At 74.2% G+C, this 92,452-nt stretch carries 90 protein-coding genes, 1 rRNA gene, 2 pseudogenes and 1 riboswitch; of the genes and pseudogenes, 34 read left to right on the forward strand and 59 right to left on the reverse strand.

Annotation, left to right across the window (positions count from 1 at the left end):
• The 4 genes from QK440_RS13205 to QK440_RS13220 all read right to left on the reverse strand — a co-directional run.
• A partial coding sequence (locus QK440_RS13205) for a hypothetical protein (protein ID WP_282793263.1) occupies positions 1-505 on the reverse strand: 505 nt, incomplete at its 3' end.
• Between the two features lie 203 nt (positions 506-708).
• Positions 709-1,746, reverse strand: a complete 1,038-nt coding sequence (locus tag QK440_RS13210) for a phytase (RefSeq protein ID WP_282793264.1) — start codon at positions 1,744-1,746, stop codon at positions 709-711.
• Positions 1,747-2,015: 269 nt separating this feature from the next.
• Positions 2,016-2,909 carry a lysophospholipid acyltransferase family protein gene (locus QK440_RS13215; protein ID WP_282793265.1) on the reverse strand — a complete coding sequence of 298 codons (894 nt, stop codon included), beginning with the start codon at positions 2,907-2,909 and terminating at the stop codon, positions 2,016-2,018.
• Positions 2,906-3,748, reverse strand: coding sequence for a GNAT family N-acyltransferase (locus QK440_RS13220; RefSeq protein WP_282793266.1), 843 nt, complete (start codon positions 3,746-3,748; stop codon positions 2,906-2,908). Before QK440_RS13220 ends, QK440_RS13215 begins: the two co-directional genes overlap by 4 nt.
• 371 nt (positions 3,749-4,119) lie before the next feature.
• On the opposite strand from QK440_RS13220, the gene QK440_RS13225 reads away from it, so the two are divergent.
• From QK440_RS13225 to QK440_RS13235, 3 genes are all read left to right on the forward strand, one after another.
• Positions 4,120-4,545, forward strand: coding sequence for a VOC family protein (locus tag QK440_RS13225; protein WP_282793267.1), 426 nt, complete (start codon positions 4,120-4,122; stop codon positions 4,543-4,545).
• 238 nt (positions 4,546-4,783) lie between these two features.
• Complete coding sequence (locus QK440_RS13230; RefSeq protein WP_282793268.1) at positions 4,784-5,998, forward strand: CaiB/BaiF CoA-transferase family protein; 1,215 nt, start codon at positions 4,784-4,786, stop codon at positions 5,996-5,998.
• Positions 5,995-7,158 carry an acyl-CoA dehydrogenase family protein gene (locus QK440_RS13235; RefSeq protein ID WP_282793269.1) on the forward strand — a complete coding sequence of 388 codons (1,164 nt, stop codon included), beginning with the start codon at positions 5,995-5,997 and terminating at the stop codon, positions 7,156-7,158. The genes QK440_RS13230 and QK440_RS13235 overlap by 4 nt, the downstream gene beginning before the upstream one ends.
• A 57-nt stretch (positions 7,159-7,215) precedes the next feature.
• Here the strand turns inward: QK440_RS13235 and QK440_RS13240 are convergent, their stop codons facing one another.
• The 3 genes from QK440_RS13240 to QK440_RS13250 form a co-directional block, all read right to left on the reverse strand.
• Positions 7,216-7,773, reverse strand: a complete 558-nt coding sequence (locus QK440_RS13240) for a YbaK/EbsC family protein (protein WP_282793270.1) — start codon at positions 7,771-7,773, stop codon at positions 7,216-7,218.
• 442 nt (positions 7,774-8,215) lie between these two features.
• Positions 8,216-10,777 carry a hypothetical protein gene (locus QK440_RS13245; protein ID WP_282793271.1) on the reverse strand — a complete coding sequence of 854 codons (2,562 nt, stop codon included), beginning with the start codon at positions 10,775-10,777 and terminating at the stop codon, positions 8,216-8,218.
• A gap of 449 nt (positions 10,778-11,226) precedes the next feature.
• Positions 11,227-11,811 (reverse strand): XRE family transcriptional regulator, encoded by a 585-nt coding sequence (locus QK440_RS13250; protein ID WP_282793272.1) that lies wholly within the window; start codon positions 11,809-11,811, stop codon positions 11,227-11,229.
• 111 nt (positions 11,812-11,922) lie between these two features.
• Between QK440_RS13250 and QK440_RS13255 the strand changes: the two genes are divergently transcribed.
• Positions 11,923-12,789, forward strand: a complete 867-nt coding sequence (locus QK440_RS13255; protein WP_282793273.1) for a DMT family transporter — start codon at positions 11,923-11,925, stop codon at positions 12,787-12,789.
• Between the two features lie 132 nt (positions 12,790-12,921).
• Here the strand turns inward: QK440_RS13255 and QK440_RS13260 are convergent, their stop codons facing one another.
• Complete coding sequence (locus QK440_RS13260) at positions 12,922-13,704, reverse strand: acyltransferase (RefSeq protein ID WP_282793274.1); 783 nt, start codon at positions 13,702-13,704, stop codon at positions 12,922-12,924.
• 136 nt (positions 13,705-13,840) lie between these two features.
• Here QK440_RS13260 and QK440_RS13265 point away from each other — a divergent pair, with 136 nt between their 5' ends.
• Positions 13,841-14,380, forward strand: a complete 540-nt coding sequence (locus QK440_RS13265; RefSeq protein WP_282793275.1) for a gamma carbonic anhydrase family protein — start codon at positions 13,841-13,843, stop codon at positions 14,378-14,380.
• 55 nt (positions 14,381-14,435) lie between these two features.
• Here the strand turns inward: QK440_RS13265 and QK440_RS13270 are convergent, their stop codons facing one another.
• From QK440_RS13270 to QK440_RS13280, 3 genes are all read right to left on the reverse strand, one after another.
• Entirely contained in the window at positions 14,436-15,167 is a 732-nt protein-coding gene (locus tag QK440_RS13270; protein WP_282793276.1) for a DedA family protein, read from the reverse strand.
• Positions 15,168-15,267: 100 nt separating this feature from the next.
• The gene (locus tag QK440_RS13275) at positions 15,268-15,720 is read right to left on the reverse strand and encodes a DUF6234 family protein (protein ID WP_282793277.1); all 453 of its coding nucleotides are present in this window, start codon (positions 15,718-15,720) and stop codon (positions 15,268-15,270) included.
• Positions 15,721-15,801: 81 nt separating this feature from the next.
• The gene (locus QK440_RS13280; RefSeq protein ID WP_282793278.1) at positions 15,802-16,260 is read right to left on the reverse strand and encodes a DUF4442 domain-containing protein; all 459 of its coding nucleotides are present in this window, start codon (positions 16,258-16,260) and stop codon (positions 15,802-15,804) included.
• A gap of 147 nt (positions 16,261-16,407) precedes the next feature.
• Here QK440_RS13280 and QK440_RS13285 point away from each other — a divergent pair, with 147 nt between their 5' ends.
• Together QK440_RS13285 and QK440_RS13290 are read left to right on the forward strand one after the other, a co-directional pair.
• Positions 16,408-17,397 (forward strand): hypothetical protein, encoded by a 990-nt coding sequence (locus tag QK440_RS13285; protein ID WP_282793279.1) that lies wholly within the window; start codon positions 16,408-16,410, stop codon positions 17,395-17,397.
• Between the two features lie 133 nt (positions 17,398-17,530).
• Positions 17,531-18,592: a hypothetical protein gene (locus tag QK440_RS13290; protein ID WP_282793280.1), complete on the forward strand. Its 1,062-nt coding sequence runs from the start codon at positions 17,531-17,533 to the stop codon at positions 18,590-18,592.
• Between the two features lie 52 nt (positions 18,593-18,644).
• On the opposite strand, the gene QK440_RS13295 is transcribed toward QK440_RS13290, so the two are convergent.
• The 4 genes and pseudogenes from QK440_RS13295 to QK440_RS13310 form a co-directional block, all read right to left on the reverse strand.
• On the reverse strand, positions 18,645-19,586 hold the full coding sequence (locus tag QK440_RS13295) for a fused MFS/spermidine synthase (protein ID WP_282793281.1): 942 nt from the start codon (positions 19,584-19,586) through the stop codon (positions 18,645-18,647).
• Positions 19,555-19,725 (reverse strand): hypothetical protein, encoded by a 171-nt coding sequence (locus QK440_RS13300; protein ID WP_282793282.1) that lies wholly within the window; start codon positions 19,723-19,725, stop codon positions 19,555-19,557. Before QK440_RS13300 ends, QK440_RS13295 begins: the two co-directional genes overlap by 32 nt.
• Positions 19,726-20,106: 381 nt before the next feature.
• Complete coding sequence (gene tuf, locus QK440_RS13305) at positions 20,107-21,303, reverse strand: elongation factor Tu (protein ID WP_282793283.1); 1,197 nt, start codon at positions 21,301-21,303, stop codon at positions 20,107-20,109.
• A 349-nt stretch (positions 21,304-21,652) separates the two neighbouring features.
• A pseudogene (locus tag QK440_RS13310) lies at positions 21,653-21,853 on the reverse strand (DNA alkylation repair protein); the annotation flags it as partial.
• Between the two features lie 49 nt (positions 21,854-21,902).
• Here QK440_RS13310 and QK440_RS13315 point away from each other — a divergent pair.
• A complete protein-coding gene (locus QK440_RS13315; protein WP_282793284.1) occupies positions 21,903-22,610 on the forward strand; it encodes a VTT domain-containing protein in 708 nt (235 codons plus the stop codon).
• 24 nt (positions 22,611-22,634) lie between these two features.
• Here QK440_RS13315 and QK440_RS13320 read toward each other — a convergent pair whose 3' ends face one another.
• The gene (locus QK440_RS13320) at positions 22,635-23,804 is read right to left on the reverse strand and encodes a thiolase family protein (protein ID WP_282793285.1); all 1,170 of its coding nucleotides are present in this window, start codon (positions 23,802-23,804) and stop codon (positions 22,635-22,637) included.
• Positions 23,805-24,066: 262 nt separating this feature from the next.
• Between QK440_RS13320 and QK440_RS13325 the strand changes: the two genes are divergently transcribed.
• A complete protein-coding gene (locus QK440_RS13325; RefSeq protein ID WP_282793286.1) occupies positions 24,067-24,579 on the forward strand; it encodes a helix-turn-helix domain-containing protein in 513 nt (170 codons plus the stop codon).
• A 467-nt stretch (positions 24,580-25,046) separates the two neighbouring features.
• The gene (locus QK440_RS13330; RefSeq protein ID WP_282793287.1) at positions 25,047-25,919 is read left to right on the forward strand and encodes an undecaprenyl-diphosphate phosphatase; all 873 of its coding nucleotides are present in this window, start codon (positions 25,047-25,049) and stop codon (positions 25,917-25,919) included.
• A 260-nt stretch (positions 25,920-26,179) separates the two neighbouring features.
• Here QK440_RS13330 and QK440_RS13335 read toward each other — a convergent pair whose 3' ends face one another.
• The 7 genes from QK440_RS13335 to QK440_RS13365 all read right to left on the reverse strand — a co-directional run bounded on the left by QK440_RS13335 (position 26,180) and on the right by QK440_RS13365 (position 31,661).
• Positions 26,180-26,524, reverse strand: coding sequence for a DUF6415 family natural product biosynthesis protein (locus QK440_RS13335; RefSeq protein ID WP_282793288.1), 345 nt, complete (start codon positions 26,522-26,524; stop codon positions 26,180-26,182).
• Positions 26,521-26,919: a hypothetical protein gene (locus QK440_RS13340; RefSeq protein WP_282793289.1), complete on the reverse strand. Its 399-nt coding sequence runs from the start codon at positions 26,917-26,919 to the stop codon at positions 26,521-26,523. The genes QK440_RS13335 and QK440_RS13340 overlap by 4 nt, the downstream gene beginning before the upstream one ends.
• Positions 26,920-27,473: 554 nt before the next feature.
• A complete protein-coding gene (locus QK440_RS13345) occupies positions 27,474-28,313 on the reverse strand; it encodes a helix-turn-helix transcriptional regulator (RefSeq protein ID WP_282793290.1) in 840 nt (279 codons plus the stop codon).
• On the reverse strand, positions 28,310-28,846 hold the full coding sequence (locus QK440_RS13350; protein WP_282793291.1) for a DUF6879 family protein: 537 nt from the start codon (positions 28,844-28,846) through the stop codon (positions 28,310-28,312). The genes QK440_RS13345 and QK440_RS13350 overlap by 4 nt, the downstream gene beginning before the upstream one ends.
• Positions 28,839-29,057 (reverse strand): hypothetical protein, encoded by a 219-nt coding sequence (locus QK440_RS13355; protein ID WP_282793292.1) that lies wholly within the window; start codon positions 29,055-29,057, stop codon positions 28,839-28,841. The genes QK440_RS13350 and QK440_RS13355 overlap by 8 nt, the downstream gene beginning before the upstream one ends.
• Before the next feature lie 514 nt (positions 29,058-29,571).
• On the reverse strand, positions 29,572-30,387 hold the full coding sequence (locus QK440_RS13360) for a hypothetical protein (RefSeq protein WP_282793293.1): 816 nt from the start codon (positions 30,385-30,387) through the stop codon (positions 29,572-29,574).
• 416 nt (positions 30,388-30,803) lie between these two features.
• Positions 30,804-31,661: a maleylpyruvate isomerase family mycothiol-dependent enzyme gene (locus QK440_RS13365; protein ID WP_282793294.1), complete on the reverse strand. Its 858-nt coding sequence runs from the start codon at positions 31,659-31,661 to the stop codon at positions 30,804-30,806.
• Positions 31,662-31,925: 264 nt separating this feature from the next.
• On the opposite strand from QK440_RS13365, the gene QK440_RS13370 reads away from it, so the two are divergent.
• The 3 genes and pseudogenes from QK440_RS13370 (at position 31,926) to QK440_RS13380 (ending at position 34,103) form a co-directional block, all read left to right on the forward strand.
• The gene (locus tag QK440_RS13370; RefSeq protein WP_282793295.1) at positions 31,926-32,621 is read left to right on the forward strand and encodes a HemK2/MTQ2 family protein methyltransferase; all 696 of its coding nucleotides are present in this window, start codon (positions 31,926-31,928) and stop codon (positions 32,619-32,621) included.
• A 109-nt stretch (positions 32,622-32,730) separates the two neighbouring features.
• A pseudogene (locus QK440_RS13375) lies at positions 32,731-32,865 on the forward strand (CDGSH iron-sulfur domain-containing protein); the annotation flags it as partial.
• A 230-nt stretch (positions 32,866-33,095) separates the two neighbouring features.
• Positions 33,096-34,103, forward strand: coding sequence for an iron-containing redox enzyme family protein (locus QK440_RS13380; protein WP_282793296.1), 1,008 nt, complete (start codon positions 33,096-33,098; stop codon positions 34,101-34,103).
• Positions 34,104-34,353: 250 nt separating this feature from the next.
• Here the strand turns inward: QK440_RS13380 and QK440_RS13385 are convergent, their stop codons facing one another.
• Positions 34,354-34,842: a DUF5709 domain-containing protein gene (locus tag QK440_RS13385; RefSeq protein WP_282793297.1), complete on the reverse strand. Its 489-nt coding sequence runs from the start codon at positions 34,840-34,842 to the stop codon at positions 34,354-34,356.
• Between the two features lie 428 nt (positions 34,843-35,270).
• Here QK440_RS13385 and QK440_RS13390 point away from each other — a divergent pair, with 428 nt between their 5' ends.
• Positions 35,271-36,215: a GAF and ANTAR domain-containing protein gene (locus QK440_RS13390; RefSeq protein WP_282793345.1), complete on the forward strand. Its 945-nt coding sequence runs from the start codon at positions 35,271-35,273 to the stop codon at positions 36,213-36,215.
• 189 nt (positions 36,216-36,404) lie between these two features.
• Positions 36,405-37,364 carry an NAD(P)/FAD-dependent oxidoreductase gene (locus QK440_RS13395; RefSeq protein ID WP_282793346.1) on the forward strand — a complete coding sequence of 320 codons (960 nt, stop codon included), beginning with the start codon at positions 36,405-36,407 and terminating at the stop codon, positions 37,362-37,364.
• Here the strand turns inward: QK440_RS13395 and QK440_RS13400 are convergent.
• On the reverse strand, positions 37,354-37,647 hold the full coding sequence (locus QK440_RS13400) for a hypothetical protein (protein ID WP_282793298.1): 294 nt from the start codon (positions 37,645-37,647) through the stop codon (positions 37,354-37,356). The two genes, QK440_RS13395 and QK440_RS13400, sit on opposite strands and share 11 nt — an antisense overlap.
• A gap of 399 nt (positions 37,648-38,046) precedes the next feature.
• On the opposite strand from QK440_RS13400, the gene QK440_RS13405 reads away from it, so the two are divergent.
• A complete protein-coding gene (locus QK440_RS13405; RefSeq protein WP_282793299.1) occupies positions 38,047-38,955 on the forward strand; it encodes a LysR family transcriptional regulator in 909 nt (302 codons plus the stop codon).
• A gap of 166 nt (positions 38,956-39,121) precedes the next feature.
• On the forward strand, positions 39,122-40,171 hold the full coding sequence (locus QK440_RS13410) for a S1 family peptidase (protein WP_282793300.1): 1,050 nt from the start codon (positions 39,122-39,124) through the stop codon (positions 40,169-40,171).
• Between the two features lie 45 nt (positions 40,172-40,216).
• On the opposite strand, the gene QK440_RS13415 is transcribed toward QK440_RS13410, so the two are convergent.
• Complete coding sequence (locus QK440_RS13415; RefSeq protein WP_282793301.1) at positions 40,217-42,022, reverse strand: hypothetical protein; 1,806 nt, start codon at positions 42,020-42,022, stop codon at positions 40,217-40,219.
• 111 nt (positions 42,023-42,133) lie between these two features.
• Positions 42,134-42,733 (reverse strand): cupin domain-containing protein, encoded by a 600-nt coding sequence (locus QK440_RS13420; RefSeq protein ID WP_282793302.1) that lies wholly within the window; start codon positions 42,731-42,733, stop codon positions 42,134-42,136.
• 191 nt (positions 42,734-42,924) lie between these two features.
• On the opposite strand from QK440_RS13420, the gene QK440_RS13425 reads away from it, so the two are divergent.
• A complete protein-coding gene (locus QK440_RS13425; RefSeq protein WP_282793303.1) occupies positions 42,925-43,803 on the forward strand; it encodes a LysR family transcriptional regulator in 879 nt (292 codons plus the stop codon).
• On the opposite strand, the gene QK440_RS13430 is transcribed toward QK440_RS13425, so the two are convergent.
• Positions 43,795-44,451 (reverse strand): TetR/AcrR family transcriptional regulator, encoded by a 657-nt coding sequence (locus QK440_RS13430; RefSeq protein ID WP_282793304.1) that lies wholly within the window; start codon positions 44,449-44,451, stop codon positions 43,795-43,797. The two genes, QK440_RS13425 and QK440_RS13430, sit on opposite strands and share 9 nt — an antisense overlap.
• Positions 44,452-44,641: 190 nt before the next feature.
• On the opposite strand from QK440_RS13430, the gene QK440_RS13435 reads away from it, so the two are divergent.
• The 5 genes from QK440_RS13435 to lnt all read left to right on the forward strand — a co-directional run bounded on the left by QK440_RS13435 (position 44,642) and on the right by lnt (position 49,635).
• Positions 44,642-46,174 carry an MFS transporter gene (locus tag QK440_RS13435; RefSeq protein ID WP_282793305.1) on the forward strand — a complete coding sequence of 511 codons (1,533 nt, stop codon included), beginning with the start codon at positions 44,642-44,644 and terminating at the stop codon, positions 46,172-46,174.
• A 103-nt stretch (positions 46,175-46,277) separates the two neighbouring features.
• Complete coding sequence (locus QK440_RS13440; protein ID WP_282793306.1) at positions 46,278-46,877, forward strand: DUF2165 domain-containing protein; 600 nt, start codon at positions 46,278-46,280, stop codon at positions 46,875-46,877.
• Positions 46,878-46,972: 95 nt separating this feature from the next.
• Positions 46,973-47,152: a hypothetical protein gene (locus QK440_RS13445; RefSeq protein ID WP_282793307.1), complete on the forward strand. Its 180-nt coding sequence runs from the start codon at positions 46,973-46,975 to the stop codon at positions 47,150-47,152.
• Between the two features lie 49 nt (positions 47,153-47,201).
• Complete coding sequence (locus QK440_RS13450) at positions 47,202-47,726, forward strand: nuclear transport factor 2 family protein (RefSeq protein WP_282793308.1); 525 nt, start codon at positions 47,202-47,204, stop codon at positions 47,724-47,726.
• Positions 47,727-48,000: 274 nt separating this feature from the next.
• Entirely contained in the window at positions 48,001-49,635 is a 1,635-nt protein-coding gene (gene lnt / locus QK440_RS13455; RefSeq protein WP_282793309.1) for an apolipoprotein N-acyltransferase, read from the forward strand.
• Here the strand turns inward: lnt and QK440_RS13460 are convergent.
• Both QK440_RS13460 and QK440_RS13465 read right to left on the reverse strand, forming a co-directional pair.
• Entirely contained in the window at positions 49,559-50,464 is a 906-nt protein-coding gene (locus QK440_RS13460) for a Gfo/Idh/MocA family oxidoreductase (RefSeq protein WP_282793310.1), read from the reverse strand. The two genes, lnt and QK440_RS13460, sit on opposite strands and share 77 nt — an antisense overlap.
• 10 nt (positions 50,465-50,474) lie before the next feature.
• Complete coding sequence (locus QK440_RS13465; RefSeq protein ID WP_282793311.1) at positions 50,475-51,716, reverse strand: FAD-dependent oxidoreductase; 1,242 nt, start codon at positions 51,714-51,716, stop codon at positions 50,475-50,477.
• A 95-nt stretch (positions 51,717-51,811) separates the two neighbouring features.
• Between QK440_RS13465 and QK440_RS13470 the strand changes: the two genes are divergently transcribed.
• Together QK440_RS13470 and QK440_RS13475 are read left to right on the forward strand one after the other, a co-directional pair.
• Positions 51,812-52,426 (forward strand): TetR/AcrR family transcriptional regulator, encoded by a 615-nt coding sequence (locus QK440_RS13470; protein ID WP_282793312.1) that lies wholly within the window; start codon positions 51,812-51,814, stop codon positions 52,424-52,426.
• 303 nt (positions 52,427-52,729) lie between these two features.
• Positions 52,730-53,242 carry a hypothetical protein gene (locus QK440_RS13475; RefSeq protein WP_282793313.1) on the forward strand — a complete coding sequence of 171 codons (513 nt, stop codon included), beginning with the start codon at positions 52,730-52,732 and terminating at the stop codon, positions 53,240-53,242.
• 177 nt (positions 53,243-53,419) lie between these two features.
• Here the strand turns inward: QK440_RS13475 and QK440_RS13480 are convergent, their stop codons facing one another.
• From QK440_RS13480 to QK440_RS13510, 7 genes are all read right to left on the reverse strand, one after another.
• Positions 53,420-53,869, reverse strand: a complete 450-nt coding sequence (locus QK440_RS13480; RefSeq protein WP_282793347.1) for a hypothetical protein — start codon at positions 53,867-53,869, stop codon at positions 53,420-53,422.
• A 269-nt stretch (positions 53,870-54,138) separates the two neighbouring features.
• Complete coding sequence (ung, locus tag QK440_RS13485) at positions 54,139-54,822, reverse strand: uracil-DNA glycosylase (RefSeq protein ID WP_229925479.1); 684 nt, start codon at positions 54,820-54,822, stop codon at positions 54,139-54,141.
• A gap of 210 nt (positions 54,823-55,032) precedes the next feature.
• Entirely contained in the window at positions 55,033-56,619 is a 1,587-nt protein-coding gene (locus tag QK440_RS13490; RefSeq protein ID WP_282793314.1) for an ABC transporter substrate-binding protein, read from the reverse strand.
• A gap of 178 nt (positions 56,620-56,797) precedes the next feature.
• Positions 56,798-57,553 (reverse strand): SDR family oxidoreductase, encoded by a 756-nt coding sequence (locus tag QK440_RS13495; RefSeq protein ID WP_282793315.1) that lies wholly within the window; start codon positions 57,551-57,553, stop codon positions 56,798-56,800.
• 58 nt (positions 57,554-57,611) lie between these two features.
• Complete coding sequence (fabG, locus tag QK440_RS13500) at positions 57,612-58,373, reverse strand: 3-oxoacyl-ACP reductase FabG (protein WP_282793316.1); 762 nt, start codon at positions 58,371-58,373, stop codon at positions 57,612-57,614.
• A 257-nt stretch (positions 58,374-58,630) separates the two neighbouring features.
• Complete coding sequence (locus tag QK440_RS13505) at positions 58,631-59,032, reverse strand: DUF3037 domain-containing protein (RefSeq protein ID WP_282793317.1); 402 nt, start codon at positions 59,030-59,032, stop codon at positions 58,631-58,633.
• Entirely contained in the window at positions 59,029-59,847 is an 819-nt protein-coding gene (locus tag QK440_RS13510; RefSeq protein WP_282793318.1) for a HipA family kinase, read from the reverse strand. The genes QK440_RS13505 and QK440_RS13510 overlap by 4 nt, the downstream gene beginning before the upstream one ends.
• 116 nt (positions 59,848-59,963) lie before the next feature.
• Here QK440_RS13510 and QK440_RS13515 point away from each other — a divergent pair, with 116 nt between their 5' ends.
• A complete protein-coding gene (locus QK440_RS13515; RefSeq protein ID WP_282793319.1) occupies positions 59,964-60,440 on the forward strand; it encodes a Rieske (2Fe-2S) protein in 477 nt (158 codons plus the stop codon).
• Between the two features lie 34 nt (positions 60,441-60,474).
• Here QK440_RS13515 and QK440_RS13520 read toward each other — a convergent pair whose 3' ends face one another.
• Positions 60,475-61,125, reverse strand: coding sequence for a cysteine hydrolase (locus tag QK440_RS13520; protein WP_282793320.1), 651 nt, complete (start codon positions 61,123-61,125; stop codon positions 60,475-60,477).
• Positions 61,126-61,271: 146 nt separating this feature from the next.
• Here QK440_RS13520 and QK440_RS13525 point away from each other — a divergent pair, with 146 nt between their 5' ends.
• Positions 61,272-61,739 carry a pyridoxamine 5'-phosphate oxidase family protein gene (locus tag QK440_RS13525; protein ID WP_282793321.1) on the forward strand — a complete coding sequence of 156 codons (468 nt, stop codon included), beginning with the start codon at positions 61,272-61,274 and terminating at the stop codon, positions 61,737-61,739.
• Between the two features lie 246 nt (positions 61,740-61,985).
• On the opposite strand, the gene QK440_RS13530 is transcribed toward QK440_RS13525, so the two are convergent.
• Positions 61,986-62,888, reverse strand: a complete 903-nt coding sequence (locus QK440_RS13530; protein ID WP_282793322.1) for a LysR family transcriptional regulator — start codon at positions 62,886-62,888, stop codon at positions 61,986-61,988.
• A 75-nt stretch (positions 62,889-62,963) separates the two neighbouring features.
• Here QK440_RS13530 and QK440_RS13535 point away from each other — a divergent pair, with 75 nt between their 5' ends.
• Positions 62,964-63,980: a DMT family transporter gene (locus tag QK440_RS13535; RefSeq protein WP_282793323.1), complete on the forward strand. Its 1,017-nt coding sequence runs from the start codon at positions 62,964-62,966 to the stop codon at positions 63,978-63,980.
• Positions 63,981-64,033: 53 nt separating this feature from the next.
• On the opposite strand, the gene QK440_RS13540 is transcribed toward QK440_RS13535, so the two are convergent.
• Entirely contained in the window at positions 64,034-65,365 is a 1,332-nt protein-coding gene (locus tag QK440_RS13540; RefSeq protein ID WP_282793324.1) for an aminotransferase class I/II-fold pyridoxal phosphate-dependent enzyme, read from the reverse strand.
• Between the two features lie 104 nt (positions 65,366-65,469).
• Here QK440_RS13540 and QK440_RS13545 point away from each other — a divergent pair, with 104 nt between their 5' ends.
• Positions 65,470-66,174, forward strand: coding sequence for a pyridoxamine 5'-phosphate oxidase family protein (locus tag QK440_RS13545; RefSeq protein WP_282793325.1), 705 nt, complete (start codon positions 65,470-65,472; stop codon positions 66,172-66,174).
• A gap of 12 nt (positions 66,175-66,186) precedes the next feature.
• Here QK440_RS13545 and QK440_RS13550 read toward each other — a convergent pair whose 3' ends face one another.
• The 3 genes from QK440_RS13550 to QK440_RS13560 all read right to left on the reverse strand — a co-directional run bounded on the left by QK440_RS13550 (position 66,187) and on the right by QK440_RS13560 (position 69,405).
• Positions 66,187-67,182: an EamA family transporter gene (locus QK440_RS13550; RefSeq protein ID WP_282793326.1), complete on the reverse strand. Its 996-nt coding sequence runs from the start codon at positions 67,180-67,182 to the stop codon at positions 66,187-66,189.
• Between the two features lie 402 nt (positions 67,183-67,584).
• Positions 67,585-68,601 (reverse strand): EamA family transporter, encoded by a 1,017-nt coding sequence (locus QK440_RS13555; protein WP_282793327.1) that lies wholly within the window; start codon positions 68,599-68,601, stop codon positions 67,585-67,587.
• Between the two features lie 261 nt (positions 68,602-68,862).
• Positions 68,863-69,405, reverse strand: coding sequence for a Clp protease N-terminal domain-containing protein (locus tag QK440_RS13560; protein WP_282793328.1), 543 nt, complete (start codon positions 69,403-69,405; stop codon positions 68,863-68,865).
• Positions 69,406-69,604: 199 nt separating this feature from the next.
• On the opposite strand from QK440_RS13560, the gene QK440_RS13565 reads away from it, so the two are divergent.
• The gene (locus tag QK440_RS13565; protein WP_282793329.1) at positions 69,605-69,805 is read left to right on the forward strand and encodes a hypothetical protein; all 201 of its coding nucleotides are present in this window, start codon (positions 69,605-69,607) and stop codon (positions 69,803-69,805) included.
• 21 nt (positions 69,806-69,826) lie between these two features.
• Here QK440_RS13565 and QK440_RS13570 read toward each other — a convergent pair whose 3' ends face one another.
• The gene (locus QK440_RS13570; RefSeq protein WP_282793330.1) at positions 69,827-70,633 is read right to left on the reverse strand and encodes a putative protein N(5)-glutamine methyltransferase; all 807 of its coding nucleotides are present in this window, start codon (positions 70,631-70,633) and stop codon (positions 69,827-69,829) included.
• Positions 70,634-70,970: 337 nt separating this feature from the next.
• The gene (locus QK440_RS13575; RefSeq protein WP_282793331.1) at positions 70,971-71,603 is read right to left on the reverse strand and encodes a PadR family transcriptional regulator; all 633 of its coding nucleotides are present in this window, start codon (positions 71,601-71,603) and stop codon (positions 70,971-70,973) included.
• Positions 71,604-71,928: 325 nt separating this feature from the next.
• Between QK440_RS13575 and QK440_RS13580 the strand changes: the two genes are divergently transcribed.
• Complete coding sequence (locus tag QK440_RS13580) at positions 71,929-72,756, forward strand: PhzF family phenazine biosynthesis protein (protein ID WP_282793332.1); 828 nt, start codon at positions 71,929-71,931, stop codon at positions 72,754-72,756.
• An 83-nt stretch (positions 72,757-72,839) separates the two neighbouring features.
• Here QK440_RS13580 and QK440_RS13585 read toward each other — a convergent pair whose 3' ends face one another.
• Positions 72,840-73,640 (reverse strand): type II CAAX endopeptidase family protein, encoded by an 801-nt coding sequence (locus QK440_RS13585; RefSeq protein ID WP_282793333.1) that lies wholly within the window; start codon positions 73,638-73,640, stop codon positions 72,840-72,842.
• A 211-nt stretch (positions 73,641-73,851) separates the two neighbouring features.
• Positions 73,852-75,369: a glutamate--cysteine ligase gene (locus QK440_RS13590; RefSeq protein ID WP_282793334.1), complete on the reverse strand. Its 1,518-nt coding sequence runs from the start codon at positions 75,367-75,369 to the stop codon at positions 73,852-73,854.
• A gap of 497 nt (positions 75,370-75,866) precedes the next feature.
• Here QK440_RS13590 and QK440_RS13595 point away from each other — a divergent pair, with 497 nt between their 5' ends.
• Both QK440_RS13595 and QK440_RS13600 read left to right on the forward strand, forming a co-directional pair.
• Positions 75,867-76,448: a hypothetical protein gene (locus tag QK440_RS13595; protein ID WP_282793335.1), complete on the forward strand. Its 582-nt coding sequence runs from the start codon at positions 75,867-75,869 to the stop codon at positions 76,446-76,448.
• A 331-nt stretch (positions 76,449-76,779) separates the two neighbouring features.
• Entirely contained in the window at positions 76,780-76,986 is a 207-nt protein-coding gene (locus QK440_RS13600; RefSeq protein ID WP_190135238.1) for a DUF5999 family protein, read from the forward strand.
• A gap of 211 nt (positions 76,987-77,197) precedes the next feature.
• On the opposite strand, the gene gcvP is transcribed toward QK440_RS13600, so the two are convergent.
• A complete protein-coding gene (gene gcvP, locus QK440_RS13605; protein WP_282793336.1) occupies positions 77,198-80,086 on the reverse strand; it encodes an aminomethyl-transferring glycine dehydrogenase in 2,889 nt (962 codons plus the stop codon).
• A 187-nt stretch (positions 80,087-80,273) separates the two neighbouring features.
• A riboswitch (glycine riboswitch) is annotated at positions 80,274-80,372 on the reverse strand.
• 282 nt (positions 80,373-80,654) lie between these two features.
• Between gcvP and QK440_RS13610 the strand changes: the two genes are divergently transcribed.
• Positions 80,655-81,029: a PRC-barrel domain-containing protein gene (locus tag QK440_RS13610; RefSeq protein WP_282793337.1), complete on the forward strand. Its 375-nt coding sequence runs from the start codon at positions 80,655-80,657 to the stop codon at positions 81,027-81,029.
• Positions 81,030-81,615: 586 nt separating this feature from the next.
• On the opposite strand, the gene QK440_RS13615 is transcribed toward QK440_RS13610, so the two are convergent.
• The 11 genes from QK440_RS13615 to rrf all read right to left on the reverse strand — a co-directional run bounded on the left by QK440_RS13615 (position 81,616) and on the right by rrf (position 92,330).
• The gene (locus tag QK440_RS13615) at positions 81,616-83,202 is read right to left on the reverse strand and encodes a DNA polymerase IV (RefSeq protein WP_282793338.1); all 1,587 of its coding nucleotides are present in this window, start codon (positions 83,200-83,202) and stop codon (positions 81,616-81,618) included.
• Between the two features lie 268 nt (positions 83,203-83,470).
• Positions 83,471-84,109 (reverse strand): MerR family transcriptional regulator, encoded by a 639-nt coding sequence (locus QK440_RS13620; protein WP_282793339.1) that lies wholly within the window; start codon positions 84,107-84,109, stop codon positions 83,471-83,473.
• A gap of 223 nt (positions 84,110-84,332) precedes the next feature.
• Positions 84,333-84,806, reverse strand: a complete 474-nt coding sequence (locus QK440_RS13625; RefSeq protein WP_004002801.1) for a bifunctional nuclease family protein — start codon at positions 84,804-84,806, stop codon at positions 84,333-84,335.
• A gap of 53 nt (positions 84,807-84,859) precedes the next feature.
• Complete coding sequence (locus tag QK440_RS13630) at positions 84,860-85,603, reverse strand: MerR family transcriptional regulator (RefSeq protein WP_282793340.1); 744 nt, start codon at positions 85,601-85,603, stop codon at positions 84,860-84,862.
• A 19-nt stretch (positions 85,604-85,622) separates the two neighbouring features.
• Complete coding sequence (locus QK440_RS13635; RefSeq protein ID WP_282793348.1) at positions 85,623-86,573, reverse strand: FHA domain-containing protein; 951 nt, start codon at positions 86,571-86,573, stop codon at positions 85,623-85,625.
• A gap of 82 nt (positions 86,574-86,655) precedes the next feature.
• Entirely contained in the window at positions 86,656-87,516 is an 861-nt protein-coding gene (locus QK440_RS13640) for a DUF881 domain-containing protein (protein WP_282793341.1), read from the reverse strand.
• A 5-nt stretch (positions 87,517-87,521) separates the two neighbouring features.
• Positions 87,522-87,854 (reverse strand): small basic family protein, encoded by a 333-nt coding sequence (locus QK440_RS13645; RefSeq protein ID WP_003988855.1) that lies wholly within the window; start codon positions 87,852-87,854, stop codon positions 87,522-87,524.
• Complete coding sequence (locus QK440_RS13650; protein ID WP_282793342.1) at positions 87,851-88,750, reverse strand: DUF881 domain-containing protein; 900 nt, start codon at positions 88,748-88,750, stop codon at positions 87,851-87,853. Before QK440_RS13650 ends, QK440_RS13645 begins: the two co-directional genes overlap by 4 nt.
• An 89-nt stretch (positions 88,751-88,839) precedes the next feature.
• The gene (locus QK440_RS13655; RefSeq protein WP_282793343.1) at positions 88,840-91,335 is read right to left on the reverse strand and encodes a mannose-1-phosphate guanyltransferase; all 2,496 of its coding nucleotides are present in this window, start codon (positions 91,333-91,335) and stop codon (positions 88,840-88,842) included.
• A gap of 114 nt (positions 91,336-91,449) precedes the next feature.
• Complete coding sequence (locus QK440_RS13660) at positions 91,450-92,058, reverse strand: CDP-alcohol phosphatidyltransferase family protein (protein WP_282793344.1); 609 nt, start codon at positions 92,056-92,058, stop codon at positions 91,450-91,452.
• A 155-nt stretch (positions 92,059-92,213) separates the two neighbouring features.
• Positions 92,214-92,330 (reverse strand): 5S ribosomal RNA (gene rrf / locus QK440_RS13665).
• Between the last annotated feature and the right edge of the window lie 122 nt (positions 92,331-92,452).

Genomic DNA, 92,452 nt, shown 5'->3' on the forward strand with positions numbered 1-92,452 from the left:
GCCGGTCGTGGCGAAGGCGCCGCCCGCGGCGCAGACCATCGACGCCGACGAGTTCGACGGCATGACCGGCGGCGCCGCCCACGTCGAGGGGGGGCGGGTGCCCCGCGGGCGCCGGGGCGACGGGGCCGGGCGGCGGGGCCGCCGCGGCGGGGAACCGGCGTGCCAGCGGGCGCAGGACGGCACGGGCCGCGGCCCATCCCGCGCCCGTGGACACGAGCAGCAGACCCAGCTCCGACGCCGCGTGCGCCACCCCTCTGAGGTCCGCCCGCGCCAGCGTGACGGAGCCGGTGACACCGGCCGCCCAGCCTGCGACGACGAACAGTGACACCGCCACCGCCACCGGGACCCCGCCGAGCCGTACGGCGTCGAGGTCGGCGTCCTCGTCGAAGCTGCCCGCCCGGGCGACGCCCGCCGCGACCAGCAGCCAGAAGCAGATGACGACGGCCAGGGCCGAGCTGAACACCACCCCGGGAAAGCCCACCACCGCGCCGACCACATCCCCCATGACCCGGCCCCCTTGACCGCTCGCGCCCGGGAGCCGTCCCCGTCCGGCCGCAGGAACGCGTACAGCGCGTTCCGGCATCCGTGCTCGGCCCCCGTTGCTGCCTTTCCATCCTGACCGGTCCGGACGCCTCGGCGCACCGCCCTTTTCCGGCGACTTCCCCGGCCACCCGCCCCCCGGGCCCCCGTGCGCCCGGGGGCCAGGGCTCAGATCCGGTCGGTGACGCGCTCCAGCGGTACGAACTTGAAGTTCTGGTTGCCGCTGGAGCCGGGGGCACCGTTCGCGCCGTCCTGGCAGACGAACACGCCCCGGGGGAAGGCCGGGCCGAGGTTCGCGGCGCTGGCGTCGATGCCGTCGGTGTCCTCGCAGCCGTCGGCGGCGCCGCCGGGCACCACCGCGAAGCGGCCGAGGTAGGCACCGCTGCCGCGGTCGTACACGGTGAAGTCGTCACTGCCCTGCGAGGACACGAAGAGCCGGTTCCCCGCGGCCGTGATGCCCTCGGTGTCGGCGGTCAGGTGCCCGCCGGTACCGGTCGAGTCGAGCCGCGTGCGGGCGGTGCCGTCGCCGGGCTCGGCGCCGTACGTCCAGACGCCGACGTCCTCCTCGCCCACGTACAGCTTGCCGGTGGTCTCGTCGGCGTAACAGCCCTCGACGGCGGAGCCCGCGTCGAAGAGCCGTACCGAGGTCGCCCGCACGTTGTCGCCGCTGACGGCGAGATCCCACTGCTCGACGCGGCCGGACGTGGAGTTCGGGTAGGCGTAGAGCTTGCCGGAGCGCGGCGAGGTGTAGAGGCAGACGCCGTGCGCGGTGACCGCGGTGGGCACGTCCGCGAGGTGCTTCAGCCGCCGGGTCGCCGGGTCGATCCGGTACACGTGCAGCGCGCCGTCGCCGCCGGCGGCCTCGTCGTCCGCGGACACCACGACGTTCCCCCGGACGTCGACGTTGTTGCCGTGGTCGCCGTCGACGCGCTGGATCCGGGCGCCCCGGAGGTCGTACACCTCCAAGGCCCCCTTCTTGTCCGTGCCCACGACGACGGACTTGGCCGGGTCGCCGGGGTGCACCCACACCGCGGGGTCGTCGGCGGCGTCCCCGCCGTGCGACACCGGGGTGGTCTCCACGGTCGCGGTGACGTCGAGGTCGACGGCGGCGAGCGCGGGGGCGGCGGCCTGCACGACCAGCGCGACGGCTCCCAGCAGGGCACTCGACGTCAGGGCTGCGGCTCGTACGGTACGGGCGACGGGCACCGGGGTGTCCTCCTCGTCGGGGGCGGCTTCGCCATGACCCTGCCAGGGTGGGGCCAGCGCCGCGTGAACGCCAGTTGAAGCCCGGCCGTCCCTGCGACTGCCCCGCCCGGGGTCCCTCCGGGGCGCGCACGGCCCGGGGGTCCCTCCGCTCGCCCGCTCGAGGGGTCGGTCCCGTGCGGCGGTCGAGGACGAGCCGTACCGCCCGGAGCCGTACCGCCCGAGACTTCAGCCCGTGCGGCGGTCGGGGACGGGCCGTACCGCCCGAGGCTTCAGCCCGTGCGGCGGTCGGGAACGAGCCGCGCGGCAGGGGCCGGCCACGGGCCCCGGGCGTCCTCCGCGAGCGCGGCCGCCCGGACGGGGACGGGGCGGGTCCGGGGCGCCGCCGCGCGGGAGCGGCCCGTCACCGCCGCCCACGCGGCCTGCGCCAGCTCCTTCCGGTCGGCCCCGTGCACCGGGGCGTGCGCCTCCACCCGGACGCTCAGCCCCTGGGCGCCCACCACCCTCCCCAGGGACGCCCCGAACCCCTCGTCCCCCAGGAAGGCCGGAACCGTGCTCTCCGCCCGGCCGAGCCGGTAGGTCACCGTGACCGGCCGCACCGGCACCCCCGCGTCGAGGGCCGCCTGGAACGCCGCCCTCCGGAAGCGCCCGCCGGAGGGTGAGCACCAGGTCGTGGCCTGGGGGAAGACGAGCACGGTGTGCCCGTCGGCGAGTGTCCCCGCCAGCTCACGGACCATCAGGGGGAGTTCCCGGCGCCCGCCCTCGCGGTCGATGAACCGCGTCCCGAGCCGCCGCGCCAGCGTCCCGACGACCGGCCACCGCCCGACCTCCCGCTTCGCCACGAAGGCCACGGGCTCCACGGCCAGCAGCGCGACGACGTCCAGCCAGGAGACGTGGTTGGCGACGACGAGCGTCCCGGCACCGCCGCCGGGCACGCGCAGCGGTACGGGGCCCGCGTCGAGCCGCACCCCGAGCGCCCGCAGGACCCGCCGCGCCCGCGCCCGGGCCGTGTCGCCGTCGGCGAGCCGCTCCCCCAGGGCGAGCGCGCCCCCCACCTCGCGGGCCAGCGCCGCGTACCGCCGCGCGGCCTCGGCGGCGTCGACGCGTACCGCCGCCCGCTCCGCGCAGGAGCGCGGGCAGCCCGCGTCCACGGCCCACGGGTTCACCGGGCCTCCCGGGCGTCGGCGGCGCCGAGGAAGAAGCGGCGGTGCCGCTCGCTCAGCCGCTCGGTGTCGAGCAGCACGAAGAAGTCGGCGGAGTCGAACTCCGGGTCGTGCGCGGGCGCCCCGCACATCCAGGCGCCCAGGCGCAGGTATCCGCGCAGCAGCGGCGGCAGGTCCGCGTACGTGGGCCGGCGCCCGGGGCGCGCGCCCGGCGGGGTCCACGGCCGGTGCGGGTGCACGCGCAGCTCCGGCGGGCCCGCGTGCTTGGCCGTGCCCAGCAGCCAGGCGGCCGCCGCCGCGGCGCCGCCGTCGGCCAGCGGCACGGAGGCGCAGCCGGCGAGGTAGCGGTGGCCGGAGAGCAGGACGTAGCGCGCGAGCGCGGACCACATCAGGTTGATGACGGCGCCGGACCGGTGGTCGGGGTGGACGCAGGACCGCCCGGCCTCGATGGTCGAGGCACGCAGCGCGCCCAGCGCGGTGAGGTCGAACTCGCCCTCGGAGTACGAGCGCTCGCAGCGCCCGGGCGGGACGAGCCGGTAGGTGCCGACGACGGCGCCGCTCGCGGTGTCGGTGATGATCAGGTGGTCCGCGACCGCGTCGAAGGCGTCGACGTCGTGCCCGGGCACGGACGTGTCGAGCGCCGCGCCCATCTCCTCCCCGAACACCTGGAACCGCAGCCGCTGAGCGGCACGCACCTGCTCCTCGGTGTCGGCGATGGAGGGGACGTAGGCGGGGCGGGTCCGGGGAGCGGATATGGATACGGATGCGGACGCGAGTACGGGTACGGGTACGGATGCCGGAGCGGGCGCGGACGTCAGCGGCGTCACGGGTGTCGCGGGCATGACAGTACGTTCTCCGTTCGACGGGTGGTTGCGGCGGGGCGGTGCGGCGAAGGCGACGGCCAGGAAGGGGCAGAGGGGAAGGGGGAGGGGGAAGGAAGGGAAGCGAGCGGTGCGGCGGAGTCCGGCGGAGGGAACGGGGCGGGGCACCCGCCCTCACGGTGACCGCCCCGCCTGAACTGCGCCCAAGCCGCGCACGGCGGTTCGTGCCGACCCTCGTGAGCATCAGGTGAACAGCCGTGGCCGGTACGCCCCGGCGCGTGGCGCCCGCGCGGCGGGTACCGTCGGCTGTCCCCCGCCGGGACCGGCGCGGCGCGCGGCCCGGCCCGGCCGCGCCGAGGAGTACCGGCGGATGACGAGGAAGGAGTCCGCCGATGATGGGCAGCAAGCAGCTGAAGGTCGGTCTGCGGGTCCGGGACCTGAAGCGGTCCGGCGACCTCTATCTGCGCCTCGGCTTCCGGGAACTGCCGAACGAGGGGCCGTCGGCACAGCCGCACCTGCGGTACCTCACCTTCGGCCACACCTGGCTGATCCTCGCCGCGATGGAGGAGCACGGCCACCACGACACCGAGCGCGCGGCGGCAGTCCGCTCGGGCCCGCTCGGCCTGGGCTTCGTGCTCGCCGTGCCGGTGCGGGACCTCGACGCCGCCTACTCCCTGTGGCGCGCGGAGGGCCTGCCGGTCCTCTCCGAACCCGAGGACACGGACTGGGCGCGGATCTTCGTGGGGCTCGACCCGGACGGTTACGAGGTGACGTTCGAGCAGTTCCACGACACGTACCGGGGCGGGGAGTCGGCGTAGGAGCAGGAGGAGAGGCCGATGGCGGACCGCCGCGGAGGAGCAGTGGCGGAGCCGCGGAAGAGCAGCGGCGGAGCCGCGGAAGAGCAGCGGCGGATCGCGGTGTACCGCGCCGCCCGGATGTCCCGTACAAAGAGATCCGGGACCAAGAGATCCGGGATGAAGAGATCCGGCACAGGGAGATCCGGGACAGGGAGAACCGGCGCAGAACAGGGAGATCCGGGACAGGAGGGAGTCCGCCGTGCCGCACCCGCTGCCGCTGGCCGGTGTCACCGTGGTCAGTCTGGAACAGGCCGTGGCCGCGCCGTTCGCCACCCGGCAGCTCGCCGACCTCGGGGCCCGGGTGATCAAGGTGGAGCGCCCGGGCGGGGGCGACTTCGCGCGGCGCTACGACACCACCGTGCACGGCCACGCCAGCTATTTCGTCTGGCTGAACCGCTCGAAGGAATCGCTGGCCCTGGACGTGAAGTCCGCGCCGGGCCGGGAGGTCCTGCGCGAACTGATCGCGTCGGCGGACGTGTTCGTGCAGAACCTCGCGCCGGGCTCCGCCGCGCGCCTCGGCCTCGCGGCGGAGCGGCTCCAGGCCCGCCACCCGTCCCTCGTCACCTGCACGGTCAGCGGCTACGGCACCTCCGGGTCCTGGGCGGGGCGCAAGGCGTACGACCTGCTCGTGCAGTGCGAGACCGGGCTGCTCTCGCTCACCGGCACCCCGGAGGAGGCCGTGCGCGTGGGCATCTCGGTGGCCGACATCGCGGCCGGGATGTACGCGTACAGCGGCATCCTGTCGGCCCTGTACACGCGGGCGACGACCGGGCGGGCCCCGGCGGTGGAGGTGTCGCTGTTCGACGCCCTCGCCGAGTGGATGAGCCAGCCCGCGTACTACACCCGCTACGGCGGCACCCAACCGCCGCGCGTCGGCGCCCGGCACGCCACGGTCGCGCCGTACGGCGTGTTCACCGCGCGCGACGGCCAGGAGGTGCTGCTGTCGGTGCAGAACGAGCCGGAGTGGGCCGCGCTGTGCCGGGTCTTCCTCGGCCGTCCGGACCTCGTCGACGACCCGCGCTTCGCCACCGGCTCCGCCCGGGTCGCGCACCGCGAGGAGCTGGACGCGCTCGTCGCGGCCCGGTTCGCCGCGCTCGACGGCCGGGAGGCGGTGGCGCTGCTCGACGCGGCCGCCATAGCCCACGCGGGCGTCAACACCGTGGCCGAGTTCCTGGAGCACCCGGCGCTGACCGAGCGCGGGCGCTGGCGGGACGTGGACCTTCCCGGCGGCGCGCCGGCCATGCGGGCGCTGGTGCCGCCCGCCGGGCTCTCGGGCGTGGACCCGCGGATGGACCCGGTGCCGGACGTGGGCGAGCACACCGAGAAGATCCTCGCCGAACTCGGCCGCGGCCCGGGCGACATCGCCCTGCTGCGCGCCGAGGGCGTCATCGGCCCCGGGGCGGCACGGTCGTGAGCGCCCTCGACGACCTGTCGCCCGCCGAGCGCCTGGCCGTCACCACGGTGCGGGACTTCGTGGACCGGCGCGTGCGGCCCGTCGTCCGCGCGCTGGAGCACGCCGACACGTACCCCGAGGCCCTGATCGAGGAGATGAAGGAGCTGGGGGTCTTCGGGCTCGCGGTGCCGGAGGAGTACGGCGGCACCCCGGTGTCCACGCCGTGCTTCGTCCTGGTCACGGAGGAGCTGGCGCGGGGCTGGATGAGCCTGGCGGGCGCGATGGGCGGCCACACGGTCGTCGTGAAGCTCCTCACACGGTTCGGCACCGAGGCGCAGCGGGCGCGCTGGCTGCCCCGGCTCGCCACGGGCGAGGTGCGCGCGGCCATGGCCCTGACGGAGCCGGGCGGCGGCTCCGACCTCCAGGCGCTGCGCACCGTGGCCCGGCGCGAGGGCGGCACGTACGTGGTGAACGGTGCCAAGACCTGGATCACCAACGCCCGCCGCGCCGGGCTCATCGCGCTGCTGTGCAAGACCGACCCGGACGCCGAGCCGCGCCACCGGGGCATCTCGGTGCTGCTTGCCGAGCACGGTCCCGGCCTGACGGTCACCCGCGACCTGCCCAAGCTCGGCTACAAGGGCGTGGAGAGCTGCGAGCTGGTCCTCGCCGACTACCGGACGGACGCGGACGCGCTGCTCGGCGGGGTGGAGGGGCGCGGCTTCGGGCAGATGATGCACGGCCTGGAGACCGGGCGGCTCCAGGTGGCCGCGCGGGCGCTCGGCGTGGGCCGGGCCGCGTTCGAGGACGCGCTGCGCTACGCGCGGGAGCGCGAGGCGTTCGGCGAGCCGATCTGGCGGCACCAGTCCGTCGGCAACCTCCTGGCGGACATGGCGACGTCGCTGACGGCGGCGCGCCAGCTCACCTTGTACGCGGCCCGCGAGGCCGACGCGGGCCGCCGGGTCGGCATGGAGGCGGGCATGGCGAAGCTGTGCGCGTCCGAGACCGCCATGAAGGCCGCGCTCGACGCGGTGCGGGTGCACGGCGGGCACGGCTACTCGACGGAGTTCGACGTCGAACGCTACTTCCGCGACGCCCCGTTGATGATCGTCGGCGAGGGCACCAACGAGATCCAGCGGAACGTGATCGTGCGCCAGCTCATCGAGCGGGGCGGCTTGGAGTGACGGCCGGTCCGCCGCGCCCGCCCGGGCGGTCAGGCGCGCCGGGCGGGGCGTTGTCGCTCACACCACGCCGAGGCCCTCGATCAGCACCGCGTTCGGCAGCTCCGCGAACACCTTGCCGGGCACGATCAGCTTGCCCCGGCGGCTGCCGCTGCCGACCAGGACCCACGGCAGGTCGGCGACGGCCGCGTCGACGAGGAGCGGCCAGGCGCCGGGCAGGCCGATCGGCGTGATGCCGCCGTACTCCATGCCCGTCTCGCCGGTGGCGGTGTCCATCGGTGCGAACGAGGCCTTCCGCGCGCCCAGTTGGCGGCGCACGGCGCCGTTCACGTCGACGCGGGCGCGGGACGGGACCACGCACGCGGCGAGCGTGGTCCCGCCGCCGCGCTTGCCGGCGACGACGACGCAGTTCGCGGACTGGTCGAGCAGTTCGGGGCCGTAGCGCTCGACGAACGTGGCGGTGTCCGCCCACTCGGGCTCCGTGTCGACGTGGACCAGCTCGTCGGCGGGCACGGGTCCGCTCCAGCCGCGCACGGCGTCGGCGACGGGGGTGACGAGCAGGTCGAGGGCCTGCGGGGCGGGGCGGACGGTGTCGAAGTCTCCGATGGGGGCGCGCATGTCCGCACGGTAACAGGGGCGTTGGGCCCGACCGGGCCCTGCCGGGCCAGGTTCCGGCTGCCCTCGCCCGGGCGGACACTCGCTACGGTTTCGCCCTGCTGCGGGGCGCAGTGGATCGTGGTCGACAGTTTCCCGCGTCCCCGGACGAGAGCGCCCTCCAAGGGGCGCGGGGAACTGCGCGCCCAGCCGACAAAAACCCGCAGACGCGTCTGCGGGGTGACCCGGCAGACGCGTCTGCGGCTGTTCCCTGGTTGCTCGCGCAGTTCCCCGCGCCCCCAAACAGGGCGCCCCCGCAAGGGGCGCGAGGAACTGCGCGCCCAGTCGGCGCAAACCCGCAGACGCGTCTGCGGGGCGACCCGGCAGACGCGTCCGCGGCTGTTCCGTGGTTGCTCGCGCAGTTCCCCGCGCCCCCAAACAGGGCGCCCCGGCACACCGTGGCGGCTCACTCGGTGCGGGGTCGCGAGGACGACGTGGTGAGCGGCCCGAAGACGGCGACGGCCCGCTGGTCATCGGTGAGCGGCGGGGCGCACTGGGCGTCCACGCCCTCACACGCGCCCTTCCACCCCATGAACCGCGACCCGTCACCGGGCACCGCCGTCAGGGTCAAGGAGGGGTTCCGGACGACGTAGGAGCACCTGGGTCCAGCGCAGTCGTCCAAGCCGGACACGCTCACGCTGCCCGTGCCGCCCGCCCGTTGCTCGACACCCACGAGGACGCTGGCGTAGCCGGTCCCCGACAGCTTCGCGAAGGACGTCGACCCGCCCCAGCCCGCGGTCAGCCGGGCCGTGAGTTCGCCGACCCCGCCCGGCCGGAAGGCCACGGTCACCGAGCAGGACGTCTGCCGCCCGGGGCCCAGCTCCATCGAGGTGCAGTCGTCGGTGACGACCTGGAAGGCGTCCGACCCCGTCAGCTCCACCGTGTCCACGGTCGAGACCTTGGAGCCGGGGTTCGCCACGGTGAAGGTCCGGGTCTCCGGCCTGCCCTCCTGGGCGCCGACGCCGAGGCCTGCCGCGCCGCCGTCGGCGCCGAAGCCGGCCAAGGTGTCGCGGAAGACGGCGGAGCCGGGGGTCACGACGGGAGTGGCCGGCTTCTCGCCGTCGGTTCCGCCTGATCCGCCCCGCTCGCCCTTCCGGCCGTCCCGGCCGCCTTTGCCCTTTTCGCCTTGATTGCCGCTTTCACCCTTTTTACCCTGGGCGCCGGGATCACCCTTGTTGCCCTCGCGCCCGGGCCCGCCGGGGGGCACCCCGCCGCTGCCCTCGCCGCCGCCGCTGCTCCCGCCCGGCTTCTGCCCCGTGCCGTTCCCGTCGTTCCCACCGTTCCCACCGTTCCCGGCCTTGCCGTCTGTCCCACCCTTCCCGCCGCCGGAGGACGGGTCCGCCGAGGTGCCGCCGGACACGCCCGGCGGCTTGCCCCGCCCCTCGTCGTCGGGCCCGGTCAGGCCCAGGGCGTCCAGCGCGAACCCGCCCACCACGACCGCGGCCAGCCCGGCTCCCGCGACCACCGCCGCCCGGCGGATGCGGTGCCCGCGCCGGGACGGCGGGCGGCGAGGCGGGGCGGGGCCGTTCGGGCCCGCGACGACGAACGCGAGGTTCTCCCGGGTGCGCTCCGCGCCCTCCTCGTCGGCCAGCCGGTCCCTGATGTCCAGGGCCCTCTCCAGCTCCTCCCGGGCCTCCTCGGCGCGGTCCTGGAAGAAGAGCAGCGTGCCCCGCTGGTGGGCGAAGTAGGCCTCGGCGACGGCGTCCTGCTGAGCGCGCGCCGCCTCCAGGCCGCAGGCGGCCACGCGCTGCCACGTCTCCCAGCGGCCCTGGACGAACAGGACCGGCTCCACCGCCCGCACGATGTGGATCACGGCCTGCCACTCGCGGGCGCCCGCCGCGTACCCCAGCAGCCCGACCGCCGACTCCAGCGCGGTGTGCGCCTCCTCACCGACGGCGGGGCGCTCCCGGAACCACTCCACGAGCCCGCGCTCGGCCGTGGCGAGCGCGAAGTACCCGAGCAGCAGCCCGCGGTAGGTCCCGCCCTTGCACACCGGCAGCCCGAAGCGGTCGTCCGGGTGCTCGACGAGGCCCTTGCGGTGCAGCGAGTCCAGGACCGTGGTCACGTACGCGACGTCGGCCATCGCCGCCACCAGCGTGGCGGGGATCAGCGCCCCGGCGGCGAAGGCGCACACGGCCAGGACGCGCCGCTCGTCCGCGGTCAGCGCGTCGACGCTGAGCCGGTCGAGCTCGCCGGGGTCCCGTTCGGCCACGGCGGCCAGCGAGGCCAGGGTGTGTTCGCCGGACGTGACAAGGGCGGCGGTCTGGCGGAGGTGCAGCGGCTGGCCCTGGACCGCGCCGACCAGGTCGTACGCGGCCTGCGCCTCCTCCGGCCGGATCACCCGGCCCAGCTCCCGGGCGAGCAGCGACACGCCGGCGGCCCGCACGAGGCCGCCCAGGTCGTGCACGGCCCCGCCCTCGCCGAGCACCGGCTCCCCGGAGCCGATGACCAGGGCGCAGCCGGGCAGCATCCGGCGTACGTAGGCGAGTTGGCTCTCGGTGAGGGTCACGTCGTCCAGGGCGACGAGGGCGTTGGCATGCCCGAGGACCTGGGCGCACTGCTGGGTGGTCAGCCGCACCGGCTCCTCGGAGGCCTCGGCGGGCCGGAGGGTGTAGAGCTCGGAGACCAGGCGCTGGAGGAGGTCGTCCAGGCCGAAGTCGCCCACCTTCAGATACACATGGGGCTCGGTGGCACCGCGGGCGTGGCCGAGCGCGACGAGGTGCCGCAGGAGGGTGGTCTTGCCGTAGCCGCACGGGGCGTGGAAGTTCACCGCTTCGCGGTTCTCCACGGCGGTGTGGGCGAGGCGCACCGCCGCGTCGCGCCCCATGAGGAAGGGCTGCGGCAGTCCCCGCGTGCGGGCGGGGCCGAGCGGGTCGGTGGCGGCGGTGCGCACCCGCGCGCGGGCGATACGGGCGCCGAGCGCGGTGTCGATGATCAGGGTGTGGGTTCCGCAGACAACGGTACTCATGGGTACTCCGTGCTTGCCTCTGGAGCTTCGGCACGCCGGTACGCCGTGTGGGGCCGGGGCCTCGCGGCCGGGAGCGGCGAGCCCGCGTCCGCTGCCCCCGCCGCGGGTCCGGGGGCGGGCTCTCAGTGGACGTCCAGGACCAGCGGGTCCGGATGCTGCTTCCGCATATTCCTCCGGGAAGGGCCACCGCCAGAAGGGCGCACACCGGGGCGCGGAAGCACGCCACCGAGGGGCGCGCGCCGGGTGCGGGGCGCCCGGGGTACGTGGCGCGCGCGGGGCACGTGTGCCGCTCCGCGGTCGGCGCGCGGCGCCGCGACGGACCGGGGCGCCATGGCGCGTACGACGTTCTCCGTACGACCCGGCGCACGCGGGCGGCGTCCACTCCGTACGACCCTGCACGCCCCGGGCAGCGTCCACTCCGTACGACCCGGGGTGCGGGCGGCGTCGGCTCAGTACGACCCGGCGTGCGCGGGTGGCACCGCCACCGACATCGTCATCTCCACCGGTTCGGCGCCCTTGTTGTGGTACCCGTGCCGCACGTTGGCCTCGAAGCTCGCCGAGGACCCGGCGGGCACCAGGTGCTCCGTGCCGTCCACGACGAGGGTCAGCTCCCCGGAGCGCACGTGCAGCAGCTCCATGGTGCCCGGCGGGTGCGCGTCGGAGTCGCTGCCGTCGCCGGGCATCAGGTGCCACGTCCACAGCTCGAAGGGGCCGCGCGCCTCGGTGCCGACGAGCAGCGTGGTGCTGGAGCCCGCCTCGGTGGACCACATCCGCACCGCCTGCTCGGGCGGTACGACGCGCACGTGCGGGCCCTGCTCGTAGTCGAGCAGCGTGGTGATGCTGATGCCGAGGGCGTCGGCGAGCTTCACGGTGGTGCCGACGCTGGGGTTGGTGCGCGCCTGCTCGATCTGGATGATCATGCCGCGGCTGACGCCGGAGCGGGCCGCCAGCGCGTCGAGCGTGAAGCCCCTTTCACCGCGCCAGCGTTTGAGGTTGCGCGCGAGGGACTGCGTGAGCTGATCGAGATCTGACAAGGCCGACCCATTCCGTCCAATATCTTGGATGACACAGTTCACTCTGCTGAACTACGGTGTGGTGCATCCGAAGGTTCCGCATGGTCCACCACACTGTACTGCGAGGCTCTGATGACAGCACTGTTCGCCCTGGCCACGAGCCTGTTGTGGGGGCTGGCCGACTTCGGCGGCGGGCTGCTGACCCGGCGCCTGCCCGCTCTGACGGTGGTCGTGGTGTCCCAGTGCCTGGCGGTGGCCGTGCTCGGGGTGGTGGTCGTGGCCAGTGGCGGCTGGAGCGAGTGGGGGCCGCGGCTGTGGTTCGCCGTCGGCGCGGGCCTGGTGGGTCCGGTCGCGATGCTCGCCTTCTACAAGGCGCTCGCGCTCGGCCCGATGGGCGTGGTCTCGCCGCTGGGCTCCGTCGGCGTCGCGGTGCCGGTGGGCGTCGGCCTCTTCCTCGGCGAGCGGCCCGGTCCCGGGCAGTTCGCGGGCATCGCGGTGGCCGTCGCGGGCATCGTGCTCGCGGGCGGGCCCGAGCTGCGCGGCGCGCCGGTGCGGCGCCGGGCGGTCCTGCTCACGCTGCTCGCGGCGTTCGGCTTCGGCGCCGTCATGGCCCTGATCGCGGAGGCGTCGACCACCGTCCCGGGCCTGTTCCTCGCGCTGTTCGTGCAGCGCGTGACGAACGTCCTCGCGGGCGGCACCGCGCTGTACGTCACCGTGCGGCGCGGCGGCAGGGCCCTGCCGGAGGGCGCGGGCCCGAGCGCGGTGTGGTCCGCGCTGCCCGCCCTGGCCTTCGTCGGCCTCGCCGACGTCGCCGCCAACGGCACGTACGCGCTCGCGGCCCGCTCCGGCCCGGTCACCGTCGCCGCCGTCCTCGCCTCCCTCTACCCCGTCGTCACCGCGCTCGCCGCGCGCGGCGTCCTCAAGGAGCGGCTGCGCGGGGTGCAGGCGGCGGGAGCGGGCCTGGCGCTGGTGGGGACGGTGCTGCTGGCGACGGGGTGAGGCGGGGCGGGGCCGGCGGAAGCAGCGCACCGGGGCCGGGGCGGCAGCGGGAGCCCATGCCCGGCCGGGAGCCGGGCCACGGCGGAGTCGAGGCCTCCGCCCGGTCCGCGGCCGGAGCGGGACGCGGCGGCGCTACCCGCTCCCCTCCGCGTCGGACAGCTCCCCCAGCCGCTCCAGAGCCGGTTCGTCCAGCTCCCCGAGCGCCAGCAGCTGCTCCGGGGTGACGCCCTCCGGGATCGGCACCGGGGCGGGCGTCCGCAGCGGCGGCTGCCAGCCCCGCTCCGCGCACCACGTCCGTACGACGCGCGCGGGCGCCCCGGCCACCACGGCGTGGTCGGGCACCTCGCCGCGCACCACCGCCCCGGCCGCGACCACCACGTTGCGGCCGAGCCGGGCGCCCGGCAGGATCACCGCGCCGGTGCCGACCCAGCAGCCGGAGCCGATCTCGACCGGCTCCATGCGGGGCCACTGCTTGCCGATCGGCGTGTGCGGGTCGTCGTAGGAGTGGTTGGTCGACGTCACGTACACGTACGGCCCGAAGTAGCAGTCGTCCCCGATCGTCACCGACGTGTCGGCGATCACGTGGCTGCCGCGGCCGAGGACCACGCCGTCGCCGATGCGCAGGATCGGGTCCGGGCCGAGGTCCAGGTCGGGCATCAAGCCGGCGGTCAGCGTGACCTGCTCGCCCACGATGCAGTGCGCGCCGAGCCGGATCCAGGGGGCGCCGAAGACCGTGCCCTGCGGGAAGGCCAGCTTGGTGCCCTCGCCGATCGCGCCGAACCTGAGCCGCCCCGGCCGCCGCGCGGTCACCGCGCCGGTGCGCTGCACCCAGGCCCAGCCCGCGTGGACGGCGCGCTGGGCGGCGCCGCGCCGCCAGGCGGCGAGGGATGAGAACACGTTCTTGTTCCGGGGCACGGGCTCACGTTACTCAGCCCCGCGCGGGGCGAGCACACCCCCCGCCTGTGATCTTCGCCCCACGACCCGGCCCGCGGGCGGCCGTCCCGTACGGTTCGCTCAGGCGCGACGGACGGACGCATCCGAGGAGTGAGCGATGAACCACCAGGCACTCGTCATGGGCATCGGCGGCAAGGAGCCCCGTATCGACCCGGAGGCCTTCACCGCCCCCACGTCCGTGGTCATCGGCGAGGTGACCCTGGGCGCGGGCGCGAGCACCTGGTACGGGGCCGTGCTGCGCGCCGACTGCGGGCCGATCGAGGTCGGCGCGGACAGCAACATCCAGGACAACTGCAGCGTGCACGTGGACCCGGGCTTCCCGGTGACCATCGGCGAGCGGGTCTCGGTCGGCCACAACGCGGTCGTGCACGGCTGCACGATCGAGGACGACTGCCTCATCGGCATGGGCGCGACGGTCCTCAACGGCGCGGTGATCGGCGCCGGTTCGCTCGTCGCCGCGCAGGCGCTGGTCCCGCAGGGCATGGTGGTGCCGCCGGGGTCGCTCGTGGCGGGCGTCCCCGCGAAGGTGAAGCGCCCGCTCACGGAGGAGGAGCGCGCGGGCATCTCGCTCAACGGCACGATGTACGCGGAGCTGGCGAAGACGCACCGCCAGGCGCACGCGGAGCGGCCCGCGTAGCCCCGAGGGGGCGACACGGGCCCCGGAAGCCCCGGGAGGCCGCTGTTCGACCAGCTCAGTCCGCGACGGCGGCGGCCGTCGCGGGCACGGCCTCGCCCGCGCCGCTCCCCGGGCCGCTCGCGCCGCCGCCCGCACCGCCCGGACCGCTCGCGTCGCTTCCCGCACCGCTCGCGTCGTTCTCCGCCGCGATCTTCCGCGCCCGCCGCTTCATCAGCAGCATGGAGCCGAGCCCGATGAGCACGGCGAGGCCGAGACCGACGTACGAGAAGCGCTTCAGCCAGTCCTCGGCGACCACGCCGATGCAGTAGATGACGGCGGTGGTGCCGCCCGCCCAGACGATGCCGCCGAGGACGTTGGCGACGAAGAACTTCCAGTACGGCATGCGCAGGACACCTGCGAGCGGGCCCGCGAAGATGCGGAGCAGCGCGACGAAGCGGCCGAAGAAGACCGCCCACATGCCCCACTTCCGGAAGGACCGCTCGGCGCTGCCGACGTTGGCCTCGCTGAAGTGCTTGGGGAACTTGCCCCCGAGCCAGGCGAGCAGCGGCCTGCCGCCCTTGCGGCCGATGGCGTAGCCGATGGAGTCGCCGATCACCGCGCCCGCGGTGGCGCAGGCACCGAGGACGACCGGGTTCACGTCCCCGTGCTGGGAGGACAGGAGCGCCGCCGAGACGAGGACGATCTCGCCGGGCAAGGGGATGCCGAGCGACTCCAGGCCGATGACGATGCCGACGAGCGCGTAGACGCTGACAGCCGGTACGTTCTCCAGCCACTCCTGGACGTGCAACCCCGGTTCCTTCCGTGTGCGGTCGACTCCCCCGGCGCGCACCGTGATCACGCGCGCCGGGGCAGCCTACCTGCCCACTTCCCGGCTCCCGTGCCCCGCCTCAGCGTCCCGGGACGGCGCACGCGACGGCCTCGGCCCCGGCGTCGCAGTCCTCGCGCCCCGCCCACGCGGCAGCGGACTCCCGCGTCCGGGCGCGCTCGTCCTCGTGGCGCTGGTACGCCGTGCCGCCGCAGATCCCGACGGTGATCAGTACGACCATGAGCGCCTGGCTCCACGCGGTGACCGGAGCCCGGTTCCGGGTGGCGACGACGGCGGCGAGCACGGCCCCGCCGCCGACCACCGCCGCGGCGACGAGATAGCCGCCGAGACGGTCGAATTCGGCGTCCGCCTCCGGGTCGAGGGTGAAGCCCGAGTCGATCCACACGGCCAGGATCCCGGCGAGGACGAGCACTTCGGCCAGGAGGAGGCCGAGGGCCGCCCCGATGTCGGCGCCGGTACCGGCACGGGGGCGGACGGAGTCGTCCGGGGCGGGCGGCGCGGTCGGCAGAGGCATACGCGTCATGATCACCGCCCGGCTGCCGCACCCGCCTGAGTACGGATACTCAGGACTTCCCGGTCGCCCAGGGTTCCGGGGTCACCGGGGGTCGTTGGGCCGGAGCGTCCAGGTCACCGACATCTCGCCGGTGACGGCGCCGTCCTCCCGCGTGATGTCGATCCGCACCGGGAACTCGGGGCGCCTGCCCGCGTCGAGTTCGGCGACCACCTCGGCGGCAGGCCGGCCGAGCGTCGCGGTGGCCTTCACCGTCCCCATCGCGAGCTTCTTGTACGCGATGTCCGCGCGCACCGCGAGCGGCACGGCCCGCGAGAGCTGGTCGCCGAAGGCGGCGAGCACGATGGCCCCGCTCGCGGACTCCCCCAGCGTGAACATCGCCCCGGCGTGCGGCCCGCCCACGTGGTTGTGGTAGTCGCCCTGATCCGGCAGCACGACCACGGCCCGCTCGGGCGTCGTCTCGACGAACTCCAGGTTGAGGGTCCGGGCCATCGGCACGGTGGCGGCGAGCATCTCGCCGATCGACATCTGGTCAGCGCTCATGCCCGGAGGTTACCCACGAGTAGGCAATCTTGGCCAGACGCGGGCGCACATCGGACATGTGGAGCGCGGAGGGCCGTACCACCCCACGCGGGGCCGCTCCAGGGCCAGTTGCGGGGGCCCCGGCGACGGCCCCGTAGGGTTTCCGCCATGAGCCCGCAGGATCAGAATCCGTACCAGCAGCCCGGCTATCAACAGCCGAACCCGTACCAGCAGCCGGGATACCAGCAGCCCCATCCGTACCAGCAGCCGGCCGCGGGCCCGCAGGGTGGGTGGAGCGCGCCCACCGCGCCGTCGGGCGTGCCGCAGGCTCCGGTCGGAACCGGCGGAGGCGGCACCGGGGGCGGGGGCGGGAACAGGACCAAGGTCATAGCCATCGCCGCGGCGGCGGCCGTGGTGGTGGCCGCGGGCGTGACCGGCTTCCTGGTCCTCGGCGGCGACGACGACAAGGACGACGCCCGGCCCGAGGCCGCACCCACGAAGGCGGCGCCGACGCCGGACGACGGCGACGACGACGAGCGCGGGACGGACGGCGACCCGAAGCCGACGATCCCCGGTTGGCACGTGGTGGTGAACGCCAAGTGGGGCACCGCCTTCGACGTGCCGCCGGACTGGCAGCCCCAGGGCCCCGGCTTCGCCATCAACATGGAGGACCACAAGACCGGCAAGCCGGTCGCGGCCATGGGCTCCCCGGCCCTCCTGAAGCCGAAGTGGTGCACGCACGACGACGACAAGGACGGCCGCTTCGAGGACGTCGAACTCGGCGCCACGGGCACGAAGGGCGCGCGGGGGGCGAAGAACACCGACGAGGTCGCGATCAACACGGTCGGCTGGTGGATCTACGGCGGGTACACCCAGCCGGACAAGAAGAGCTTCACCCTCGACGAGAAGGCCCAGCCGTACACCACCAAGTCGGGGATCAAGGGCAGCATCGCGTGGGCGCGTTCGACGAACACGCCGCAGCGGGGCAAGTGCGCGTCCGACGGCAAGGCGATCTCGTTCGGGTTCAAGAACTCCGCGGGCGACTTCGTCTCCTGGAACCTCTACGGGGCGAAGGACGTGAAGGAGGAGATCCCGACCGACACCATCATGAAGATCCTCAGCACGGTACGCCTGCACGGGAAGCCGACGGCCTCCTGAGCCCGGATTCTGACCGGCCCACGTCAAATCTTCACGAGTTCGTCACCGCTTGGTACGGGCCCTGGCCCGGTGCCCGTCCACCGCTCGACCGAGCGTGGCGACCGGGCCTGAAGCCCCTCTATGGTTACTGGCCATGTGGCCAGAACAGCAGCCGCCCGGGGGCGCGCAGAACCCGCAGGACCAGAACCCGTACCAGCAGCCGGGGTACCAGCAGCCCAACCCCTACCAGCAGCCCGGGTACCAGCAGCCGAACCCGTACCAGCAGCCCGCGGGGCCGCACACGGGCGGGCAGCAGCAGTGGGGCGCGCCCACCGTTCCGCTGGGGGCGCCGCAGCCCGGCGGCCCCGACGCGGGCGGCGGCCACGGCGGCGGTGGCGGCGGCAACAGGACCAAGGTCACGGCCATGGTCGCGGCGGCGGCCGTGGTGGTGGCCGCGGGCGTGACCGGCTTCCTGGTCCTCGGCGGCGACGGCGACGACAAGGCGGACAAGGCGGGCACCAAGCCGTCCAAGTCCGCCACGAAGAAGCCGGACCCCAAGCCGTCGGACGACGACAACCCGCGCGGCGTCGACGGCGACCCCAAGCCGACGGTCCCGGGCTGGCAGGTCGTGGTGAACCCCAAGTGGGGCACCGCCTTCGACGTACCGCCGGACTGGGACGTGAAGACCCCGGACACGTTCATCGGCTTCGAGGACCACAACAAGGGTGACGGCAGCAAGCCGCTCATCATCATGTCCGCGCCCGCCGTCTACAAAGAGAAGTGGTGCACGTCCGACGACGACAAGGACGGGGAGATGGACGACTCCTCGCTCGCCACCGTCGGCACCAAGGGCCAGAACGGTGCCAAGAACACCAAGGACGTCGCCCGCAACGACTCGGCGTGGTGGGTGTTCGGCGGCTACACGGGCCAGAAGAAGGCCGACAAGAAGAAGATCAAGATCGGCAAGGTGGAGTCGTACACCACCAAGTCCGGTATCCGGGGCAGCCTCGCGACCACCGTGTCGGTGGGCGACCCCGGCTCGGGCAAGTGCGACACGAACGGCAAGGCCACCACGTTCGCCTTCAAGAACACCGAGGGTGACTACGTCGCCTGGACGCTGCACGGCGCGAAGGGCGTGAAGGAGGAGGTCTCCGACACCCTGGTGAGGAAGATCCTCGCCACCGTCCGGCTGCACGGGGGCCCCGAGGAGTCCTGACCCGCCCGACCCCGTTCCCCACCGCCCGCCGCCCCGGTGGCGGGCGGTGGGGTCAGCCGATGCTGAACGCGCCCTCCGGGGGCTCGGGCGAGGCCACGGCGTCCGCGTCCCGCACGGGCCGCGCGTCCCCGAGGAAGCGGCGCAGCGCGGCCCCGTGCACCACCCGCGCCGGGAACACGTCCGCCCGGGTGCGTCGTACCAGCGCGTCGACGTCCAGGGGCCGGTGCGCGGCGACCAGGACCGCGTTGCCGAAGCGCCGCCCGCGCAGCAGCGCGGGTTCGGCGATCAGCGCCAGCTCCGCGAAGCGCTCGGCGAAGGTGGCCACTTGGGAGCGGAGGAAGGCGAACGGCGCGCCGTCGGCGAGGTTCGCCGCGTAGACGCCGTCGGCGCGCAGGGCCCGCTCGACGGCGCCCGCGTACGCGTCCGAGGTGAGGTGCGCGGGCACCCGCGAGCCGCCGAAGACGTCCCCCACCACCACGTCCGCGCTCCCGGCGGGGGCCGCCTCCAGCCAGGCCCGGGCGTCCGCGCCGTGCAGGCGGATCGGCTCGCCCGCGGGCAGCGGCAGTTCCTCCACGACGAGGCGCAGCAGCGCGCGGTCGGCGTCGACGACGTCCTGCCGTGAGCCGGGCCGGGTCGCGGCGACGTAGCGGGGCAACGTGAGCGCGCCGCCGCCGAGGTGCACGGCGTCGAGCGGGCGCCCGGCCGGGGCGACGGTGTCCAGGACGTGAGCGAGCCTGCGCGCGTACTCGAACTCCAGGTACGTGGGCTCGTCCAGGTCGACGTACGACTGCGGGGCGTCGTCGACGGTGAGCATCCAGGCGCGGGCCCGGTCCACGTCGGGCAGCAGCTTGGCGGTGCCGTGGTCGACGACGCGGGTGACGGGCACGGCCTCGCCGGCCTCATGGACCTCGCCGCCCTCTTGGGGATCGCCGCCCTCGTGGGCCTCGCCGGTCTCTTGGGGATCACTGTCCTCGTGGGCCTCGTTCGACCCCATGGGCACCCCCGCCCTCACGGGCGTCGCCGCCGTCCTCGCCGCCGCTCCCGTCGCGCTCCTCGGGGACGGTGCCGGGCTCCGGCACGGGCTCGGTGCCGGGTATCGGCGCGGGATCGGGGGCGTCGGCAGGCAGGTCCACCGGACCATTGTGCCCGGGTGCCGGGGGGCGAGGGAGCCGTCGGCCGGACAGCTGTTGTCGGGCCGACGGGGCGGGGACGGCGGGGGTGGGTGATGGTGCGGTGCGCCGCCGGGGGGGCGGTACGTCGCGCCGGGTCCGGCCGTACGGCTCGGTGGCTCGGAGGCTCGGCGGACGCAACGGCTCGGCGGCTCAGAGGACGCCATGGCTCAGCCCTCCACGGCTCCACCGGCCCCGGCCTAGCAGCACGGTCGCGGGCCTGCCCGACGGCCTGGGCGAGCCCGGCGGCGCGGCCGTGGCAGGACGCGACAGGACCCCGTGGGGGGGGCAGTGACGTGGGCCCGGCTGCTCGGGCGGCCGGGCCCACGTCACCTCACCGGGGCGTCAGGCGACAGCCGTCACCGTGCCGGCGCCCACCGTCCGCCCGCCCTCGCGGATCGCGAAGCCGAGGCCGGGCTCCAGCGGGACGTCCCGGCCGAGTTCCACGGTCATGGTGACCGTGTCGCCGGGGCGGGCGACGGCCGCCTCGCCGAGGTCGATGTCCCCGACGACGTCCGCGGTGCGGATGTAGAACTGCGGCCGGTAGCCCGTCGACACCGGGGTCGAGCGCCCGCCCTCCCGGGCGGACAGCACGTACACCTGGGCGGTGAAGCGGCGGCTGGGCCGGGTGCTGCCGGGCGCGGCGACGACGTGCCCGCGGCGGACGGCATCGCGGGGCACCCCGCGCAGCAGCAGCGCCACGTTGTCGCCCGCCTGCGCGGACTCCATGGCCTTGCCGAACGTCTCCAGGCCGGTCACGACGGTCTCCATGTCGTCTCCGGGCCCGCCGGAGCCTCCGGAGGCGCCGAGGACGGCGACCCGGTCGCCGACGTGGACGGTGCCGCGCTCGACGGCGCCGGTGACGACCGTGCCCCGGCCGGTGATCGTGAGGACGTTCTCCACCGGCAGCAGGAACGGCGCGTCCACGTACCGCTCCGGCATCGGCACGTACGTGTCCACGGCGTCGAGCAGCGCCTCGATCGAGGCCGTCCACCGCGGGTCGCCCTCCAGCGCCCTGAGGCCCGAGACGCGGACCACCGGCGCGGCGTCGCCCCCGTAGCCGTGCGCGGTCAGCAGGTCGCGCACCTCCAGCTCGACGAGGTCGGTGAGCTCCTCGTCCCCGGCGTCCGCCTTGTTCAGCGCCACGACGACGTGGTCGACGCCGACCTGGCGGGCCAGCAGCACGTGCTCGGCGGTCTGCGGCATGATCCCGTCGACCGCCGAGACGACGAGGATCGCGCCGTCCAGCTGCGCGGCGCCGGTGACCATGTTCTTGACGTAGTCGGCGTGGCCCGGCATGTCCACGTGCGCGTAGTGCCGGGTGTCGGTCTCGTACTCGACGTGCGCGATGTTGATGGTGATGCCGCGCCGCGCCTCCTCGGGCGCGCGGTCGATGCGGTCGAAGGGCACGAACGTGCCGGTGCCGCGCTCGGCGAGGACCTTGGTGATGGCGGCGGTCAGGGTGGTCTTGCCGTGGTCGACGTGGCCCATCGTGCCGATGTTGAGGTGCGGTTTCGTGCGGACGTACGCCGTTTTGGACATGCTCGTTCCAGCTCCGGAACTCGAAAGGTGAGGTCCGCGGCACACGGCCGTCGGACGGGGACCCCGGGGGCCTGGCCGACCCTCCCCCTGCGGGGTCCGCCGGAGTGTCCGGGGAGGGTCAGCGTCGGGCGCCGTCAAGAGGAGAAGCGGCAGCCTCGACAGCGTCCGCGACTGCGGACGGAGCTGAGGGGGAGGCGTGCCGGAACATGTCGACGATCATGGCTGACGGGCCGTCGTCCGTCGAATGATTTTCTGCGACGCACCGGTCACGTACGGCAGTTGCGTCCCGCGTGCCTCTGATGTTCTTCAGGGCCTCGCGCGGGCACCAGCCGATGGCCTTGCGGACGACGTCGGGGCGCGGGGTGCCCGTGAGGACGGGTCGCGCCAGGTCACGGCGGATCGGCGAGGCCAGGCCGAGGAACGGAGCGGCGTCCTTCATGTACGCGCGCATCCGTGCGGCGCGGGCCGGATCGGCCGCCTCCGCGAAGGTCGTGGTGAGCCGGTCCACGACGGTGTCGGCGAGTGAACTGAGCGGCACTGTGACGCTCATGAGACGCACCATACGGCGATCAGACACGTCTGTCGGTTAATCTCCCCGGATGCTCGATACCGCCGCAACCCCGCCGCCGCGCCTCGCCGTGCGCTGCACCCGGGTGCTGCTCTCGCCGTGGTCGCGGCTGTCCCTGCTCGTGCTGCTGCTGGCCGCGGCCGGCACGGGCGTGCTGCTCTTCGAGCCGCAGCGGCTGCTCTCCGACGGCTGGCCGGCGCAGCTCACCGGGGCCGCCGCGGTAGGCGTGTTCGCGGTGGCGTACGGCATGTGCACCGTGGCGTTCGTGCCGCGGCCGCTGCTCAACCTCGCGGCGGGCGCGCTGTTCGGCGCGCAGGCGGGGCTCGCCGCGGCGGTCGCGGGCACGGTCCTCGGGGCCGGTGTCTCCTTCGGGCTCGGCCGGCTGCTGGGCCAGGACGCGCTGCGGCCGCTGCTGCGGGGGCGCTGGCTGAAGGCCGCCGACGGCCAGTTGAGCCGGCACGGCTTCCGCTCGATGCTGGCGGCGCGCCTCTTCCCCGGCGTGCCGTTCGCGGCGGCCAACTACTGCGCGGCCGTCTCCCGCATGGGGCTGCTCCCCTTCCTCCTCGCCACGGCGATCGGCTCGGTCCCGAACACGGCGGCGTACGTGATAGCGGGCGCCCGCGCCGACACCCCGACGTCCCCCGTGTTCCTGCTCGCGATGGGCTTCATCGCGGTGTCGGCGCTGGGCGGCGCGGCGGTGGCCTGGCGCAAGAGGCACCGGCTGCGCGGCGGGCTCTGACCCGGCGGGGCCCGCCGCGTCACCTCACAGGGCTTCGAGGACCGTGGCGTTGGCGAGACCGCCGGCCTCGCACATGGTCTGCAGGGCGTACCGCGCCCCGCGGGCCCGCATGGCGTGCACCAGCGTGGTCATCAGCCGGGTGCCGCTGGCGCCCAGCGGGTGGCCGAGGGCGATGGCGCCGCCGTGGACGTTCACCTTCCGCTCGTCGGCGCCGGTCTCCCGCAGCCAGCACAGGACGACGCTCGCGAACGCCTCGTTGACCTCGAACAGGTCGATGTCGCCGAGGGCCAGGCCCGCCCGGCGCAGCACCTGCTCGGTCGCGGGCAGGATGCCGGTGAGCATCAGGAGCGGGTCGGAACCGGCGACGGCGAAGCTGTGCAGGCGGGCGAGCGGGCGCAGCCCGAGCCGGGCGGCGTTCTCGCTGGTGGTGATGAGCACCGCCGAGGCCCCGTCATTGAGGGGGCTGCTGTTGCCCGCGGTGACCGACCAGTCGATCTGCGGGAAGCGCTCGGCGAAGGCGGGGTCCTCGTAGGCGGGCCTGAGCCCGGCGAGGACCTCGGGCGTGGTGGCGGGGCGTACGGACTCGTCGCGGGTGACGCCGTCGAGCGGCGCGACCTCGGCGTCGAAGAGCCCGCCCTCCCAGGCGCGGGCGGCCTTCTGGTGCGAGCCGGTGGCGAAGGCGTCCATCTCGTCGCGGCCGATGGACCACTTGGCGGCGATGAGTTCGGCGCTGATGCCCTGCGGGACGAGCCCCTCGGGGTAGCGCTCGGCGATGCCGGGGCCGAAGGGGTCGGCGCCCGCGGGCACGTTCGACCACATCGGTACGCGGCTCATGGACTCCACGCCGCAGGCGATCGCCATGTCGTAGGCGCCGGCGAGCACGCCCTGCGCGGCGAAGTGCACGGCCTGCTGGGAGGAGCCGCACTGGCGGTCCACGGTGGTGGCGGGCACGGACTCCGGGAAGCCCGCGGACAGGGCGGCGTACCGGGTGGTGTTCATGGCCTGTTCCGCGACCTGGTCGACGCAGCCGCCGATCACGTCGTCGATCCGGGCCGGGTCCACCCCGGCGCGCCCGACGAGCGTCCGCAGGGTGTGGGCGAGGAGGTCGACGGGGTGCACGTGGTGGAGGGAGCCGCCCGGCTTGCCCTTGCCGACGGGGGTGCGTACCGCTTCGACGATGACGGCGTCGCGCATGGGAGATGCCTCTCGCGCAGGCCGGGCCGCGGGCCCGGCGGGCTGGGTGAGTTTGAAAACTGGACGCACTGACGTACTCCACGGTAACCAAGTGCGTTGGTTTTTCCAACCCACCCTTAGACTCGTCTCCATGCGCCGTACGCCGACCACGCCCGAGATGCCCGCGACGCCTGGGACACCTGCCGAGGCTGGTGGTGTCACTGGCGGAGCCGCCGGTACCACTGGTGCCGCCGGTACCGCTGGTACGGGCACCGCCGCTGCCGTGAAGGGTCCGCGCCCCTGCACCATCGCCGACACGCTCGCCCTCGTCGGGGAGAAGTACTCGCTGCTCGTCCTGCGCGAGGTCTTCCTGGGGGCGCGCCGCTTCGACCAGCTCGTCCGCAACACGGGGGCGCCGCGTGACGTCCTGACGGCGCGGCTGCGCCGCCTGGTGGAGGCGGGGGTCCTGGAGAAGGTCCGCTACAGCGAGCGCCCGCAGCGCTTCGAGTACCGGCCGACGGCGGCGGGCCTGGAGCTGGAGTCCGTCCTCATGACCCTGATGGCGTGGGGCGACCGGCATCTGCGCACCCCGCACGACCGGCCCATGGTCATCGAGCACGCCTGCGGGCACCCGCTCACTCCCGTGGTCACGTGCGCCAGCTGCGGTGACGCGGTCCGCCACGACGATCTGACGGCCCACCCGCAGGCACCGGGCTGGACGGTCACGGGACCGGCCCCGACGGGACCGGCCCGGACTCCGGCCTCGCCCCCGTCCGCGTCCCCGTCCGCCGACTGAGGGCCCACCCGCGCCCGGCCCACCCGCGCCCGGCTCGCACGCGCGCCTCCGGCGCAGGGAGCCCCCCACCGCGCCGATCCCCGTCGGCCGCTGATCCTCGGCGGTCGCCGATCCCCACCGATCCCCGCCGGGGCGAGAACACCCGACCGCCCGACCACCCGACCGCCCGACCGCCGGGCCGCCCGACCGCCCGACCGCTAAAAGCGGCCCTCCCACAGGTGCGTAACTTTGTGACGCTACGCTGCCCCCGGCGAGGCACCGTGATCCCCCGGATCACCCCCATCCCTCCTGGCCGACCACCACCCGGAACCCGCACGGACGCACCCCTCACCCACCGCACCCATCACGCCCCAGCTCAGCACCGCACCCACCGCACCGCCGCCCTCGCCGCCCCGGTCCCCTTCCCCCGCCTCTGACCGCCACCTCACGGGTCAGCGCACGATCAGCATCTGGACGGCGCAGTTCTCATGTCTTGGCTCGAATCGTTCATCCTCGGACTCGTCCAGGGACTGACCGAGTTCCTCCCGATCTCCTCCAGCGCCCATCTGCGGCTGACCGCGGCCTTCGCGGGGTGGCACGACCCGGGAGCCGCGTTCACCGCCATCACGCAGATCGGCACCGAGACCGCCGTCCTGATCTACTTCCGCAAGGACATCGGCCGCATCATCGCGGCGTGGTCCGGCTCGCTCGTGGGCAAGGTGCCGCGGTCTGACCACGACGCGCAGATGGGCTGGCTGGTGATCGTCGGCTCGATCCCGATCGGCGTGCTGGGCGTGACGCTCAAGGACCAGATCGAGGGACCGTTCCGCGACCTGCGCCTCATCGCCACGACCCTGATCGTCATGGGCGTCGTCCTGGGCGTGGCCGACCGCCTCGCCGCCCGCGACGAGACCGGCGGCAGGCACCGCGCCGTACGCCACCGCAAGGACCTCAAGGAGCTGGGCGTCCGGGACGGCCTCATCTTCGGCGTGTGCCAGGCGATGGCCCTCATCCCCGGCGTCTCCCGCTCCGGCGCGACCATCAGCGGCGGCCTCCTCATGGGCTACACCCGCGAGGCCGCGGCCCGCTACTCCTTCCTCCTCGCCATCCCGGCGGTCCTCGCCTCGGGCGCCTACGAACTCAAGGACGCGGGCGAGGGGCACGTCTCCTGGGGCCCGACCATCTTCGCCACGATCATCGCGTTCGTGGTCGGATACGCGGTCATCGCCTGGTTCATGAAGTTCATCACGACCAAGAGCTTCATGCCCTTCGTCTACTACCGCATCGTGCTCGGCATCGTCCTGTTCGTGCTGGTGGGAATGGGCGAACTGAGCCCCCACGCCGGCGAGTCCGCCGACTGAGACGGCCTTCCGGGGCCGGTTTCCGCCTGGCTGACTCCGCCCAGCGCGTGCCCACGCTCGTCGGCCTCCTGCTCATCGCCGACGCCTGCGACGTCCCGCTCGCGGACCTCGTCCACCGACCGGCACCTCGCGCGGACACGGCCACGCATGCCACACCACGCGGGCCCCGGCACCGGACGGCGAGTCCTTCACGTAGGACTCGGTCCCCTCGCCGGGCCGGATCGGCTCGTGGCAGCGCCAGCACAGCGGCGCGCCCGCGCTCACGGCCGCACCTCGCCCTCGGCCGGGTACTCCCGCAGTTCCCGCAGGCGGCGGGCGAGCTCCGCCAGACGCACGGCCGCGGCAGTCGGACCCGCGTGCGGGTCCGGCTCCTCGCCCACCGCCTCCAAGGCATCACGCGCCGCGTCCATGGCCTTGAGGTGCCGGTACCACTCCCGGCTGCGCACCGGCGCCGCGGCGGCCGCCCGCTCGGCTCCCGGCAGACGGAGTCGGATCTCGGCGACGAGCCGCCGGTGGACCTTGGCGGTCTCCTCCGGAGGGGGCAGCGTCGCGGTGGCCCCGAGGGCGAGCGCCAGGAGTTCGTCGAGCTGCGTCCTGGTCGTCATGAGCGTGTCCCTACTGCGATGGTGTCCACCCCGGCCCACGCGGCCAGCGCCCGCAGCACGACGGCCAGACGCCGCTCGCCGAGCGGCAGAACGCGGTCGAGGAGAACCTGGCGCCCGAGCGCGATGGCGAGCACGACCTCCAGGAAGGCGTACTCGGCGTCGTCCAGCTCAAGCTCGGCGAGGCGGAGGGAGAGGTGGGTCCAGTCCGCCCGTACGCCGTCCTCGGTCTGCGCGACCAGGACGCGCCGCACGGCCAGGCGGGCCAGCAGCTCGCGCTCCTGGAGGAGCATGGTCACCGCGATCCGGTCGCGGTCCTCGGTGGCCCAGGCGCGCAGGCGCACTTCGACAGGCTCGGGCCCGGGAGGGGGCGGGGTGTGGTCGTGGTGCACGGTCATCCGAATGCCTCCGCAGGAAGTTTCGGGCCGCCCGGGCCCAGCGCCGCTCCCAGCCGGTCAGCCTGGTGCAGGCGGCCGGAGCCGTCGGGGAGCTCCAGCCAGGAGCGGCCGCCTGTCGAGGGGCCCGCGGGCGGAGCCTGTGAGATCCAGCCCGGTGGGTGGACAGCGACAGCGTGAGGACGTACGTCACTGAGCTGTTCGGCCGTGTCGGTAGGCGCGAGCCACGAGGCGCACGGAACACGCACATCCACGAGGAGCGGTCCACGGTGCCGGGCGGAGGTCCCTTGAAGAGCGCCGAGCGCCACGGTGGGGGCCTTCTCGGCGGCGAACTGGTGTGTGCCGCTCGAGGGAGGGGCGAGGCTGCCCGTGTTCGAGACCTCACGCACGATCGCAGGGCGTGGGGAGCACAACGAGGCAAACCATGCGTCGACCGCCTCGCAGTGGGCGGCGCGCGTCGGTGCGTCCATGACCAGCACCGTAGGGACCGTGGTTGCCGCGGCGCGCGACGATTTCGCGGTATTTCTCCGGACGAGCAGCGGATTTCTCGCCGTGACTCACATCGAATCGAGCGAGGCACGCGCACGAGTGATGAGCCGGTGCGCCTGCGGCCCGGACACAGAGGCCCCCTCGAGTTCGTCCCACACGGTGCGGTAGAGCGCGAGCTCCGCCGGATCGGTGATGCGCAGTTCGGCGCCAATGGTCTCCACCATGACCAGGCTGTCGTCGTAGAGCCAGAAGCCGTGCGTGGGCACCACGGTCAGGTCCGCCCCCAGCGGCACGATGCCGAGCTGCACCGAGGGCATGCCGAGCATGCCGCTCAAACGGTCGAGTTGCCACGCCATGACGTCCGGCGGGCACAGGAGCATGCGCAGGGCCGCTTCCCAGATGAGGAAGCGGAAGGCGCGGCCCGGGGCGTAGAGAGCCTGCTGGCGTTGCAGGCGGGCGTTCACGCCGGCGTCGATGTCCTGCGTGGTCCGATGCAGGGTGGTGGTGCGGATGAACATGTGGCGGGCGTACGCGGGCGTCTGCAAGAGCCCCGGAATGACGGCGGACTCGAAGTTGCGTACGTCCGCGGCAGCGGTTTCGGTCGCCGCCCAGGCTTCCTGCCGGGCACGGACTCCTGCGGCCAACTGGCGGCGCCACGCCGCGTAATGCGTCTCCAGGGTCCTGAGGCGGCTGGTCAGCTCGGCCAGTACCTCCGGCACGGCCAGAGTCTGCGTCCACACCTTCAGGTCATCAGCCGTAGGCGCCTGCTTGCCCGTCTCGATTTTGCTGACCTTGGACGGGGGCCAGCCGAGCCGAGCGGCGAAGGCCTTGCCGTTCAACCCGGAATCGGCGCGCAGCTCACGGAGCCGCGCGCCGAGTGCATGCCGGGCTGCCTGGTAGTCGCTCACCGGGGAGGCGGGTTCTCCTTCATGTGGTCCTCGAAGGTGATCGCATGGTGCCACGCCGCGTCCCGCCACTGCACGTGGGCCAGGACGTCCGCCGGGTCGTCGGAGAGCACGACACCCAGGAACCGGTCATGCTCGCCGAACTGGAGCCGGGCCACGGTGCGGCTGTCGAACAGCCAGTAGTCGTACCCGGGCAGTCCCAGCGTGCCGGCACGAGACCGATCCAGGTAGCGGATGTCCTCGCCGACGGCGAGGTTGTGCGGGGTGCCCCACAGCTCGAACCGCAGATAGTCGGACGGTGGGTTGTCGATGATCCGTACTCGCGTGATCCGCTTGCCTCTGCCGGTCTCCTCGCGCATCAGCTCCAGCCACGGTTCGAACCAGTCGAGGCCGGGATCGTCACCGGCCAGGAACCGGCGGAACGGCTCGTCCTCCTCGGGAATCCCATAGGCGGTGCGCACCTCCAGTCGGTACGCGGTGTACCGCATGTCGCGGAAGAGCTGGAGGAAGTTCTCACCGCTGACCAGTTCAGGCACCGGTCACCTTCCCGGCGTGCATCTCGAACAAGGCGGCGGGCACGATGACGGCGTCTTCCCCGGGCTTGAGTTGCAGCAGTTGCGCGCGCTTGGCCGGGTCTGCGAGTCCGACGCCTTGGACGATGATGTCGCCGGTCTCGGTGTCGCGGTAGAAACTGGGGCATCCACCGCCCTGTGAGGTGTTGCTGCTGCCGAGGAACTCGAGCGCCATGGACTCACCCTTCGTCGGGAATGGGAGGTTCAGTGTGGTGGTGATACCGATCCGGCGGGGCTGCGTTGCTCGAAATTTCCCATCTGGTCGCTGCAACCTAGGGGATTGCTCGCAACAGCGGCCCGCGTGAGCAAGGCGCGCTGTCAGCGGGAGCCACTGAAGCGCCCGTTCGTGTTGGTGGGAGTGGGTGAACTGAGCCCGCGCGGCGACGAATCCGCCGATTGGCCGGCCGGGGCGGGGCGGGGTCGCTGTGCCGGGGCCCGGCCGGTGACCGCCTTCCTGGCCCCCTCCGGACCTTCTCCCCTTTCCTTACGTGGCAGGCGCACGTCCTAGGCATCCGAGTAGCGGTCCCGGACCTCGGGGAGGGGGCGGAAGCCCGCGGCGGTGCAGGTGGTGACGGCGCCGGTGTTGGAGCTCCGGATGCGGACGGCGGCGCGGGACACTCCCAGCTTCCGGAGCGCGGCCGCCGGGGCCCGGCGGCCGTCCCCGCTCCCGCCGCGGGAGGCGTGACGGGTCAGGTGTGGGGCGGCGGGTCGTCGTCGTCCGGCTGTCCGGGCCCGGGGCCGGGATCAGGCGGGGAGTCCGGGCGGTCGGCCACGGTGCCGGTCGGCCGGGCGGGCGTCGTACCGGCCGCTTCGCCGGTCGTGGTGCCACCGGCCACGCGGTCGTCGATGACGATCGTGACGGGGGGTACGCCGTCGCCGCGGTGCGGGTGCTCGACGACGTCCCGCACGGTCTGGGTGAGCCGCTCGTGGAGGTGGCCCGCGATGGCCCGGGTGCCCGGGTCGTCGTCGGTCCGGCTGACGCCGCGCAGTCGGGTGAGGGCCGCGACGAGGCTCGGCCCTGACACGCGGACGCTGACGGCCTCGCCGTCCTCGACCACGCTGCCCGGCACCCGGAAGTGCCGGTCCGGGCTCGCGTGCTCGACGACGAAGGCCCAGGTGTCGCGGTGTGCCCTGACGGTGGCGCAGGAGATCCCTGCCGCCCTCAACAGGGTCCTCGTCTCGGTCTCGGCGGCCTCGGGGCACCCCTCGCGAGGCTCTGTACGGGGCTCTTCGGATGGCTCTTCCCGGGTCGGCCGGGGTACCCGGCGCGAGAGGCGGGCGAGGTCGTCGAGCGCGCCGTGCACCGCTCTCAGCTCGCTGTCGACGCGTGCGAAGCCGGTGGTGACGGCGTCCTCGGTGCTCCGCCGCGCCTGGTCGGCGGCCTGCTGCCGGTCGCTCACGCGCCTGTTCAGCGCTTCCAGTTCGCCGAGGACCCGGCGAAGGAGGTCGCCGGTGCCGTCGTCCCCGTGGGGATCGCTGCCGCGGTACCTGCCGAATACGCCCATGTACGCCCCTTCGCGTCGGCGGTGACCCGGCAAGGGTGCGGGCATATCGACAAGGCGACAAGACAGCCCTGCGGGCGGCTGTCGGCACGACACCGGACAGTGGCCGGCCACGGGGAGCAACGCGCCTGGTGACGACGGTCGGCGCCGCCGCGCGGCCGGTGCACGGCGGGCGGTTGCACAGCGCGGAGCGGGGCGTTCGAACGGCCGGGCGCGCTCACGGCGCTCCCCCCGGAGCCGGTGGGCGCCCCCACGGTTCGCCACCCCCGCGCCATTCCCGCACCTCCCCGATCCCCGTCCATCCCCACACCTCACCCATCTCCGTCCAAAATGCGAGGGCCAAGAGGGCCGGGGGGCTATGCCGGGGGGCGATGGAGGGCAGCCGAGCCGCGGGCCTAGTACACGGCCGAGCCGCGGGCCTAGTACACGACCGACACGATGCGGCACACAGCCTCCGCCAGTCGGCGCTCGCCGCGGGTGCGGGTGCGGCCGAGCGCGGTGGCCGGGTCGATGCCGCGCGTGCACAGCCGCCACGCCGTGTCCGGGTCCCACTCCACGACCGCCGCGGGCCGCCCGGCGGGCGGCCGGGCCAGGCTCCAGCGGTCCCGCTCGGCGGTGACGGTCCACCTACCGCCCGCCGGGCCGTCGACACGCACCTCCACCTGGGTGCCGACGGGGGCCTCCGTGTCCCGCAAGGTGTGCGGCAGGGCACGCAGGAACGTGTCCAGGACCACGGCGAGTGGTTCGGGGGCGAGGTCGCTCCCCAGGCCGACGGCGTGCCGCAGTTGCTGGCGGTGGGTCCAGAACTCGGTGAACTCGCGGGCGCAGTCCAGCCACATGGGTGCCGGGTCGGCCCCCGCCCAGGACACGCCCAGCGAGGCGGCCGCCGGGTCGGCGGTCGCGAAGAGCCGGGTGACCTGCCGGCCCACCAGGTCCAGGGTGTCGACCAGGGCGGCGGGGCTGACCCGCGCCCAGGCGTCGACCCACTCCTGGTTGGCGCGGTGGATGAAGGCCTCCAGCGTCTCGCCCGGCGCGGGGCGCGGTCCGCCCTCGTGGCGGTCGCGGTCCCGGCCGAGGCGCCCGTAGTAGTCGCCGAGGACGTGCGCGGCGAGATCGCGCACCGTCCAGCCGGGCACCGCCTCCCGGTGCCAGTCGGCGGGCGCCGCCCCGCGCAGGGTCGCCAGCAGCGCCTCGTGCTCGGCGGCGAACAGCGGGCGCGCGTCGACGGGCGCGCCGAGCCACGCGTGGCCATGCGCCCCGGAGGGACCGGATTCCATGGCCCCACCTTGCGGGGCCGCGCCACCGGCGGGCCAGTGAATATCCGGTACCGCCCCCCCGTACGGACAGCGGCCCGGCCCCGGTCGGCACGTCCGTCACACGTGCCTCCGCGCAGCTCAGGGGGCCGTCGTGCATCACATCGCCCCTTCGGGGCATCTGTAGCGCCTGGCACGACCGAACCCCGCGCTCTCCGGTGGACGCCGGGCAGAAAGAGAGGAAGCCTGGTGGAGAACCCTCTCCCCTCACACCCCACGGAAGGCACCATGGCGCGTCCGCTCACCACCGACGCGCCCCCGGCGTCCCCCGTCCCCCCGGCACGGATGTGGCGGCTGCCCGGTGTCTACGCGCCGCAGGCCGACACGCGCCTGCTCGCCCGCGCCCTGCAGCGCGAGGGCGTGGCGGGCCTGGACGTCCTGGACGTCGGGAGCGGCAGCGGGGCGCTCTCCGTGTACGCCGCGCACTTCGGCGCCCGGGTCACCGCCGTCGACGTCTCCCGCCGGGCCGTGTGGACCACGCGGTTCAACGCCTGGCGCGCCGGCCGTCGTCTCACCGCCCTGCACGGCAGCCTGGACGCGCTCGAAGGACGCCGCTTCGACGTCCTGGTCAGCAACCCTCCCTACGTGCCCGCGCCGAACCCGGCCCCTCCCGCGCGCGGCGCCGCCCGCGCCTGGGACGCCGGGTACGACGGACGGCACGTGATCGACCGGATCTGTGCCGCGGCGCCCCGGCTGCTGCGCCCGCACGGCGTGTTCCTGATGGTCCACTCCGCTCTCAGCGGCACCGAGACGACGCTCATGCGCCTGGAGGAGGCGGGCCTGCGGGCCAAGGTGAGCGAGCGGGCGCTGATCCCGCACGGCCCCGTGCTGCGCTCCCGCCAGGAGTGGCTGCGCGCCCGGAACCTGATAGGCCCGGACGAGACGCTGGAAGGGCTGGTGGTGATCCGTGCCGAACTCCGCTGAGCCCCGGCAGGCCCCCGGCCGGGCACCGTGCCCGGCGGCAACGGCTCCGGTCCCGGCCCCGGCCCCCGCGCAGGACGCGCGGCGCGTCACCGTCGACCCGGCGGGCCCCCTGCTGGTGGAGGGGCCGGTCGAGGTCGTGACCGCCGACGGCACCGTCGTACGGTCCGACCGCTTCGTCGTCGCCGTGTGCGCCTGCCGCCGTACGCGTACGCCGCCCTGGTGCGACACCAGCCACCGCCGCCGCACCAAGGGCTCCCCCGCCCCCGAGGGCGCCCCGCGCGCGGCGGAGCCCGGGAACCGGTCGGGCTCCGCGGACCCGGCGGGCTCCCCCGACGCCCCGGGCCCCGAGCACGCGCCCGGCCCGCAGGGCCCGTACGACTCGAAGAACACGTACGACTCGAAGGAGACGTACGACCCGAAGGGCCCACCCGACCCGCAGGGTCCGCACCACTCGAAGGACGCGAAGGACGCGCCGTGACCCACCTGCCGCCCCCACGCGGGCCCCTCTCGCACGCTGTCATCACCGCCCTGCGCGACGGTCCCGACGGCCTCGCGCACGACCCCGCCGCCCTCCGCGGCGCCGACCCGTGGGGCGAGGACCTGCACCTCGCCCTGTACGTGCTCTACGAACTGCACTACCGGGGCTTCGACTCCGTCCCCGACGACCTGGAGTGGCACCCGGCCCTGCTGACCGTGCGCCGCGGCCTGGAGGACGCCTTCCTCTCCGCGCTGCGTGCCGCCGTTCCCACCGGGCGCACGGCCGCGCAGGCCCTTGACGAGCTGCTCGTCGAGCCCGTCGAGCCCACCGGGAGCGTCAGCCACCACCTGGCCAAGGACGGCGAGGTGTGGCAGGTGCGGGAGTACGCCGCGCTGCGGTCGCTCTACCACCTCAAGGAGGCCGACCCGCACGCCTGGGTGCTGCCGCGCCTGTACGGCCGGGCCAAGGCCGCGATGGCGGCGATCGAGTACGACGAGTTCGGCGCGGGCCGCGCCGAGCGCGTGCACGCCCAGCTCTTCGCCGACCTGATGAGCGACCTCCGGCTCGACCCGACGTACGGCCGCTACCTCGACCAGGCCCCCGCCGATGCGCTCGTGGTCGTCAACCTCATGTCGCTGTTCGGCCTGCACCGCGCGCTGCGCGGCGCCCTCGTCGGGCACTTCGCCACGGTGGAGATCACCTCCCCGCCCGGCTCCCGGCGCCTGGCCGCCGCCATGCGCCGCCTGGACGCGGGCGCGGCCGCCGAGCACTTCTACGCCGAGCACGTCGAGGCCGACGCCGTGCACGAGCAGGTGGTCCGCCGCGAGGTGGTGGCCGGGCTGCTGGCCGACGAGCCGGACCTCGACGCCGACGTGGCCTTCGGGGCGGACGCGACCGTCCTGGTGGAGGACCGGTTCGCGGCGTACCTGCTGGACGCGTGGGGGCAGGGCCGCTCGGCGCTGCGCGGCGAGCACGCCCCCGCCCTCGCCGGACACGCCCCCTGACCCCCTGATCGTCTGATCGTCTGAACACACGCAGCGCCGACGAGCCCCGGCAGGCCGCCGCGCCGCTCGTTCCGGCCCCGGCACGGGGCTGGGCCGGGTGAGCGCGGCGGGCCCCCGGGGCTCGCCGTGCTGCCCGGGGCCACCGGCGGAGCGGGCGGGCGCGGGGACGGGCCCGGCCGGGCGGGGCCGGGCCCGTCGCGCTCGTCCCTGTGCGGGCGGCGTCAGGCCGGTAGGGACCGGGGCGGACGCCTCACAGCTGCCCCTCGCCGGTCTCCTCCACGTCGGGCTCCTCCACGACGTGCACCGCGGCCTCCTCGGCGCCCGCCGCGCCCCCGTCCACGCCCACGTCGGAGGCGACGAGGTCCTTGGTGGTGTCCCGGCTCACGCCCTCGTCCGGGGCGACCAGGCGGCCGGCGCGGTCCGCCCCGGTCTCCGGGTCCCGGGGCTCGCCCTCGCCGCCGGGCAGGTCGCCGATGCCGTCCCCCGCGGGCGGTTCCGTGTCCGGCACCTCCCGGCTCAGCCGCTCGTCGAGGGACTCGCCCTCGCGCTGCTCCGCCGCCGTGACACCGGTCTCGTTGACGCCCAGGGGCTTCTCCGGGGGCGAGTAGCCCTCGTCGAGCATGTCGTCGTACGTGCGCTCGTCCACGGCGTCCTGGAGGTCCAGGGGCGCCGCGTCCTCCTGCTCCTCGTTGTCGCCGGTGGGCTGATAGGCGTCGTCCGCCATGCTGCTGTCACTCATGGCACCTCCTGCTTCCGCGGTATCGGGGCGGCTCAGGGATCTCCAGGCCGCCGGTGCCTCTCGGTGCCCGTCACAGACCTCGCCAAACGTGTCCGGCCCCCACCGGCACGGCCGTGACCGTCCTGCTGGCGCTCCCGCCCGGCGGACCGCACACCGCTGCCCAGGCCCTTCCCCACCTGCACACATCATGGGCCGGACGGCGCGGCTTCGCAGCCGGTCGGCGCGGGGCGGACGAGTGCGCGGAGCCGCGCGGCGCGGAGCACCGGCAGGAGTGGCCGGGCGCCGCGGGGGCATGCGGTCGGGCAGAGCGCGACTTTCGGCAGGGGGCCGGGCGGCCGGTCGACACGTCCTGCCGGGAGTGTCACCGTCGGGCTCCCGGTGGTTCGTGTCCGCCCGCCGCGCGGACGGGTGGAGCGGGGGTGACAGCGATGCGGCCGGGCGACGGCGACGAGGACGACGGCCGGGGCCGCGGCGGTCCGAGGGGCGGCGGTCGGCGGGACGACAGCCCCAGGGGTGGCGCCCGGCCGGGTGAGGACGAGCGGCACCGGGGGTCCGCCGAGGCTGTGACGGCTGCCACCGCTCGGGCCGGGCAGACGCCCGGGGCGCTGTGCCGGGCCTGCGTGCGGCTGCTTCCGGTCACCGGCGCGTCCGTCTCCCTCGTCGTCGACCGGACGGCCCGGGTCCTCTGGTACGCCACCGACGACACCGCCGCCCGGCTGGCCGAGGCGCAGTACACGCTGGGCGACGGGCCCGGCCAGAGCTGTCTCGACCGCACGGCGCCGGTGCTCGCCGCCGACCTCGGCGCGGGCCCGGACGCCCGCCGCTGGCCCGTCTTCGCGGCGCAGGCCGTGGAGCTGGGCGCGCGGGCGGTGTTCTCGCTGCCGCTGGTGGCCGACGGGCTGACCATCGGTTCCCTGGACCTGTACCGCGACGCCCCGGGACCGCTGCCCGAGGGCGATCTGCGCACCGCCCTGCTGGTAAGGGACGCGCTCGCCCTCGCCCTGCTGAACCTGGGTTCGACGGCCGCCGAGGAAGGGCGGGGCGACGTGGACGGGGCCGGGTCCTGGGTGGAGGCCGCGCAGGGCGCCCGCAGCGAGGTCCACCAGGCCACCGGGATGGTCATGGTCCAGCTCGGCATCGGCCAGGAGCAGGCCTTCGACCGGCTGCGGGCCCGCGCCTTCACCGAGGGCCGCACGGTCAGCGAGGTGGCGAGGGACGTGGTGGCCCGCAGGCTCTGCTTCCGGGCGAACGAGGAGGACGCGCGCCGTGGCACTGGGCCGCGCCCCGGGGCCGACCGCGCCGGGCCCGGTGGTGACGACGGGGCGGACGGGGCCGACGGCGCCGACGGAGCCGAGGAGTGGCGGCGGGGCTGAACGACACCGCGGAGGCGCGCGGGAGTCCGGCACCAGGGCCCTGCGCCTTTGCCGTATCGGCAACCACATTTGCTTCCGCGGCGAGGTCTCGCGCACGGTCGTCGCATGGAGGTGGTCACGGTGACCGAGCACATGGACGACAGGACCCAGCAGGACGACAGGGCACCGCAGGACGACAGGACCCAGCAGATGGACGGCAGCTACGACGTGGTGGTGGTCGGCGGCGGTGCCGCCGGACTGAACGGGGCCTTGATGCTCGCGCGGGCGCGGCGCTCCGTGGCGGTGATCGACGCGGGCGCCCCGCGCAACGCCCCGGCGGGCCAGGTGCACGGGCTCCTCGGCCGGGAGGGCATGCCGCCCGCCGAACTGCTGGAGCGCGGCCGGGCGGAGGTGCGCGGGTACGGCGCCCACGTGGTGTCCGGCTCGGTGGAGTCGGCGGCCCGGGACGGCGAGGGCTTCGTCGTCGCGCTGGCCGACGGCCGCGGTGTCCGGGCGCGGCGGCTCCTGGTGGCGACCGGCCTCGTCGACGAGCTGCCGGACGTGCCGGGGCTGCGCGAGCGCTGGGGGCGGGACGTGCTGCACTGCCCGTACTGCCACGGCTGGGAGGTTCGCGACCAGGCCGTCGGCGTACTGGCGAGCGGGCCGATGTCGGTGCACCAGGCGCTGCTGTTCCGGCAGTTGAGCGACGACGTCACCTTCTTCACCCACACCGGGGCGGCCTTGAAGGACGAGGAGGCGGAGCAGTTCGCGGCCCTCGGCATCCGGGTCGTGGACGGGGAGGTGACCGGTCTGGAGGTGGCGGACGACCGGCTCGTCGGCGTGCGGCTGCGCGGCGGCGCCACCGTCGCGCGTGAGGCCCTCGTGGTCGCGTCGCGCATCGTGGCGCGCGCCGGTTTCCTGGCGGCGCTGGGGCTGCGGGCGGTCGAGCACCCCATGGGCGTCGGCGCGTACGTCCCGTGCGACGCGACCGGCCGCACCGAGGTGCCGGGCGTGTGGGTGGCGGGCAACGTCACCGACCTGACCGCCCAGGTGGGCGCGGCCGCGGCGGCGGGCGCCGCGGCGGGTGCCCAGATCAACGCCGACCTGGTCGCCGAGGACACCCGGCGGGCCGTGGCCGCCCGGCGGCGGGCGGCGGCCGTCAGAGCGTGACGAGGGTCAGCACCAGGCCCACCAGCCCGGTGGCCACGCCCGCCGCGGCCTGCTTGCGGCCGGCACCGTGCATGCGGTGGGCGTTGGCGAGCCCGGTGACGCCGAGGACGAGGGCCGGCACGGGGATGGTGCCCGTGACGGCCCGCAGCGGCGGGAACAGGGCCCCGGCGACGGACAGGGTGCCGTAGGCGAGGGCGAGGGTGGCCAGGCCGTTGAGCGGGCCCTTCGCCGGGGCCGGGGCGGGTGCGGTCTGCGCGGCGGGAGCGGGCGCGAGCGTGTTCATGAAGGCGTCGTCCTGGTGGCTCGGGGCGGAGGGGAGGGGCGCGCGCGACAGGCACGCGGAGGCGGTTCGGGGCGGCCCGGCGCGGGCAGTGCCGACGGCGCCGTCGACCCCAGGGGGGCCGATCCCGGGGCGGCCGCCGACGACGCACTCGGGGTGCCGTCGGCCCCACCGGGGTCGTCATCGATCCCACCGGGGTCGCAGCGTGCTCACTGAGACTGCCGTCAGCCCCCAGGGGATCCGTCGACCTCACCAAGGCCGCCGTCAGACCCCACCGAGGCCATCGTCGCCCTCACTGAGGCCGCCGTCAGGCCCCACTGGGGCCGTCGACTCCACCGAGGCTAGGGAGCCAGCAGCCATAGATCAAAGACGCATATCCATGGGCAGCCATAGGATCCCCCTATGGCCACCCCTACGCTGCGGCAGCTCGAGTACCTCGTCGCCGTCGTCGAGACCGGCACCATCACCGACGCCGCCGCCCGGCTCCGCGTCTCCCAGCCGACCCTGTCCCAGCAGCTCAAGAGCCTGGAGCGGGCGGTGGGCACGCCCCTGCTCGAGCGCACGCCGCGCGGGGCGCACCTCACGCCGGCGGGCCGCGCCTTCCTGCCGGGCGCCCGGCACGCCCTGACGGGGGCCGAGCGGGCCGCCGGGGCCGCCCGCGCCGTGGCCGACATGGTCCACGGCGAGCTGCACCTCGCCGCCGTGCTGAGCGTCGCCCTGGGCGTGGTCCCCGGCGTGCTGGCCGCCTGGCACCGGCGGCACCCCCGCGTCGACGTCGTCCTGCACGAGTACGCCGACCTCGGCTCCTTCGCCCGGGCGGTGACCGACGCCACCGCCGACGTGGCCCTCGGCCCGCTGCCCGAGGGCTGGGAGGGGCCCCACCACCCGCTCGGCGCCGAGGAGTTCGTCGCGCTCGTGCCGCCCGGGGACCCGCTGGCCGGGCGCCTGACCGTGCGCCTGGAGGAGCTGGCCGACCGCCCCTGGGTCCAGTACGGGCGCCACCACGCCCTGGCCGCCACCGTCGAACAGCTCTGCGCCGAGGCGGGGTTCACCCCGCACGCGGCCATCCGCTCGACGCAGACGGCCGCCGTGCCCCGGCTCGTCGCCGCCGGGCTCGGCGCCGGCCTGGTGCCCGCCAACGTCCTCACCCCGGACTTCCCCGGCACGGCGCTGCGCCTGGTGCCGCGCAGACGCCGCCCCCTGGCCGTGTTCACCCGCCCCGGGCCGCACCCGCTGATCGCCGAGTTCGTCACCACCGCGCGCGAGCACGCCCGCCTCACCCCCGAGCACCTGGCCGGACGGCTCGCCTAGGCCCGAGGAGGCCCGATCCGGACGGCCACGGGGAAGCGTCGGCCGGGCCGCCGGGGTGGTCCACACTCTTGCGCGATTGACGCGCGCATGCCAGTTTCCTTGGTCGGTACGTACTCCCACACGTACCGCGGTACGCCCCACGTCACCGTTGAAGGAGACCCCCCACATGAGACGCACCACGTCCGCGCGGCTCGTCCTGTCCGCCCTCCTCGTCACCGGCTTCCTCGCCCTCGGCGTGACGCCGGCCGGGGCCCGGAGCGAACCGCCCGCCCCGTCCCAGGTCAACGCCCTCAGCGCCCAGGTCGAACGGCGGTTGGGCGACGACAGCGCCGGTACGTACGTCGACCGGCGGACCGGCGAGCTGGTCGCCACCGTCACCAGCGACGCCGCGGCCGAACGCGCCCGCGCGGCGGGCGCGGTCCCCAAGCGGGTGACGCGCGACGCCGCCGCACTCGACGCCGCCATGGACGCGCTGGAGTCCCGCGCGAAGATACCCGGGACGTCCTGGGGCCTCGACCCGCGCACCAACCAGATAGCCGTGCAGGCCGACCGGTCGGTGTCGGCCCGCGACCTGGCCCGGCTGCGCCGCGTGGCCGACTCACTCGACGGCGCGGTCCGCGTCAGCCGCGTACCCGGCACCTTCCGGCGCGAGGTGGCGGGCGGCGACGCCATCTACGGCGGCGGCTCCCGCTGCTCGGCCGCCTTCAACGTCACCAAGGGCACCACCCGTTACTTCGTCACCGCCGGCCACTGCACCAATCTCAGCTCCACCTGGTCGGCCACCTCCGGCGGCGCGGCGATCGGCACGCGCGAGGGCACCAGCTTCCCCACCAACGACTACGGCCTCGTGCGCTACACCAACGGCTCGAACCCGGCGGGCAACGTGACCCTCCACAACGGGAGTTTCCAGGAGATCTCCTCCGCCGCCGACGCCGTCGTGGGCCAGTCGATCCGCAAGAGCGGCTCCACCACCAAGGTGACCAGCGGCACCGTCACCGCCGTCAACGTCACCGTCAACTACAGCGACGGGCCCGTGTACGGCATGGTCCGCACCACCGCCTGCTCCGCGGGCGGCGACAGCGGCGGCGCCCACTTCGCGGGCACGGTCGCCCTCGGCATCCACTCCGGCAGCTCCGGCTGCTCGGGCACCAACGGCTCCGCCATCCACCAGCCGGTGCGGGAGGCGCTGGCCGCGTACGGCGTCAGCGTGTACTGACGCACGGCCCCGCCCACGGCGGGGACCCGCCCCGGCGGCGGCCCGTCAGGACGCCAGCCGCGCCTCCAGCGCCAGGACCTCCTCCGCCGCCCGTACGGCGTCGGGGCAGGCCACGGCGATCAGCCCCCAGTTGCCCGGCACGGACGTGAGGGCCCTGGCGTAGGTCGTCGGGGTGCGGCGGTCGACGAGGCGGCGCAGCCGGGGCAGGTCCATGTCGGGCGCGGGCCGGATGACCTTGGTCGCGGCCGAGACGCCGCCTCCGGCGCGGCCGGGGGCGGCGAGCACGCCGCGGCTCTCGTCCAGGAAGGCGTGCAGGTAGTCGGCGCCGCACGCGGAGAGGTTCAGGTCCTGCATGGCCACCAGGGGCGTGTCGCCGAAGCGGCCGCCGACGCGGGCGATCGCGAAGTCGATGCCGCCGTTGACCAGGCCGCGCCCCTGGAAGACCTGGACGAAGGCGGCCATGGCGCGTCGCACGCGCGCGTAGTGGCCGTCCGTGATGCCGAACGCCGCGTGGGTGGACTCGTCGAGGAAGACGTTGCCCTCCCACACGGTGCCGTTGAGGAACTGCAGGGCCATGCCGTCGGCCAGGGTCCCGCCCCGCACGTGCAGGGACGGGGCGAGCAGGAACTCGTGGCCGGTGACGGCGTGTCGCAGGTAGTCGGCGTGGGCCTCCAGGAGGTAGTCCTCGCCGGAGCGGGCCGCCTGGTGGGCCAGAGCGGCGAGCACGGCCGGGTCGTCGAGCGGCACCCCGACGTGGATGCGCTGTCCGGTGCCGCCCCTGACGGGTTTGAGGCAGCCGCGGCGCAGGCCGTACCGCTCCCGCAACAGCCGTGCCGCGAGGCGGAGCCGGTCGGCGAAGGCGGTCTCGGCGGGGCCGCTGCGGCCGTTCCCCGAGGCGCCGTTCGCCTCGGGGGCGCCCGCCCGGCCGGCGGGGCGGCCCCCGGCCTCGTCCGGTGCGCCGCCGGGTTCTGTCCGGATCCCGCCGCTCGCGGCGGCGTCCCCGAGCGCGCCGTCCCACTCGACGGTGTACCCGGGCAGCCGCGGCACGGCCAGGCCGAACGCGCGGTACAGCGGTGTGAGGGCCGACTCCTCGTCGAGGACGTCGAACGGGGCCCGCCCGGGCGCGGGCACCGGCAGCTCCCCGGCCGCCCGGGCCGTGGGGTGCAGGACGGCCTTGTGCCCCCAGCGCTCGGATATCTCCGGGGAGTTGGCCTCGACCAGGAGCCGGTCGAGGCCCGCGGTCCGCGCGAGCCACAGGAGCAGCACCCGCAGCGGTGCGTCCAGGGCGTAGACGCGGACGACGCACGCGGGGTCGGCGCGCAGCCGGTCGATCACCGGGCCGAGGGTCCGCGACCACCGGTCGGCGGGGCCGTCGGCGAGCTTCAGCAGGGCGTGGCTGAGGTGGAAGTGGTCCAGGTCGGGGACCTCGACCGTCGGGTGGCCCACCGCCGCCTGCCGCCAGGGCCCGGTCCTGCCGACGAGGAGGTCGTCGGGGTGCGCGAGGCAGACCGAGCGGGCCTCCAGGATGGTGGGCCAGTCCTCGGCCGGCTCACCGGCCGCGAGGCGCTCCAGGGCGCCCTCGTACATGCGCTTGGCCAGGGGCGGCGAGTAGATCACGATGCCGGGCCGGTCGCGGTCGGCCCCGACCGGGACCAGCTCCGCGCGGGCGGCGGCCTCGGCCGCGGCTGGGTCCATCCCGAGGAGCCGGCGGCAGATGCCCGCGAACTCCTCCGGCGCGAGGCCCGCCGGTCCGACGTGGAACCCCGTCCAGGGCACGACGCGCCCGTCCGGCAGGGCGACTTCCCAGTGGTCCCGGGCCACGCGGCCCTCCCGCCTCTCCGCCGTCGACACCAGCAGCCTCCTGACGTGAGCCCTGGCTCCTGGCGTGGCCTTGAGCGGGCGCGGGACCGTCGCGTGCTGTGTGCAGTGTTGCCCACAACCGGCCGGGGGTCACCACCGCCGTCAGGGCGTCCGGCGGGCTTTGGCGCGTTGTACTCCCCCGGAGGCGGCGGCCCGGGCCGCCCGCCAGTCGGCGGCGTCGAGGAAGTGCACGTCGTAGCGGTCCTGCTGCGGCAGGAGGCTGTCGAAGGAGTCGAGGCCGTGCTGGACGCGCCCCAACGTCCGGAAGTAGTCGAAGCGGTCGACGCCGGGCGTGAGGACCACCAGCAGGTCGGCGGTGTCCCCGGCGGCGGCGCCGAAGGCGTGCGGCGTCCCCGGTTCCACCACGACCAGGCCGCCCCGCCCCACGGTGACGAGTTCGCCGTCCAGGAAGAAGTCCACCGTGCCGTCGAGGACGTGGAACAGCTCCGTCGACCGGGCGTGGTGGTGCGGGCCGGCGCCGTCCGCCCCTTCGCCGAGGGTGAGCCGGTTGGCTCCCAGGGCGCCCCCGGTCGCCGTCGCGTCGACGAGCAGGTCGAAGCCGCCGCCGTGGGGCAGCGGCACGTGCTCGGCCGTGCCGGGCGGCACCACCAGCGCGCCGGGCACGGGCGTGCGGGAGGCACCGCTCGCGGCCGCGCGGCTGCTCGCTTCCGGGTGGTCAGGGGCGTGTGCGTACCGGCTCATCCAGGGCTCCTCGGGTCGGGCGGGCCGCGGCGCGGCTCGCGGAACCCATTCGACCCGGGGAACAGGGCGCGTACCAGCAGCAGTTGTCACCCGCAGAGATCACGGATCGAGATGAATGCGGGTGTGCGGGGCGCGCCCCGCACGGAGAGCGCCAGGGGTGTGACCGGCGCGGCGGAGGGGGCGGCGGGCCGGTGGAACTGCGGCAGTTGGAGTACTTCGCGGCGGTCGCCGACGAGGGCGGTTTCAGCCGGGCCGCCGAACGCCTCGGCATCGTCCAGTCGGCGGTGAGCCAGCAGGTGCGCCGCCTGGAGCGCGAGCTGGGCGTGGCGCTGTTCCGGCGCACCACGCGGCACGTCGAGCTCACCGGCGCGGGCGAGCGCCTGCTGCCCGAGGCGCGCGCGGTGCTCGCCGCGGCACGGCGGACCCGGCGGGTCGCGGCCGACCTGGCGGCGGGCGACGGCGTGCTGCGCCTGGGCACCGTGCAGGGCCCCGGCGACCGCCTGCCCCGGCTGCTCGCGGACCTCGCGGCGGCGGCACCCGGGCTCCGCGTCCGGCCGCGCCGCCTGGGGCTCGCCGAACGGCTCGCGGCGGTGCGCTCCGGGGAACTGGACGCGGCGCTGGTGCGGGCGGCGCCGCGCGCGCCGGGGCTCGAACTCCTGCCGGTGTGGCGCGACCCGCTGTACGTGGCGCTGCCCGCGGGCCACCGCCTCGCGGGCGCGCCGTCGCTGCGCCTCGGCGACCTCGCGGACCTGCCGCTGCGGCTCGCTCCGCGCGGGGACAACCCGCCCTTTCACGACCTGGTGATCGGCGCGCTGCGGGCGGCCGGGGCCGAACCGCCGTACGGGCCGCCGTTCACCACGCTCCAGGAGACCCTGGCCGGGATCGGCGCGGGCCCCCCGTCGTGGACGGTCTTCTACGAGGTGGCGGGGGTGCCGTCGTTCCCGCGGGTGGCGGTGCGGCCGCTCGCCGCCCCGGCCTTGACGACGTACCTCGCGGTGCTCCCGGGGGTCCCGGGTCCGGCGCTGCGCCCCCTGCTGGCGGTGCTGGCGGACCCTGCGGCGTCAGACTGAGGCCTCCGCGCCCTCGTGGTGGCGCTGGTAGTGGCCGCGCCAGCGCGGTGTCGCCGCGCCCCCCATCACCGTCATCACCACGTCGTGCGCGAGCGTGTCCGCGACCGGCAGGTGGCCGAAGAGCACGCGGTGGTACGTGGTGGCACCGAGCATGTCCAGGAGCAGGTCCAGGTCGGCGTCCGGCCGGATGTCGCCGCGCTCGATGCCCCGGCGCAGCGCGGCCTCCGTCGTGGCCCTGCGGGGCCGGAAGACCGTCTCGGTGAAGACGCGGTCCAGCTCGGGGTCGTCGGCGAGCTCGGCCACCAGGGCGGGCAGGGTCCGGCGCCCGAGCGTGCCGCCGAAGGCCTGGCTGAGGGTGTCGATGCCCAGGATGAGGTCGCAGTGGGTGCAGCCGGTGTCCGGGGTGGGCGCGGTGCCCATGGTCTCGGCGAGCGCGGCGATCACGAGGTGCTGCCGGGACGGCCAGCGGCGGCGGATGGCCGGTTTCGTGGTGCCCGCGCGCCGGGCCACGCCCTCGAGCGTCAGGTGCGGATAGCCCGACTCCTCCAGGAGTTCCAGCGTCGCCCGGACGATGGCCTCGTCGAGCCGGGCGTCACGCGGGCGTCCCGCCGAACGGGCGGGCGGGGCTGCGGAATCCGGGGTTGCCATGGGGTCCAGTATAGGTAGCATGTGCTTTCGTTCCGTTCCGGATCGAAACGTAAAACGCAAAGGAGGGCCGGCCTTGCCGTCAGAGCCGCCCGCAGGGAAAGCGACCGCCCCCGGCGCCCGCGCCGAGTCCGCACCCGCACCCGCACCCGCACCCGCACCCGCGTCAGCCTCCGCACCCGCGGCGGCACCCGTGCCCGCGTCCGCCTCCGCACCGGCGCCCGGGGCGGCGTCCGCGTCCGGCCCGAGCGCCGCCCCGGCCACGGTCGACGCCCCCCAGCCGCCCGCGCCCGGCGGCCCTCCTCCGCCGAGCCCGGCCGCCGAGAGCGCCTTCCGCGCTCCCTACGCCGCCCTGACCTGGGGCATCGTGCTGTCCGTCGGGCTGGTGGCGTTCGAGTCGATGGGGGTCGCCACGGTGCTCCCGGAGATCGCGGGGCGGCTGGGCGGCCTGCACGCGTACGGCTGGGGGCTGTCCGCCCTGATGCTCGCCAACCTCATCGGCACCGTGGCCGCGGGCCGTGACGCCGACCGGCACGGCCCGGCCCGGCCGCTCGCCGTGGGCCTGGTGGTGTTCGCGGCGGGCTGCGCCCTCGCGGGGGCCGCGCCGAACTGGCCCGCCTTCCTGGCCGGCCGCTTCCTCCAGGGGCTCGGCGTCGGGGCGGTGATGGCGCTCGCCTACGCCGTCATCGGCCTGGCCTACCCGCAGCACCTGCGGGCGCGCATGTTCGCCCTGGTCGCCGGCGGCTGGACCGTGCCGTCCCTCATCGGTCCGACGGTCGCCGCCGTGATCGCCGACCACGTGTCCTGGCGCGGGGTGTTCGTCCTGCTGCTGCCCCTGATCGCGATCGCCGCCACGCTGGCGCTGCCCCCGCTGCGCCGCCTCCACCACGCTGAGGCCTCCGGCCCCTCGGCACCCGCTGCCCCGTCCGGCGCCGCCCTTCCGCCGGTGAGCTGGTGGGCCGGTCCGGTCGCGCGGAGCGTCCTGCTCGCGGCGGGCACGGGCGTCCTGCTCGCCGGGCTCCAGGTGCGCCGGCCGGCCCTGCTCGTCCCGCTCGTCGTCGTGGGCGGTGCCGTGGCGGTCCTCGCGCTGCGCTCCGTCACGCCGCCCGGCACGCTCGTCGCCCGGCGGGGCGTACCGACGGGGGTGGTGCTGCGCTTCCTGCTGTGCGGCGCGTACTTCGGCAGCGAGGCGTTCCTGCCGCTCGGCCTGGTCCAGCTGCGGGACCTGAGCGCCTCGCAGGCCGGCCTCGGTCTGTCGGCGGGCGCGATCACCTGGGTGCTCGGGGCCGCCTGGCAGGGCCGGGCCGACAGCCGGTGGAGCGGGCGGTCGCGGGCCGTGCCGATCGCGGCCGGGTGCGCGGTGCTGCTCGTGGGCATCGCGGTGATGGCGCTCGGCGTCCTCGTCGACGCGGTACCGGCCCTGACCGCCGTGGCCGGGTGGGCGATCGGCGGCGCGGGCATGGGTGTGGCCTTCAACGCCGCCACCACCGACGCCATGGAGCAGGCCCCCGCGGACCGGCAGGGCGAGGCCGGCGGCGCCATGCAGCTCGCCCAGACCCTGGCCGTCGCCGTCCTCAGCGGCCTCGGCGGCGCCGCCGTCTCGCTGGCGTCGGCGTACGGCTCGACGGTGACGGTCGCCCTGTCGGCCACGTTCGCGCTCACCGCCGCGCTGGCCGCGGCGGGGGTCCTCGCGGCCCACCGCATCAGGCCCGCCGGCCGTCCCTGACCCGGGTCGCCCACAGCCGTCACCGGACCGTTCCGGTGCTGCCACCATGGGATCTTCAGCCGTCCGCGCCCGGCGGACAGGCACGTGACGAAGGGGACGGGACATGCCGAAGGGCGCGGACGAACGCGGGACGACCAGCAGAACGAGGTCCGCGGGGCTCGCCCTGGGGGCACCGGCCGTCGCTGCGGCCGTGCTCACCGGTGTCGTCGCGCTCTACATCGCGCTCGTCGCGTTCGGCAACCTCACCGACTTCGACACCAACCGGCAGTTCGTCCGGCACGTCCTGGCGATGGACACGACCTTCAAGGACGAGAACCTGATGTGGCGCGCCGTCGAGTCCCGCGCCCTCCAGGACGCCGCGTACGTCGCGATCATCGCCTGGGAGACGCTCGCCGCGCTGGTCCTGATCGCCGGGACCGCCCTGTGGGTCGCGGCGCTGCGCGGGCGCGCCGGCGGGTTCGGCAGGGCCCGGCGGCTGAGCACCGTCGGCCTGCTGATGCTGGTGCTGCTGTTCGGCGGCGGCTTCATCGGCATCGGCGGCGAGTGGTTCGCGATGTGGCAGTCCGAGGACTGGAACGGCCTCGACGCGGCCACCCGCGTGGTCACCCTGTGCGGGATCGCGCTGCTGGTGGTCCACCTCCCCGCCGCCGGACGGACGTCCGGCGGCGGGGTCACCGCGCGGAGCGGGGAGGCGGACGCCTGAGGCCGCGAGCCGGAGCCGCCCCCGCGTGATCACGCGCCACCGGTGTGTGGTAACCGACAGTTCCGATTGTCGGGGCCATCCCCTAGGCTGAGGTCATGCCCTTAATCCCCCAACCCCATGGTTCCACACGGTCGTCTGCCGAGCTGAACGAGCGGATACGAGGCCTGTGGCTGCGCGCCGGCGGCCGCCTCTCCGCCGAACAGCGCAGGGAGTACGAGCAGTTGGTGACCGAGTGGGCGGCGGCGGTCCGGGCGGAGGTCGTCCAGGCCGCGTAGCGCGGCACTCCCTCTTGGCTGCGCCCGCCCGGTGCCCAAGACTGTGCCGATGACGCAGCGTGTGGAACTCGCGGCCGTGCTCGACCGGTTGGCCATCGACACCCTCATCACGGACTACGCCGGCACCGTCGACGACGGCGACTGGGACGCCTACCCAGGGCTGTTCACGCCCGACGGGCGCGCCGACTACCGGTCGGCGGGCGGCATCGAAGGCACCGCCGCCGAGGTGTCGGCGTGGCTCGCACAGACGATGCGTGCCGTCGCGATGCGCCAGCACCTCATCGTCAACCGCAGGGTCCGCTTCGACGTCCGCGAACAGGACGTCGGCGACACCGCGCGCGTACGCGCCGACTATGTGAACCCCATGCGCTTCGCCACCGAAGCGGACGGCGCCCCCGGCACCGCGCCCGACCTCACCTGCGGCGGCCGCTACGAGTTCGCCGCCCTGCGGACGCAGAGCGGCTGGCGGCTGTGCGAGGTGGTCGTACGGGAGAAGTGGCGCAGCACGCACACCGCCGACCGGCCCGGCGGTCTGGCCGCGCGGCGGACGGACGCCCCACCCGGGCGGAGCTGATCCGGACGACGGGCGGGACCGGACGGTGACGGGCGGGGCCGGACGGGCCGGACAGTGGCGGGCGAGGCCGTGCGGCCGCAGGCCGGGCCGGTCGACGGCGGGCAGGGACGGCCGCGCTCCGCGTACGGCCGGGCGGGAGCGGTCACCGTGCCCGGAGCGCGTCCGTCCGGTCCGGTGACCCGGCGGCGCCGCCCCCTGTCCTAGATCGCGACCGGCGCGCACACTGGAGCACGACCGGGCCTGAGGCCGAGCCGGGGGCGAGGAGGCACGCTGCATGGACGTACTCGGCGGCAAGCGGTCACACCGGTGGGCCCCGCCGGCGCACCGCCCTCCGGCCTGGCGCCCGCGCCTGGAGACCGCCCTGGCCTCCCCCCGGCAGCGCGGCGCCCTGGCCGTGCTCTGCGGCGCCCTGCCCGCGCTCGCCTTCCCGGAGCCGTCGTGGTGGTGGTGCGCGTACGTCGCGCTCGTGCCGTGGATCCTGCTCGTCCGCTCGGCGGGGTCGGGGCGCGGGGCCGCGCGCGACGGCTGGCTCGGCGGGCTCGGCTTCATGCTGGCCGTGCACCACTGGCTGCTGCCGAGCCTGCACGTGTTCACGCTCGTCATCGCCGCGCTCCTCGGCCTGCTGTGGGCTCCGTGGGGCTGGCTCACGCACCGCCTCCTGGGCGGCGCCCCCTCCCCCGGGCGCGCGGTGGCGGCGCTGTTCGTGCTGCCGTCGGCCTGGCTGACGGTCGAACTGGTGCGGTCCTGGGAGGGCCTGGGCGGGCCGTGGGGGCTGCTCGGCTCCAGCCAGTGGCAGGTGGAGCCCGCGCTGCGGCTCATGTCGGTGGGCGGCGTCTGGCTGGTCAGCGCGCTCGTCGTCGGTGTGAACACGGGCGTCGCGGTGCTCGTCGCCTGGCGGTCGGCGCGCGTCCCCGCCGTCGCCGGGCTCGTCGCCGCGGCCGCCGCGGCCACCACCGCCTGGGCCTGGTCCCCGCGCCCCGAGACCACGGGCAGCGTCCGCGTGGCCGTCGTCCAGCCCGGCGTCCTGGACGGCGCCGACGCCCCCGACCGGCGCTTCGACCGCGAGGAGGAGCTGACGCGGACCCTCGCGGGCCGCGACCTCGACCTCGTCGTGTGGGGCGAGAGCAGCGTCGGGCACGACCTGGCCGACCGGCCCGACCTGGCGCGGCGGCTCGCCGCGCTGTCCCGCCTGGTGGGCGCCGACGTCCTGGTGAACGTGGACGCGCGCCGCTCCGACCGGCCCGGCATCTACAAGAGTTCCGTACGCGTCGGCCCGGACGGCCCGACGGGCGACCGCTACGACAAGATGCGGCTCGTGCCCTTCGGCGAGTACGTCCCGGCGCGCGCCCTGCTCGGCTGGGCCACGTCGGTGGGCAAGGCCGCAGGCGAGGACCGCAGGCGCGGGGAGCGCCCCGTCGTGATGGACCTGACGGGCGGGGTGCGCGTGGGGCCCCTGGTGTGCTTCGAGTCGGCGTTCCCCGACATGAGCAGGCACCTGGTCCGCGAGGGCGCGCAGGTGCTGCTCGCGCAGTCCGCCACGTCGACGTTCCAGGGCAGTTGGGCGCCCGAGCAGCACGCCTCGCTCGCGGCGGTGCGGGCCGCCGAGACCGGCCGCCCCATGGTGCACGCGACGCTCACCGGCGTCTCCGCCGTCCACGGCCCGGGCGGCGAGCGCGTCGGCCGGCCGCTGCCCACCTCCGCGTCGGACACCGCGGAGTACGAGATTCCGCTGGCCACGGGCACGACGCCGTACGTACGGCTCGGCGACTGGCCGGTGTACGCGGCGTTGGCCGTCCTCGCCGCGCTCGCCGCCGCCGAGGGGGCGCGGGCGCTCAGGCGGCCTGGTCGAGGACCGCGCGTACCACCCGCTCGCACAGCTCATGGGTCGCCAGCGCGTCCCGCGCGCTGAGCACCTTGCCCGCGCGCACGGCGTCGAGGAAGGCGAGCACCACCTGCTCGATGCCGCGCTGCCGCACCACCGGCACCCAGTCGCCGCGCCGCCGCACCGTGGGCTGGCCCTTGTGGTCGACGACCTCGGCGAGGTTGAGGACCTGCCGCTTGGTGTCCTGGCCGGAGACCTCCAGGATCTCCTCCGTGGAGCCGCTGAGGCGGTTCATCACGCCGATCGCGGTGAACCCGTCGCCCGCGAGCTGGAGCACGACGTGCTCCAGGAGGCCGTCCGCGACCCGGCCGCGCACGCTCACGTGGTCCACCGCGCCGGGCACGAGGAACCGCAGCGTGTCCACGACGTGCACGAAGTCGTCGAGGATCATCGTGCGCGGATCCTCGGGAAGGCCCACGCGGTTCTTCTGCATCAGGATCAGCTCGCGCGGGTGCTCGGCGCACTGGGCGTAGCCGGGCGCGTAGCGGCGGTTGAAGCCGACGGCGAGGCTCACCCCGCGCTCCTCGGCGAGCGCCACGAGCCGCTGGGAGTCCGCGAGTTCGTACGCGATCGGCTTGTCGACGTACGTGGCCACGCCCGCCTCCAGGAGGCGCCCGACGATCTCCGGGTGGGCGCTGGTCGGCGCGTGCACGAAGGCGGCGTCGAGGCCCTGGGCGAGCAGCGACTCCAGGTCGGCGTGGCGGCGTGCGGCCGGGACGTGGTACGTCTCCGCGGTCCGCTCCAGGGTGGCGGGCGTCCGCGTCTGCAGGTGCAGCTCGACGTCCGGCTGCGTGGTGAGCACCGGCAGGTACGCCTTCCGCGCGATGTCGCCGAGTCCGATGCAGCCGACCTTCACCACTGTCTCCCTACCGTCGTGCCGGTGGGCGCGGGTGCGCACCGGCGTCCGTCCCGGCAGCATACGGGTCCGTCGGTGGGCGCCAGTCGGCGATCGAGGCGAACCCCCGCGTGATCAGGTTCGGGCCGAGCAGGGAGAGCGCCCGCAGGGCGGTGTCGCGGGCGGCGACGAGCGCGCCGCTGGAGAGGTGGTTGAGGCGGGCCGTGCGGGCGGCCCGCCGCACGACGGCCGTCGTGCGGGGCACGCGCGCGGCGCTGTGGGCGGCGAGGCCCGCGAAGAGGTCGCCGCCGGGGCGGGCGTGGTGGCCGAGGACGACGCCGTCCTCGATGGCCTGGTTGCCGCCCTGCCCGAGCGTCGGCGCCATGGCGTGCGCCGCGTCGCCGACCAGCGCGACGCGGCCGCGGTGGTGGGCGGCGAGCGGCGTGGCCATGTGCCAGACGTCGTTGCGCAGCACGTCCTCGGGGCGCGCGGCGGCGACGATCTCCGGGATCGGGTCGTGCCAGGCGGCGAAGCGGCGCGTCAGCTCGGCCTTCTCGTCGTCGGGCGCGCGGGTGCCCGGGGGCACGAGCGCGGTGGCGTACGCGTAGACCCTGCCGTCCTTCAGCGGCTGCGTGCCCCACAGGCCGCCGCGCCCCCAGGTCTCGTGCGGCTCGAAGGACCGCCCGGACGCGGGCACGATGAGCCGCCAGGCGGTGAACCCGGTGTAGACGGGCCCGGGGTGCTCCGGGAACAGCGTCGCGCGCACGGCGGAGTTGATTCCGTCGGCCCCGACGACGAGGTCCGCCTCCAGGTCGTCGCCGTCGGCGGTGGTCACGACGGCGGGGCGGTCCGGGCCGCCCGCGTCGGTGAGCCGGGCGGCGGCGCCGGTGCGCAGGCAGTCGCCGGGCAGCGCGCCGACGAGCAGGTCGACGAGGGTGGCGCGGTGCAGCAGCACCAGCGCGCCGCCGAACCTCCGCGCGGTGGCGGCGGAGGTGGTACGCACCAGCCAGCGGCCGTTCGGCGCGCGCAGGCCGGCCCCGCCCTGCCAGGCGGCCAGCTCGCGGACGCCGTCGCCCAGGCCGAGGACGTCCAGGGCGCGCTGGGCGTTCGGGGCCAGGGCGATGCCGGAGCCCACGGGCTCCAGGGAGGCGGCGCGCTCCAGGACGGTGACCCGCCAGCCGGACCGGCGCAGGGCGAGGGCGGTGGTGAGCCCGCCGATGCCGCCGCCGACGACGACGGCGCGGGGCTCGCGGGGCTTGGCTGCTCGGGACATGGCTCCTCCTCGGTCGCACACCCCGGCCACTACGGCTGTAGTGCCGACGGAAACAGACCGTACTACAGCTGTAGTGGCGCCGGTAGGCTGGCCCCATGTCCGCACGCACCCCGGGGACCGCACCCGTCCGCGGCGCGTCCCGCGCCGAACTGATCGCCGACACCGCGCTCGCCCTGCTCGCCGAGCGCGGCATGCGCGGCCTCACGCACCGGGCCGTCGACGAGGCCGCGGGCCTGCCCACCGGCTCCACGTCGAACCACGCCCGTACGCGGCTCGCGCTCCTGGAGGCGGCCGTACGGCGCCAGGCCGAGCGCGAGGCGGCCGTCCTCGCCCCGGACGAGCTCCCGGACCCGGCGGGCGACCGCGCGTCCCTGGTCGACGGCCTGGCCCTGACCCTGCACCGCTTCCTCACCGGCGAGGCGCACCGCGCGCTGCTCGTGTCCCGGTACGAGCTGGCCCTGGAGGCGACGCGCCGCCCGGAGCTGCGGGCGTACTACGACGCGACCGGCGCCCGGTTCCGCGACCTGCTCCGCGGCCTCCTCCGCGCGGCGGGCTCCACGGACCCGGAGCGCCACACGCTGTCCCTGGTGGCCTGGTGCGACGGCATGCTCTTCGCCTGCGTGGCCGGCTCCTACAGCACGGAGCCCCCGACACGGGGGGAACTGCGGGCGGGGTTGGCGGAGTTGCTGGGGGGGTTGCTGGACGGGTGAGGGGGCGGGGGGCCGGGGTGGCCGGGGGCCGGGGTGGCCAGGGGCCGCGGTCGCCAGGGGCCGGGGTGGCCAGGGGCCCAGAGTGGCCAGGGGCCCGGGGTGCCCGCGGCCCCGGAGTGGGGCGGAGGCTCGCACCCTCGGCCGGGGGCCGGTGACCGGGGCGCGGGGTGGGGCGGAGGCTCGCACCCTCGGCCGGGGGCCGGTGGTCACCCCCGCCGACCAGAGGTTCGCCCCGTCCCCCGTGCGGGGGCATCCACCCTCTTCGGCGGGCCGGGCACCCCCGCGGGCTGCACTGTGGGGCGGGTGCGGCGTTCGACGACCACCATGGCCCTGCTCGTCTCCGTGACCGTCACGGCCGTCTCCGGCTGCGTCGGTGTGGACCGGACGTCCGCCGGTCCCGGGGGCGCCGCCCCCACCGGCTCGCCGGAACGCTCGGCCGGCGCCGGGGACCGACCGCCGCCGGTCCCGGAGCCCACCCAGGCTCCCGGGCACGACCGGCTGCAACGCGCCGGAGCGCCGCCCGCCGTCCCCGCCCGGGCCGCCACGATCGGCACGGCTCCCGCTCCGGCCGCCCCCGCGCCGCCGGACCCGCCCCCGACGGCCGCCCCGGCCGACGCCCCCGTACGCGTCGACCGGCCCCCGAAGCCCCCTCGGCCCGAGCCCCGGCAGCGCCCGCCCCGCCGGCCCGAGAAGCCGTCCCGGCCACCGGCGCAGGCCCGGGGCGAGACGGACATCTGCGCCCTCGGCGAGCGGTTCGGACGCTGGCGGCCGGACAGCCCGGAGGCGGTCATCTGCCGCGAGGTCTACGGGGATTGAGGGGATCGAGGGGGATTGACGACGGCCGGGGGAACGGCGGCCGGGCCCGGCCAGGAAGGCGGGGCCGAGCCCGGGGCGGCGGGCGCGGCCGTGCCCGGGGCCGGAAAGCACACCCGGCCCCGGGGAGGCGACACCCCGCGCCCGGCCCGGACGCACCCCGGCCCGGCGCGGTGGCCGTCACTCCTCCGCCGCCCCTTCCCCCACCTGCGTCTCCAGGCGGTCCAGCGCCGCGCGGATGCCGTCGCCGTAGCTGTCGTCGCCGAGGGCGCCCACCGCGCCGCGCGCGAGGCGCAGATGGCTGCGGGCCGCCTCGGGGCGGGCGAGCTTCACATAGTCCGCCGCCAGGTTCAGGTGCAGCGAGGGGTAGAACCCGCGAACGGCGAGCGAGTGGTGGTGGGCGCCCACCCGGTCGTCGGTCAGCTCCTGCGCGGCCGACAACGCCCGCAGGTCCCAGGCCAGTTCGTCCGCCGGGTCGTCCTGCGTGTCCGCCATGTAGTGCGCCAGGGTGCAGCGGTGCAGGGCGTCGCCGTCCTCGCCGATCTCCGACCAGAGCGCGAGGAAGCGGCTCCGCGCCTCCTCGCGGTCCCCGGCGTGCTGGAGCATGACCGCCTGCCCGATCCGGGTCATCACGACGTCCTCGCCGTCCGCCGTCCGTTCCTGCCGCTCCACCACCGCGCCGCCCTCCACCGTCCACCGTCCGCCGCCGGTCCTGTGCCGCCGGCCGCTGCCGTCCGTCGTCCCGTCGTCCGCCCGCCCGGCCGTCAAGGCGTCAGGTCGTCCGACGGTGCCGACGCTAGCGGCCGGCACTGACAATCGCGGTCAGGCACGGTGCGACGCGGGCGGCCCGGGCCCGCCGCTGCGCCAGGCCGGTGACCCCCGCCGCCCCGGCCCGCGGATCAGCCCAGGTCCGGGATGCGCCAGTCGATCGGCGCGTGCCCCTGGGCCGCGACCGCCTCGTTGATCTGCGTGAACGGGCGGGAGCCGAAGAACCTCCGGGCGGACAGCGGGGAGGGGTGCGCGCCCTTCACCACGACGTGCCGCTCCTCGTCGATCAGGGGCAGCTTCTTCTGCGCGTAGTTCCCCCACAGGACGAAGACAGCGGGGTCGGGGCGGTCGGCCACGGCCCGGATCACGGCGTCCGTGAACTTCTCCCAGCCCTTGTTCTTGTGGGAGTTCGCCTCGCCCGCGCGGACCGTCAGGACGGCGTTCAGGAGCAGGACGCCCTGGCGGGCCCAGGGCATCAGATAGCCGTTGTCCGGGACGGGCAGGCCGAGCTCCTCCCGCATCTCCTTGTAGATGTTCCGCAAGGAGGGCGGGGTCCTGACGCCCGGGCGGACCGAGAAGCACAGGCCGTGCCCCTGGCCCTCGCCGTGGTACGGGTCCTGGCCGAGGACGAGCACCTTGACCTCGTCGTACGGCGTCGCCTCCAGGGCCGCGAACACCTCCTCGCGCGGCGGGTACACCGGCCCCTTCGCCCGCTCCTCCTCGACGAAGTCGACGAGCTCCTTGAAGTAGGGCTTCTGGAGCTCCTCGCCGAGGACTCCGCGCCAGGACGCGGGCAGCATGGCGATGTCGGTCACGTCAACAACCTCCGGTGTACGGTCCGTTCTTCGGCACAGCCCGGCACCGGCCGCCGGCTCTTCGGCTCTCCGGCTCTTCCGTGCGGACTGTCGTCTCCACAGAACCTACCGGCGGCCACTGACAACCGGTCCCCGGGCGGCGGTCGCCGCCCTCGCCACAGTCCCACCGCAGTCCCGCCGCAGCCCCACCGCAGTCCCACCGCCCGCGAGCTACCAGCTCGTCTTCCGGCTCAGCTCCCACATCATCATGATCGCCGAGGGGTCGAGGGCCCGCTCCCCGCCCGCGATCTCCTCGCTGGCCATGATGTACTGCTTGCCCTGCCACAGCGGCAGCAGCCGGGCGTCGTCGACGAGGATGCGCTGCGCCTCCTCGAACTCGTCGACGACCTCCCCCCGGTCGGCCGCGCGCCGCGACCGCGGCAGCACCCCGTCGGTGATCCCCGGTGTCCGGTAGGGCGTGTTGAGCACGTTGCGCTCGCCCACGAAGGGTGCGATGAAGTTCTCCGCGTCCGGGAAGTCCGGGAACCAGCCACGCCCGAAGACCGGGTACTCGCCGTCCTTGTAGCCCTTCTCGAACGCCTTCCAGGGACGGCCCTGGATCTTGATCTCGAACAGGCCCGAGGCCTCCAACTGCCGCTCCAGCTCGGCGAACTCCGCCGCGGTCACGGAACCGTAGCGGTCGGTGGTGTACCACAGGGTGAGCGGCACCCGTCCGGTGATGCCCGCGGCCGCGAGGATCCGCCGGGCCTTGGCCGGGCTCGGCTCGCCGTAGGTGTCGAAGAAGCCCGTGGTGTGGCCGGTGACCCCGCGCGGCACCATGGAGTACAGCGGCTCGACCGTGTCCTTGTACACCTTGTGCGCGATCGCCGCGCGGTCCACGGTCTGCGCGACCGCCTTGCGTACGGCGGGCTTGCGCGCCCAGGGGTCCTTGGGGTTGAACACCAGGTAGCGGATCTCGGCGCCGGCGCCCTCGACGAGCCGGAGGTGGCCCTCCTTGTCCGCGCCCTGCTGCGCCACGACGTCCTCGGCGGCGATGCCGCGGAAGGTGACGTCGAGCTCCTTGTCGCGCAGCGCCTCGACCATGGCCTCGGAGTCGTCGAAGTAGCGGATGGTCACGGCGTCGTTCTTGCGGTCGGCGCCGCCCTCGTAGTCGTCGTTGCGGACCAGTTCCGCCTGCTCGCCGGAGCGGTACGAGGCCAGCGTGTACGGACCGGAGCCGGTGACCCCGTCGCCCTCGCGGAGCCGGTCGGCCGGGTAGTCGGCGGGGGCCACGAGGGACAGCGCGGGCGTGGCGAGCACGAACGGGAAGGTGGCGTCCGGCTTGCGCAGCTTGAACACGACCGTGCGGTCGCCCTCGGTGGAGACGGAGTCCAGCGAGCCGAGCAGTCCGGCCGGGCCGCCCTCGACGTCGATGCGCCGGATCCGGTCGACGGAGTGCTTCACGGCCTCGGCGTCCAGCGGGTCGCCGTTGGAGAACGTCAGGCCCGCGCGGAGCGTACACGTGTACACCGTGCTGGAGCCGTCGGTGAACTCGCACGATCTGGCCGCCTCGGGCTGCGGCTCGGTGGCGCCGGAGGGGAAGCTCAGGAGCGTCTGGAAGACGTTCCGGTACAGCTCCCAGGAGCCGTCCCAGGACGCCGCGGGGTCGAGCGTCGTCGGCGCGCTCGTGGTGCCGACGGTGATGGCGTCCTCGTCGTCCGCGCCCCCGGACGACAGCAGCCCGCACCCGGCGAGCAGGGATATCGACACCGTCGCCGCGACGGGGCGCAGACATCGAAGCTGACCTCTGGTGAACACGTACGCGCTCCTCGATCCGCCGTGCCATGGGTCGGCAGACCATACCGCAAGGCCCCGTCCGGCCAACCCTGTTGGCGGACGGGACTTTTCGCAGCTCACCCTTGGTACGGACCTTCGCCCGGCCGTGGCGGGCGACCGGACGGAGCGGCCCGCCCGCCCCGGCGGCGGACGGCGCCGGTCAGCCCACCCCGGCGTTGAGGAAGATGCCGCCGTCCACGACCAGCGTCTGGCCGGTGATCCAGTCGGACTGCTCCGAGGTGAGGAAGGCGGCCGCGCCACCGACGTCGGACGGCACGCCGAGCCGCCCCAGCGGGTACGCCGAGGTGACCTCCTCCTCGCGGCCCTCGTAGAGCGCCTTCGCGAACCTGGTCTTCACCACGGCGGGCGCGATGGCGTTGACCCGGACCGTGGGGGCGAACTCGTGCGCGAGCTGGAGCGTCAGGTTGACCATGGCGGCCTTGCTCATGCCGTACGCGCCGACGAACGGCGACGCGGACACGCCCGCGATCGAGGCGATGTTCACGATCGCGCCGCCGTGCTCGGACTGCCAGGCCTTCCAGGTGCGCTGCGCGAAGCCGAGCGCCGAGATCACGTTCGTCTCGAAGACCTTGCGCGCCACGTTGAGGTCGAGGTCGGCCATCGGCCCGAACACGGGGTTCGTCCCGGCGTTGTTGACCAGGAAGTCGACGCGGCCGAAGGCCTCCATGGCGCGCTCGACGGCGATCGCCTGGTGCGCCTCGTCGTGGGCCTTGCCCGCGACGCCGATGACGCGGTCGGAGCCGAGCTTCTCGACGGCCTCCTTGAGCGCGTCCTCGTTGCGGCCGGTGATGCACACGCGGTCGCCGCGGGCGACGAGCGCCTCCGCGATGCCGTAGCCGATGCCGCGGCTCGCCCCGGTGACGAGCGCCGCCTTGCCGCTGTCCTGCACTGCCATGGTCTGTGCTGTCCTTTGCTTCGAGAAGCGGGAGGGTGCCTGGGGGTGCCGGGAGGCGCTAGTCGAGCGGGCCGCCGGCCACGTACAGGACCTGGCCGGAGACGAAGCCCGCCGCGTCGCCGGTGAAGAAGGCGATGGCGTTGGCGATGTCCTCCGGCTCGCCGACGCGCTGGACGGGGATCTGGGTGGCGGCGGCGGCCTTGAAGTCCTCGAAGCCCATGCCGACGCGGTCGGCGGTGGCCTTGGTCATCTCCGTCGCGATGAAACCGGGCGCGACCGAGTTGGCGGTGATGCCGAACTTGCCCAGCTCCTTGGCGAGGGTCTTGGTGAAGCCCTGCATGCCCGCCTTGGCGGCCGCGTAGTTGGCCTGGCCGCGGTTGCCGAGGGCGGAGGAGCTGGAGAGGTTCACGATGCGGCCGAAGCCCGCGTCCACCATGTGCTTCTGGCAGGCCCGCGACATCAGGAAGGCGCCGCGCAGGTGCACGTTCATGACCGTGTCCCAGTCGGCCGCGCTCATCTTGAACAGGAGGTTGTCCCGCAGCACGCCCGCGTTGTTCACCAGGATCGTCGGCGCGCCGAGCTCCTGGGCGATCCGGGTGACGGCGGCCTCGACCTGGTCCTCGTCGGAGACGTCGCAGCCGACGGCGAGGGCCTTGCCGCCCGCCGCGGTGATCTTCTCCACGGTCTCCTTGCACGCGGTCTCGTCGAGGTCGATCACGGCGACGGCGCGGCCCTCGGCGGCGAGGCGGACCGCGGTGGCGGCGCCGATGCCTCGCGCCGCTCCGGTCACGACCGCGACACGCTGCTCAGTGGTGGACATGCTGGCTCTCCTCGCCCTCGGTGTGCGGCTCCGCGGCGCGCCCCCAGGTGAGCGACCGCTTAGTACCTTCAGCAGACGAGACGCTAGAAGCCATGGCACCCGGTGTCAACGGCATCCTGGGGATCGGGTGCAGGGCGGTCGCCGGTCAGCCCGCCGGAGGGGCGGAAACCGGGCGATCGGCGGTCGGCAGGCCAGGAGAGACCGGGGCCCGGGCGCCGGGCGGCCGGCGCGGGAATCGGGGCCCGGACGTCCGGACCTCAGCGCACCAGGAGCTCGACGAGGCGCTCCACCTCGGCCTGGGGGTCGGTGGTCAGCCCCGTGTGCACGGGCCCCGGCTGCACGACGGCGGAGCGCGGCGCGATCAGCCAGCGGAAGCGGCGCCCGGCGTCGTCCCGCGCGGCCTGGCCCGCGGCGGCACCGCCCGCGCAGACGCCCTCCACGGCCCGCAGCGCCGCCCGTACGCCCGCCACGTCGGCGGCGGGGTCAAGGGCGCGGAGCTTGGCCTCGTCCAGGTGGGTGCGGGCGGCCACGAAGGACCGGGCGCGGCAGTACACGACGACCCCCGCGTTGAACTGCTCGCCCCGCTCCACGCGTGGCACGACGCGCAGCAGCGCGTACTCGTAGACGTCCCGCGCGGGGACCTGGTTCGGCTCGGTCACGGGGTGGCGCCTTCCAGGGTGATGCGTTCGTGGATGCTCCGCGCGCGCGGCAGCAGCGCCTCGGCGTAGGCCCGCCGGACGGCGTCCGCGTCGTCGAAGCCCGGCTCGTCCGCCAGCCAGGCGTCGGGCACGTCGGCGGTGACCTCGGCCAGGAGGTCCGCGGTGACCAGCGGCGCGAGCTCGGCGGCGGCCGCGGCGACGTCCGGGCGGTACCCGGCGAGGGCGTGGTCGGAGGCGTCGTAGCCCCGAACGGAGGCGGCCGGGGCGGTGGGCCAGTTGTGGTGCCAGATCATGGTCGCGCCGTGGTCGATGAGCCACAGGTCGCCGTGCCACATCAGGAGGTTCGGGTTGCGCCAGGAGCGGTCCACGTTGTTCACGAGCGCGTCGAACCACACCACGCGTCCGGCCTCCAGCGGGTCCACCGCGAAGGCCAGCGGGTCGAAGCCGAGGGCGCCCGAGAGGAACTCCATGCCGAGGTTCAGCCCGCCGCTGGACTTGAGCAGTTGCTGCACCTCCGGGTCCGGCTCACCCAGGCCGAGCACCGGATCCAGCCGGACGCCGACGAGCCCCGGCACGCGCAGCCCGAGCCGGCGCGCGAGGCCGCCGCAGACCACTTCGGCGACGAGCGTCTTGCGGCCCTGGCCCGCGCCGGTGAACTTCAGGACGTACGGCGCGGGGGACGCCGCGGACCCGGTCGACGCGGCCGCCCCGGAGGACCCGGGCGCCCCGTCGTCGACGGCCTCCACGAGCCCGGGCAGCGAGCCGCCCTCACGCAGCGGCGTGACGTAGCGGACGGCGGTGACTTCGGTGAGCATCGCCCCAGGTTACTTGCGGGGGCGGAGGCCGCGGGCGGGTGCCCGGGCCTCGCGGGCGCGCCCCCGGAATGCTTGAAGGCGTGAACACATCGGGGCCGCCGTCCGTATCCCCCGGCATGACAGCTTCGAGGGACACCTCCCCCCTGCCCACGGGCCACCGCCTCACCCGCCGCACCGTCGTCGCCGCCGTCGGCGCGGGGGGCCTCGCCGCCGCGCTCACCGGCTGCGGCTCGGACGACGACAAGGGCTCCTCCGCACCGGCGGGCGAGGAGCGGGACACGGCGCCGGAGGAAGGCGGCGCGGCCGGGGCGGCGCTGGCCAGGACGGCGGACATCCCCGTCGGCGGCGGCAAGGTCTTCAAGGACGAGGGAGTGGTGGTCACGCAGCCGGAGAAGGGCACGTTCAAGGCGTTCTCGAACCGCTGCACCCACAAGGGGTGCCCGGTCACGAACGTCGAGGGCGGCACCGTCAACTGCGCCTGCCACGGCAGCAAGTTCGACATCGCCGACGGCAGCGTGCGGCAGAGCCCGGCGACCAGCCCGCTGCCCGCCGCCCGCATCCGGGTGGAGGGCGACGCGATCAGGCTCGCCTGACCCGCCGCGGCCGGGCGTGCCGGCGCCGGAGCCGTCAGGCGGGCGCGGGGCGCCGCGGCCGCCGCCACACGGCGAGGACCTCCTTCGCCGAGGTCACGGTCGCGACCAGGGCGAGGGTGTGGCGGACCATCGCGGGGGTGTACGTGGAGGGGAGCCCCGCGATGGCGTCCGCCGGCACGACGGCGGTGTAGCCGAGGTTCACGGCGTCGAAGACGGCGTTCGGGACGGCCACGTTGGCCGAGACGCCGGTCACCACGAGCGTGCGGCAGCCGGTGTTGCGCAGCAGCGCGTCCACGCCGGTGCCCGCGAGCGGCGAGAGGCCGTGCAGCCGGCGGACGACGAAGTCCTCGTCGGCGACCTCGATCGGCGGCGCGATCCGCACGGCCGACGTCCCGGACACCTGCCGCACGGGCAGCTTCCCGACGGCCTGGAACAGGGGCGCGTTGCGGTTCGCGCCGCGCCCGTCGGGGCGCCGCTCGGCGACGGCGTGCAGCACTTGGACGCCCGCGGCGTGGGCGGCGGCCACCAGCCGCGCGACGTTGGCCAGCGCCCCCGACGCCCGCGCCTCCTCGGCGAGTTCGGGCAGAGCGCTCTCCCTGCCGACGACGCCCTGCTGGCACTCGACCGTCAGCAGGGCCGTGGTGGCCGGGTCGAGCAGACGGCTGAGCTCTTCGTACGACGGCATGGTCCGTCCCCCTCGGCTCGCGGTGCGCGGGAGGCTAACCGGCATTGCGCCGGGGCGGAAGACACCGCATGCTCGTCTGACGCAGAGTCAACTACGGGTGCCGCCGCGTCCGCGCACGGCCGCGCGCCCGGGCGAGGAGACGACGCATGGCCCGCACGCAGCGCCGCGGCCGCCGGATCATGATGACGCCGGACGAGCTGGACGCCTTCCTGACCGCCGAGCGGACCTGCCGGGTCGCGACGGTGTCCGCCGACGGCGCGCCGCACGCGAGCCCGCTGTGGTTCGTGTGGCACGGCGCGTCCCTGTGGCTGTACTCGCTCACCCGCAGCAGGCGCTGGGCCGACCTCCGGCGCGACCCGCGCGTCGCCGTGGTCGTCGACGCCGGGGAGACGTACGGCGAGCTGCGCGGCGTGGAGCTGACCGGCACCGTCGTGTGCGTGGGCGAGACGCCGCGCACCGGCGCGCCGTGCCCGGAACTCGACGCGCCGGAGCGGCTGTTCGCCCGCAAGAACTTCGGCGTGGAGGAGATGGTGCACGACGGCAGGCACGCGTGGCTGCGACTCACACCGGACGCGGTGGCCTCCTGGGACTTCCGGAAGCTGGGGCAGGTGTGACGGCTTCTCCGTGAGGGGAGACCGGGGCAGGTGTGACGACCCTTGCGAGAGCGCGAGCCGGGGCAGGCGTGACAGGTTCTCCGTGAGGGGAAACCGGGGCAGGTGTGACGACCCTTGCGAGAGCGCGAGCCGGGGCAGGTGTGACGACCCTTGCCAGAGCGCAAGCCGCGGCAGGCGTGAGGGCCCTTCCGACAGCGCGAAGCCAGGGCCCTCGCGAGAGCGTGAGCCGTGGCGCAGCCCTTCCCGTCAGGCCGCCTCCGCCCCCGCCGCCCGCAGCGCCTCCACCGCCGCCCTGATCGACGGACGGCGGTCGGCGTCCGCGCGCCAGACCACGTACACGTGCCGCCGCACCCGGTGCCGCACCGGCGCCGTGCGTACGCCCGCCGGCATGGGGTCGCGGCCGAGACGGGGCACCACGCACACGCCGAAGCCGGCCGCGACCAGGGCGAGCTGGGTGTGGTGCTCCTCGGCGCGATGGGCGATGCGCGGCTCGAAGCCCTGGCCGCGCAGCGTGAACATCAGCCACTCGTGGCAGAACTCGCCCTCGGTCCACGTGATCCACTCGTCGTCGGCGAAGTCCTCCAGGTCGACCTCGGGGCGGTCGGCCAGCGGGTGGTCCACCGGCATCGCGACATCGGCCGGGTCGTCGAGCAGTGCGGCCTTCATCAGGCCGTCGGGCATGGGCAGCGGTTTGTTGTACCAGTCCAGGACCACCGCCAGGTCCAGGTCGCCGCGCACCACCTGCCGGACGCCCGCCTGCGGCTCCAGCTCCACGGCGGACACGCGCAGGTCCGGGTGGTGGGTCCGCAGCGAGGCCAGGGCCGTGGGCAGCAGCCCGCGCAGCGCCGTCGGGAACGCGGAGATGCGCAGCTCGCCGACCGCCTTGCCGCGCTGCCGCTCCAGGTCGGACTGGGCCAGCTCGACCTGGGAGAGGATGCGCGCCGCGTGGTCGGCGAGCAGCCGCCCGGCGTCGGTGAGGCGTACGCCCCGGCCGTTCTTCGCGAGGAGCTGCTGGCCCACCTCCCGCTCCAGCTTCGTCATCTGCTGCGAGACGGCGGACGTCGTGACGTGCAGCCCGGCGGCGGCACCGCTCACCGAGCCGTGCCGCGCGAGCGCGTCCAGCGTCCGCAGGCGCTCCAGGTTCAACATGTAAGCGATGCTACGCGATATCCGGCAGGAAAACTCACTTGCACTAAGACGTGCTGGTGATCCATGGTGGCGTACATGCGCCACTCCCCCACCCCACGATCCACGGCCCCCGCTCCCGCCGCTGCCGCCTCCCCGGCCGCTCCGGGCGCCACGGGCTCCCCGGCCGACCCGCGGGAGCCCCCGGCGCACCAGGGCGGCCGCCGCCGGGGGGACTGGCGGCTGCGCTTCGCCTTCCTGTCCCTGGTCTGGGGCTTCAGCTTCCTCTTCATCAAGGTGGGCACGGAGGGGTACGCCCCGTTCCAGGTCACCTTCGGGCGGCTGTTCTTCGGCACGCTGGTGGTCGCGGCCGTCCTGGTCGCCAAGCGCGAGCGGCTGCCCCGCTCCTGGCGCACCTGGGGGCACCTGTCGGTGGCGGCGCTGCTCCTGAACGCGGCGCCGTTCTCGCTGTTCGCGTACTCCGAGCTGACGATCCCCTCCACGCTCGCGGGGATATGCAACGCGACGTCCCCGCTGTGGGGCATGGCCCTGTCCCTGGTCGCGCTCTCCGAGGACCGGCCGACGCGGCGCCGGGTCGCGGGGCTCGGCATCGGCTTCCTCGGCGTACTCACGGTCCTCGGCGCCTGGCACGGCTTCAACGGCCTGGACGCCCGGGGCACGGCCATGGCCCTGCTGGCCTCGCTGTGCTACCCGATCGGCTGGATCTACGTACGCCGCACGCTGGCCGGCTCCGGCCACTCGAACCTCGCCCTGACCGGCGCCCAGCTCTCGGTGGCCACGCTCGAACTGGCCGTGGTCACACCGCTGTTCACCTCGGTGCCGGACCACTTCCCGGTGGTCCCGCTGCTGGCGGTCGTCGCCCTCGGCGCGCTCGGCACCGGCCTGGCCTTCCTGGTCCAGTACGAGCTCGTCGCCGAGGTCGGCCCGACGACGGCGCAGATGGTCACGTACTTCACGCCGGTCATCGCCACGGCGGCGGGCGTCGCCGTGCTCGGCGAGTCCCTGGCCTGGACGACCCCCGTCGGTGCCGTGATCGTCCTGGCGGGCGCCGCGCTCACCCAGTCCAGGCCGCGCACGCGGACCGCCCGGCCGTAGCGCCTGCCCGGCCGTACCACCGGCCGCAGTGCCCGCCCGTCCGCAGCGCCCGCTCAGACGTAGCGCCGCGCGGGCGCGGGCCCGGTGGCCGCCGCCACGGCGTCGGCCACCGCCTCGATGTCGTCGCCGGTGAGCGTCGAGACGGTGATGCGCACCCCGGGCGGCGCGTCGAGCCGGAACCGCGCCCCCGGGGCGACGGCCCAGCCCGCGTGCAGCATCCGCGCCACCACCCCGGTCTCCTCCGGCACCGGCACCCATACGTTCATGCCGCTGCGCCCCCGGGCGGCGACACCGCGCTCGGCGAGGGCCGCGAGCAGCGCCTCGCGCCGGTGCCCGTACGCGGCGGACACCTGCCGCGCGTCCACGGCACCGCCCTGCCACAGGTGCAGGACCGCCCGCTGGAGCACCTTGCTGACCCAGCCGGGGCCGAGCCGCAGCCGGCCCTGCACCCGGTCGACGGTCTCCGCGTCGCCGCTGAGCACCGCCAGCCGCAGGTCGGGACCGTACGCCTTGGCCGTGGAGCGCACGAAGGCCCAGCTCCGGGTGGCGCCGGCGAGCGTGTGCAGCGGCAGGTCGACGATGCCGTGCCCGTGGTCGTCCTCGATGACCAGCGTCTCCTGGTGCGCGGCCAGGACGTCCCGCAGGGCACGCGCGCGTGCGGCGCCGACCGCGGCCCCGGTCGGGTTCTGGGCGCGGGCCGTGACGACGAGCGCGCGCGCCCCGGCGCGCAGCGCCCGCTCCACCTCTCCGGGCAACGGCCCCTCGTCGTCGACACCGACCGGGACCGGCCGCAGGCCGAGCGCCGGCACGAGGTCGAGCACGCTGCCCCAGCCCGGGTCCTCCACGGCCACGGCGTCGCCGACCTTGAGGCGCGCGGCGAGCACCCGCTCGATCGCGTCGAGCGCCCCGGAGGTGACGGCGAGGGGACCGTCCGGCACGCCGTCGGCGTCCAGCATCCCGCGCGCGCAGCGGTTCAGCTCCGGCTCCACGGGCGCCTCCCCGTACAGGTCGGGGTGGTCGTCCGCGCGTGCTGCCGCCACCGCGAAGGCCTCGGCCAGGGACGGCAGCAGCGCCGTGTCGGGGTTGCCGCTCGCGACGTCCCGGACGCCGGGCGGTACGACGAGGCGGCTGTACTCGCGCGCCGTCGTCGCGGGCCTGCTCCGCACCCGGCTGCCGCGCCGCCCGGACGTCTCGATGACACCGCGCTCGCGCAGCGTGCGGTAGGCGGCCGCCACCGTGTTCGGGTTGACGCCCAACTGCCGGGCCAACTCCCGCATCGGGGGCAGGAGTTGACCGGGCTCCAGGTCACCGTGGCCCACCGCGCGCTCGACACTGGTGGCGATCTCGGCTGCGCCCCGCCCGACGATCGGATATTCTCCTAGCACAAAGCACAGTATGCACTAGTGCAATTGATGGGGCAAAGCGGTGGCACGCGGCCACCGCGGGACGACGCGCGGCACGTACCCGCGCAGTACGTGAGGGAGAAGGCATGGAGACGACGAAGCAGCCCGCCGCGCCGGACGGCACCCCCTATACGGCGACCGACCGCACGGTCCCCACGCGGGCCCGCGAACGCGCCACGTACGACCGCGCGGCGGTGCACGCCATACTCGACGAGGCCTACGTCTGCCACCTGGGCTTCGTGCGCGACGGCGCCCCGGTCGTCCTGCCGACGCTGTACGGCCGGGTGGGCGAGCGGCTCTACGTGCACGGATCGACCGGGTCCCGGCCGCTGCGGATGGCGAGGGCGGCCCAGGGCGACGAGTCGGCCGACCCCGGGCTGCCGGTGTGCCTGACGGTCACGCACGTGGACGGCCTCGTCCTGGCGCGCTCCGCCTTCCACCACTCGCTCAACTACCGCTCCGTGGTGGTGCACGGCATCGCGCGCCAGGTCACGGACCCGGACGAGAAGCGGGCCGCGCTCGACGCGCTCGTGGACCACGTGGTGCCCGGCCGCGCCGCCGACTCGCGCCCCGCCAACGCCAAGGAGCTGGCGGCGACCGCCGTGCTCCGCCTGGACCTCGACGAGGTGTCCGCGAAGATGCGCACGGGCGGCCCGAACGACGAGCCTGAGGACATGGACCTGCCGTACTGGTCGGGGGTGGTGCCACTGCGCAAGGGCTACGACCCGCTCATCCCCTCCCCCGACCTGGCACCCGGCATCGAGGTCCCCGGCTACCTGAGGGACCGCTGAGGACCGGCCTCCCTACGCGGCCCCTTCCTGACGCGTCCGTGCCGCCGCCCGCGCCTCCGCGGCGGCCAGGCCCGTGACGGCCGCGAGCATCAGGAGGGTGCCCGCCACGGTGGCGGCGTTCAGCTCCTCGCCGAGCGCGGTGACGGCGATGACGGCCGCGCTCACCGGCTCCAGCAGCATGATCACGGAGACGGTGGCGGAGCGGACGGCGGCCGCCCCGGCGAAGTAGAGCGCGTAGGCGAGGGCCGTCGGCACCGCGGCGATGTACAGCAGGCAGCCGAGCACCCGGGCGGGCTCGGCCGTGTGCGGCAGCAGGCCCTCGGCGGCGGCGAGCGGCAGCAGGCACAGGGACACCACGGCGAACGACCAGACCGTCGTGCTGGACGCGTCACTTCCGCCGTCGCGCCCCCACCAGCGGGTCAGGAGCGTCATGACGGCGTACCCGGCGGCCGACGCGAGCGCGAAGACCACGCCCCAGGGCCGCACGGCCGCATCGCCGCCGCCCGCGAAGAGGACACCGAGCCCGGCGAGCGCGCCGCCGACCGCGCACAGGCCGCCGAGGCCGAGCCGCTCCCCCAGGGCGAGCCGGGCGCCGAGGGCGATGAGCACGGGCCCGGCGCCGAGCGTGACGACGGTGCCGACGGCGAGGCCGGTGGCCTCCACGGCGGCGAAGTACGCGGTCTGGAACACGGTGAGGGCGACGCCGATCGCGGTGATCCGCCCGACGCGGCGGCGCAGCGGCCCGCGCGCGGCCGTCCGGGCACCGCGGCGCGGGCGCACCAGGCGCGCGGCGAGCAGCAGCAGGAACCCTCCGGCGCAGCGCCAGAAGGACAGGGCGACGGGCCCCATGTCGCTGGCCGAGAACACCAGGGAGGCGGCTGCGCCGGCCGTGCCCCAGGCGGCTCCGGCGACGCTCAGGTAGACGAGGCCGCGCCCGAGGGACAGGCAGGGCAGAGCCGTGGTGGCGGCGGGGGTCGCGTCCGTGGACGCGGGGGACTTGCTGGGCATGCTGGACACGCTCGACACGTGGAATCTCCGCAGGAGGTCGTGGAGGAGACCGCGTCACGGCCGGCGTGCCGACGGGGGCACCGGATGCCCGCACGCTCGGGACGACTCCCTTCGATTCCCCGTGCGGTGAGCTGCAGGGAGCCCTGCACGGAGCCCCGTTGACGTACGTTGACGCACGTTGACGTACGAGAAGGAAGGGCACGTACGGAAAGAGGGCCCCGGTCAGGGGTCGACTCGGGAAGCCGCCGCTCGGGGGCGCACGGCCGCGAAGACGCAGGTCCTGGACTGTCGTCCGCGGGCAGCACCGTCCGCCCGGCGGCGAGGCCGGGCGCGATCCGGGTGAAGCCCGCCTAGGCGGCCGGAGGCGGGAGAACGAGTGCTCGTGCGTGCATGATCGGCACCCTATGCGCCGGTTCCGCTCGGGGACAACCTCTGTTCGGATTCCGGGACGGCCTTCCCGCCGTCGCCCGCGGGCGGCCCGGGGGACGACGACTGGGCGATGAGCGCGCCCACCAGGACGAGCGAGCCGCCGACGAGCTGCGGCGCCGAGAGCCGCTCCCCCAGCACGACCCAGGCGAGCACCGTGGCCACGACCGCTTCGAGGCACGCCACCACGCCCGCGACCTGCGGCGAGAGACGGCGTACGGACAGCACCCCGGTGACGTACGCGACGACGGTGGTGACCAGGACGATCCAGCAGAGGAGCGTCCACGCGGGCACGCGCGAGCCGTCCATGGCGGCGGACCGCCCGAGCACGCTCCAGTCCATGCCCCAGGGCCGTGCGATCAGGGTGAGCACCGCCGTGCCGACGAGCAGCCCGTACGCGATGACGCCGAGCGGGGCGGGGGCGTCGTCCCCCGCGTCACCGCCCTGGTCGGACAGGATGAAGTAGCCGACCTGGCAGCAGGCAGCGCCGAGCGCGAGCAGCAGCCCGACGGCGTCGAAGCCAAGACCGGCCCAGACCTCCACGACGCAGGCGAGGCCGCCGACGGCCAGCACCACGCCGAGCGCCGCCGCCCGGGTCACGGGCCGGCGCTGCACGAACCGCACCCAGCCGAGGACGAGCGCGGGCGCGAGGTACTCCACGAGCAGGGCCACGCCGACCGGGATCCTGGAGATCGCGGCGAAGTAGCAGGCCTGGACGCCGGCGACGGCCAGCAGGCCGAACCCGGCGAGCAGCGCGGGCCTGCGCCGCACGAGCGCCCGGTGCCGCCAGGCCACGGGCAGCATCACGAGCGCGGCGCCCGCGACGCGCAGCCACACCACGTGCAGCGGGTCGAGGCCCGCCTCGATCAGCGGCTTCGCCGCGACGCCGGAGCCGCCGAAGGCGACCGCCGACACCAGGGCCAGACCGAGCCCGAGCCCCCTGCCGCGCTCCGCCCGCCCCGCCCCGTCACACTTCTCCTGAGACGCTCGCACCGGCACATGATGTCAGCAGACGTCATGACCGTCACCCCTGATGACCACTGTCTCAACCGGCGGACGGGGGCGGGCCCTTCGGCACCGGGCCGACGGCGGACCAGACGGGCTCTTCAGCACCGGGCCGACGGCGGACCAGACGGGCCCTTCGGCACCGAGCCGACGGCGGACCAGGCAGGCTCCTCGGCACCGGGCCATCCGCCCGACCCGCACCTGCCCCATGGACGTGCGGCACCCGCTCCGGCGGCTGGGGCGACCCCGTCAGCGGCCCGGCTCGCACCCCACCTGGGCACCGGTCCCGATCCGGGTGAGCAGCGCGTCGAGGTCGACGCCCGCGTGCCGCAGCACCTCGGCGGCCCGGCTCTCCCTGTCGGCGGCGAGGGCGGCGAGCAGGTCGAGGCCGCCGGCCGGGGTAGCGCCGCGCAGCACGGCCCGGACGCGGGCGGCCTCCATGGCCCCGGCGGCCGCGGGCGACAGCACCGTCTCCTTGGCCGCGGCCACGACCGGTACGGCGCCGGAGTCCTCGACGCTGCTCCGCCACTGGAGCCCGTACCCGATGCTGCGTTGCACGAGGTAGCCGAGCAGGCGCGCCAGTTGGGGCCCGCCGTCGAAGACGGCCCGCACCTCGGACTCGTGCTCGATCAGCGAGTGCAGCAGGTGCGCCGTGTCGACCTGCCGGTCCCCGTCGCGTACCGCACGCCGGCGTGCGCCGGCCACGACCGGGGCCAGCGCCGCGCTCGGGCCGGTGTCGATGTCTGCCCGGGTCGGGCCGGGCTCTGCGCCCTGGGGGGTACGGCTTTGCACTCTCACACCCCATCAGTCCCCCGCGGGGCCCGGCATCGGCGGCGGGGAGCATTTCCGCGTCCCACACAGGGTGTGCACACCTGGGTGGGTTGTCCTCCTTACGGATGACTTCCGGCCGTTCTCGCTGGTGGGGGCGCGCGCCGCCGTGCTTCGCGCCGGGTGCGCAACCATCGTGCCCCGGCGCTCGTCCGTGAGGGGCATGGAGAGCGGGTGTTGGTTGGTCACCCTGCCGGCGGCCGACGGACGACTGTACGTGTACCGGGTGTACGCGCCCGCGGACGCGCTGCCCGCCGACCTGTTCTGGGACGCCTGGCACTGCCACGACGAGGGTCCGTTCCCCCGCGCCCCCGACCTCTTCGACGCCGCGGTGATACGGCACGTCGGCCGGGCGCCGCGCTGAGTCCCCGCCGGGCGGCTGCCGTCATGCGTCGGCGCGCCGCGCGACCACCACCGTCGCGTACAGCTCCTCGTCGGTGACGACGCGCGGCGCGAGCCCCGCGTCCGTGACGGCCGCGACCGCTGCGGGCACCTGCCGCTCGCTCGTCTCGAAGAGCAGCAGGCCGCCGGGCGCCAGCCACCGCGGCGCCTCCGCGGTCACCCGCCGCAGCACGTCGAGCCCGTCCGCGCCGCCGTCGAGCGCGACGCGCGCCTCGTGTTCGCGGGCCTCGGCGGGCAGCAGCGCGACCTCGCCGGACGGGACGTAGGGCACGTTGGCGAGCAGGATGTCGGTCCGCCCGCGCAGCGCAGCGGGCAGCGCCGCGTACAGGTCACCCTCGTGGACGTGGCCGCCGAGCGCGCCCACGTTGCGGCGGGCACAGGCGACGGCTGCCGGGTCGATGTCGGCGGCGTGCAGTTCGGCGCGGCCGAGGGCCGTGGCGAGCGCCGCGCCCAGGGCACCCGACCCGCAGCACAGGTCCACGACGACGGCACCGGGTGCCGCGAGCGCGGCCGCCTCGCGGACGAGTGCCTCGGTGCGGCGGCGCGGCACGAAGACGCGGGGGTCGACGGCGACGCGCAGCCCCGCGAACTCGGCCCAGCCGACGACGTGTTCCAGCGGCAGCCCGCTCACCCGCCGCGCCACCAGGGCGTCCAGCTCCGCGGGCGTCGCCGCGGCGGCCACCAGCAGCTCCGCCTCCTCCTCCGCGAACACGCAACCCGCGGCGCGCAGCCGCGCCACCGCGTCCGCACAGGCCGGGTGGTCGGCGTCGGGTCGGGCGGACGACGGCATGCGGGGGCCTTTCCAGCAGTACGAGCAGTTGTGCAGCGGTGCAAGCGGGTACGAAGCCGTACGAGCAGGCAGTACGAGCCGTACGAGCAGCACCGAGAGGGTGCCGGGCCGCGGAGCGGCAGGCGGAGCACCACCCTATCCGGCGCCCAGCCGCGGCCACTTCGGCCGTCCCACCCCTGTCCTCGAACGAGCCGTACGACCGGGGCCAGCCGTACGAGCCGGGCGAGCCGTACGGGCCGGGCGACGGGCCCGCCCGGACGGCGCGGTGCCCCGCACAGGGTGTGCGGGGCACCGGCACGGCCGCGCTCCGGATACGGGCGGCGCGGCCCGCTCCACCTCAGTCCTCATCGGCGAGGATCAGGTACAGCTTCTTGCGGGCGTCGTTGATGACGGTCAGCGCCTTGTCGCGCTGTTCCTTGGAGCCGGTCTTCCAGACCTGGCCGAACGCCTCCATCAGGCCGAAGCCGGCCTGCCGGATCTCGGTGAGGGCCTCCCAGTCGACGCCGCGGCCGGAGTCCTCCCAGGGCGCCTCGGGCCCCTCGTCCGCCGCCGCGCGGCCGGAGTCGGTGAGCGAGAAGAGCTTCTTGCCGCCCTCGCTCGCGCTGGCGATCAGCCCCTCGTCCTCCAGGAGCTGGAGGGTCGGGTAGACGGAGCCGGGGCTGGGCTTCCACGCCCCGCCGCTGCGCTCGGCGATCTCCTGGATCATCTCGTAGCCGTGCATCGGCCGGTCCTTCAGCAGCGCCAGGATGGACGCCCGGACGTCGCCGCGCCGGGCCCGGCCGCGCGGGCCGCCCCTGCCGCCGCGCCCGCCCCAGGGGCCGGGGCCGCCGAAGCCGGGCCCGAAGGGGCCGAACGCCGCGCGCCGCCCCTCGAAACCGCCCCGGCCCTCGGGCCCGGGTCCGTGGGGTCCGCGCCCGCGGCCCCGCCTGTGCTCGTGCTCGTAACCGTGTTCATAACCGTGGGAACGCATGTCGGTCAGTCCTTTCCTCGTTCCATGGTGTCGCCGCGAGCGTTCGCGGCGCCTGGTCGGTGACCACGCTTCTGGTCGGCGGCTCGGCCGACAGGGACCGCGTCGGTCACCTCGCAACATCGCATCGACATCGACTCGACATCATTGATCAGTCGCGATGCTTCAACGATATATCGGAACAGTACGTACGACAAGACTTCGACGGCCAACCCCGACAAAAGGAGCCACCGCCCCGACCACAGACCGACGGAATCTCGTGAACAAAGGCCAGTCATGACGGATTGGCCTTGGCGGCGCGCCCTGGTGGCTCCCTAGGGTCGTCCGCATGACCACATCCCCACGGACCCGCATCCGTGTCGTCGACGCCTTCGCCGAGCGCCCCTTCACCGGGAATCCGGCCGGAGTGCTGCTCCTCGACTCGTTCCCGGACGACGACTGGCTCCAGCGGGTGGCCGCCGAGGTGAACCACGCGGAGACCGCCTTCGCCCACCCGCTGCCCGAGGGCGACGGGGTCGACTGGGCGCTGCGCTGGTTCACGCCCGCCACCGAGGTCGACCTGTGCGGCCACGCCACGCTGGCCACCGCGCACGTCCTGCGCTCCACCGGCGCCGCCGAGGGGCCGGTGCGCTTCGCCACCCGGTCCGGGGTGCTCACCGCCACCGCCCACGCGGACGGCTCGATCACGCTCGACTTCCCGACGGCGCCGCTCACCCCCGCCACCGTCCCGGACGGCGTCGCCGAAGCCCTGGGCGCCGAGCCGCTGTCGGCGTACGACACCGGGCCACACCTAGGCGACCTGCTGGTCGAGCTGGTCGACGAGCGGACCGTGCGCGCGCTCACGCCGGACCACAGGGCCCTGGTCGCGCACTCGGAGCGCGGCATCATCGCGACGGCCCGCGCCGAGGACCCCGCGCGCGGGTACGACTTCGTCTCACGCGGCTTCTTCCCGCGCGTCGGCATCGACGAGGACCCGGTCACGGGCAGCGCGCACACCGCCCTGGCGCCGTTCTGGTCAGGGCGCCTGGGCCGCGCCGACCTCACCGGCCTCCAGGCCTCGGCGCGCTCCGGCCTGGTCCGCACCGGCCTGCGCGGCGACCGCACCCTGCTGACGGGCCGCGCGGTCACCGTCATCGAGGGCGACCTGCTGGCCTGACGGCGGCGACGCGCGCCCCGCCTACGGCACGGGGTGGCCGCTCCACGGCACCGGCGCGGCCCCCGCCGCGCCGCGCCCCCGCGTCACGCGGTGGGCAGCCACCCGACCTTGCCCGCGAGCAGCCCGTAGCCCACGAAGGCCCCGATGTCGAGCAGCGAGTGGGCCACCACCAGCGGCCCGACGCGGCCCCAGCGCCGGTAGAGCAGCACGAACACCACGCCCATCGCCATGTTCCCGATGAACCCGCCGATGCCCTGGTACAGGTGGTACGACCCGCGCAGCACCGAACTCCCCACCAGCGCGGCCATCGGCGTCCACCCGAGCTGTCCGAGCCTGCGCAGCAGATAGCCGACGACGAGCACTTCCTCCAGGATCGCGTTCTGCAGCGCCGACAGGACCAGCACCGGGTACTTCCACCACACGTCCGGGAGGTTCTCCGGGACCACCGTGAGGTTGAAGCCGAGGCCGCGGGCCGCCAGGTAGAAGGCGATGCCCGTCGATCCGATGACGGCGGCCACCGCGGCCCCGCGGCCGAGGTCCGGCCACGGCCGCGTCCGGTCGAAGCCGACGGTCCGCAGCCCCGAGCCCTCCCGCAGCAGGAAGTGCGCGACCAGCACCACGGGCACCAGCGCGGTGGCGATGCCGAAGAGCTGCCACGCGAGGTCGAGCCAGGGCCGCCCCGGTGCCGCCGAGGTGTTCATCCGGGCGGCCTGCTCGTCCAGGCCGCCCGGCCTGGTGACCGACCCGATGAAGCTGATCAGCGACGACACGCCGCTCGCGCCCAGCGACAGCGCGAGCACCAGCAGCGTCTCGTGGCCGAGGAACCGTCGCGAGAGCCTCGTCTCGGGAAGGACACCGGCCGTCGGCCCCGGCTCCGCTCGCACTGCTGCCTCCACTGGCGCGTTCCGCCTCGTCGCTCGCGTGCCGCCCGCGCCGCCGTCGTCCCGGGGCGGCGGGCGCACCTGGATCGTCACAGCTTGCCCGATGCCCTCGGCGGGCGGTCGGCCGACCCGCGCTCACGCCGTCGCGCACCCGCCCGGGACGCGGTCTCCCGTCCCGCGGTCCCTGTCGTACGCCCTCACGTACGGCGCTTCCTCACACGCGCAGCGCCGGTTCCGGCAGCCCCACCGGCCAGGTGTGCACCGGCTCCCCGGCGTGCATCAACGCGCTGTACCGGCGCGTGGTGGCGGCGAGCGCCGCCTCGCGCTCCAAGCCGCCCTCCAGTGCCCGGTGGTACGTCGCCGCCTGCCAGGTCGCGCCGTTCACGCGCCGCCTGCACCGCTCGTCGATCACACCCAGGTACAGATCGCGGTCGGCGGGCTCCACGCCCCAGGCGTCGAGTCCGGCCGCGGCGAGCGGCAGCAGCTCGTCGCGCACCAGGTCGACGGCCGCCACCTCCACCAGTCCGCCGTGCCGGCCGCGCCGCGGCCACTCCAGGCGGGCGTCGATGCCGTAGCGGCAGGCGGTGTCGAAGTTCCGGGCCGCCACCTCGAAGGGCAGACGGCTCCACACCGGCCGCGCCTCCTCGGCCAGCGCGCGCACCAGGCCGTAGTAGAAGGCGGCGTTGGCGATGACGTCGGTGACGGTGGGGCCCGCGGGCAGGACGCGGTTCTCCACGCGCAGGTGCGGCACGCCGTCGGCGATGCCGTACACGGGCCGGTTCCAGCGGTACACCGTGCCGTTGTGCAGCGTCAGTTCGGCCAGCCGCGGCACCCCGCCCTCGTCGAGCACGCGCTGCGGGTCCTCGTCCTCGCACAGCGGGATCAGCGCCGGGAAGTACCGCAGGTTCTCCTCGAACAGGTCGTACGCGCTGGAGATCCACCGCTCGCCGAACCAACTGCGCGGCCGCACCCCCTGCGCCTGGAGCTCGGGCGGCCGCGTGTCCGTGGACTGCAGGAACAGCGGCGGCCGCGACTCCCGCCACAGCTCGTGCCCGAACAGGAACGGCGCGTTGGCGCCCACCGCCACCTGCGCGGCCGCGATCGACTCCGCGGCGTTCCAGACGTCGGCGAACTTCCCCGGGGTGACCTGGAGGTGGAGCTGCACCGACGTGCACGCCGCCTCGGGCGCGATGGACGCCGACGAACACCGCAGCCGCTCCACGCCCTCGATGTCGAGCGCGAAGTGCTCCCCGCGGGCCGCCACCATCTGGTCGTTGAGCAGGGCGTAGCGGTCGTCGTCGGAGAGGTTCGCGGAGACCAGGTCGGCCCGGCTCAAGGTCGGCAGAATACCGATCATCACGATGCCCGCGTCCACCTCCGCCGCTTTCCGGTGGGCATAGGCGAGGCCCGTGCGCAGCTCCTCGGCGAGCTGGTCGAGAACGCGGCCGCCCAGCCGGTGCGGGGCGATGTTCACTTCCAGGTTGAACATTCCGAGTTCGGTCTGGAAATCGCGGCTCGCGATACGCTCGAGAACTTCCGCATTCATCATTCTCGGAGTGCCGTCGGGTCCCGTGAGATTCAGCTCTATCTCGAGGCCCAGGAGATTCTTGGGCCGGTCGAAGCGCCGCTCCTCGAGCATCCGCCCGAGCGCGTCGAGGCACTGCTGGTGCTTGATCCGGTACAGCTGGCGATCGGACAGGTCGTACGACCCCGCCTCGACCTTCTCCCCCATCGGAGCGTCCCTCCTCGCCTGGGCGGCACACAGCCCGGCCGCTGTGTACGGAGGATGATGCCCCGCCGATGTGATCCATAACGCCCCCGCGGAGCCGCCCGCCCGGTAGGCTACGGAAAGGTGACCCGCGGCACATTCGCCAGGCAAGCCGCAGCGCGCAGATTCAATGCCTCCGGTTGTGGTCGAAAATACCGGCGAGAACCGGCCGACCGCACCCGCGAGAAGCCCCGAGGTCAATCGCCCGGAACGGATCGTGAATCAGGAGAAATCTCCCATAAGCGCGACCGGATGAAGCCTTGACCGGCATATGGGGAACGGCTAGCGGAAACTTTTCCTGAACACTTGTCGTATAAACTCCCTGGTTGAGGCAGAGAGTTGGCGCTCGCGGTGCCCCCCCCCCCGGGTCCCCTGCCCCCGCCCCCTCTGACCCCGAGCAGACAGCGCTGTCCGCACCTGCCCCCGCCCCGCCGTGCCTGTCGAATGAGAGGCGACCCACCATGCCGCTGCATGTCCCCCCGGCTCCCGCACCCGCTGTACGCAGTGTCCTCACGGCCCTCGGTTCCCCCACCGCCGTCCGCGAGGCCCGCACCCCGTCCCTGCGTGCCGCCCAAGGCCCCACGCGCCCGGAAACGCCGCTGCCGCTCTTCGAGTTGGTCCGCTCGGCGGCGCCCGCCGCGGCCACGAAGCTCACCGGGTGGCGGTTCCTGATCCGCTCCGGCGAGCGCGCGGTGGCGGCGGCGGACACGATGCTCACCCCGGACGGCTGGGCGTTCTCGCACTTCTGCGAAGGCCCGTACATCGCCTCCACCGAGCGGGCACTGCTCCACGCCGAGGCCCTGCCGCAGGCGTACCAGCCGCGGCTGCTCTCCGTGCCGGAGCTCTACATGCTCACCCTGTGGCTGCACGGCGACTGCACGACGGACGGCGCGAGCGGCGCGCTCGACCCCGCTGACGTACTGGTTCCGCTCGCTCCCGCGCCCCCCGGCATCGCCGCCCACCGCCCGCACCGCGCCGCCGACCTGCTGCCGGTGCTCATCCACCGCCTGACCCCGGCCCCGCTGCTCACCTCACCCGCCTGACCACCCGCACCTGCCCGCCCACGTGCCCCGCCGCCCCCGGCCGCGGGGCACGGTGCTGCCCGGTGCCGCCCGGAATGCCCATCCGGACTAGCCCACTTCGGCCACGCCGAACCACCCGAAGGGACAGGGGAGTTGGACTGAACCGTCCGCGCGGGTGATACGTCCTTAAGCAGTAGGAAACCGGTGCCGCAAAATCCCTGCGGAATCACGCCCGTGGGGCAACACTGGACGGGACCGACTCGACCAACGGGGGAACGGGGGCGGCATGACCACCACATCAAGCCGTAGCACGGACGCGACCACCACCACTTCGCAGCGAAAGAACCCTTCCATGTGCCAGCACCAGCCACCCTGCCCGACAGCCGAATCCGCCGACAGGGAGGCCGCGTCGCTCGTCGCGCACCACCCGGAGCAGGGCTGGAGTCTGCTGTGCAACGGCGTCCTGCTCTTCGAGGACACCGGTGAGCTGCTGCCGAACGGCGAGATCATCGCGCCGCACCGGCCGCTGGGCACGAGCCAGGTGATGACGGCCGCCTGAGCCGCCGGCACGACCACACCACCGCGGAACAGCGCCTTCGCACCGAACCGGTACCTCACCGGACCGCTGCGAAACCCGAAAGGGCCGGCCCGGAGGACTTCTCCCGAAGTCTCCGAACCGGCCCTGACTTGTGCGCGCCGCACCCGGCCGCCCTCACCCGGCAACCGGCAGGCGCCCGGCCCCCGTGGTCCTGGGTCCCGGGGGCGCGACCTCAGTCCTCGTACGCGTCCAGCGGCGGGCAGGAGCAGACCAGGTTGCGGTCGCCGTACGCCTGGTCGATGCGGCGCACCGGCGGCCAGTACTTGTCCGCCGCGGACACCCCGGCCGGGAAGACGGCCTCGGCGCGGCTGTAGCCGTGCTCCCAGTCGTCGCCGAGCGCGGCCGCGGTGTGCGGCGCGTTCCGCAGCGGGTTGTCCTCCGCGGCCCACTCGCCGCTCGCGACCTTCTCGATCTCCCCGCGGATGGCGATCATCGCCTCGCAGAAACGGTCCAGCTCGACCAGGTCCTCGCTCTCCGTCGGCTCGATCATCAGCGTGCCGGCGACCGGGAAGGACATGGTCGGCGCGTGGAAGCCGTAGTCGATGAGGCGCTTGGCGATGTCGTCGACGCTGACGCCCGTGGACTTGCTCAGCGGCCGCAGGTCGATGATGCACTCGTGCGCGACGAGCCCGCCGGGGCCGGTGTAGAGCACCGGGTAGTGCGGCTCAAGGCGCTTGGCGATGTAGTTCGCCGACAGGACCGCCACCTGCGTGGCCCGCTTGAGGCCCTCGCCGCCCATGAGCCGGACGTACGCCCAGGAGATCGGCAGGATGCCGGCCGAGCCCCACGGCGCGGCGGAGACCGGGCCGACGCCGGTCTCGGGCCCGGCGGCGGGCTGCAGCGGGTGGTTGGGCAGGTACGGGGCGAGGTGCTCGCGCACCGCCACCGGGCCGACGCCGGGACCGCCGCCGCCGTGCGGGATGCAGAAGGTCTTGTGCAGGTTCAGGTGGGAGACGTCGCCGCCGAAGTGCCCCGGCTTGGCGAGCCCCACCAGCGCGTTGAGGTTGGCGCCGTCGACGTACACCTGGCCGCCCGCGTCGTGCACGGCCGCGCAGATGTCGGCGACGTGCTCCTCGAACACGCCGTGCGTGGACGGGTAGGTGATCATGAGCACGGCGAGCTGCTCGCGGTGCTGCTCTATCTTCGCCCGCAGGTCCTCGACGTCGATCTCGCCGTCGTCGGCGGTCTTCACGACGACGACCTTCATCCCGGCCATCACGGCGCTCGCGGCGTTGGTGCCGTGCGCGGAGGACGGGATGAGGCAGACGGTGCGCTGCTCGTCGCCGTTGGCCCGGTGGTAGCCGCGCACCGCGAGCAGACCGGCCAGCTCACCCTGGGACCCGGCGTTCGGCTGGAGCGAGACCTTGTCGTAGCCGGTGACCTCGGCGAGACGTTCCTCCAGCTCGCGGATGAGGGTCAGGTAGCCCTGCGCCTGCGGGGCGGGCGCGAAGGGGTGCAGCTGCCCGAACTCCGGCCAGGTGACGGCTTCCATCTCCGTGGTCGCGTTGAGCTTCATGGTGCAGGAGCCCAGCGGGATCATGCCGCGGTCGAGCGCGTAGTCGCGGTCGGCGAGCCGGCGCAGGTAGCGCAGCATCGAGGTCTCGGAGCGGTACTGGTGGAAGACCGGGTGGGTCAGGTACTCGTCCGAGCGCAGCAGCCCCGCGGGCAGGGCGTCCTCGGTGCTCGCGTCCAGGGCCTCGATGTCGGCCTCGACGCCGAACGCCGACCACAGAGCGGCGAGCTGCGCGCGCGTGGTGGTCTCGTCGCAGGCGAACGACACGTGGTCGGCGTCGGCCAGGTGGATGTTGACCCCGCGCTCGCGCGCGGCGGCGACCACGTCGGCGGCCTTGCCGGGCACCCGGGCGGTCAGCGTGTCGAAGTACGCGCCGTGCACGATCTCGACCCCGCCCGCCGTCAGGCCCGCGGCGAGCAGCGTGGCGTACCGGTGCGTGCGGCGCGCGATGGCCCGCAGGCCCTCGGGGCCGTGGTAGACGGCGTACATCCCGGCCATGACGGCGAGCAGCACCTGCGCGGTACAGATGTTGCTGGTCGCCTTCTCGCGGCGGATGTGCTGCTCACGGGTCTGCAGCGCCAGGCGGTAGGCCTTGTTGCCGTCGGCGTCGACGGAGACGCCGACCAGGCGGCCGGGCAGGTTGCGGGCGAACTTCTCGTGCACCGCCATGTAGCCGGCGTGCGGCCCGCCGAAGCCCATGGGCACGCCGAAGCGCTGCGTCGTGCCGACGGCGATGTCGGCGCCGAGCTCGCCGGGCGAGGTGAGCAGGGTCAGCGCGAGCAGGTCGGCGGCGACGGTGACGATCGCGCCGCGCTCGTGGGCCTGCTCGATGACCGGCTTGATGTCGCGGACGGCACCGGAGGCGCCCGGGTACTGGACCAGGACACCGTTGATCTCACGCCCGTCGAGCTCCGCGGGCAGGCCGTCGCTCAGGTCCGCGACGACGACCTCGACACCGGTCGGTTCGGCCCGGGTCCGGATCACGGCGACGGTCTGCGGCAGCGCGTCGGCGTCGACGACGAACACGCCGTTCTTGACCTTGCCGACGCGGCGCGAGAGCGCCATGGCCTCGGCGGCGGCGGTGCCCTCGTCCAGCAGGGAGGCGCCCGAGGTGGGCAGGCCGGTCAGGTCGGCGACGACGGTCTGGAAGTTGAGCAGCGCCTCCAGACGACCCTGCGAGATCTCCGGCTGGTAGGGCGTGTACGCCGTGTACCAGGACGGGTTCTCCATCACGTTCCGCAGGATGACGGGCGGCGTGAACGTCCCGTAGTAGCCGAGCCCGATCATCGAGTCGAGGACCTGGTTGCGGTCCGCCAGCGCACGCAGCTCGGCCAGCACCTCGGCCTCGGTGCGGGCGCCGGGCAGCTCCAGGGCCTCGGCGTTCTTGATCACATCCGGCACGGCGGCCGCGGTGAGCTCGTCGAGGGAGCCGTACCCGACCTGGGCGAGCATCTTGGCACGCGCTTCGGCGTCGGGGCCGATGTGCCGCTGCTCGAAGGGGATGCCCTGTTCGAGTTGCGAAAGCGGGGTGCGAGGAGTGGCGGTCATGGCGGAGGCCTCCTGGTCTGGCACGACCTGCGAGGGGTACCACGGCGCGGGTACCCGTACGGCCTCCCCCTCTGTCATCTCAACCTGAGAGCTTCACAGGCCCGCCCAGGGCGGCCCTGCTTGCACCGTCGGTGAGGAAGGGATTCGAACGTGCCCGCCCGACGCCCGCCCTGCTTTCCAGAGTGGCCTCATCCGTGCGGTACAGGGGCCTGAGAGATTCCGGGGAGGAGTTGCTCCTTCGGCGCTCCCCGGTGCTGCCACCGAAGAGCTCTCCCGCACGGGGTCAACAGCCGCTTGCCAGCCTACCAGCGAGGTCCCTGCCCGATCCCTCGAGTGGCCGCCCGCCCCGAAGTGCTCTTTCGTAGTGATGAGGGGGTGCTGCGAAAGTACTTCCGAGCGTGACAAGCGCCGACGAGCACTGGCAGGCCGGATAAGTCCTCATAAGGGCTGAGAAGCCCGAGATACGCCTAGAAGTACTGTGAAGCGCTGAGAAGCGACATCGACCTCGGCGAGCAACGACAACCGAAAGCCGGTCAGCCCGGATGAGCCGCGATCAACGGGAGGGAACGTGCAGACAGATATCGATCCCCGCAACCTGATCGGCCGCAAGGCGTTCGACCGCGACGGCAACAGGATCGGCACGGTCGACGAGATCTACCTCGACGACGCGACCGGCGCCCCTGAGTGGGCCGCCATACGCACCGGCCTGTTCAGCCGGGACGCCTTCGTCCCGCTGGAGTCCAGCGAGCTGGTCAAGGACGGCACCCTCCGCGTCCCCTTCGACCGTGCCCTGATCAGGGACGCCCCGGATTTCGGCGTCGGCCGCCACCTCTCCCCCGAGCAGGAACTCCAGCTCTACCGCCACTACGGCCTGGACGTCGCCCCGGCCCCGCCTTTCCCCGATCACGACTTCGGCCCCACCCCCGAAGACAGCAACACCTGACCATCCCCATCCGACTGGCCCCCACCCGGTGGCCCCCAGTCCGGCTGCCTCCTCGTCCGGGCTGCCCCTCGCCCGGCTACCTCCCGTGCGCCTGCCTCCCGTACGGCTGCTTTCCGTACGTTGCCTCCCGCACGGCTGTCTCCTCGCCCCGGCTGCCCCTCGCCCGGCTACCTCCCGTGCGCCCTGCCTTCCGTACGGCTACCTCCTCTCCCGGCTGGCCCCGTCCGGCGCCCCCCATCGGGCTGCCTCCCCGTCCGGCTAGCCCGTCCGGCGCCCCCATCCGGCTGCCTCCCCGTCCGGCTGGCCTTGTCCAACGGCCCCTGCCGGTCCTCACTGAGGCTGCCGGATTTCGCTACATCTGCCGGTCCTTGCCACGCCTGCCGCTCGTCCCGTGCCTGCCGGTTCTTGCCACGCCTGCCGTCGCCTCCGCCACCGGTGCCGGTGCCCGCCCGGGCCGGTGCTCACCAGGCCTGTCGGCCTCTCCACCCCTGACGCCCGGCCAGCACCCCAGCCCTGGTCACTCAGCCGCCGACCTCCCCGATACAGCTACGCCCTACGCCCTCCGCACGCCCCCAGCGCCCCTTCCCTAGCCCGTACCAGCGATACCCCCTGCACCCCGGTCGCCCCACACGCCCACCTCATCCACGGCTGCCGCCGCCGCTCCCCCACCGACAACCCCGGCGGCCGTCACCAACGGCAGCGGATCCGAAGGCTCCAGTTCCGGGTCGTCCGTGCGGAACGTGCGCACCCGGCCCGGGGGCGACTCCGGTGTCTCGAACCGCACCGTCACCCGCCCCAGGCCGCTTCCCTGCACCCACCCGGGTCCGTACACGGCATGCCGTACGTCGTGCCCCGCGGGCCACCGCCGCTCGACAGGCGCCACCGGCTCCCCGGCCCCGGCCCCCGCAAGGACCGCCACCTGGTGCGTCGCGTCCCCCAGGCCCGAGACAGGTCTCGTCCCGGCCCCCTCAACCGACGCACCGGCCTCAGCACCACCCCCGCTCACAGCCCCTCCACCAGCTTCGGCCACCCCGTCACGCTCAGCAGGCGAGGCCCCCGGCCCCTCCCCGGCCTCCACCAGCGCATGCGCCTCGGCCTGCGCCTGGGCCTGCGCGAACAGGTCCTCCTGCGTGAAGTCCGCGAGTCCGCTCACCCCTACGCCGAGCAGACGCACCCCGCCCGTCGTGTCCACCGACTCCAGAAGCCGCGCGGCCGCCTCCCGCACCACCGCCGGGTCGTCCGTGGGCCCCCGTAGCGTCTCGGAGCGGGTCAGCGTCGAGAAGTCGAAGCGCCGCACCTTGAGGACGATGGTCCGGCCGGAGTGCCCGGCCGCCCGCAGCCGCTGCACGCACCGGTCGGCGAGCCGCGCCACCTCCAGGCGCACCCGCACCCGGTCGTGGATGTCCACGTCGTACGTGTCCTCGACACTGACGGACTTGGTGTCCCGCTCGGCCACCACGGCTCGCTCGTCCCGCGCCAGCGCCATCGCGTACAACCCCTCGCCGTGGGCCCTGCCCAGGAGCCGCACCAGCTCGTCCTGCCCGGCCTCCGCCAGCTCCCCCACCGTGGTGATCCCCGCCCGCCGCAGGTGGTCCCCCGTCGCCGGGCCCACGCCGGGCAGCACCCGCACCGACATCGGCCCGAGCAGCTCCCGCTCCGTGCCCGGCTCTATCAGCCTGAGCCCGTCGGGCTTGGCCTCCTCGGAGGCGATCTTCGCGAGCATCTTGGACGCGGCGAGCCCCACGGACCCCGTCAGCCCCGTCACCCGCCGGATGTCCGCCCGCAGCCGCTCCCCCACGGCCCGGGCCGAGGCCGCGTCATCGGCGACTCCACCGGCCTCCAGGTCCACGAAGGCCTCGTCGAGGCTGAGCGGCTCCACGAGCGGCGACAGCTCCCGCAGCAGCCCCATGACCTGCTCGCTGATCTCCCGGTACAGCCCGAAGCGCGGCACGAGGTACGCCGCGTTCGGCGCGAGCCGGCGCGCCTGCCCCATCGGCATGGCCGAGTGCACCCCGAACCGCCTGGCCTCGTAGGACGCCGTCGCCACGACCCCGCGCGGCCCCAGCCCGCCGACCACGACGGCCTTGCCGCGCAGGCTCGGCTTCGCGGCCTGCTCGGCTGACGCGTAGAAGGCATCCATGTCGAGATGCAGGATCGTCGGCGCGGTTCTCACACCTCTGATGCTGCCCTACGCCACTGACAATGCCCTGGACCAGGCCCACCGGCCGACGGAACACGACAACCGCCCCAGCCGAAGCACCTCGGCACACAGGCAGCAACAACCTCGTGGCTTGCAGCCCAGGGAGGAGCGAGGAACCCCGTCACCAGCGCGGACCGGCGCACCGCAAGGGCGCGTACGACCCCCTGCGCGCTCCGCAGGCCCGCCCCCGCACCAGCCCGGCACGGAACAGCCTTCGGCCCGATACGCGGCCCTCAGGCCCTCATACGGCCCGGTTCCGCCGCCGCGCCAGCTCGTCCCCCGGATGGTGTCCGACCAGCGTCTCTCCCGTGTCGACGCGCTCCCCGTGCAACTGGGACAGCGCGGCCTCGACATCCCGCCACACGACTCCGACGGCGATTCCGAAGACCCCCTGGCCCCCCTGGAGCAGCTCGTGCACCTCGCCGGGCGACGTGCACTCGTACACCGTCGCGCCGTCACTCATCAGCGTCGTGCGCTCCAGGTCCTGGAAACCGCTGTCCCGCAGGTGCTGCACGGTGGTGCGGATGTTCTGCAACGAGACGCCGGTGTCCAGGAAACGCTTCACGATCTTCAGCACGACGACATCGCGGAAGCTGTAGAGCCGCTGGGTCCCGGAGCCGCCCGCCGCACGCACACTGGGCTCCACGAGCCCGGTACGCGCCCAGTAGTCGAGTTGCCGGTACGTGATGCCCGCCGCCGCGCACGCCGTGGGGCCGCGGTAACCGATGCGGTCCCGCTCGGGCTGCTGTGTCCGGTCTTCCGGTGCGGACGGGCTGCCGTTACCGTGGAGCGCCACCGGGCGCCTCGAAGGGGGTTCGGCCGAGCCGCCGTGCAGCGGATACGAACCGCCCACCGCTGTACCGTCGCCGCTGCTTCTCACGCCGACCTCCGTCCTTGACCTGCCTCATCGACGGTAGGCAGTCGCCAGGGGCTCGTCAACGATCGCCACACTCGCCACGCCGAGTGATAATCACCCTGCGAGTGGTTTCGCGTCCCCTGCCGCGGGGAAAGGCTAGCCGAATGCTCCGGAGCGGGCCTCTCCGCGGCCGCTCACGAGCACCCGGCTGTCACTGGGTACCCAGCTGTCGCCGGGCACCCGGCCGTCACTGGCTGCTGGTGCCGAAGTCCTCGGGCGAGATCTGGTCGAGGAACTCGCGGAACTTCTCCACCTCGTCCTCCTGCTCGTCCGGGATGGCGATGCCCGCGTCGTCCAGCACCCCGTCACTGCCGTAGATCGGCGTCCCGGTGCGCAGCGCCAGCGCTATGGCGTCCGAGGGACGGGCGCTCACCTCGACCCCGCTGGCGAAGACCAGCTCGGCGTAGAACACGCCTTCCCGCAGGTCGGTGATGCGCACTTCGGTGAGCTCCTGACCCACGGCCTCCAGCACGTCCTTGAAAAGGTCGTGCGTCAGCGGCCGCGCGGGTGCCATGCCCTGCTGTGCGAAGGCGATGGCGGTCGCCTCCCCTGGTCCGATCCAGATGGGGAGGTACCGGTCGCCTCCCACTTCACGCAGGAGCACGATCGGCTGGTTGGAGGGCATTTCGACCCGGACACCTACGACGTCGAGCTCGTTCACACAGCAACCCTAGGACGTGCCCGGCAGGTTTGGGTAGTCGGGCACCCGTCGAGTCAGCGCGGCCGCACACCCAGGGCACTGTGCACGAGTGCCGTGTGCAGCCTGCCCGTGAGCCCCGCTAGCTCTTTCGTACGCGCTTCCGCATGGGCCCTGGTCTGCGGATTGCGGTGCCGGCGCAGCGGCGCCACGATCTGGTCGACGAGGGCCGCGTCCCGCTCCGCCGCGGCCTTCATGGCCCGCAGATGCCGTGGCTCGATGCCGAAGCGTCCGAGCTCCACGACGAGCGCGGCCACGGTCACGGCGTCGGCGTCGTAGCTGCCGTCCGGCAGCGGCGCGATCAGGCCGTACGCCTCCCACTCCGCCAGTTGGCCCTCCTCGGCCTCGACGGCGGCGAGCAAGGCGTCCCGCCCCACCCGGGCGGCGGTGCGCTCCTCCTGCTCGCCGGGCGGGGCGTCGTCGCTCCCGTCCCGCTGCTGGCCCACCGAAGGCAGCGTGACCTGCTCCCCCCGCGCCATCGCGTCGAGCTGCTCGCGGATGACCTTCAGCGGGAGGTAGTGGTCGCGCTGCACCCGCAGCACGTACGCCAGGCGTTCGACGTCCTCGGGGCTGAACTTGCGGTACCCGGACGGGGTGCGCTGCGGTTCCACGAGGCCTTCCGACTCCAAGAACCTGATCTTGGAGATGGTGACCTCGGGGAACTCGTCACGCAGCACGTTCAGGACCGCGCCGATGCTCATCAGCCGGTCGTCCGCAGCGGCGGTGCCGCTTCCGGCACCGCCCCTCGGTGTGTGCAGCATGGGCCTTCCTGGGGGTGGTTCAGATGCCCCGCTGGCTCGCGTAGAAGACCAGTCGGTACTTGCCGATCTGGACCTCGTCGCCGTTGGACAGGGCGACGGAGTCGATCCGCTCCCGGTTCACGTACGTGCCGTTGAGGCTGCCGACGTCGGCGACGGTGAAGCTGCCGTCCGCGGCGCGACGGAACTCCACGTGGCGGCGCGACACGGTCACGTCGTCCAGGAAGATGTCGCTCTGCGGGTGGCGCCCCGCCGTCGTCAGGTCGCCGTCCAGCAGGAAGCGGCTGCCCGAGTTCGGCCCGCGCCGGACCACGAGCAGCGCCGAGCCGAGCGGCAGCGCGTCCACGGCGGCCTGGGCCTCGGGCGACAGCGCCGGGGACGGCGTCTGGCCCGTGGTCTCGGCGTCGTAGGCCTCCAGGCCGGAGATGGAGATCGTCGACGTGGTCTCGGACGGACGCTCGGCCACCGCCCCGGGCCGCAGCGGCGCACCGCAGTTGGAGCAGAACCGGCTGGCCTGCGCGTTGCGGTTGCCGCACCTCTGACACACCAGGGCCGACATGGACGGATCCTCCTGCCGCGGCTGCCCCGTCGGGGCATGGGACGCGTACGGGTCCTGGGTAAACCCTCCACCCGTACCTGAGGTTGACGGATCCCCGAAACCTATGCGGCCGGAACTGGCAGGGTCAACAGACGACGCGCCCTGTCCGCCCGAAATGTCTCCACCCGGGCCACCCACCTGGTCCCGGAACAGCGGGCGCTCGCCCACCTGGGTCTCGGGCACGTCTCCCTTACGCGCCGCACGGTGGCGGGCGTCGTCACGCGTACTCTTGCCGAACAACTTCGCAAACAACTTCACGGGCGATTCCCCTTGACCGAAACAGACCCGCCCGTGGGGCAGGACGAACCCTGATTGCACACACCGGCGTACATGGGCGACACCGACATCCTCACAACGTCCGGAGCCGCCAAACAGTTTCCACCACGCACCGCGTCCCGCGTGCGCCGACCCCCCGCAACCTCATGCCCGGGACCGCCGGCCCCCATGCGACCCCGCCTCACTGGGAGGACGACCGAGCGTAGTCAGGCCGCTTCGCGGGTCGCAAGGCATCCACGACGATCTTCTCCGTACGTGCGACAGTGACCGTGGCCTGCTCCTTCTCCAGAGTCTGCACCACACCGCCGGGGATGTTGAGCGCGGGCTCCAGGTCCTGGGGCTTGCCGATGACCTTGAAACGGTAGGGCTCGGCGACCTTGCGGCCGTCCACGCGCACACCGCCGCCCGCCGCGTCCGAGAGATGGGTGCCGGCCACCACCCGTACGTCGTTGACCTGGATGGCCTCGGCGCCCGCGGCGCGCAGCTCCTGGATGGCGTCGAGCAGCATGTTGGCCTCCACCGTCCCCTTCTTGTCGTCGATCGTCAGCGTGATGCCGGGCCCCTGGGCGGCCACGGTGCCCGCGAGGACGCCGAGTTGCCGTTCCCGCTCGGCGGTCTGCTTGCGGGCCTCCTCGGCCTGGTCCGAGCTGCTCTCGAGGCCGGTGCGCTGTTCCTCGAGACGCCGCTTCTCATCTTCCAGACGCTGAGTACGGTCATCCAGTTCATCGAGGATGCGAACAAGATCTTCTTGTCGTGCGCCGCGCAGCGCGTCACTGCTGTCATTGGTGGACCGCACCTGGATCGCCAGGCCCAGGCCGAGCACGAACAGCAGCAACGCCACGATGAGTTGGGCCCGGGTGAGGCGCGGCGGCCACAGACCCTTCACGAGCCGCTGGCGCCCGGTCAGCGGCGCCGGTCCCGTCCGCGCGTTCCCGGCCTCGTCACCGGTCCCGCGGGGCGGCACCGGGATCTCGGGGGGCAGCTCCCTGCGGGGGCCGCCGCCGGGCGTGTCGTCCCCGTTCCTGGGGCTGAGCGAGCTCATCGGCCTCACGCCCGGAAGACGTGCCGGCGGATGGCCGCGGCGTTGGAGAAGATGCGGATGCCGAGGACCACGACGACCCCCGTCGAGAGCTGGGCGCCCACGCCCAGCTTGTCCCCGAGGAAGACGATGAGCGCGGCCACCACCACGTTCGACAGGAACGACACCACGAAGACCTTGTCGTCGAAGATCCCGTCGAGCATCGCCCGCAGACCGCCGAACACCGCGTCGAGCGCGGCCACCACGGCGATCGGAAGATACGGCTCGACCACCGCGGGCACCTCGGGCCGGACCAGCAGTCCGGCCACGACTCCCACGACGAGGCCCAGTACGGCGATCACGATGCGCTCTTCCCTGCCTTCGGCTCTGCTGTTCGTACGGTCACACTGGGCGCGGCCGGCAGCCGGAGGTCGTCCGCCACCGAGATGCCGGTGCGGATACCGAAGTTCTCCTGGAGAGCATGCAGATACTGGCCGTCGGGGCTGTTCTGGAATCTGGTGCTCAACTGCTGGCCGTCGCCCACCGCGAGCACCGTATACGGCGGCACCAGCGGCTTGTTGTCGACCAGTATCGCGTCACCGGCCGCCCTGATGGCCGACAGTGCCGTCAGCCGCTGGTCGTTGATGGCGATCGCCTCGGCGCCGGACTGCCACAGGCCGTTGACGACGCGCTGCATGTCCCGGTCACGCACTCGGCCGGTGTCGGAGAAGCCGCCGTTGTCCCGGGGGCCGCCGCCGCCCTGATCGGCTTCCTTCTTGTCGTTGACGACCAGCCGGACGCCGGGACCGTGCACCGGCGTCGCGCCGGACAGCAGGGAGACCAGATCGGCCGTGCCCCCGCCGTGTTCGCGCAGCGCGGCCCGCTGCCGGGTGTTCACGTCGTTGCGCAGGTCGTCGACCTCGTCCTCGAGGTCGTCCGCGTCGGTGGTCGCCGCCTCGACCCGGTCGATCAGTTCGGCGCGTTCCTTGGCGAGGACGGGGGCCGCTATGCGCGCCTGGGCCGCGCCGACGGTCACGACGAGCGCGGCGAGCACCAGGCCGAGCGCGAGCCCGAGTTTCGCCCGGAGTGTCTTGGGCACCCCGGTTGTGCCGGATTCCCTCTTGCGGGCGGCGGCCTCCGCGTACCCCTCGTCCAGGCTGTGGTCCATGACGGTGGTGAGCAGCGACATGGAAGCGTCCGGGCGCGAGGCGCGCGGGACGGTGCTCCGAACGGGGGGCTGCTGCGGCATGCCGCACATCGTCGCACGTCGCGGGCGCTACCTCCGAATGGCCCCACCGATGTGCCGGACAGCACCACTTACGGGTGCTGTCCGGCACATATGCACGCTCAGCGGCCGGCGCTGTCCACCACTGCCGCCCATTCGTCGAGCAGCGCCTGCGCCGAAGCCTCGTCGGGACCTTCGGCCCACAGGTGGGTGACCGCTTCCGCCGGGTCGGGCAGCACCAGCACCCAGCGCCCGTCCGCCTCCACGACCCGTACGCCGTCGGTGGTGTCCACGGACCGGTCGCCCGCGGCCTCCACGACGCTGCGCATGACGAGGCCCTTGACGGCCCACGGCGTGGCGAGGTCCCTGCGCTGCACGTGGGCGCGCGGGATCCGGGCGTCGATCTGGCTGAGCGTGAGCTGCGTGCGCGCCACGAGCCCGATGAGCCGTACGAACGCGGCCGTGCCGTCGAAGACGCTGCTGAACTCCGGCACGATGAAGCCGCCGCGCCCGTCACCGCCGAAGATCGTCGAGTCGCCGCGTCCGACCCGGGTCAGGTCGTCCGGCGACGTGGTCGTCCAGTCGACCTGCGTGCCGTGGTACGCGGCGACCTGCTCGGCGATCCGCGTCGTCGTCACGGGCAGCGCCACGCGGCCGCTGCGCCGCTCGGCCGCCACCAGGTCCAGCATGACGAGCAGTGCCCGGTCGTCCTCGACGATGCGGCCCTTCTCGTCGACCAGGGAGAGCCGCTCGCCGACGGGGTCGAAGCGCACGCCGAAGGCCGCACGGGCCGACGCCACGATCTCGCCGAGCCGCATCAGTCCCGCTCTGCGGGCGTCGGCGGACTCGGTGGGCCGCGACTCGTCGAGGCCCGGGTTGATCGTCAGCGCGTCCACGCCGAGCTTGCCGAGCAGGCTGGGCAGCACGAGCCCCGCGCTGCCGTTCGACGCGTCGACGACGACCTTCAACCCGGACTCGGCGATGCCGGAGGTGTCGACGTTCCGCAGCAGCGACCCGGTGTACGAGTCGAAGACGCTGGACGGGAAGTGCAGGTCACCGATCTCTCCGGGGAAGGCCCGCCGGTACTCCTGGCGCGCGTACACCCGGTCGAGCTTGCGCTGGCTGGCCTGCGAGAGGTCCGCTCCCTGCCCGTCGAAGAACATGATGTCGACGGAGTCAGGCACCCCGGGCGTCGTACGGATCATGATGCCGCCGGCGCTGCCGCGTGCCGTCTGCTGCCGCGCCACCGGCAGCGGCACGTTCTCCAGGTCCCGTACGTCGATGGCGCTGGCCTGCAGCGCGGAGATCACGGCCCGCTTGAGCGCCCGGGCACCACGGGAATGGTCACGCGCGGTGGTGACCGTCGAGCCCTTCTTCAGGGTCGTGGCGTAGGCGCCGGCGAGGCGTACCGCGAGCTCCGGGGTGATCTCCACGTTCAGGATGCCGGAGACCCCGCGCGCGCCGAAGAGGTGCGCCTGGCCGCGGGACTCCCAGATGACGGAGGTGTTGACGAAGGCGCCGGCCTCGACCGTCTTGAACGGATAGACCCGTACGTTCCCCTGGACGATGGATTCCTCACCGACAAGGCATTCGTCGCCGATGACGGCGCCGTCCTCGATCCGTGCCGCCCGCATGATGTCCGTGTTCTTGCCGACGACACAGCCGCGGAGATTGCTGTGCGGTCCGATGTACACGTTGTCGTGCACCACGGTCTTGTGCAGGAAGGCTCCGCTCTTGACCACCACGTTCGAGCCCACGACGGTGTGCTCGCGGATTTCCGCGTCGGCCTCGACCTTCGCGTAGTCACCGATGTACAGCGGCCCGCGCAGCACGGCGTCGGGGTGCACCTCGGCGCCTTCGGCGACCCACACTCCGGGCGAGATCTCGAAGCCGTCGAGTTCGACGTCGACCTTGCCTTCGAGGACGTCGGCCTGTGCCTTCACATAGCTTTCGTGGGTGCCGACGTCCTCCCAGTAGCCCTCGGCGACATAGCCGTAGACCGGCTTGCCTTCCTTCATGAGCTGCGGGAAGACGTCCCCGGACCAGTCGACCGGCACATCGGGGTCGACGTAGTCGAAGACCTCGGGCTCCATGACGTAGATACCGGTGTTCACCGTGTCGGAGAAGACCTGGCCCCAGGTCGGCTTCTCCAGGAAGCGCTCGACCTTGCCTTCTTCGTCGACGATGGTGATACCGAATTCCAGCGGATTGGGGACGCGCGTCAGACAGACGGTGACGAGGGCGCCCTTCTCCTTGTGGAAGTTGATCAGCTCGGTGAGGTCGAAGTCGGTCAGAGCGTCACCGGAGATGACCAGGAAGGCGTCGTCCTTCAGCGCCTCCTCGGCGTTCTTCACGCTGCCGGCGGTGCCGAGTGGCTTCTCCTCATTGGCATAGGTGAGCTCCATTCCGAGCTCTTCACCGTCGCCGAAGTAGTTCTTGACGAGGGACGCCAGGAACTGGACGGTCACTACGGTCTCGGTGAGCCCATGCCTTTTCAGCAGGCGCAGCACGTGCTCCATGATCGGCCGGTTGGCGACCGGCAGGAGCGGCTTGGGCATGCTCGAGGTCATGGGGCGCAGGCGTGTGCCCTCGCCCCCGGCCATCACGACGGCCTTCATGTCGGTAGCGTCCTCCTCGATAGATGACGATCACGCCGACCGAGCCCACCGGATTTGGCCCGTTCCCTACTGTCCCGGGCCCGCAAACTGCTACCGCTGTCGCATGGGCGAGGCTCAATCGGCCGTGGCGTCCGCCCTGACAAGTCGGCGGACCTGAACCACATAGAGGACTCCTGCCCACCAATACAGGGTTGTACCCCATCCGGCGAACGCCCATCCGAAAATAGCAGCGAGTGTATGGATCCAGCCACTTCCGTCACTGAGGAGCAGCAGCGGAAAGGCGTACATAAGGTTGAAGGTAGCGGCCTTCCCGAGGAAGTTCACCTGGGGCGGCGGATAGCCGTGCCGCCGGAGGATCCCCACCATCACGAGCAGGACCAGCTCGCGCAGAAGGAGTATGCCGGTCAGCCACAGCGGCAGAATCTCGCGCCAGGTCAGGCCGACCAGCGTCGACAGAATGTAGAGCCGGTCCGCCGCGGGGTCGAGGATGCGGCCGAGGCTGCTGATCTGGTTCCATCGGCGCGCGAGCTTGCCGTCGAGGTAGTCGCTGACACCGCTCAGCGCCAGGACGAGCAGCGCCCAGCCGTCGCTCTTCGGGCCCCCGAACTCAGGCCTGAGGATCAACCACAGGAAGAGCGGCACGCCGACGAGACGCGCCATGCTGAGGATGTTGGGGATGGTGAGGACCCGGTCCGTCTGGACACGCGTCTCCTGGACCTCCACCCGGGGGCCTCCTGTGGGGAACGAGCGAATGATGCCCCCCGACCCTACCGCCAGTCGTCAGGCGTCAGTGCGGGTGGGGTACCTGACGCGACAAACAAAAAAGCCGTGTTCCCCGAGTCTTCTGACTCGGGTAACACGGCTTTCTCTCAACAATAGTTCGGCGGCGTCCTACTCTCCCACAGGGTCCCCCCTGCAGTACCATCGGCGCTGAAAGGCTTAGCTTCCGGGTTCGGAATGTAACCGGGCGTTTCCCTCACGCTATGACCACCGAAACACTATGAAACTCTCAACAACCGCACCACACCACGGTGTGGGGTTGTTCGTGGTTTCAGAACCAACACAGTGAACGCGAGCAACTGAGGACAAGCCCTCGGCCTATTAGTACCAGTCAACT

The organism is Streptomyces sp. CC224B, assembly GCF_030010595.1.
Classification (GTDB): Bacteria; Actinomycetota; Actinomycetes; order Streptomycetales; family Streptomycetaceae; genus Streptomyces; species Streptomyces longispororuber.

What these genes read in the sequence shown, in the direction of transcription:
- QK440_RS13220 (WP_282793266.1), bottom strand. Translation starts at nt 3,748, where the DNA reads ATGCCCGCGACACCCGTGACGCCGCTGACGTCCGCGCCCGCTCCGGCA.
- QK440_RS13225 (WP_282793267.1), top strand. Translation starts at nt 4,120, where the DNA reads ATGATGGGCAGCAAGCAGCTGAAGGTCGGTCTGCGGGTCCGGGACCTG.
- QK440_RS13240 (WP_282793270.1), bottom strand. Translation starts at nt 7,773, where the DNA reads ATGCGCGCCCCCATCGGAGACTTCGACACCGTCCGCCCCGCCCCGCAG.
- QK440_RS13245 (WP_282793271.1), bottom strand. Translation starts at nt 10,777, where the DNA reads ATGAGTACCGTTGTCTGCGGAACCCACACCCTGATCATCGACACCGCG.
- QK440_RS13255 (WP_282793273.1), top strand. Translation starts at nt 11,923, where the DNA reads ATGACAGCACTGTTCGCCCTGGCCACGAGCCTGTTGTGGGGGCTGGCC.
- QK440_RS13265 (WP_282793275.1), top strand. Translation starts at nt 13,841, where the DNA reads ATGAACCACCAGGCACTCGTCATGGGCATCGGCGGCAAGGAGCCCCGT.
- QK440_RS13275 (WP_282793277.1), bottom strand. Translation starts at nt 15,720, where the DNA reads ATGCCTCTGCCGACCGCGCCGCCCGCCCCGGACGACTCCGTCCGCCCC.
- QK440_RS13280 (WP_282793278.1), bottom strand. Translation starts at nt 16,260, where the DNA reads ATGAGCGCTGACCAGATGTCGATCGGCGAGATGCTCGCCGCCACCGTG.
- QK440_RS13285 (WP_282793279.1), top strand. Translation starts at nt 16,408, where the DNA reads ATGAGCCCGCAGGATCAGAATCCGTACCAGCAGCCCGGCTATCAACAG.
- QK440_RS13290 (WP_282793280.1), top strand. Translation starts at nt 17,531, where the DNA reads ATGTGGCCAGAACAGCAGCCGCCCGGGGGCGCGCAGAACCCGCAGGAC.
- QK440_RS13295 (WP_282793281.1), bottom strand. Translation starts at nt 19,586, where the DNA reads ATGGGGTCGAACGAGGCCCACGAGGACAGTGATCCCCAAGAGACCGGC.
- tuf (WP_282793283.1), bottom strand. Translation starts at nt 21,303, where the DNA reads ATGTCCAAAACGGCGTACGTCCGCACGAAACCGCACCTCAACATCGGC.
- QK440_RS13315 (WP_282793284.1), top strand. Translation starts at nt 21,903, where the DNA reads ATGCTCGATACCGCCGCAACCCCGCCGCCGCGCCTCGCCGTGCGCTGC.
- QK440_RS13320 (WP_282793285.1), bottom strand. Translation starts at nt 23,804, where the DNA reads ATGCGCGACGCCGTCATCGTCGAAGCGGTACGCACCCCCGTCGGCAAG.
- QK440_RS13330 (WP_282793287.1), top strand. Translation starts at nt 25,047, where the DNA reads ATGTCTTGGCTCGAATCGTTCATCCTCGGACTCGTCCAGGGACTGACC.
- QK440_RS13335 (WP_282793288.1), bottom strand. Translation starts at nt 26,524, where the DNA reads ATGACGACCAGGACGCAGCTCGACGAACTCCTGGCGCTCGCCCTCGGG.
- QK440_RS13340 (WP_282793289.1), bottom strand. Translation starts at nt 26,919, where the DNA reads ATGACCGTGCACCACGACCACACCCCGCCCCCTCCCGGGCCCGAGCCT.
- QK440_RS13355 (WP_282793292.1), bottom strand. Translation starts at nt 29,057, where the DNA reads ATGGCGCTCGAGTTCCTCGGCAGCAGCAACACCTCACAGGGCGGTGGA.
- QK440_RS13360 (WP_282793293.1), bottom strand. Translation starts at nt 30,387, where the DNA reads ATGGGCGTATTCGGCAGGTACCGCGGCAGCGATCCCCACGGGGACGAC.
- QK440_RS13365 (WP_282793294.1), bottom strand. Translation starts at nt 31,661, where the DNA reads ATGGAATCCGGTCCCTCCGGGGCGCATGGCCACGCGTGGCTCGGCGCG.
- QK440_RS13370 (WP_282793295.1), top strand. Translation starts at nt 31,926, where the DNA reads ATGGCGCGTCCGCTCACCACCGACGCGCCCCCGGCGTCCCCCGTCCCC.
- QK440_RS13385 (WP_282793297.1), bottom strand. Translation starts at nt 34,842, where the DNA reads ATGAGTGACAGCAGCATGGCGGACGACGCCTATCAGCCCACCGGCGAC.
- QK440_RS13390 (WP_282793345.1), top strand. Translation starts at nt 35,271, where the DNA reads ATGCGGCCGGGCGACGGCGACGAGGACGACGGCCGGGGCCGCGGCGGT.
- QK440_RS13395 (WP_282793346.1), top strand. Translation starts at nt 36,405, where the DNA reads ATGGACGGCAGCTACGACGTGGTGGTGGTCGGCGGCGGTGCCGCCGGA.
- QK440_RS13400 (WP_282793298.1), bottom strand. Translation starts at nt 37,647, where the DNA reads ATGAACACGCTCGCGCCCGCTCCCGCCGCGCAGACCGCACCCGCCCCG.
- QK440_RS13405 (WP_282793299.1), top strand. Translation starts at nt 38,047, where the DNA reads ATGGCCACCCCTACGCTGCGGCAGCTCGAGTACCTCGTCGCCGTCGTC.
- QK440_RS13410 (WP_282793300.1), top strand. Translation starts at nt 39,122, where the DNA reads ATGAGACGCACCACGTCCGCGCGGCTCGTCCTGTCCGCCCTCCTCGTC.
- QK440_RS13420 (WP_282793302.1), bottom strand. Translation starts at nt 42,733, where the DNA reads ATGAGCCGGTACGCACACGCCCCTGACCACCCGGAAGCGAGCAGCCGC.
- QK440_RS13430 (WP_282793304.1), bottom strand. Translation starts at nt 44,451, where the DNA reads ATGGCAACCCCGGATTCCGCAGCCCCGCCCGCCCGTTCGGCGGGACGC.
- QK440_RS13440 (WP_282793306.1), top strand. Translation starts at nt 46,278, where the DNA reads ATGCCGAAGGGCGCGGACGAACGCGGGACGACCAGCAGAACGAGGTCC.
- QK440_RS13445 (WP_282793307.1), top strand. Translation starts at nt 46,973, where the DNA reads ATGCCCTTAATCCCCCAACCCCATGGTTCCACACGGTCGTCTGCCGAG.
- QK440_RS13450 (WP_282793308.1), top strand. Translation starts at nt 47,202, where the DNA reads ATGACGCAGCGTGTGGAACTCGCGGCCGTGCTCGACCGGTTGGCCATC.
- lnt (WP_282793309.1), top strand. Translation starts at nt 48,001, where the DNA reads ATGGACGTACTCGGCGGCAAGCGGTCACACCGGTGGGCCCCGCCGGCG.
- QK440_RS13465 (WP_282793311.1), bottom strand. Translation starts at nt 51,716, where the DNA reads ATGTCCCGAGCAGCCAAGCCCCGCGAGCCCCGCGCCGTCGTCGTCGGC.
- QK440_RS13470 (WP_282793312.1), top strand. Translation starts at nt 51,812, where the DNA reads ATGTCCGCACGCACCCCGGGGACCGCACCCGTCCGCGGCGCGTCCCGC.
- QK440_RS13480 (WP_282793347.1), bottom strand. Translation starts at nt 53,869, where the DNA reads ATGACCCGGATCGGGCAGGCGGTCATGCTCCAGCACGCCGGGGACCGC.
- QK440_RS13495 (WP_282793315.1), bottom strand. Translation starts at nt 57,553, where the DNA reads ATGGCAGTGCAGGACAGCGGCAAGGCGGCGCTCGTCACCGGGGCGAGC.
- fabG (WP_282793316.1), bottom strand. Translation starts at nt 58,373, where the DNA reads ATGTCCACCACTGAGCAGCGTGTCGCGGTCGTGACCGGAGCGGCGCGA.
- QK440_RS13510 (WP_282793318.1), bottom strand. Translation starts at nt 59,847, where the DNA reads ATGCTCACCGAAGTCACCGCCGTCCGCTACGTCACGCCGCTGCGTGAG.
- QK440_RS13515 (WP_282793319.1), top strand. Translation starts at nt 59,964, where the DNA reads ATGACAGCTTCGAGGGACACCTCCCCCCTGCCCACGGGCCACCGCCTC.
- QK440_RS13520 (WP_282793320.1), bottom strand. Translation starts at nt 61,125, where the DNA reads ATGCCGTCGTACGAAGAGCTCAGCCGTCTGCTCGACCCGGCCACCACG.
- QK440_RS13525 (WP_282793321.1), top strand. Translation starts at nt 61,272, where the DNA reads ATGGCCCGCACGCAGCGCCGCGGCCGCCGGATCATGATGACGCCGGAC.
- QK440_RS13530 (WP_282793322.1), bottom strand. Translation starts at nt 62,888, where the DNA reads ATGTTGAACCTGGAGCGCCTGCGGACGCTGGACGCGCTCGCGCGGCAC.
- QK440_RS13535 (WP_282793323.1), top strand. Translation starts at nt 62,964, where the DNA reads ATGCGCCACTCCCCCACCCCACGATCCACGGCCCCCGCTCCCGCCGCT.
- QK440_RS13545 (WP_282793325.1), top strand. Translation starts at nt 65,470, where the DNA reads ATGGAGACGACGAAGCAGCCCGCCGCGCCGGACGGCACCCCCTATACG.
- QK440_RS13550 (WP_282793326.1), bottom strand. Translation starts at nt 67,182, where the DNA reads ATGCCCAGCAAGTCCCCCGCGTCCACGGACGCGACCCCCGCCGCCACC.
- QK440_RS13565 (WP_282793329.1), top strand. Translation starts at nt 69,605, where the DNA reads ATGGAGAGCGGGTGTTGGTTGGTCACCCTGCCGGCGGCCGACGGACGA.
- QK440_RS13570 (WP_282793330.1), bottom strand. Translation starts at nt 70,633, where the DNA reads ATGCCGTCGTCCGCCCGACCCGACGCCGACCACCCGGCCTGTGCGGAC.
- QK440_RS13575 (WP_282793331.1), bottom strand. Translation starts at nt 71,603, where the DNA reads ATGCGTTCCCACGGTTATGAACACGGTTACGAGCACGAGCACAGGCGG.
- QK440_RS13580 (WP_282793332.1), top strand. Translation starts at nt 71,929, where the DNA reads ATGACCACATCCCCACGGACCCGCATCCGTGTCGTCGACGCCTTCGCC.
- QK440_RS13590 (WP_282793334.1), bottom strand. Translation starts at nt 75,369, where the DNA reads ATGGGGGAGAAGGTCGAGGCGGGGTCGTACGACCTGTCCGATCGCCAG.
- QK440_RS13595 (WP_282793335.1), top strand. Translation starts at nt 75,867, where the DNA reads ATGCCGCTGCATGTCCCCCCGGCTCCCGCACCCGCTGTACGCAGTGTC.
- QK440_RS13600 (WP_190135238.1), top strand. Translation starts at nt 76,780, where the DNA reads ATGTGCCAGCACCAGCCACCCTGCCCGACAGCCGAATCCGCCGACAGG.
- gcvP (WP_282793336.1), bottom strand. Translation starts at nt 80,086, where the DNA reads ATGACCGCCACTCCTCGCACCCCGCTTTCGCAACTCGAACAGGGCATC.
- QK440_RS13630 (WP_282793340.1), bottom strand. Translation starts at nt 85,603, where the DNA reads ATGCTGCACACACCGAGGGGCGGTGCCGGAAGCGGCACCGCCGCTGCG.
- QK440_RS13640 (WP_282793341.1), bottom strand. Translation starts at nt 87,516, where the DNA reads ATGAGCTCGCTCAGCCCCAGGAACGGGGACGACACGCCCGGCGGCGGC.
- QK440_RS13650 (WP_282793342.1), bottom strand. Translation starts at nt 88,750, where the DNA reads ATGTGCGGCATGCCGCAGCAGCCCCCCGTTCGGAGCACCGTCCCGCGC.
- QK440_RS13655 (WP_282793343.1), bottom strand. Translation starts at nt 91,335, where the DNA reads ATGAAGGCCGTCGTGATGGCCGGGGGCGAGGGCACACGCCTGCGCCCC.